This is a genomic window from Curtobacterium sp. MCSS17_011 (genome assembly GCF_003224275.1).
Lineage (GTDB): Bacteria > Actinomycetota > Actinomycetes > Actinomycetales > Microbacteriaceae > Curtobacterium.
In genome coordinates this window covers 56,078-169,600 of sequence record NZ_QKLE01000003.1, presented here as the reverse complement: position 1 = coordinate 169,600, position 113,523 = coordinate 56,078, and the positions used below count along the sequence as shown (strand labels likewise).

Annotated in this window: 109 protein-coding genes (2 of these 109 only partly in view); 65 read left to right on the top strand and 44 right to left on the bottom strand. The window is 71.8% G+C overall.

What is annotated here, in order from left to right; translation table 11 throughout:
• Positions 1–1,112: the 5' portion of a hypothetical protein gene (locus DEJ17_RS03435; RefSeq protein WP_146239600.1), read on the bottom strand. The gene continues 652 nt to the left of window position 1, outside the view; only the first 1,112 of its 1,764 coding nucleotides appear in the window; it begins with the start codon at positions 1,110–1,112; the stop codon falls past the left edge of the window.
• Between DEJ17_RS03435 and DEJ17_RS03430 the strand changes: the two genes are divergently transcribed.
• Positions 1,111–1,401, top strand: coding sequence for a hypothetical protein (locus DEJ17_RS03430; protein ID WP_146239599.1), 291 nt, complete (start codon positions 1,111–1,113; stop codon positions 1,399–1,401). The genes DEJ17_RS03435 and DEJ17_RS03430 overlap by 2 nt on opposite strands.
• A 99-nt stretch (positions 1,402–1,500) precedes the next feature.
• Positions 1,501–2,646: a class I SAM-dependent methyltransferase gene (locus tag DEJ17_RS03425; RefSeq protein WP_258366637.1), complete on the top strand. Its 1,146-nt coding sequence runs from the start codon at positions 1,501–1,503 to the stop codon at positions 2,644–2,646.
• Here the strand turns inward: DEJ17_RS03425 and DEJ17_RS03420 are convergent.
• From DEJ17_RS03420 to DEJ17_RS03410, 3 genes are all read right to left on the bottom strand, one after another.
• The gene (locus tag DEJ17_RS03420) at positions 2,612–3,982 is read right to left on the bottom strand and encodes an FCD domain-containing protein (protein ID WP_110892075.1); all 1,371 of its coding nucleotides are present in this window, start codon (positions 3,980–3,982) and stop codon (positions 2,612–2,614) included. The two genes, DEJ17_RS03425 and DEJ17_RS03420, sit on opposite strands and share 35 nt — an antisense overlap.
• 104 nt (positions 3,983–4,086) lie before the next feature.
• The gene (locus DEJ17_RS03415) at positions 4,087–4,917 is read right to left on the bottom strand and encodes an aldo/keto reductase (protein ID WP_110892074.1); all 831 of its coding nucleotides are present in this window, start codon (positions 4,915–4,917) and stop codon (positions 4,087–4,089) included.
• A gap of 87 nt (positions 4,918–5,004) precedes the next feature.
• The gene (locus DEJ17_RS03410; protein ID WP_110892073.1) at positions 5,005–5,424 is read right to left on the bottom strand and encodes a pilus assembly protein CpaE; all 420 of its coding nucleotides are present in this window, start codon (positions 5,422–5,424) and stop codon (positions 5,005–5,007) included.
• Between the two features lie 238 nt (positions 5,425–5,662).
• Between DEJ17_RS03410 and DEJ17_RS03405 the strand changes: the two genes are divergently transcribed.
• From DEJ17_RS03405 to DEJ17_RS03325, 17 genes are all read left to right on the top strand, one after another.
• Complete coding sequence (locus DEJ17_RS03405; protein WP_110892072.1) at positions 5,663–8,386, top strand: glycoside hydrolase family 2 protein; 2,724 nt, start codon at positions 5,663–5,665, stop codon at positions 8,384–8,386.
• Between the two features lie 151 nt (positions 8,387–8,537).
• Positions 8,538–8,822 (top strand): twin-arginine translocase TatA/TatE family subunit, encoded by a 285-nt coding sequence (tatA, locus tag DEJ17_RS03400; protein ID WP_110892154.1) that lies wholly within the window; start codon positions 8,538–8,540, stop codon positions 8,820–8,822.
• Between the two features lie 206 nt (positions 8,823–9,028).
• Positions 9,029–10,435, top strand: a complete 1,407-nt coding sequence (locus DEJ17_RS03395) for an MFS transporter (RefSeq protein WP_110892153.1) — start codon at positions 9,029–9,031, stop codon at positions 10,433–10,435.
• Positions 10,436–10,488: 53 nt separating this feature from the next.
• Positions 10,489–12,657, top strand: a complete 2,169-nt coding sequence (locus tag DEJ17_RS03390) for an ATP-dependent Clp protease ATP-binding subunit (protein ID WP_110892071.1) — start codon at positions 10,489–10,491, stop codon at positions 12,655–12,657.
• An 83-nt stretch (positions 12,658–12,740) separates the two neighbouring features.
• Positions 12,741–13,295 (top strand): DUF2231 domain-containing protein, encoded by a 555-nt coding sequence (locus DEJ17_RS03385; protein WP_110892070.1) that lies wholly within the window; start codon positions 12,741–12,743, stop codon positions 13,293–13,295.
• Between the two features lie 44 nt (positions 13,296–13,339).
• Entirely contained in the window at positions 13,340–13,993 is a 654-nt protein-coding gene (locus tag DEJ17_RS03380) for a response regulator transcription factor (protein WP_110892069.1), read from the top strand.
• A complete protein-coding gene (locus DEJ17_RS03375; protein WP_110892068.1) occupies positions 13,990–15,153 on the top strand; it encodes a HAMP domain-containing sensor histidine kinase in 1,164 nt (387 codons plus the stop codon). Before DEJ17_RS03380 ends, DEJ17_RS03375 begins: the two co-directional genes overlap by 4 nt.
• 47 nt (positions 15,154–15,200) lie before the next feature.
• Complete coding sequence (locus tag DEJ17_RS03370) at positions 15,201–15,713, top strand: hypothetical protein (protein ID WP_110892067.1); 513 nt, start codon at positions 15,201–15,203, stop codon at positions 15,711–15,713.
• A gap of 8 nt (positions 15,714–15,721) precedes the next feature.
• A complete protein-coding gene (locus DEJ17_RS03365) occupies positions 15,722–16,834 on the top strand; it encodes a peptidoglycan-binding protein (RefSeq protein ID WP_146239598.1) in 1,113 nt (370 codons plus the stop codon).
• Between the two features lie 23 nt (positions 16,835–16,857).
• Positions 16,858–17,520, top strand: coding sequence for an ABC transporter ATP-binding protein (locus tag DEJ17_RS03360; protein ID WP_110892065.1), 663 nt, complete (start codon positions 16,858–16,860; stop codon positions 17,518–17,520).
• Complete coding sequence (locus DEJ17_RS03355) at positions 17,517–18,704, top strand: ABC transporter permease (RefSeq protein ID WP_110892064.1); 1,188 nt, start codon at positions 17,517–17,519, stop codon at positions 18,702–18,704. Before DEJ17_RS03360 ends, DEJ17_RS03355 begins: the two co-directional genes overlap by 4 nt.
• Positions 18,705–18,989: 285 nt before the next feature.
• Positions 18,990–20,315, top strand: a complete 1,326-nt coding sequence (locus DEJ17_RS03350) for a sugar ABC transporter substrate-binding protein (protein WP_220033603.1) — start codon at positions 18,990–18,992, stop codon at positions 20,313–20,315.
• Positions 20,316–20,318: 3 nt separating this feature from the next.
• A complete protein-coding gene (locus tag DEJ17_RS03345; RefSeq protein ID WP_110892062.1) occupies positions 20,319–21,374 on the top strand; it encodes a carbohydrate ABC transporter permease in 1,056 nt (351 codons plus the stop codon).
• A complete protein-coding gene (locus tag DEJ17_RS03340; protein WP_258366636.1) occupies positions 21,371–22,210 on the top strand; it encodes a carbohydrate ABC transporter permease in 840 nt (279 codons plus the stop codon). Before DEJ17_RS03345 ends, DEJ17_RS03340 begins: the two co-directional genes overlap by 4 nt.
• A 297-nt stretch (positions 22,211–22,507) precedes the next feature.
• Positions 22,508–23,296: a DeoR/GlpR family DNA-binding transcription regulator gene (locus DEJ17_RS03335; protein WP_110892061.1), complete on the top strand. Its 789-nt coding sequence runs from the start codon at positions 22,508–22,510 to the stop codon at positions 23,294–23,296.
• Entirely contained in the window at positions 23,293–24,288 is a 996-nt protein-coding gene (locus DEJ17_RS03330; protein ID WP_110892060.1) for a 1-phosphofructokinase family hexose kinase, read from the top strand. The genes DEJ17_RS03335 and DEJ17_RS03330 overlap by 4 nt, the downstream gene beginning before the upstream one ends.
• Before the next feature lie 77 nt (positions 24,289–24,365).
• Positions 24,366–26,453, top strand: a complete 2,088-nt coding sequence (locus DEJ17_RS03325; RefSeq protein ID WP_110892059.1) for a fructose-specific PTS transporter subunit EIIC — start codon at positions 24,366–24,368, stop codon at positions 26,451–26,453.
• A 204-nt stretch (positions 26,454–26,657) separates the two neighbouring features.
• On the opposite strand, the gene DEJ17_RS03320 is transcribed toward DEJ17_RS03325, so the two are convergent.
• Positions 26,658–27,692 carry a UDP-N-acetylglucosamine 4,6-dehydratase family protein gene (locus tag DEJ17_RS03320; RefSeq protein ID WP_110892058.1) on the bottom strand — a complete coding sequence of 345 codons (1,035 nt, stop codon included), beginning with the start codon at positions 27,690–27,692 and terminating at the stop codon, positions 26,658–26,660.
• A gap of 62 nt (positions 27,693–27,754) precedes the next feature.
• Positions 27,755–29,452 carry a beta-N-acetylhexosaminidase gene (locus DEJ17_RS03315; RefSeq protein WP_110892057.1) on the bottom strand — a complete coding sequence of 566 codons (1,698 nt, stop codon included), beginning with the start codon at positions 29,450–29,452 and terminating at the stop codon, positions 27,755–27,757.
• A gap of 56 nt (positions 29,453–29,508) precedes the next feature.
• Here DEJ17_RS03315 and DEJ17_RS03310 point away from each other — a divergent pair, with 56 nt between their 5' ends.
• Both DEJ17_RS03310 and DEJ17_RS03305 read left to right on the top strand, forming a co-directional pair.
• The gene (locus DEJ17_RS03310) at positions 29,509–30,642 is read left to right on the top strand and encodes an ROK family transcriptional regulator (protein ID WP_181421016.1); all 1,134 of its coding nucleotides are present in this window, start codon (positions 29,509–29,511) and stop codon (positions 30,640–30,642) included.
• A 51-nt stretch (positions 30,643–30,693) separates the two neighbouring features.
• Positions 30,694–31,473: a DedA family protein gene (locus tag DEJ17_RS03305; RefSeq protein WP_258366635.1), complete on the top strand. Its 780-nt coding sequence runs from the start codon at positions 30,694–30,696 to the stop codon at positions 31,471–31,473.
• Between the two features lie 3 nt (positions 31,474–31,476).
• Here DEJ17_RS03305 and DEJ17_RS03300 read toward each other — a convergent pair whose 3' ends face one another.
• Positions 31,477–31,680 (bottom strand): DUF2945 domain-containing protein, encoded by a 204-nt coding sequence (locus tag DEJ17_RS03300; RefSeq protein WP_110858760.1) that lies wholly within the window; start codon positions 31,678–31,680, stop codon positions 31,477–31,479.
• Between the two features lie 198 nt (positions 31,681–31,878).
• Between DEJ17_RS03300 and DEJ17_RS03295 the strand changes: the two genes are divergently transcribed.
• The gene (locus DEJ17_RS03295) at positions 31,879–32,931 is read left to right on the top strand and encodes a serine/threonine-protein kinase (RefSeq protein WP_110892055.1); all 1,053 of its coding nucleotides are present in this window, start codon (positions 31,879–31,881) and stop codon (positions 32,929–32,931) included.
• A gap of 55 nt (positions 32,932–32,986) precedes the next feature.
• A complete protein-coding gene (locus DEJ17_RS03290; protein WP_110892054.1) occupies positions 32,987–33,607 on the top strand; it encodes a phosphoribosylanthranilate isomerase in 621 nt (206 codons plus the stop codon).
• Between the two features lie 106 nt (positions 33,608–33,713).
• On the opposite strand, the gene DEJ17_RS03285 is transcribed toward DEJ17_RS03290, so the two are convergent.
• From DEJ17_RS03285 to DEJ17_RS03275, 3 genes are all read right to left on the bottom strand, one after another.
• On the bottom strand, positions 33,714–34,472 hold the full coding sequence (locus DEJ17_RS03285; RefSeq protein ID WP_110892053.1) for an HAD-IIB family hydrolase: 759 nt from the start codon (positions 34,470–34,472) through the stop codon (positions 33,714–33,716).
• Between the two features lie 82 nt (positions 34,473–34,554).
• The gene (locus DEJ17_RS03280; protein ID WP_017886352.1) at positions 34,555–34,989 is read right to left on the bottom strand and encodes an acyl-CoA thioesterase; all 435 of its coding nucleotides are present in this window, start codon (positions 34,987–34,989) and stop codon (positions 34,555–34,557) included.
• Positions 34,990–35,072: 83 nt separating this feature from the next.
• Entirely contained in the window at positions 35,073–35,669 is a 597-nt protein-coding gene (locus DEJ17_RS03275; protein ID WP_110892052.1) for a nitroreductase family protein, read from the bottom strand.
• A gap of 84 nt (positions 35,670–35,753) precedes the next feature.
• Between DEJ17_RS03275 and DEJ17_RS03270 the strand changes: the two genes are divergently transcribed.
• Both DEJ17_RS03270 and DEJ17_RS03265 read left to right on the top strand, forming a co-directional pair.
• The gene (locus DEJ17_RS03270; RefSeq protein ID WP_110892051.1) at positions 35,754–36,677 is read left to right on the top strand and encodes an AEC family transporter; all 924 of its coding nucleotides are present in this window, start codon (positions 35,754–35,756) and stop codon (positions 36,675–36,677) included.
• Between the two features lie 366 nt (positions 36,678–37,043).
• Positions 37,044–37,451, top strand: a complete 408-nt coding sequence (locus tag DEJ17_RS03265) for an aldehyde dehydrogenase (protein ID WP_110892050.1) — start codon at positions 37,044–37,046, stop codon at positions 37,449–37,451.
• Positions 37,452–37,484: 33 nt separating this feature from the next.
• Here the strand turns inward: DEJ17_RS03265 and DEJ17_RS03260 are convergent, their stop codons facing one another.
• Both DEJ17_RS03260 and DEJ17_RS03255 read right to left on the bottom strand, forming a co-directional pair.
• Entirely contained in the window at positions 37,485–37,733 is a 249-nt protein-coding gene (locus DEJ17_RS03260) for a nuclease (protein WP_110892049.1), read from the bottom strand.
• Positions 37,734–37,866: 133 nt separating this feature from the next.
• Positions 37,867–38,703: an exodeoxyribonuclease III gene (locus DEJ17_RS03255; RefSeq protein ID WP_110892048.1), complete on the bottom strand. Its 837-nt coding sequence runs from the start codon at positions 38,701–38,703 to the stop codon at positions 37,867–37,869.
• Between the two features lie 131 nt (positions 38,704–38,834).
• Between DEJ17_RS03255 and DEJ17_RS03250 the strand changes: the two genes are divergently transcribed.
• From DEJ17_RS03250 to DEJ17_RS03225, 6 genes are read left to right on the top strand one after another with little or no spacing between them, the layout of a single operon-like run.
• Positions 38,835–39,329: an Asp23/Gls24 family envelope stress response protein gene (locus tag DEJ17_RS03250; RefSeq protein ID WP_110892047.1), complete on the top strand. Its 495-nt coding sequence runs from the start codon at positions 38,835–38,837 to the stop codon at positions 39,327–39,329.
• Positions 39,326–39,517, top strand: coding sequence for a DUF2273 domain-containing protein (locus DEJ17_RS03245; RefSeq protein ID WP_110892046.1), 192 nt, complete (start codon positions 39,326–39,328; stop codon positions 39,515–39,517). The genes DEJ17_RS03250 and DEJ17_RS03245 overlap by 4 nt, the downstream gene beginning before the upstream one ends.
• The gene (locus DEJ17_RS03240; RefSeq protein ID WP_110892045.1) at positions 39,514–39,921 is read left to right on the top strand and encodes a hypothetical protein; all 408 of its coding nucleotides are present in this window, start codon (positions 39,514–39,516) and stop codon (positions 39,919–39,921) included. Before DEJ17_RS03245 ends, DEJ17_RS03240 begins: the two co-directional genes overlap by 4 nt.
• Positions 39,918–40,559 carry a hypothetical protein gene (locus tag DEJ17_RS03235; protein WP_110892044.1) on the top strand — a complete coding sequence of 214 codons (642 nt, stop codon included), beginning with the start codon at positions 39,918–39,920 and terminating at the stop codon, positions 40,557–40,559. Before DEJ17_RS03240 ends, DEJ17_RS03235 begins: the two co-directional genes overlap by 4 nt.
• Positions 40,556–41,158, top strand: coding sequence for a hypothetical protein (locus DEJ17_RS03230; RefSeq protein ID WP_110892043.1), 603 nt, complete (start codon positions 40,556–40,558; stop codon positions 41,156–41,158). The genes DEJ17_RS03235 and DEJ17_RS03230 overlap by 4 nt, the downstream gene beginning before the upstream one ends.
• 11 nt (positions 41,159–41,169) lie before the next feature.
• Positions 41,170–41,991 carry an aminoglycoside 3'-phosphotransferase gene (locus tag DEJ17_RS03225; RefSeq protein ID WP_258366634.1) on the top strand — a complete coding sequence of 274 codons (822 nt, stop codon included), beginning with the start codon at positions 41,170–41,172 and terminating at the stop codon, positions 41,989–41,991.
• Here the strand turns inward: DEJ17_RS03225 and DEJ17_RS03220 are convergent.
• Both DEJ17_RS03220 and DEJ17_RS03215 read right to left on the bottom strand, forming a co-directional pair.
• A complete protein-coding gene (locus tag DEJ17_RS03220; RefSeq protein ID WP_146239597.1) occupies positions 41,988–43,334 on the bottom strand; it encodes a M23 family metallopeptidase in 1,347 nt (448 codons plus the stop codon). The two genes, DEJ17_RS03225 and DEJ17_RS03220, sit on opposite strands and share 4 nt — an antisense overlap.
• A gap of 74 nt (positions 43,335–43,408) precedes the next feature.
• Positions 43,409–45,076: a hypothetical protein gene (locus DEJ17_RS03215; RefSeq protein ID WP_110892040.1), complete on the bottom strand. Its 1,668-nt coding sequence runs from the start codon at positions 45,074–45,076 to the stop codon at positions 43,409–43,411.
• 96 nt (positions 45,077–45,172) lie between these two features.
• Between DEJ17_RS03215 and pyrE the strand changes: the two genes are divergently transcribed.
• The 3 genes from pyrE to DEJ17_RS03200 all read left to right on the top strand — a co-directional run bounded on the left by pyrE (position 45,173) and on the right by DEJ17_RS03200 (position 48,897).
• On the top strand, positions 45,173–45,724 hold the full coding sequence (gene pyrE, locus DEJ17_RS03210; RefSeq protein ID WP_110858775.1) for an orotate phosphoribosyltransferase: 552 nt from the start codon (positions 45,173–45,175) through the stop codon (positions 45,722–45,724).
• Positions 45,721–48,054: a septum formation family protein gene (locus tag DEJ17_RS03205; protein ID WP_110892039.1), complete on the top strand. Its 2,334-nt coding sequence runs from the start codon at positions 45,721–45,723 to the stop codon at positions 48,052–48,054. The genes pyrE and DEJ17_RS03205 overlap by 4 nt, the downstream gene beginning before the upstream one ends.
• A 198-nt stretch (positions 48,055–48,252) precedes the next feature.
• On the top strand, positions 48,253–48,897 hold the full coding sequence (locus tag DEJ17_RS03200; RefSeq protein WP_110892038.1) for a HEAT repeat domain-containing protein: 645 nt from the start codon (positions 48,253–48,255) through the stop codon (positions 48,895–48,897).
• Positions 48,898–49,351: 454 nt separating this feature from the next.
• Here the strand turns inward: DEJ17_RS03200 and DEJ17_RS03195 are convergent, their stop codons facing one another.
• Positions 49,352–50,041 carry a metal-dependent transcriptional regulator gene (locus DEJ17_RS03195; protein WP_110892151.1) on the bottom strand — a complete coding sequence of 230 codons (690 nt, stop codon included), beginning with the start codon at positions 50,039–50,041 and terminating at the stop codon, positions 49,352–49,354.
• Between the two features lie 37 nt (positions 50,042–50,078).
• Between DEJ17_RS03195 and DEJ17_RS03190 the strand changes: the two genes are divergently transcribed.
• Positions 50,079–51,020, top strand: a complete 942-nt coding sequence (locus tag DEJ17_RS03190; RefSeq protein ID WP_181421015.1) for a CPBP family intramembrane glutamic endopeptidase — start codon at positions 50,079–50,081, stop codon at positions 51,018–51,020.
• On the opposite strand, the gene DEJ17_RS03185 is transcribed toward DEJ17_RS03190, so the two are convergent.
• Positions 51,017–51,814 carry an HAD-IIA family hydrolase gene (locus DEJ17_RS03185; protein ID WP_110892036.1) on the bottom strand — a complete coding sequence of 266 codons (798 nt, stop codon included), beginning with the start codon at positions 51,812–51,814 and terminating at the stop codon, positions 51,017–51,019. The two genes, DEJ17_RS03190 and DEJ17_RS03185, sit on opposite strands and share 4 nt — an antisense overlap.
• 179 nt (positions 51,815–51,993) lie before the next feature.
• Between DEJ17_RS03185 and DEJ17_RS03180 the strand changes: the two genes are divergently transcribed.
• Positions 51,994–52,689: a TetR/AcrR family transcriptional regulator gene (locus DEJ17_RS03180; protein ID WP_110892035.1), complete on the top strand. Its 696-nt coding sequence runs from the start codon at positions 51,994–51,996 to the stop codon at positions 52,687–52,689.
• On the top strand, positions 52,686–53,333 hold the full coding sequence (locus DEJ17_RS03175) for a TrmH family RNA methyltransferase (RefSeq protein ID WP_110892034.1): 648 nt from the start codon (positions 52,686–52,688) through the stop codon (positions 53,331–53,333). Before DEJ17_RS03180 ends, DEJ17_RS03175 begins: the two co-directional genes overlap by 4 nt.
• Before the next feature lie 96 nt (positions 53,334–53,429).
• Here the strand turns inward: DEJ17_RS03175 and DEJ17_RS03170 are convergent, their stop codons facing one another.
• Positions 53,430–54,419, bottom strand: coding sequence for a LacI family DNA-binding transcriptional regulator (locus DEJ17_RS03170; RefSeq protein WP_110892033.1), 990 nt, complete (start codon positions 54,417–54,419; stop codon positions 53,430–53,432).
• Positions 54,420–54,637: 218 nt separating this feature from the next.
• Here DEJ17_RS03170 and DEJ17_RS03165 point away from each other — a divergent pair, with 218 nt between their 5' ends.
• Both DEJ17_RS03165 and DEJ17_RS03160 read left to right on the top strand, forming a co-directional pair.
• Complete coding sequence (locus DEJ17_RS03165; RefSeq protein ID WP_110892032.1) at positions 54,638–55,534, top strand: DUF559 domain-containing protein; 897 nt, start codon at positions 54,638–54,640, stop codon at positions 55,532–55,534.
• Between the two features lie 10 nt (positions 55,535–55,544).
• A complete protein-coding gene (locus tag DEJ17_RS03160; RefSeq protein ID WP_110892031.1) occupies positions 55,545–56,348 on the top strand; it encodes an NAD(P)-dependent oxidoreductase in 804 nt (267 codons plus the stop codon).
• A gap of 113 nt (positions 56,349–56,461) precedes the next feature.
• Here DEJ17_RS03160 and DEJ17_RS03155 read toward each other — a convergent pair whose 3' ends face one another.
• From DEJ17_RS03155 to DEJ17_RS03145, 3 genes are read right to left on the bottom strand one after another with little or no spacing between them, the layout of a single operon-like run.
• Positions 56,462–58,696 (bottom strand): YhgE/Pip domain-containing protein, encoded by a 2,235-nt coding sequence (locus DEJ17_RS03155; RefSeq protein ID WP_110892030.1) that lies wholly within the window; start codon positions 58,694–58,696, stop codon positions 56,462–56,464.
• A complete protein-coding gene (locus DEJ17_RS03150) occupies positions 58,693–59,463 on the bottom strand; it encodes a hypothetical protein (RefSeq protein WP_110892029.1) in 771 nt (256 codons plus the stop codon). Before DEJ17_RS03150 ends, DEJ17_RS03155 begins: the two co-directional genes overlap by 4 nt.
• Positions 59,460–60,125 (bottom strand): TetR/AcrR family transcriptional regulator, encoded by a 666-nt coding sequence (locus DEJ17_RS03145; RefSeq protein WP_375342553.1) that lies wholly within the window; start codon positions 60,123–60,125, stop codon positions 59,460–59,462. Before DEJ17_RS03145 ends, DEJ17_RS03150 begins: the two co-directional genes overlap by 4 nt.
• 298 nt (positions 60,126–60,423) lie before the next feature.
• Here DEJ17_RS03145 and DEJ17_RS03140 point away from each other — a divergent pair, with 298 nt between their 5' ends.
• Both DEJ17_RS03140 and DEJ17_RS17655 read left to right on the top strand, forming a co-directional pair.
• On the top strand, positions 60,424–63,948 hold the full coding sequence (locus tag DEJ17_RS03140; RefSeq protein WP_146239596.1) for a S8 family serine peptidase: 3,525 nt from the start codon (positions 60,424–60,426) through the stop codon (positions 63,946–63,948).
• A gap of 147 nt (positions 63,949–64,095) precedes the next feature.
• On the top strand, positions 64,096–64,260 hold the full coding sequence (locus DEJ17_RS17655; RefSeq protein WP_155896763.1) for a hypothetical protein: 165 nt from the start codon (positions 64,096–64,098) through the stop codon (positions 64,258–64,260).
• Positions 64,261–64,365: 105 nt separating this feature from the next.
• On the opposite strand, the gene DEJ17_RS03135 is transcribed toward DEJ17_RS17655, so the two are convergent.
• Positions 64,366–64,539, bottom strand: coding sequence for an antitoxin (locus tag DEJ17_RS03135; RefSeq protein ID WP_110892027.1), 174 nt, complete (start codon positions 64,537–64,539; stop codon positions 64,366–64,368).
• Positions 64,540–64,746: 207 nt separating this feature from the next.
• Between DEJ17_RS03135 and DEJ17_RS03130 the strand changes: the two genes are divergently transcribed.
• From DEJ17_RS03130 to DEJ17_RS03110, 5 genes are all read left to right on the top strand, one after another.
• The gene (locus tag DEJ17_RS03130) at positions 64,747–66,081 is read left to right on the top strand and encodes an adenylosuccinate synthase (protein WP_110858789.1); all 1,335 of its coding nucleotides are present in this window, start codon (positions 64,747–64,749) and stop codon (positions 66,079–66,081) included.
• A 2-nt stretch (positions 66,082–66,083) separates the two neighbouring features.
• Positions 66,084–66,641: a low molecular weight phosphatase family protein gene (locus DEJ17_RS03125; RefSeq protein ID WP_110892026.1), complete on the top strand. Its 558-nt coding sequence runs from the start codon at positions 66,084–66,086 to the stop codon at positions 66,639–66,641.
• Between the two features lie 281 nt (positions 66,642–66,922).
• Positions 66,923–67,897: a CPBP family intramembrane glutamic endopeptidase gene (locus tag DEJ17_RS03120; RefSeq protein WP_110892025.1), complete on the top strand. Its 975-nt coding sequence runs from the start codon at positions 66,923–66,925 to the stop codon at positions 67,895–67,897.
• The gene (locus DEJ17_RS03115) at positions 67,884–69,239 is read left to right on the top strand and encodes a sensor histidine kinase (protein ID WP_110892024.1); all 1,356 of its coding nucleotides are present in this window, start codon (positions 67,884–67,886) and stop codon (positions 69,237–69,239) included. The genes DEJ17_RS03120 and DEJ17_RS03115 overlap by 14 nt, the downstream gene beginning before the upstream one ends.
• Complete coding sequence (locus DEJ17_RS03110; protein WP_110892023.1) at positions 69,236–69,907, top strand: response regulator transcription factor; 672 nt, start codon at positions 69,236–69,238, stop codon at positions 69,905–69,907. Before DEJ17_RS03115 ends, DEJ17_RS03110 begins: the two co-directional genes overlap by 4 nt.
• Positions 69,908–69,912: 5 nt before the next feature.
• On the opposite strand, the gene DEJ17_RS03105 is transcribed toward DEJ17_RS03110, so the two are convergent.
• A complete protein-coding gene (locus DEJ17_RS03105) occupies positions 69,913–70,428 on the bottom strand; it encodes a hypothetical protein (protein ID WP_146239594.1) in 516 nt (171 codons plus the stop codon).
• A 32-nt stretch (positions 70,429–70,460) separates the two neighbouring features.
• The gene (locus DEJ17_RS03100) at positions 70,461–71,312 is read right to left on the bottom strand and encodes an SGNH/GDSL hydrolase family protein (RefSeq protein ID WP_110892021.1); all 852 of its coding nucleotides are present in this window, start codon (positions 71,310–71,312) and stop codon (positions 70,461–70,463) included.
• 205 nt (positions 71,313–71,517) lie between these two features.
• Here DEJ17_RS03100 and DEJ17_RS03095 point away from each other — a divergent pair, with 205 nt between their 5' ends.
• Positions 71,518–72,156: a TetR/AcrR family transcriptional regulator gene (locus DEJ17_RS03095; RefSeq protein ID WP_146239593.1), complete on the top strand. Its 639-nt coding sequence runs from the start codon at positions 71,518–71,520 to the stop codon at positions 72,154–72,156.
• Between the two features lie 192 nt (positions 72,157–72,348).
• On the opposite strand, the gene DEJ17_RS03090 is transcribed toward DEJ17_RS03095, so the two are convergent.
• Positions 72,349–73,632: a PP2C family protein-serine/threonine phosphatase gene (locus DEJ17_RS03090; RefSeq protein ID WP_110892019.1), complete on the bottom strand. Its 1,284-nt coding sequence runs from the start codon at positions 73,630–73,632 to the stop codon at positions 72,349–72,351.
• A gap of 137 nt (positions 73,633–73,769) precedes the next feature.
• Positions 73,770–74,234 (bottom strand): VanZ family protein, encoded by a 465-nt coding sequence (locus tag DEJ17_RS03085; RefSeq protein ID WP_110892018.1) that lies wholly within the window; start codon positions 74,232–74,234, stop codon positions 73,770–73,772.
• A gap of 259 nt (positions 74,235–74,493) precedes the next feature.
• Here DEJ17_RS03085 and DEJ17_RS03080 point away from each other — a divergent pair, with 259 nt between their 5' ends.
• From DEJ17_RS03080 to DEJ17_RS03070, 3 genes are all read left to right on the top strand, one after another.
• Entirely contained in the window at positions 74,494–74,823 is a 330-nt protein-coding gene (locus DEJ17_RS03080; protein WP_110892017.1) for a hypothetical protein, read from the top strand.
• A 101-nt stretch (positions 74,824–74,924) separates the two neighbouring features.
• Positions 74,925–75,254, top strand: a complete 330-nt coding sequence (locus tag DEJ17_RS03075; protein WP_245166312.1) for a hypothetical protein — start codon at positions 74,925–74,927, stop codon at positions 75,252–75,254.
• 224 nt (positions 75,255–75,478) lie between these two features.
• Positions 75,479–81,025, top strand: a complete 5,547-nt coding sequence (locus tag DEJ17_RS03070) for an Ig-like domain-containing protein (protein WP_146239592.1) — start codon at positions 75,479–75,481, stop codon at positions 81,023–81,025.
• Between the two features lie 86 nt (positions 81,026–81,111).
• Here DEJ17_RS03070 and DEJ17_RS03065 read toward each other — a convergent pair whose 3' ends face one another.
• From DEJ17_RS03065 to DEJ17_RS03055, 3 genes are all read right to left on the bottom strand, one after another.
• The gene (locus DEJ17_RS03065) at positions 81,112–81,843 is read right to left on the bottom strand and encodes an SOS response-associated peptidase (RefSeq protein ID WP_110892014.1); all 732 of its coding nucleotides are present in this window, start codon (positions 81,841–81,843) and stop codon (positions 81,112–81,114) included.
• 118 nt (positions 81,844–81,961) lie between these two features.
• Positions 81,962–82,591, bottom strand: a complete 630-nt coding sequence (locus DEJ17_RS03060; protein WP_110892013.1) for a hypothetical protein — start codon at positions 82,589–82,591, stop codon at positions 81,962–81,964.
• Between the two features lie 3 nt (positions 82,592–82,594).
• Complete coding sequence (locus tag DEJ17_RS03055; protein ID WP_110892012.1) at positions 82,595–83,281, bottom strand: hypothetical protein; 687 nt, start codon at positions 83,279–83,281, stop codon at positions 82,595–82,597.
• Positions 83,282–83,528: 247 nt separating this feature from the next.
• Between DEJ17_RS03055 and DEJ17_RS03050 the strand changes: the two genes are divergently transcribed.
• Positions 83,529–83,954 (top strand): organic hydroperoxide resistance protein, encoded by a 426-nt coding sequence (locus DEJ17_RS03050; protein WP_110892011.1) that lies wholly within the window; start codon positions 83,529–83,531, stop codon positions 83,952–83,954.
• Positions 83,955–83,964: 10 nt separating this feature from the next.
• Complete coding sequence (locus tag DEJ17_RS03045; RefSeq protein WP_110892010.1) at positions 83,965–84,351, top strand: YchJ family protein; 387 nt, start codon at positions 83,965–83,967, stop codon at positions 84,349–84,351.
• A 27-nt stretch (positions 84,352–84,378) separates the two neighbouring features.
• Here the strand turns inward: DEJ17_RS03045 and DEJ17_RS03040 are convergent, their stop codons facing one another.
• Complete coding sequence (locus DEJ17_RS03040; protein WP_181421014.1) at positions 84,379–85,245, bottom strand: shikimate dehydrogenase; 867 nt, start codon at positions 85,243–85,245, stop codon at positions 84,379–84,381.
• A gap of 73 nt (positions 85,246–85,318) precedes the next feature.
• On the opposite strand from DEJ17_RS03040, the gene DEJ17_RS03035 reads away from it, so the two are divergent.
• The gene (locus DEJ17_RS03035) at positions 85,319–86,311 is read left to right on the top strand and encodes an iron-siderophore ABC transporter substrate-binding protein (RefSeq protein WP_258366633.1); all 993 of its coding nucleotides are present in this window, start codon (positions 85,319–85,321) and stop codon (positions 86,309–86,311) included.
• Between the two features lie 96 nt (positions 86,312–86,407).
• Here DEJ17_RS03035 and DEJ17_RS03030 read toward each other — a convergent pair whose 3' ends face one another.
• Positions 86,408–86,812: a DUF1304 domain-containing protein gene (locus tag DEJ17_RS03030; RefSeq protein WP_110892007.1), complete on the bottom strand. Its 405-nt coding sequence runs from the start codon at positions 86,810–86,812 to the stop codon at positions 86,408–86,410.
• A 60-nt stretch (positions 86,813–86,872) separates the two neighbouring features.
• Between DEJ17_RS03030 and DEJ17_RS03025 the strand changes: the two genes are divergently transcribed.
• Both DEJ17_RS03025 and DEJ17_RS03020 read left to right on the top strand, forming a co-directional pair.
• Positions 86,873–87,208, top strand: a complete 336-nt coding sequence (locus tag DEJ17_RS03025; protein WP_110892006.1) for a chorismate mutase — start codon at positions 86,873–86,875, stop codon at positions 87,206–87,208.
• Complete coding sequence (locus DEJ17_RS03020; protein ID WP_110892005.1) at positions 87,205–88,293, top strand: beta-propeller fold lactonase family protein; 1,089 nt, start codon at positions 87,205–87,207, stop codon at positions 88,291–88,293. Before DEJ17_RS03025 ends, DEJ17_RS03020 begins: the two co-directional genes overlap by 4 nt.
• A 201-nt stretch (positions 88,294–88,494) precedes the next feature.
• On the opposite strand, the gene DEJ17_RS03015 is transcribed toward DEJ17_RS03020, so the two are convergent.
• From DEJ17_RS03015 to purS, 4 genes are read right to left on the bottom strand one after another with little or no spacing between them, the layout of a single operon-like run.
• On the bottom strand, positions 88,495–89,415 hold the full coding sequence (locus tag DEJ17_RS03015) for a 2-hydroxyacid dehydrogenase (protein WP_110892004.1): 921 nt from the start codon (positions 89,413–89,415) through the stop codon (positions 88,495–88,497).
• A gap of 11 nt (positions 89,416–89,426) precedes the next feature.
• The gene (purL, locus tag DEJ17_RS03010) at positions 89,427–91,808 is read right to left on the bottom strand and encodes a phosphoribosylformylglycinamidine synthase subunit PurL (protein WP_258366632.1); all 2,382 of its coding nucleotides are present in this window, start codon (positions 91,806–91,808) and stop codon (positions 89,427–89,429) included.
• Positions 91,809–91,825: 17 nt separating this feature from the next.
• Positions 91,826–92,521: a phosphoribosylformylglycinamidine synthase subunit PurQ gene (gene purQ / locus DEJ17_RS03005; protein WP_110858942.1), complete on the bottom strand. Its 696-nt coding sequence runs from the start codon at positions 92,519–92,521 to the stop codon at positions 91,826–91,828.
• A gap of 5 nt (positions 92,522–92,526) precedes the next feature.
• Positions 92,527–92,778 (bottom strand): phosphoribosylformylglycinamidine synthase subunit PurS, encoded by a 252-nt coding sequence (purS, locus tag DEJ17_RS03000; protein WP_017886272.1) that lies wholly within the window; start codon positions 92,776–92,778, stop codon positions 92,527–92,529.
• Positions 92,779–92,956: 178 nt separating this feature from the next.
• Here purS and DEJ17_RS02995 point away from each other — a divergent pair, with 178 nt between their 5' ends.
• Both DEJ17_RS02995 and DEJ17_RS02990 read left to right on the top strand, forming a co-directional pair.
• Positions 92,957–93,565 (top strand): PadR family transcriptional regulator, encoded by a 609-nt coding sequence (locus DEJ17_RS02995; protein ID WP_181421013.1) that lies wholly within the window; start codon positions 92,957–92,959, stop codon positions 93,563–93,565.
• Positions 93,562–95,106 carry a DHA2 family efflux MFS transporter permease subunit gene (locus tag DEJ17_RS02990; protein WP_110892002.1) on the top strand — a complete coding sequence of 515 codons (1,545 nt, stop codon included), beginning with the start codon at positions 93,562–93,564 and terminating at the stop codon, positions 95,104–95,106. Before DEJ17_RS02995 ends, DEJ17_RS02990 begins: the two co-directional genes overlap by 4 nt.
• 111 nt (positions 95,107–95,217) lie before the next feature.
• Here DEJ17_RS02990 and DEJ17_RS02985 read toward each other — a convergent pair whose 3' ends face one another.
• Together DEJ17_RS02985 and DEJ17_RS02980 are read right to left on the bottom strand one after the other, a co-directional pair.
• Positions 95,218–96,114 carry a cytochrome c oxidase assembly protein gene (locus tag DEJ17_RS02985; RefSeq protein WP_258366631.1) on the bottom strand — a complete coding sequence of 299 codons (897 nt, stop codon included), beginning with the start codon at positions 96,112–96,114 and terminating at the stop codon, positions 95,218–95,220.
• 79 nt (positions 96,115–96,193) lie between these two features.
• On the bottom strand, positions 96,194–97,507 hold the full coding sequence (locus tag DEJ17_RS02980; protein WP_110892000.1) for an acyltransferase: 1,314 nt from the start codon (positions 97,505–97,507) through the stop codon (positions 96,194–96,196).
• 169 nt (positions 97,508–97,676) lie between these two features.
• On the opposite strand from DEJ17_RS02980, the gene DEJ17_RS02975 reads away from it, so the two are divergent.
• Positions 97,677–98,153, top strand: a complete 477-nt coding sequence (locus DEJ17_RS02975; protein WP_110891999.1) for a Fur family transcriptional regulator — start codon at positions 97,677–97,679, stop codon at positions 98,151–98,153.
• Positions 98,154–98,247: 94 nt separating this feature from the next.
• Positions 98,248–99,765 (top strand): catalase, encoded by a 1,518-nt coding sequence (locus DEJ17_RS02970; RefSeq protein ID WP_110891998.1) that lies wholly within the window; start codon positions 98,248–98,250, stop codon positions 99,763–99,765.
• Between the two features lie 79 nt (positions 99,766–99,844).
• Here the strand turns inward: DEJ17_RS02970 and DEJ17_RS02965 are convergent, their stop codons facing one another.
• The 3 genes from DEJ17_RS02965 to DEJ17_RS02955 form a co-directional block, all read right to left on the bottom strand.
• Positions 99,845–100,411 carry a GNAT family N-acetyltransferase gene (locus tag DEJ17_RS02965; protein ID WP_181421012.1) on the bottom strand — a complete coding sequence of 189 codons (567 nt, stop codon included), beginning with the start codon at positions 100,409–100,411 and terminating at the stop codon, positions 99,845–99,847.
• Between the two features lie 111 nt (positions 100,412–100,522).
• A complete protein-coding gene (locus DEJ17_RS02960; RefSeq protein WP_110891996.1) occupies positions 100,523–101,392 on the bottom strand; it encodes a VOC family protein in 870 nt (289 codons plus the stop codon).
• Between the two features lie 69 nt (positions 101,393–101,461).
• Positions 101,462–102,247 (bottom strand): SDR family oxidoreductase, encoded by a 786-nt coding sequence (locus DEJ17_RS02955; protein WP_110891995.1) that lies wholly within the window; start codon positions 102,245–102,247, stop codon positions 101,462–101,464.
• Positions 102,248–102,374: 127 nt separating this feature from the next.
• Here DEJ17_RS02955 and DEJ17_RS02950 point away from each other — a divergent pair, with 127 nt between their 5' ends.
• Genes DEJ17_RS02950 through DEJ17_RS17950 form a run of 3 tightly spaced genes read left to right on the top strand, consistent with a single transcriptional unit; the run spans position 102,375 to position 104,385 of the window.
• Positions 102,375–102,923, top strand: coding sequence for a hypothetical protein (locus DEJ17_RS02950; RefSeq protein WP_110891994.1), 549 nt, complete (start codon positions 102,375–102,377; stop codon positions 102,921–102,923).
• Positions 102,920–103,570, top strand: coding sequence for a signal peptidase I (gene lepB / locus DEJ17_RS02945; RefSeq protein WP_110891993.1), 651 nt, complete (start codon positions 102,920–102,922; stop codon positions 103,568–103,570). The genes DEJ17_RS02950 and lepB overlap by 4 nt, the downstream gene beginning before the upstream one ends.
• Positions 103,567–104,385 carry a helix-turn-helix transcriptional regulator gene (locus DEJ17_RS17950; RefSeq protein WP_220033602.1) on the top strand — a complete coding sequence of 273 codons (819 nt, stop codon included), beginning with the start codon at positions 103,567–103,569 and terminating at the stop codon, positions 104,383–104,385. The genes lepB and DEJ17_RS17950 overlap by 4 nt, the downstream gene beginning before the upstream one ends.
• 76 nt (positions 104,386–104,461) lie before the next feature.
• Here DEJ17_RS17950 and DEJ17_RS02935 read toward each other — a convergent pair whose 3' ends face one another.
• The gene (locus DEJ17_RS02935) at positions 104,462–104,779 is read right to left on the bottom strand and encodes a hypothetical protein (RefSeq protein ID WP_110891992.1); all 318 of its coding nucleotides are present in this window, start codon (positions 104,777–104,779) and stop codon (positions 104,462–104,464) included.
• A 107-nt stretch (positions 104,780–104,886) separates the two neighbouring features.
• Here DEJ17_RS02935 and DEJ17_RS02930 point away from each other — a divergent pair, with 107 nt between their 5' ends.
• Positions 104,887–106,101, top strand: coding sequence for a PP2C family protein-serine/threonine phosphatase (locus DEJ17_RS02930; RefSeq protein WP_110891991.1), 1,215 nt, complete (start codon positions 104,887–104,889; stop codon positions 106,099–106,101).
• 194 nt (positions 106,102–106,295) lie between these two features.
• Here DEJ17_RS02930 and DEJ17_RS02925 read toward each other — a convergent pair whose 3' ends face one another.
• Both DEJ17_RS02925 and purD read right to left on the bottom strand, forming a co-directional pair.
• Positions 106,296–107,165: a phosphoribosylaminoimidazolesuccinocarboxamide synthase gene (locus DEJ17_RS02925; RefSeq protein WP_110891990.1), complete on the bottom strand. Its 870-nt coding sequence runs from the start codon at positions 107,163–107,165 to the stop codon at positions 106,296–106,298.
• Entirely contained in the window at positions 107,162–108,430 is a 1,269-nt protein-coding gene (gene purD, locus DEJ17_RS02920) for a phosphoribosylamine--glycine ligase (protein ID WP_110891989.1), read from the bottom strand. Before purD ends, DEJ17_RS02925 begins: the two co-directional genes overlap by 4 nt.
• A 57-nt stretch (positions 108,431–108,487) precedes the next feature.
• On the opposite strand from purD, the gene DEJ17_RS02915 reads away from it, so the two are divergent.
• Entirely contained in the window at positions 108,488–108,859 is a 372-nt protein-coding gene (locus DEJ17_RS02915) for a sterol carrier family protein (protein WP_071248502.1), read from the top strand.
• A gap of 271 nt (positions 108,860–109,130) precedes the next feature.
• On the opposite strand, the gene DEJ17_RS02910 is transcribed toward DEJ17_RS02915, so the two are convergent.
• A complete protein-coding gene (locus tag DEJ17_RS02910) occupies positions 109,131–111,719 on the bottom strand; it encodes a LuxR C-terminal-related transcriptional regulator (RefSeq protein WP_110891988.1) in 2,589 nt (862 codons plus the stop codon).
• 108 nt (positions 111,720–111,827) lie between these two features.
• Between DEJ17_RS02910 and DEJ17_RS02905 the strand changes: the two genes are divergently transcribed.
• Positions 111,828–112,229, top strand: a complete 402-nt coding sequence (locus tag DEJ17_RS02905; protein WP_110891987.1) for a hypothetical protein — start codon at positions 111,828–111,830, stop codon at positions 112,227–112,229.
• A gap of 85 nt (positions 112,230–112,314) precedes the next feature.
• On the opposite strand, the gene purF is transcribed toward DEJ17_RS02905, so the two are convergent.
• A protein-coding gene (gene purF, locus DEJ17_RS02900; protein WP_027465037.1) for an amidophosphoribosyltransferase crosses the window boundary here: on the bottom strand, positions 112,315–113,523 show its 3' portion. Its footprint extends 249 nt past the window's final position; the window shows 1,209 of its 1,458 coding nt (coding positions 250–1,458); the start codon falls outside the window, past its right edge; the stop codon is at positions 112,315–112,317.

Sequence of the window (113,523 nt, the reverse complement as noted above, 5' to 3'; positions counted from 1 at the left end):
CAGGTCCCGACGCCGGACCTGGCGCCGCGCGCCTCGGTGCGGAAGAGCTCGCGGCCGTCCTGGTCCGTGGCGGAGATGGTCGCGCCGGCCTCGGCCGATCCGGAGAAGGTGCGCTCGCCTGGCTGGTAGGTGTTCGACTCCGCGATGCCGTCGACCTGCAGCGGGCGCGGGAGTGCGACGCGTTCGGACGTTGCATGGTGCCGCTGTCCGTCGAAGCCCAGGGCGACGAGGTCGAGCTGCTTGCCGGTGAACTCGTGTCCGATCCGGAAGCTCCACCCGTTCGAACCGCCGTCGAAGTCGCCGACGACGCGGTCGCCGTCGAGCACCTGGACGCCGAGGGTGTCCTGACGCTCACCGATGATCTGGATCGCGCCGCTCGGGAGCATGTTGACCTGCCGCACCGCGGGGGACGTGACCGAGGCGTCGACGGGCAGCGGGGCCAGGGTGGCCCGCGCGGGGGCCGAGGCCGAGCCGTCGGCCGCGATCGACACGACGGAGACCGTGGAACCGAGGTGGTCCTGCGGAACCGTCGCCGCGAAGTGACCGTCGCGGACGTCCGCCTCGGCGATCACGGTGGAGGATGCGTCGCGGACCTCGACCGACGTCGTGTCATCGGATACCGCGCCGCGCACCGAGAAGTCGCCGTTCAGCAGGCGGTCCGGCGTCTCCAGGACCGGTGCCGCCGGAGCCTGTTGGTCGGCCGGGGTGAACGTGACGTTGCTGATGACGCTCGACGCGCCCGTCGTGGTGGTCTGCGTGAACGTCACGACGTGGTCCGAACCGGCGGTCAGGTCGGCATCTGCCGACCAGGTGCCTCCGGCGGTGCGTGCGTCGGAGGCCTTCGTCGAGAAGAGCTCGGCGCCGGAGCGGTCGGTCGCGGTGATCGTCGCACCAGCCGTTGCCGTGCCCGCGAAGTGCTGGGTGCCCGGCGTGAAGGTGTTCTTTTCCTGCAGGCCGGTCACCTGGAGGGTGCGCGGGAGGGGCAGGCGCTCGGTCCGGGTCTGGGTGCCGTCGGCGGCGGTGTGCACACGGACCAGGTCGAGGCTGCTGTCCTTGTGCTTGTCCTGCACGAAGATCTGGAACAGGCCGCCGTTGCCGACGGAGCGGTCCATGACCGTGTCGCCGTCGAGGAGCCACACGTCGTCCGAGCCGGCGGTCCCCATGAGGACGCGGGCGCCGGACAGGTTGTCGGCGATGCTCAGGACCTGCCCAGCGGCGAGCGCGGGGTCGACGGTGATGCCGTCGGTCGGCGACGACTGCGCGGCCGAAGCCGTCGAGGGGGTCGGCGTCGCTGCGACGGCGACCGTGGGAGAGATCGCGCCGAGGCCGATCGACGCGGTGAGGATCGTGCAGACGACGGCTGCAGGGTGGAAGGGGGAGGGTGCCGTGTGGACTCCTTAGCGAGGAGGGCAAGTGTTTCACATGTCATATTCACCGGGTGAACACCTGCCGGGGGCAATGGCTACGGCCCGACCCATCGATGGTGGGTACGCTGACGCGGTGCCAGACTTCGCCGACCTCTTCCGCCGCCGGGACGACTCCGCGCCCGACCTCATCGCGATCGACGGCACGGACCGCTTCCTGATCGACGAAGCACCGCACGTGCACGGCGACGCGCTCCGGCAGCCCGGTGAGGTCGCCGTGGTCGACGACCGCCACGGCGTCCTGACGCTCGGGCTCATCACGCAGCACGGCGCGAAGGACGTCCGGGTGGTGCAGGACTCCCTGGTCGGGCAGCGTGCCCTCGAGGCGAACGCCGGCACCTTCGGCATCCGCGGGTTCCGGCACCCGGCATCGCTCGAGGACGCCTTCCAGGACGTCCGACTCGTGGTGCTCCGGCTGTCGAAGTCGCACGATCGTCTGGACGAGGTCGCCCGTGCCGTCGCACGCTTCGCGGCACCCGACGTCGTGCTGCTGTGCGGGGGCAACGTGAAGTACATGCACCTGTCGCAGAACGACGTACTCCGGCGATCGTTCGGCGAGGTCACCCCGTCCCGGGGGCGTGGCAAGTCACGCCTGCTCATCGCGCAGGACCCGCTGCGTGCGCAGGCGAACCGTGCCGCTACGACAGCCCCGTGGCCACGTTCGGTGCACGTCGACGAGATCGGCATGACGATCGTCGCGCACGGCGGCGTGTTCGCTGGGACGTCGCTCGACCAGGGTACCCGGGTGCTGCTCGGCGCGATCGACGACGCGGTCCCGACGGCGCGGACGATCGTGGACCTCGGGTCGGGCAACGGCGTCGTCGCCGCCGCTGTGGCGCTCCGGCGTCCGGGCGTGCAGGTGATCGCGACGGACGTGTCGCGGATCGCGGTCGAGTCGACCCGTGCCACCGCCGATGCGAACGGCGTGGGCGACCGGGTGACAGTTGTGCGGGCCGACGCCGGCGACGAACTGGCGTCCGGATCAGCGCAGCTGGTGCTCTGCAACCCGCCGTTCCACGCGGACACCACGGTGACCACGGACGCGGCCGAGGCAATGTTCCGGAACGCGGCGACGATCCTCCAGGCCGGCGGTGAACTGTGGTGCGTCTGGAACTCGCACCTGCGCTACCGACCTGTGCTCGAGCGTCTCGTCGGGCCGACGCGGCAGGTGGTGCGGACGGACAAGTTCACCGTGACGGCGTCGGTGGCCACCGGGCGGTGACCTCGAGCACGTGCGCGTCGTAGTGCACGGCGAGCGCGTGAACTGCCGCGCTGGCGAGGTCGGGGTCGCCGGTGTCGATCGCCTCGTCGAGCAGGGAGAGCACGTCGTCCACGGCCCACTGCCGGAGCGGTGGGGCCTCGTCGAACACGAACGCGAGCCGACTGATGGCCAGACGCATGTTGCCGGCGACCCAGGGGTTCGGAGTGTGCCGGCTCAGGGTGCGGGACAGCTCGACCATGCCGACGGCGAAGGCGTAGTCGCGAGTGCGCGCGTACTGCCGCACGGTGGCGATCACCCGGTGGAGTTCGGCTCGGCCGTCGGCGGAGAGCACCGGAACGGCTGACCGAGCGCACATCTCGGTGAGCGTCGTGGCGAGTTGCAGGGAGTCGACCCAGTGCTGCACGCCGGGGTCCGCGATCCGGACGGAGTCGGGGGCGTCCGGTGGCCGCTCGACCAGGCCCATGAGCTCGAGTCGACGGAACAACGGCGTGAGGATGCGTGCCGAACGTCGGAGGCGTGCGGCGACATCCTGCGGCGGGTAGGTCCGCCCGCGCTCCAGTGTGCCGTCGCGGACCATGGCGAGCAGGTCCCACCACAGATCGTCCGGCGCCCAGGCGGCCCAGGTCGGGACGTCCGCCGCTGCCGACGTCACGGTGAGCAGGCCGGCCGGGATGTACCCGAGGCTCGGCGCGACGGCAGCGAGCTGGTTGTCCCACACACGGGCGAGCACGTGCGCGGCGCGTTCCGCTGTCCGGGGCGACGGGTACCGCAGTGCCTGCTCTGACGCCGCGGCCCAGTCGTCGACGTCGGTGTTCCGGAACGGGACGGAGGGACTGGTGCCGAAGCGGACCCGTTCGAGGGCGCCGCGTCCCAGCCGAGCGAGTGCGGCGTTGGGTGAACGGTCGATCCAGAACCGCAGCGACGCCCAGAACGCGGGGTCGAGGTCGGGGGTGCGCAGCGTGGCCGCGCGGCGGAGCGCATCGAACACGACGTCGTGCTCGGCAATGTCCGAGGATGCCGATGCCGATGCCGATGCCGTCTGCGCGGAGCGCAGTACGCCCTCCATCAAACCGACGAGCAGGTGGCCGTTGTCGTTCCACGCCGGCACCGACAACGTGCCGAAGCGGACGGTGCCGTCGGTGACGAACGTCACGAGCCCGATGTCGGTCAGGCGCTCGAGCACCGCGTGCAGGATCACCGGGTCGAGACCGAACCGCCCGGAGAGCACGAGCTCGTCGTGGTCGACGTCCCGCTCGATCGAGCTGTCCCGGGCGGCGCCGAGGACCGTCCGGTAGGCGTCGTCGAACTGCTGCGCCCCGTCGGTCTCCGTGGACATTGCCACCCCCCTCGTCGTGCAGCGTATCCGGCACCGATGCGACAGGCACGACGCGACAGGAGCCGCCCGCGGTGCGGACGGCTCCTGTCGGAGGGCGGGATCGATCAGGCCGGCACGTAGTCGAACGTGTCGGGGTCCGGACCCGTGCGGTGGCCCTTGTCGAGGGCGGTGATGTCCGTCATGTCCTCGTCCGAGAGCTCGAAGTCGAAGATCGCGAAGTTCTCCTCGACGCGGGCGCGGGTGACCGACTTCGGGAACACGATGTCGCCACGCTGGATGTGCCAACGGAGGACGACCTGCGCCGGGGACTTGCCGACGGACGATGCGACGCGGGTGATGGTCTCGTCGTCGAGGACGAGGCCCTGCGCGATCGGGGACCATGCCTCGGTCGCGATGCCGAGCTCGCGGTTCACGGCACGGAGGTCGTCCTGCACGAGGTACGGGTGCACCTCGATCTGGTTGACCGAGGGCGGGACGTCGGTCTCGGCGCGCAGGCGGTGCAGGTGGTGCGCCTGGAAGTTCGAGACACCGATCGAGCGGGCGGTGCCGCCGTGGTACAGCTCCTCGAGCGCCTTCCACGTCGGGACGAAGTCCGAGACGGTGGGCAGCGGCCAGTGGATGAGGAACAGGTCGGTGTAGCCGCCGAGCAGGTCGGCCGACTTCTTGCCGTTCTCCAGCGCGGCCTCCGGGTCGTGGAAGCCGTTGTTGAGCTTCGAGGTGACGAAGATCTCCTCGCGCGGGATGCCGGACGAAGCGATGGCCTCGCCGACCTCCTTCTCGTTGCCGTACATCTCGGCGGTGTCGATGTGGCGGTAGCCGACCTCGAGCGCGGCCAGCGTGGCGGCCTTCGTCTTGGAGGGGTCGATCTGGAAGACACCGAAGCCGAGCTGCGGGATGGTCTTGCCGTCGTTCAGGGTGATGTTCGGAACGGTCATGGACCCATGCAACCAAACGCCCCTCAGCGCGCATTCCGCAGACACCCAGGAACGGCGGGCCCGGACACGCCGCTCAGGCTGCGCAGCTCAGGCGAGCGCAGCCGTGATGTACGCCTGCAGCGCCTGGCCGTACGCGATCGCCGGTACCTCGGACGCGAAGCTGCGGTCGGCACCGTCGATCGTGGCCGTCACCGTGAAGACCACGCGACCGCCGACCTGCACACGGGTCAGTCCGATGAACGAGCGCCCGAGCAGCTCGCGCAGCTGGTCCTCGCGGGGCAGCCAGAGCGACTCCGTGGCGGTGACGGAGTCGAGCGCCCACTCGGTGGTGCCGTTGAAGCCGAGGATCGTGCCGGTGGGGGAGTCGTGCCGCTCGACGGTCATCTCGGACACCGTGTAGACGTCGTCGTCGATGCCGGGCTTGTCGATCACGAACCGGTCCCCGGTCTCGGGGTGCCAGCGGAGACCGGCGTCACGGAGGGACCTGGCGAGTTCGACGGTGATCACGTTCCCACCTTGCCCGCGCGACCCGCCCCTGTCACCACCTAGGTTGCCGAAAGCATCCCGTACTAGCATCGCCGAGCACCCCTCGCGCGAGCGCAACCCGTTCGTGCGCGCGACGTGACGACGCCCGGGCAACCGGTGCCGCGCCTCCAGGCCGTGGGAACCGGCCGTGGGTCGGACCGCCGGTCGGCGTCCCCGACCGAGGCTGACGGACACCCTGCCGCCGAAGAGAAGGACCCGCATGACCCTCGAACGCGAGGAACTCCGCGACGACTGGACAGTGACCCTGGCCGGGGGAACCGGCGCACCGGACGGTGTCGCGGGCCGTGCCATCCCGGCGACGGTGCCGGGCCAGGTGCACACCGACCTGGAGCGGGAGGGCCTGCTGCCGGACCCGACGTTCCACCTGAACGAGCAGGCCGCGAAGTGGGTCGGCCGCGCCGACTGGGCCTACCGCCGAACGGTCGACGTCGACCCGCGGGGTCACGAGCGCGTCGACCTGGTCTGCGACGGCCTCGACACGGTCGCGGAGCTCAGCCTGGACGGTGTCGTCGTGGGCACGACCCGCAACATGCACCGCCGGTACCGGTTCGACGCCCGGGTGCAGACGGGGTCCGGCGGCACCACGAAGGACCTCGAGATCCTGTTCGAGTCGCCCTACCGCGAGGCCGGCCGGGTCGCCGCGAAGGCGGGCAGCATGCCCGGTCCGTACGACGAGCCGTTCCCGTACATCCGCAAGATGGCGTCGAACTTCGGGTGGGACTGGGGGCTGACGGCGGTCACGAGCGGCCCCTGGCGGCCGGTCGCGATCGAGCGCTGGTCGACCGCGCGCCTGCGCGAGGTGCGCCCGCTCGTCGACGTCGAGGCCGGCGAGGGCGTGCTCGACGCGCACATCACGGTCGAGCGCTCGGGCATGAACGACCTGGACCAGGACGGCGAGGACGACGACCTCGTGCTCGTCGTCACCGTGAGCGGTGAGACCGAGGACGGCGGCACCACGCGACAGCGGTCCCGCGCGCAGCTCACCCCGAAGGACGACGAGACGGTCGTCACCGTGCGCGTCCCGGAGGCGCGGCGCTGGTGGCCGCGCGGCTACGGCGCGCAGGCCCAGTACGACGTCGTGGTCGAGCTGCAGACCGTCGACGGCGAGGTGCTCGATCGCGACGCGTTCCGCACCGGGTTCCGGTCGACCCGCATCGAGACCCAGGTCGACGGCATCGGCCGCCCCTTCGCCGTGCACGCGAACGGCACGCTCATCGACGTCCGCGGCGTCAACTGGATCCCCGACGACGTCATCATCTCGCGCGTCGACCGTGCCCGGCTCGAGTCCCGGCTGGCGGCCGCGGCCTCGCTCGGCACGAACCTGGTGCGCGTCTGGGGCGGCGGAGTGTACGAATCGCGCGACTTCTACGAGGTCTGCGACGAACTCGGTCTGCTCGTCTGGCAGGACTTCCCGTTCGCGTGCTCGGCCTACCCCGAGGTGGAGCCGATCCGCAGCGAGGTCATCGCCGAGGCGCGGGACAACGTCGCCCGGCTCGCCCGCCACCCCTCGTTGCTGGTGTGGAACGGCAACAACGAGAACATCTGGCTGCACGACGCCGACGGCTGGGGTGCGGAGCTGGGCGATCGGGGATGGGGACTCGACTACTACCTCGACCTGCTGCCGACCATCGTCGACGCGGTCGACCCGTCGCGTTTCTACACGGTCGCGTCGCCGTGGTCAGGATCGGAGTCGCTCCCCGCGAACGAGGTCGACCACGAGACGCACCACTCGTGGGACGTCTGGAACCGGCTGCCCGACACCGCCTACCGCGAGTCGGTGCCGCGGTTCGTGTCCGAGTTCGGCTGGCAGGCACCACCCGCGTGGCGCACGCTCCGCGACGCGGTCACGGACGCACCGCTGCGGGTCGACTCGCCCGGTGTGGTCCACCACCAGAAGGCGGCGGACGGGATGGCCAAGCTGGCTCGCGGGCTCGAGCCGCGTTTCGGCGCGGTCGACCCCGCCGCGTTCGACGCGTGGCACTACCTGACGCAGCTGCAGCAGGCACGGGCGATCGCGACCGGCATCGAGCACTGGCGCACGCACTGGCCGCGCAACACCGGTGTCGTGGTGTGGCAGCTGAACGACCTGTGGCCGGTGTCGTCGTGGTCGGCGATCGACTCGGCGGGTCGGCTGAAGCCGCTGGCGCACGAACTGCGCCGGCTCTACGACGACGTGCTGCTGACGATCCGTCCGGTGTCGTCGGTGTCGGTGACGCCCGGTCCGGCCGGTGGGCCCGGTTCCGTGGGTGGGTCGGGTGCGGCCGGTTCCGCCGGTACGTCGCCTGCGGCGGCTGCGGAGCCGACTGGAGGCCCGGATCACCCGGGTGGGTCGGCTGCGGTCGGCGAGACGGCCGAGTTGGGCGTGCTCGCGGACACGCTCTCGCTGGGAGTCTCGCCCGGCGCGTTCGGGTCCTCGCCCGTCGAGGTCGCCGTGCGGTCGACGCGCGGTGGGCACGACAGCGTGGTGCGGGTGCGCCGGATCACCACGGCCGGCACGATCCTGGCCGAGGTGTCGCTGCCGGTCCGGCTGTCGGCCGCCGGCGTCGGGGTCGTGGCGCTGCCCGAGTCGGTCGGCGTCGTCGACGACCCGGCGGGCGAGCTCATCATCGCGGACATGGACTGGCGCCGCGCGGTCTGGACCCCGGGTCCCGATGCCGCGATGCGCTGGGAGCCGGCGCGCTACCGGACCTCGTTCGCGGTGGTCGACGGCGGCCTGGACCTGACCGTCGAGGCCGACTCGCTCGTCCGCGACCTGCTGGTGCAGCCGGACCGGGTGGCCGCCGGTGGAACGGTCGACCGCGGGTTCATGACGCTGCTGCCCGGCGAACGGGTGGTGTTCCGCCTCGGTGGCGTCACCGAGTCCGACATCCCGGCGCTCCGCGAAGCGCCCGTGCTGTGGAGCCTCGACGGCGTGCTGCGGTGACCGGGGCGCTTCCCTGTGCGAACGGTGTCCGTTCGGGGGGCCGGCCTGGGCATCCAGGGGCGGGGGAGTTACCATGGGGAAACACGGACTTCCGCCGCGGTGATCGACGACGATCAGCGGACGGCGACCAGTTCCAGATCAAGGAGTCATGATGATTGGTAACCTGACCGGCCTTCACCTGCTGATCATCCTCGGGATCGTCATCCTGCTGTTCGGCGCGACCAAGCTCCCGGCGCTCGCCAAGGGCCTCGGCCAGTCGATCAACATCTTCAAGAAGGAGATGTCCGACGACGAGAAGAAGGCCCAGGCCAACGGCACGGCTCCGGACGGCACGGTGCAGAACACCACCGTCCAGAACGTCCCGGCCGAGCCCGCCGCCGGTCCGGTCCTGAACCCGGGGCCGACCGCGCAGCCGAACACCGACTCCCGGCGCTAGGACACCCAGCCCCGTCCCGTCCGAAGCCCCCGCGACCACATCGGTCGCGGGGGCTTCGTCGTGCGCGGCGCGCGGCGCGCGGCGCGCGGCGCGCGGTGCGGCAGCGCGGCGCTTCGTGAGCAGGAATGGTCGGGGGCGGATCACTGACCCGACCATTCCTGCTCACGAAGTGCCCGCCAGGCCTCCCGTGCCGCAGGATGAGCACCATGACTGCTCCCACTCCCGCGCCGCACGCCGTCGCCCCGCTCCGGGACGACCGGCGGATCGTGCTGGTGGTGGCGGTCCTGGCGTCGTTCGTCGTCGGACTCGACTCGAGCGTCGTGAACGTGGCGCTCCCGGCGATCCGGCAGGAGCTCGGCGGCGGACTCGTCGTGCAGCAGTGGGTCGTCGACGCCTACCTCGTCACCCTCGGCTCGCTGATCCTGGTCGCCGGCAGCCTGTCCGACCTGTTCGGCCGGGTCCGGATCATCACGTGGGGGCTCGTGGTGTTCGGCATCGCGTCCGTGGCGTGCGCGATCGCCCCGACCGGCGAGGTGCTCATCGTCGCCCGGGCGCTGCAGGGCGTCGGCGGGGCGCTGGTGATGCCGAGTGCGCTCGCCCTCATCGTCGCCGCGTTCCGCGGGGCGGCGCAGGCGAAGGCCATCGGCACGTGGACGGCCTGGTCGAGCGCGGCCACGATCCTCGGCCCCGTGGTCGGCGGGCTGGTGGTGGACGGCATCGGGTGGCGGTGGGTCTTCGTGCTCACCGCGGTACCGATCGCCGTGACGATCCCGCTGGTCCTGCGCATCACGGGCGACGTGCACCCCGCCGTCCGCCCGCGCATCGACGTGGTCGGCGCCGTGCTCGCCGTGGTGGGGGTCGGCGGGGTCGTGCTCGGCCTCATCGAACAGGAGCGACTGGGGTGGGCTGCGCCCGTGGTGGTCGGCGCGCTCGTGCTCGGGGCGGCCGCGCTCGTGGCCTTCGTTCCGTGGGAACTGCGGGTGACGCGGACGAACGGATCGCCGCTCGTGCCGCTCGAGCTGTTCCGGGCGCGGAACTTCGCGGTCGGCAACCTCGCGACGCTGTCGATCTACGGCGCGCTCGGCATGGTGTTCTTCGTGGTCACGCTGTTCCTGCAGGAGGTCTGGCGGTTCCCGGCCTGGCTCGCCGGTCTCGCGACGCTGCCACCGACGATCATGCTGCTCGCGCTCTCCACGGCGGTGGGGTCCTTCGCCGGTCGGTCCGGACCGCGGTGGTTCATGGCTGCCGGTCCGGCGGTCGGTGCCGTCGGGGCGCTCCTGCTGCTGCTCGCCGGCGACGACCCGGCGGGCTACTGGTGGTCGGTGTTCCCCGGGTTGGTGCTGGTCGGCGTGGGCATCGCGCTCATGGTCTCGCCCCTGACGAGTGCCGTGCTCGGATCGGTCCCGCAGTCCGAGGCCGGCGCGGGGTCGGCCGTGAACAACGCCGTCGCCCGGATCGCCGGCCTGGTCACCGTGGCGCTCGCCGGCGTGGTGCTCGGCGGTGAGGTGAGCGTCGACGGGCTGCACCGGGCCATGGTGGTGATGGCGCTCCTGCTGGTGGCCGGTGCCGTCGTCAGCGCCGTCGGGATCCGGAATGTCCCGGAACGCACCTAAGTTGAGTGGAGTAGACTCAACTCCAGGACCACCGCAACGAAAGGACGGAACGCATGGCGAACCTCCAGGGCGCTCCTGACTCGCAAGAACGACAGAAGACCGCGCTCGAGCAGTACGGCGTCGACCTCACCGAGATCGCCCGCAGCGGCAAGCTCGACCCGGTGATCGGACGCGACGCCGAGATCCGGCGCGTGTCCCAGGTGCTCACGCGCCGCACGAAGAACAACCCCGTGCTCATCGGCGAGCCGGGTGTCGGCAAGACCGCCGTCGTCGAGGGGCTGGCGCAGCGCATCGTCGCCGGTGACGTCGCCGACTCCCTGAAGGACAAGCGGCTCGTCTCGCTCGACATCTCCGCCCTCATCGCCGGCGCCAAGTACCGTGGCGAGTTCGAGGAACGGCTCAAGTCCGTGCTCAAGGAGATCAACGACTCCGACGGCCAGGTCATCACGTTCATCGACGAGCTGCACACCCTGATGGGGGCCGGCGGCGGCGAGGGGTCGGTGGCGGCCTCGAACATGCTCAAGCCGATGCTCGCCCGGGGCGAGCTCCGACTCATCGGCGCGACGACCCTCGACGAGTACCGCGAGTACATCGAGAAGGACGCTGCGCTCGAGCGACGCTTCCAGCAGGTCTACGTGGGTGAGCCGAGCGTCGAGGACGCCGTGGCGATCCTCCGCGGGCTCAAGGAGCGCTACGAGGCGCACCACAAGGTGACGATCAACGACTCCGCACTCGTCGCCGCCGCGAGCCTGTCGAACCGGTACATCTCCGGCCGCCAGCTGCCCGACAAGGCCATCGACCTGATCGACGAGGCCGCGAGCCGGCTCCGCATGGAGATCGACTCCAGCCCCGTCGAGATCGACGAACTGAAGCGGAACGTCGACCGTCTGCGCGTCGAGGAGTTCGCGCTCAAGCAGGAGAAGGACGACGCCTCGAAAGCACGCCTCGAGACCCTGCGCAACGAGCTGCACACGCGCGAGGAACGACTGGCCGAACTCGAGCAGCGCTGGCAGGCCGAGCGCGCGAGCCTGAACCGCATCGGTGAGCTCAAGCAGCGACTCGACGACCTGAACATGCGGTCGCAGCGAGCCCAGCGCGAGGCCGACTACGAGCTCGTGTCCCGACTGGAGTACGGCGAGAAGCCCCGCATCGAGGCCGAGCTCGCCGCCGCCGAACAGGCCGAGAGCGCCGACCGGATGGTCAACGACAGCGTCACCGACGAGGACATCGCGGCGGTCATCGCGCAGTGGACGGGCATCCCGCTCGGCCGGCTGCTGCAGGGCGAGACCGAGAAGCTCCTGCACCTGGAGCGCGAGCTCGGTCGCCGGATCATCGGGCAGCGCACTGCCGTGGCCACCGTGTCCGAAGCCGTCCGCCGCACCCGAGCCGGCATCTCCGACCCGGACCGCCCCACCGGTTCGTTCCTGTTCCTCGGGCCGACCGGCGTGGGCAAGACCGAGCTGGCCAAGGCGCTCGCCGAGTTCCTGTTCGACGACGAGAAGGCCCTCGTCCGCATCGACATGAGCGAGTACGGCGAGAAGCACTCCGTGGCCCGCCTGATCGGTGCCCCGCCCGGGTACGTCGGGTACGAGGCCGGCGGGCAGCTGACCGAGGCGGTCCGCCGTCGTCCGTACTCGGTGATCCTGCTCGACGAGATCGAGAAGGCGCACCCCGAGGTGTTCGACGTGCTGCTGCAGGTGCTCGACGACGGGCGACTGACCGACGGCCAGGGGCGCACGGTCGACTTCCGGAACACGATCCTCGTGCTGACGTCGAACCTGGGGTCGCAGTTCATGACCGACCTGTCCCTGAGCGACGCGCAGCGGGAAGAGGCGGTCCGTGAGCTCGTGCAGCAGGCGTTCCGGCCGGAGTTCATCAACCGTCTCGACGACATCGTGGTGTTCCAGGCCCTGACGGCCGACGACCTCGGACAGATCGTGTCGCTTTACGTCGACCGGCTGGCCCGCCGTCTGACCGACCGCCGGCTCGAGCTCGCCGTCACCCCCGAGGCACGCGGCTGGCTGGCGGAGCGTGGGTACGACCCGCTGTACGGCGCTCGGCCCCTGCGTCGACTGATGCAGCGGCAGATCGACGACCGGTTGGCACGCGCCATCCTGTCCGGTGACGTCCGCGACGGCGACACCGTCCGGGTGGACGTCGCCGCGGACGGGGACGGCCTGACGGTCGAGCCCTTCGAGCTGGCCGAGATCGTCGAGGAGTAGCGCGGCACGCGCGGCGCAACCGACGGGAGGCCCGTCACCGGTTCCTGGGACCGGTGACGGGCCGTTCGTCTACCGTCCACGGCATGCCTGAGATCCGCGCGATCCGCCGCCTCACCGACGCCGTCGAGCACGCGAGCGTGCTCGACAAGGCCGTCGACATCGACCGTGCCGTCGTCAACGCCCTCGCCAAGCCGAAGGCCCTGCGCCAGCTGCTGCACGGCGTCCCGTTCGGCCACCCGATCCACCCGCTCATGGTGCAGGTGCCGCTCGGCGCCTGGATATCCGCGGCGGTGCTCGACCTGCTCGGCGGGAAGGGCAACGCGAAGGCCGCCAAGACCCTGGTCGGCGTCGGGGTCGTCTCGGCGAGCAGCGCCTCGGTCGCCGGGTACGTCGACTGGTCCGAGCTGAACCGCGAACAGCTCCGCACCGGATGGGTGCACCAGGCCGTGAACTGGACGGGCCTGTCGCTGTACGGTCTGTCGTGGCTGCAGCGGAAGCGCGGCAACCACGGTGCCGGCAAGCTCCTCGGGTTCGCGGGGCTCGCCGTCGTCAGCGTCGGGGGGTACCTCGGCGGGCACCTGTCGTACCGGCAGCGTGCCGGTGTCAGTGAAGACGGCGAGGTGCCGTTCGACGCCTGACCACCTCCCAGGCTCGGCAAAGGTACGTCACGTGTGATGTATCGATGCGCGTACTCGTGGTGGACGACGAACGAGCCCTCGCCGACCTGGTCGCGACGGGCCTGACCCGACAGGACATGGCGGTGGACGTCGCCTACCGCGGCGACGACGCCGACGAGCTGCTGGCGGTGAACGACTACGACGTCGTCGTGCTCGACCGGGACGTCCCCGGGCTGCACGGTGACGAGGTCGCACGGCGACTGGCCGCACGAGGGGCGCTCACGCGGATCCTCCTGCTCACCGCCGCGGCCACACTGGGCGACCGGGTGCACGGGCTCGAACTCGGGGCCGACGACTACCTGACGAAGCCGTTCGAGTACCCGGAACTCGTCGCGCGGGTCCGGGCACTGGGTCGTCGCAGCGCGGCCCCCGTCGCCCCGGTGCTCGAGCGCGCGGGGCTCGTCGTCGACACGAACCGGCGGATCGCGACGCGCGACGGCCGGCCGCTCGACCTGACCTCGAAGGAACTCGGCGTCCTCGAGACCCTGCTCCGTGCTGATGGCCGGATCGTCTCCGCCGAGCACCTGCTCGAGAAGGTCTGGGACATGAACATCGACCCGTTCACCGCCGCGGTACGGGTGACGGTGTCGAAGCTCCGCCGGAAGCTCGGGGACCCCGACCCCATCCGGACGGTACCGGGTCAGGGGTACGCGCTGTGAGACGACGGCCCGGGCTGTGGAGCATCCGGGCACGCACCGCGTGGACGTTCGCGCTCGCGGCGACGGCGCTGGCCACCGGGGTCGTGGTGTTCTCCAACGTGATGTCCTTGGCGGGCGTGGGGGCGGGACTCGACACGGCGGCGGTCCGGCGGGCTGCACCAGCGCCGTCGGTCCCGACGTCCACGCCGGTGCCGCTCGGCGAGGGCTCCGCACGCGGCGACGCCAGGGAGGCGGTGTCGGTGGTCCGCCTCGTCGCGGTGCAGCAGTGGCAGTGGTCGGCGATCGGCATCGGCGGCGCGGGGGTCGTGGCCGGCGGGGTCGGGTGGCTGGTCAGCCGCAGGATGCTCCTGCCGATCGACCGGATCACGGCGACCGCGAACCGGATCACGGCGTCGAACCTCCACGAGCGCATCGCCCTCGACGGTCCGGACGACGAGCTGCGGCGGTTGTCCCGCACGGTGGACGACCTGCTCGATCGGCTCGAGACGGCGTTCGAGAGCCAGCGCCGGTTCGTGGCACAGGCGTCGCACGAACTGCGGACGCCGCTGGCGGTGCAGCGGGCCGCGGTGCAGATCGGGCTGCACGACACGGCCGACCGCGGCGAGGTCCGCGCGACGCGCGAGGAACTGCTGGAGCAGAACCGGCGGACCGAACACCTGGTCGAGTCGCTCCTCGTCCTGGCCGAGGCGGACCGTGGGCTGGCCGGCGCGACGCAGGCCGTCGACGTCGACGAGGTGACGGACGCGGTGATCGCGGCGATGTCCGGGACCGCCGCCGACGCGGGGGTGACCCTCGTCCACGCAGCCCACACCGGGCCTCCCGGCCTGATCGTCGCGGGCGAGCCGACGCTGCTGCACCAGCTGCTCGTCAACCTCGTCGGCAACGCCGTCGAGTACAACGAACGCGACGGGTTCGTCCGGGTCACGACGTCCGCGGCTGGGATCGTCGTCGAGAACTCGGGGCCCGTCGTGCCCGTGTCAGACGCTGTCCGGTTGGTCGAACCGTTCCGGCGCTGCCCGTCCGGCCCCCGTGCACCCCAGCACAGCGGGCTCGGCCTGTCCATCGTCGCCGCGATCGTGCAGGCGCACGGGTGGGCGCTCGTGATCACCGCACGGCCGACCGGCGGGCTCGTCGTCCGGATCGACGTTTCGTCGGTGTAACTCCGTCGGTACGCGGCGCGAAACAGCCGGTCCGGTGTCCTGGGGCCATGAACACGACCAGGACGACCACCCGTCGGAACCGAACCCTGCTCGCCGTGGCCGCGGCCACCGTGCTGTTGCCGGGCCTGCTCACGGCCTGCTCGGGCGGTGCACCCGGGGGAGGTGCCCCGACGACGGCCGGTACGGCTGCGAAGGGGGCCTCGCTCGCCGAGTGCATGCGCGATCGCGGCTACGACCTGCCGGACCCGGGGAGCGGCTCGACCCTGCAGCTGAGCGCCCCCGACGGCGTCGACGAGGAGCAGTACCAGGAGGACCTCCGGAGCTGTCTCGACGACACCGCGGGAGCCGGCGACGCCGAGGTCGCCGAGCAGGCGCCCGGCGATGACGAGCGGGTGCTGCGGACCGCGGAGTGCATCCGCGAGCGGGGGTTCTCCGACTACCCCGACGACGAGGACGCCAAGATCCGCTACCAGCCGGACGACGAGGACGCCTTCGACGAGGTCGCCCGCGCCTGCGACGCCGCGGTGTCGGACTCCGCCGGTGCGGGGGTGGCACGGTGACGGTCGGCATGCGCCACCGGACGATCGTGGCCGTCTGCCTCGTGGCCGCGGTCGCGGCCGGGACCGGCACGTGGGCGCTCGCCGGGCTGCCCCGTGGAACGGCCGCCTCGACGTCTGCGGGCACCGAGCCCGGTGGAGCGGGTTCCGGGGCGACGGCGCCGGTCACGAAGGGAGACCTCACCGACTCGAAGGTGTTCGCGGGGACGCTCGGGTACGGGGCCGCGGTCGGCGTCCCCGGCGCGGCGGCCGGCACGATCACCTGGTTGCCGCGACCCGGCGACGTCATCGAGCGCGACGGGTACCTGTACGCCGTCGACGAGCGCGGTGTCCGGGCCATGTACGGCACGGTGCCGCTGTGGCGCTCGCTCGAGCGCGGGTGGACGGGCACCGACGTGCGGCAGCTCAACGAGAACCTGTCGGCGCTGGGGTACGACGTGTCGGTCGACGACGCGTTCGGTCCACGGACCGAACGGGCGGTGCGGCAGTGGCAGGCCGACCGGGGGCACGACGTCACCGGGGTGCTGACGGCGGACGACGTCGCCTTCGTGGACGGCGCGGTGCGGGTGGCCGCTGTCGACGGACGGCTCGGCGCTGACACCGGGGCGACGGGTGGCGCCGGTGGGGTCGGTGGTGACGGCGTGTCCCGCGGGGCCGGCGGTGGCGTCGCCGGCGACGTGCTGCAGGTCACCAGCACGAAGCGGATCGTCGTCGTGACGGTGTCCCGACGCGACGCGGAACGGCTCGCCGTCGGCACGACGGTCGACGTCCGGATCAACGGAGCCGGAGCGCCGATGTCGGGCGACGTCGTCGACGCGGAACCGGACACGACCGAGGAGGGTGGGTCGAAGGTCGACGTGTCGGTGTCGTTCGACCCGGGTCGGCGGGAGCTGCCCGTTGCCGCCTCGGCGCAGGTCGACGCGAAGGGCGCGACCGAGCGCGACGTGCTCTCCGTCCCGGTCGCCGCGCTCGTCGCCGGGGCCGGCGGGGCCTACGCGGTCGACGTGGTGCGTCGCGACGGCACGACGAAGCGGGTTCGGGTCGACCCCGGGTTCACGGCCGACGGGCGGGTGGCGATCACCGGTGCGGTCACGGCCGGCGACCGCGTGGTGGTGCCCGGGTGAGCGCCGGGGCCGGAGCAAGCACCGTGCTCGCGCTCCGGGAGGTGACGAAGGTCCACGGGGACGTCCACGCGTTGCGCGGGGTGTCGATCGAGGTGCGCGCCGGGGAACTCGTCGCCGTCGTCGGGCCGTCGGGGTCCGGCAAGTCGACCATGCTGAACATCATCGGCACGCTCGACCGGCCGACCTCGGGCACCGTGACGATCGCGGGCAACGACGTCGCCGTGATGTCCGACGACGCGCTCTCGCAGCTCCGGGCGGACCACGTCGGCTTCGTGTTCCAGCACTTCCACCTGCAGGCCGGAGCGACCGCGGCCGAGAACGTCGCCGACGGGGTGCTCTACGCCGGGGTCCCGCGGCGCGAGCGGCACCGGCTGGCGGTCGGAGCCCTGGGCCGGGTCGGTCTGTCGCACCGGGCGGACCACCGACCGCACCAGCTCTCCGGCGGTGAGCGCCAACGGGTCGCCATCGCGCGGGCCGTCGTCGGCGACCCGACGATCCTGCTCGCGGACGAACCGACCGGGGCGCTCGACACGGCGTCCGGCGCGGCGGTCGTCGAACTCCTGCGTGAGCTCAACGCGGCGGGCACGACGGTCGTGGTCATCACGCACGACCTGGACCTCGCCGCGTCGTTGCCCCGACAGATCCGGATGCGGGACGGCCGGATCGAGCACGAGGGCGACCGGTGACCCGGCGTCGGACCGTCGGTGCGGGCGACCTGCTCCGACTCGGGGTGTTCGGGCTGCGGACCCGGCCGGGGCGCGTGGTGCTGTCGGCCCTGGGCATCGCGATCGGCATCGCGGCGATGATCGCGGTCGTCGGGATCTCGTCGTCGAGCAAGGCGAAGGTCGACCAGGTGCTCGACGCGCTCGGGACGAACGTGCTGACGGCCACGCAGGCGCAGGGCTTCGGCGAACCGGTCCCGCTGCCGTCCACCGCGCTCGGTTCCGTGCTGCGGCAGGACGCCGTCGAGTCCGCCGCTGCGGTCGGCACGGTGCCGGACACCGGCGTCTACCGCAACGCGTTCGTCCCGGTGCCGCAGACGAAGGGCATCGGGGTGCTGGCCGCGTGGGGTGACGTCCCACGAGTCCTCGGTGGCGAGCTCGCATCGGGCCGGTGGCTCGACGACACGACCGGAGCGCCGCCGCAGGTGGTGCTGGGCTCCCGGGCCGCCGCGGCCCTCGGCATCGAGGACCTGCACCCGGACAGCCGGGTCTGGATCGGCGGGCAGTGGGTGCAGGTGGTCGGGGTACTCGGACCCGTCGCGCTCGCCGAGGACCTCGACTCGCAGGTGTTCGTGCCGAGCGGGTTCGCCGAGCAGCTGGGGTTCGACGGAGCGCCGACCGCGGTCCACGCGCGCGTCGACCCGGCCCACGTCGAACGGTCGAGGGACCGGCTCGCCGGCGCGATCCGACCGGGCGACGCGCAGGACGTCGGGGTGACGCGACCGTCGGACGCGTTGGCGGCGAAGAACGCGACCGACGACTCCTTCACCGGGCTGCTGGTCGGGATCGGGGGCGTGGCGCTGCTGGTCGGCGGCATCGGGGTGGCGAACACGATGGTGATCACCGTCCTCGAACGCCGCGCCGAGGTCGGTGTCCGCCGAGCACTCGGCGCCCGACGTCGGAGCATCCGCGACCAGTTCCTGGTCGAGTCCTTGCTGCTGTCGTTCCTCGGTGGTGTGGCCGGCGTCGTGCTCGGCGTCGGGGTGACGGTGGTGTTCGCCGTCGCGCAGGGCTGGCCGGTCGCGCTGCCGGTGTGGGCCGTCGTCGGGGGCCTCGGCGCCACCGTCGTGATCGGCGGGGTGTCCGGGCTCTACCCGGCGGCGCGCGCCGCACGGATCCCGCCGACGTCCGCACTGGCGGCCGTCTGACGGGTGCGGTGGACGCGCACGGGAGGCCCGGTGCCGGTCCGGCGGACCGGCACCGGGCCTCCAGGCGGTTGCTTCCACACGTCGGACGCGAGTCGCAGATCATGCCTGGTCATGACCACCGGGTCAAGCATCTGCGTCGATCTGTTCGACATCCGTGACGCCGCGGAAACACGCGGATCGAAAGACGTCGCAGGGACCGATCCAACGGTTGACAAGGTGCCCCCGAGGGTCTTCTATTGCGAATACGCAACGTCCTTTCATAAAGGTCGGACCAAGGGAGTCATCGTGACACGAACGCGTTTCGCCGCACTCGGTGCGCTCGCCCTCGCAGGCGCGCTCGCCCTCACCGGGTGCTCCGCCGGGAGCAACGCCGCTTCCGACGGCGGCACGAAGTCCATCGGCACCCCCGATGGCAAGGGCAAGACCATCACCGTCTGGATGATGAACGGCGACCTGAGCGACAAGGTGCTCGACGCCGCCGGCAAGCAGTTCACCGCCGACACCGGGGCGAAGGTGAAGATCCAGACGCAGCAGTGGGACGGGATCACCACCAAGCTCACCACGGCGCTCGCCCAGAGCGACGCCCCCGACGTCGTCGACCTCGGCAACACGCAGGTGCCGGTGTACGCGGCCGCCGGCGGGTTGACCGACCTGACGCCGTACCGTGACGAACTCAAGGACGGCCAGACCTGGCTCACCGGACTCGAGGGGCCGGCCACCGTCGACGACAAGCTCTACGGCGCACCGCTGTTCGCCGGCAACCGGGCCGTGGTCTACGACAAGCAGGTCTGGAAGGACGCCGGCGTGACCGACGTGCCGACCACCTACGACGAGCTCACCGCCGACCTCGACAAGGTCAAGGCCGCCAACCCGGCCAGTGACTTCTCGGCCTTCTACATGCCCGGGCAGTACTGGTACGGCGGGCTGCAGTGCGTCTGGGACGCCGGCGGCGAGATCGCCACGGACAAGGGCGGCAAGTGGACCGGCACGCTCGACTCCGCGGACGCGGTCGAGGGGCTGACCGCCTGGAAGGACTTCCAGAACACGTACTCGGCGAAGTCCACCCAGGACATCAACACCGACAAGCCCTCGCAGAGCGACGTCTTCGCGCAGGGCAACACCTCGGCGTTCCTCGGGTCCGCCTGGGAGATCGGCTCGATCACCACGGCGAAGCCGGAACTCGCCGACCGGATCGGCACGTTCCCGATGCCGTCCTCGACGGCGGGGAAGACACAGCCGGTGTTCCTCGGCGGCTCCGACCTGGGGATCCCGGCGAAGGCGGAGAACCAGGAGCTCGCGCTGTACTACCTGAAGATCCTGACCTCGAAGGAGTTCCAGCAGGACCAGGTGTTCGGTGTCGACGGCTGGGAGCCGAACTCGACCGAGCTGCTCGACGCGGTCGCGGGTGACGTCGACGAGCTGCACAAGCCGTACTTCGAGGCGGCCGGCACGAGCCGGCCGACCCCGGCCACGCCGGGCTGGGCCACCATCGAGGGTGACGCGTCGTTCCAGTCGATGTTCGCCGACGTCGCCACCGGTCGGAAGTCCCCGGAGCAGGCCGCCGAGGGCTTCTCGAAGCACCTCACGACCGCGCTGAACGCGCAGCCGTAGGCGATGACGTCCACTGCGGAGCCGGTGACCGACGCGGAGCAGTCCGCGCCGGTCACCGGCGGTCGGGGCACGGGGCGGTCGCGTCCGGACGGAGCCGGCGGCAGAACCGGGTCCGCGCGGTCCGGCGCCGGCGGCCCGGCGGGCCCGGGGGGTCGACGGCGGTCGCTGGTCGGGTCGCGTGCACCACTCGTCCTGCTGGCACCGGCGGCACTGCTGCTCCTGGCGCTCGTCGTCTACCCGCTCGTCCGGCTCGTCGTCATCTCGTTCCAGGACTACGGGCTCCGGGCGATCTTCACCGGTCAGGCCGGCTTCGCGGGGCTGACGAACTACACGGACGTCCTCACCGACGCGTCGTTCTGGCCGGTCATCCTGCGCACCGTGCTCGTCACGGGTGCGATGGTCCTCGGCACGATCGTGATCGGGATGGGTGTCGCGCAGCTGCTCACCCGGCTCGGGGTGGCGATGCGCACGATCGTCAGCGTCGTGCTCGTGCTGGCCTGGGCGATGCCGAACGTCGCCTCGAGCCTGGTCTGGCAGTGGCTCTTCCAGCCGTTCTACGGCGTGCTCAACTGGCTCATCACGCAGTTGCGGGTCTTCGGTGACCACACGCAGGACAACTGGGCGTCGCATCCGGGGCAGGCGTACACGATCGTGCTGACGCTCGTGATCTGGCAGGCGGTGCCGTTCGTCGCGCTGACGCTCTACGCAGCGCAGTCCCAGATCGCGCCGGAGTACTACGAGGCCGGTGCGCTCGACGGGGCTTCGGTCTGGACCATGTACCGCGCGATCACGCTGCCGGCCCTCGCGCCGACGCTGCTGCTCGTGTCGATCCTCTCCGTGATCTGGGACTTCAACGTCTTCAACCAGATCTGGCTGCTCACCCGCGGCGGGCCGGAAGAGGCCACGCTCACGCTCGGCATCTGGACCTTCGTGCAGTCGTTCGTGTCCAACGCCTACGGGCAGGGTGCCGCGATCGCCGTGATCTCGACCCTGATCCTCGGGGTGCTCACCAGCTACTACATCCGCCGGCTCGTCCGGAGCGGGGAGGAGGACCTGTGACGGTCCGTGTCCGGAAGCGCAAACCGCCCGTCGTCGCGAACACCATCGCCGTGGTCTTCTGCCTGGTCTGGGTGTTCCCGATCTACTGGATGGTGAACACGGCCTTCAAACCCGCCGACGAGGTCACCACCATGACCCCGATCTGGGCGCCGCTACACCCGACGCTCGACAACTTCACGCGGGCGCTCACGCAGGAGGGCTTCCTGGTCTACCTGCGGAACTCCACCATCGTCGTGGTGGCGGCCGTCCTGCTGTCGATCGTCGTCGGGTTCCTGGCCTCGGCGGCGCTGTCGCGGTTCCGGTTCCGCGGACGGCGGGCGATCCTGGTCGCGATCCTGTTCGTGCAGATGATCCCGTCGGGGGCGCTGCTCATCCCGCTGTTCCTGTCGTTCCAGACCCTCGGGCTGCTCAACAGCTACGTCGGGCTGATCCTGGCGTACGTGGCGAGCGTGCTGCCGTTCTCGATCTGGGTGATGCGCGGGTTCTTCGTGGCCGTCCCCGTGGAGATCGAGGAGGCAGCGAAGGTCGACGGTGCCGGTACCTTCCGGATCCTGTGGAGTGTGCTGTTCCCGCTCGTCATGCCCGGGGTCATCGCCACGAGCGTGTTCGCGTTCATCGCGGCGTGGAACGACTACCTGATCGCCTACGTGATGCTCAAGGACCAGGGGATGTACACGCTGCCGGTGTGGCTCGCCGGGTTCTCGACGAACAAGGGCACCGACTTCGGTGGGCTGATGGCGGCGAGCGTGCTGTTCTCGATCCCGGTCGTGGTGTTCTTCCTCATCGTGCAGCGCCGGCTGGTGAGCGGCATGACGGCCGGTGCTGTGAAGGGGTGACCGTCGAACGACCGGCACCTGTGTGGTGCTGCGCCCCGGTCCACTTCGAGCGGACCGGGGCGCTGTCGCGCGGTCACAACACCCCGCGTGCTCGCCTGCGAACGGTCACGGAGCGTCGGCTGGGGCGGTCGCACCCGACACTTCGTGACCCCACGGCCTCCGGCTCGCGACGTGTCGTGACCGCGGCAGCACACCGCCGGCCCCTGTGGACGTGTTGGTTGCATGACGGAATGGTTGCGTTCCTGTGGCTTTCCGACGTACAGTGCTCGAAACCCAACGGAACGAAGGAGTTCGGGCATGTACGCAACCGAGCGGCACACCGCCATCGCCGCCGAGCTGCAGTCCGCCGGCCGCGTCTCGGTCGCCGGTCTGGCCGAGCACTTCGACGTGACCACCGAGACGGTGCGCCGTGACCTCGACGCCCTCGAGTCCGCCGGGGTCCTGCGCCGAGTGCACGGGGGAGCGGTCCCCGTCGGGCGCTCGAGCGTCGTCGAACTCAGCGTCGCCGAGCGTGAGGGGCAGCACGGCAGCGCGAAGTCCGCGATCGCCCGTGCCGCGATGCGCCTGGTGCCACCGACCTTCACCGGCTCGATCGCCCTCGACGCCGGCACCACCTGCGCCGCCGTCGCCTCCGAACTCGCCCGGTGGGAGCCCGAGGTCACCGGCTCGACCATCACCGTCATCACGAACTCGGTCCCGATCGCCGCGACCCTGCAGCACAGCGAGCACCTCGAGCTGCACCTGCTCGGCGGCCGGGTGCGCGGCGTCACGAGCGCCGCGGTCGGCACGGCCACCGTCGATCAGATCGGCGCGCTCCGGCCGGACGTCGCCTTCATCGGCACGAACGGCCTGTCCGCCGGCTTCGGCCTGAGCACCCCCGACGAGTACGAGGCCGCCGTGAAGGGCGCCTACGTGCTCGCCGCCCGACGAGCCGTGGTGCTCGCCGACGCCGCCAAGCACGGCGTCGAGGCCCTGATGCGGTTCGCGCGCCTGGACGAGATCGACACGCTCGTCACGGATGAGCAGCCCCCGGCCGACCTCGCCGGTGCGCTCGCCGACGCGGACGTCGAGGTGGTCGTCGCATGAACGGCCGCATCGTCACGGTCACCCCGAACCCGTCGCTCGACCGCACGATCGAGCTCGCCGGTGAACTCCAGCGCGGCGCCGTCCAGCGCGCGACACGTTCCACCGCGGAGCCCGGCGGCAAGGGCGTCAACGTCTCCCGCGTGGTCGTCGCGAGCGGTGGGGACACCGTCGCCGTCCTGCCCGGCGACGAGTTGGACCCGGTCCTGCTCGGCCTGGCCACGCGCGGCATCCCGACCGCCGCGCTGCCGATCGGTGCGCCGCTCCGCTCGAACGTCACCGTGACCGAGCCGACCGGCACCACCACGAAGCTCAACGAACCGGGCCCCTCGCTGGCCGGTCGTCTGGATGACCTCGCCACCCTGGTCGCCGACACCGCCGCCGCGACTGCCACCGGCCCCGCCGCCAGCTGGGTCGTGGTCGCCGGGTCGCTGCCGCCCGGCCTGCCCGACGACGCGCTCGCCGTGCTCGTCCGGGCCGTCCGCGCACGTCACGGGGTGGACGTCCGCATCGCCGTCGACTCGTCCGGGGTGCCGTTCACCGCGCTGCTGCAGTCGGGCGAACGGATCGACCTGGTGAAGCCGAACGCCGAGGAACTCGCCGAGGTCGTCGGCGGGGACCCGGAGGAGTACGAGCGCGACCTCGACGCCGCGGTGGCCGGAGCCCAGCGGCTGCGGCAGCGGAACGTCGGCACGGTCCTGCTCACCCTGGGCAGCGCCGGCGCCGTGCTGGTCGCCGACGAGGGAGCCTTCGCCGCCGCTGCACCGGAGATCGTCGCCCGCTCGACCGTCGGCGCCGGGGACTCCTCGCTCGCCGGGTACCTGCTCGCCGAGGTCGCCGGAGCCTCGCCCGAGCAGCGGCTCGCCCAGGCCGTCGCCACCGGTGCCGCTGCCGCAGCCCTGCCCGGCAGCGACGTGCCGGCACTCGACCACACCGACCCGACGGCGGTCTCCGTCCGGGTGCTCGGCACGCACCCGGCCCCCGAACCCGCCTGATCCTCCCCACCCCGCCCGACCACCCCACGAACACCCGCACCACCGCGCGATCAGCGCCATTGCGAAGGAGCAAGCACATGTCCGCAGACTCGAGTCCGCGCCTCATCAGCGCACAGCTCGTCGGCCTCGACGAGGACCTCGGCGCCACGTCGACCGACGTCATCCGGGTGCTCGCCGACCGCGTCGCCGCGACCGGCCGCGCCGCCGACGGTGCCACGCTCGCCGAGGACGCCATCAAGCGCGAGGCGAGCGTCGGAACGGGCGTCCCCGGTGGCATCGCCATTCCGCACGCCCGGTCGGCGTCGGTGTCCGAGCCGACGCTGGCGTTCTCGCGCCTGGCCCGGAAGGTGCCCTTCGGCGCCCCGGACGGCGACGCCGACATCGTCTTCATGATCGCCGTGCCCGAGGGCGCGGACAAGGACCACCTGACGGTCCTCTCGACCCTGGCCCGCGCGCTCATCCGCGATGACTTCACGGCCGCGCTCCGTGCCGCGACCACCCCCGACGAGATCGTCCAGCTCGTCGACGACGAGGTGAGCGGCGAAGTGGCCGAGGCCGGCGTCGGGAAGGCGAGCGGCGCCTCCGCTCCAGCCACCGCGCCGGAGGCCGACCGCAAGGTGTTCGTCGGTGTCACCGCTTGCCCGACCGGCATCGCGCACACCTACATGGCGGCCGACGCCCTCGTCGCGGCAGCCCAGCGCGCCGGTGCCGAGATGCACATCGAGACGCAGGGGTCCTCGCAGGTCGAGCCCCTCGACCCGGCCCTCATCGCCCGCGCCGACGCCGTCGTGTTCGCGGTCGACGTCGACGTCCGCGACCGCGGGCGCTTCGCCGGCAAGCCGCTCGTGTCCGGCCCGGTCAAGCGCGGTGTCGACGAGCCGGACAAGATGATCGCCGAGGCCATCCGCGCCTCCGAGGACCCGCACGCCGCACGCGTGCAGGGCGGCGCCGCCGTCGAGGGCGAGTCCACCGCCGAGAACGAGCACTTCGGCCAGTCGCTCAAGCGCTGGCTCCTCACCGGCGTCAGCTACATGATCCCGTTCGTGGCTGGCGGCGGGCTCCTCATCGCGCTCGGCTTCCTGCTGTCCGGGTACGGCATCGCGCTGACCCACGGTGACTCGGGGCAGAACAACGCCGTGTTCACCCTGACGAACTACACGCTGCTCAACCTGCCGCCGGAGGGCCTCGGCTACTACCTCGGCGCCGCCGCGTTCCAGATCGGTTCCGTGTCGCTCGGGTTCCTGGTCGCCGCACTGGCCGGGTACATCGCGTACGCCATCGCCGACCGTCCGGGCATCGCGCCGGGCTTCGTCGCCGGGTCGATCGCCGTGTTCATGAACGCCGGGTTCCTCGGTGGTCTGGTCGGCGGTCTGATCGCCGGTGCCGCGGCGTACTGGATCGGACGCATCCCGACCTGGCGCTGGCTGCGTGGCCTCATGCCGGTCGTGATCATCCCCCTCTTCGCGTCGATCATCGCCTCGGGCCTCATGCTCCTGGTGCTCGGCGGTCCGATCGCCTGGGTCATGACCGAGCTCACCGCTTGGCTCAACTCGCTCTCCGGTGCCTCCGCCGTCCTGCTCGGGATCATCCTCGGCCTGATGATGGCGTTCGACCTCGGTGGGCCGGTCAACAAGGTGGCGTACGCGTTCGCCGTCGCCGGGCTCGGTGCCGGGACCGCGAGCAACACGGTCCCGTTCGAGATCATGGCCGCGGTGATGGGTGCAGGCATGGTGCCGCCGCTCGCGATGGCGCTCGCCTCGACACTCTTCTACCGCAAGGGCTTCACGAAGCCGGAGCGTGAGAACGGCAAGGCCGCCTACCTGCTCGGCCTCTCCTTCATCTCTGAAGGTGCGATCCCGTTCGCCGCAGCGGACCCGCTGCGCGTGATCCCGGCGTCGATGGTCGGGGCCGCGGTCACCGGTGCGATCTCGATGGCGGTGGGCGTGACCTCGCGGGCACCCCACGGTGGCGTGTTCGTCTTCTTCGCGATCGGCAACTTCTGGGCCTGGCTCGGGGCGGTCGTGCTCGGTGCGTTCATCTCGGCCGGCGTGCTCGTCGCCCTGAAGAAGTGGGTTCGTCGTCGCCCCGTCGACGAGGCCGCTGCGGGCAGCGAGGCCGCCGTGGCCGGCGAGACGGTGGGCCAGCGCGCGCCGGTCGCCGCGTAGGCGGTCGCGGCGTCGCCGGCGTCCCGCGCACGAGACGCGACCCCATGACGGACGGGAGGCCCGGTGCCAGCTGGCACCGGGCCTCCCGTCCGTTCGTCGGTCGCGACCACCTGCACACGGTGAGCAGAAGAGGTCGGGTCGCCACCCCGGATGCGGCGTGTCCTGCTCACTCGACGACGCGACGGGCCGCCGGACGTGCGTCGGTCAGGCGGCCATCGCGAGCGCCGACGGGTCGACCTGGCCGGGGACGCACCCGTCGACGTCGCACGGCGCGATCGGCGCGACCGAGGTGTGGGTGATCTTCGGGTGCACCGGGCGGCGTTCGGTCTCGCCGCGTCCGATGAGGTCCTCGTGGAGCTTCTCGCCCGACCGCAGGCCCGTGAACACGATGTCGGACGGGCTCCCGGTGGCCTCGAGCATGCGGCGTGCGATGTCGAGGATCCGTACCGGGGCGCCCATGTCGAGGACGAGGACCTCGCCGGGGTGCGCGATCGCCGCGGACTGGATCACGAGGTGGCAGGCCTCGGGGATGGACATGAAGTACCGGGTGGCGTCGGGGTGGGTGACGGTGAGCGGGCGTCCGGCGCGGATCAGTTCGGCGAAGAGGGGGAGCATCGACCCGCGGCTGCCGAGGACGTTGCCGAACCGGACCGACACGTAGTCGTGGCCGGTGTCGGCGGCGGTCCAGGCGGTCAGCCGTTCGGCGATGCGTTTCGTCGACCCGAGCACGCTCGTCGGGTTCGCCGCCTTGTCGGTCGAGATGTTCACGAGCGTCCCCACACCGGCGGCTGCGGCGGCGCGGAGGACGTTCAAGGTGCCGAGGACGTTCGTCTTCCAGCCTTCGTCCGGGTACTGCTCGAGCATCGGCAGGTGCTTCAGCGCCGCGGCGTGGAAGACGACATCGGGCCGGCGGCTCAGCATGATGTCGCGGATGGCGTCGGCGTCGCGGATGTCGGCGAGGACGACGTTCTTCGTGTCGAGGAGCCCGTGGCCGTCCACGGAGACCTGCACCTGCTGCAGGGCGGTCTCGTCGCGGTCGAGCATGATGATCTCCGCCGGCTCGAACCGGACGAGTTGCCGGCAGAGCTCACTGCCGATCGACCCGCCGGCGCCCGTGATCAGCACCGACCGGCCCCGGACGAAGTCGACGGTGATCTCGAGCTCGGCCTCGGGCTGCCGGTCTCCGATCAGTGCGTCGATGTCGAGCCCGTCGAGGCCGGGGATGCTGCGCTGGGGCATGGGGATCTCCTCCGTGAAGTCTCCCCACAGTGTGAACCGCTCACATGTGAAATGTCAATCGGTCAGTCGGCGATGTTCGCCGTGGCCGCGTCGATGTACGCCGCGCGCTCCTCGCGCGAGTGCGGTCGCCCCGGCACGCCCGGTCGTTGCTCCCACGGGAACGGGCCTGCCTCGTGGCGGTACTCGATGCCCATCGCCTCGAGCCGGGCGGTGTGCTCGGCCAGGCGTCCGCGGAACTCGGCCAGGTCGCGCGGCCCGGTGACGTCGGCCGACCACAGTGCCTCGGCGAGGGCGGCGACGCGGGGGAACAGCTGGTAGTCGAGCCGCCGGGCCGTGTCGACGTGCTCCGTCCACATGTTGCCCTGGCCGCCGATGACGTGGGCGCGCTCGGCGTCCGTGAGTCCGGACGGCACCGGGTCGAAGGCGAAGACGTCGTCGACGGTGAGCACGATCGAGACCGGGATCGGTTCGGTCGACAGGTCGCTCTGGCGGTAGTCGAGGTACGCCTGGTCGTCCGGTGACGAGATCACGTCGTGGCCCCGGCGGGCGGCGGTCCGTGCGCCGGTCAGCCCGCGCCAGGACACGACGGTCGCGGACGGGTCGAGGGTGCCGCCCTCGAGGATCTCGTCCCACCCGAACGCCCGCCGGCCGTGCGACTCGACGTGCGCGGCGAGCTGCCCGATGATCCAGGCCTGCAGTTGTTCCTCGTCCTGCAGCCCGAGCTCGCGGATGCGCTCCTGGGTGCGCGGGTCGGTCTCCCACTGCACCTTCGGGCACTCGTCGCCGCCGATGCCGATGTAGCCGGAGGGGAAGAGCGCGATGACCTCGTCGAGGACGTCCTTGAAGAAGTCGATCGTGGCGTCCTCGGCGTTCAGGACGTCGTCGGCGATGCCCCACTCCGTCCACACCTCGACCGGCTCGCCCGTGACGCCCAGCTCGGGGTGGGCCGCCAGTGCCGCACGGACGTGCCCGGGGGTCTCGATCTCGGGGACGACGGTCACGAACCGGTCGGCCGCGTAGGCCACGATCTCGCGGACGTCGTCCTGCGTGTAGTACCCGCCGTGCGGGCGGCCGTCGAACCCGGCGACGACGAGTGTGCCGTCCGGCCCGGGGACGTGCGCGCCGACCTGCGACTCACGACGCCAGGACCCGATCTCGGTGAGTCGTGGGTACTTCCGGATCTCGATGCGCCACCCCTGGTCCTCGGTGAGGTGGAAGTGCAGTCGGTTGATCCGGTGCGCGGCGAGCTGGTCGACCACCCGCATGACCTCGTGCTTCGTGCGGAAGTGCCGGGCGACGTCGAGCATCACGCCGCGCCAGGCGAAGGCGGGGGCGTCCTCGACGACCACGGCGGGGACGGACCACGGACCGGTCGCGACCCGGCCGCCGCGGTACACGTCCGGGGGCAGCAGCTGCAGGAGTGCCTGCACCCCGTAGAAGACCCCGGCGGGCGACCCGCCGACGACGTCGACGCCGTCGGCCGTCACCGTGAGGCGGAACGACTCCGCCCGGTCGCCCTCCGGCGTCGTCGGGCCCGCGGGCAGGGAGGGGTCGTCGGCGACGCGCAGCGCGATCGTGCCGGCTCCCGGTGCCTGGTCGTCGAGGGCGTCCCGCACCGGCAGCCCGGTCGATCCCCGCAGGGTCTGCTGCAGGTACAGTCGGACCGGTTCGCTCGCCGGGTCGGCGGCGATCCGGGTCGACGGGGTGATCTCGAAGGCCCCGGCACCGGGAGCGGTGCGGCGCGGTCGTGGGACGAGCATGTCGGAGCCACCATTCCTCAATGATCTTTCGTAATGTGGAGGCTATGGCTGTGGACGTGACCGTGTCAACGAACCCGGGCGTGGTGGGGACGACCCCCGGGGTGCTCCGGCAGATGAACTCCCGGGCGATCCTCGACGCGTTGCTGCGCGAGGACGTCTCCCGGACCGTCAGTGAGCTCAGCCGGACCGTCGGGCTCTCCCGTCCCACGGTCGAGGCGGCGCTCGCCGACCTGGTGGACGAGGGCTGGGTCACGGAAGCCGAGGCCATCGCCACCCCGAACAAGGCCGGTCGCCGTGCCAAGCGCTTCACCGCCGACGCCTCGGCCGGGTCCGTGCTCGGCGTCGACCTCGGGCTGCACGGGATCGTGGGGGTGCGGGCGGACCTGCGCGGTGTCACGCTCGCCCGGGTCGAGGAGCGCTACGCCGACCTCGCCGACGCCGAACAGGCATGGGCGAGCGTCCAGGACGTCGTGCGACGACTGACCGCGGGGACGGGGTCGTCCCCCGTGCTCGCCGCCACCTTCGGGGTGCCGGCCGTGGTGGACCGCACCGGCGCCATCGACTACACCGTCGCCGTGCCCGAGTGGGTGGAGCGCCGCGTGCCCGGCCGTATCCAGGACCTGTTCCCGGGCGTCGCGACGTTCTTCGACAACGACGCGAAGCTCGCCGCCACCGCAGAGGCGATGTGGGGCGGGTTCCGCGGGGTGCAGGACGGCCTGTACCTGGTGATGGGGCGGCAGATCGGAGCGGCCTACGTGATCGACGGTTCGCTGGCGCGGGGCGCCCGCGGTGCGGCCGGCGAGATGGGCGGCCTGGCAACGACCGGCTGGCCCGCAGCGCCCGCCCGCCTGGAGGCCCGGATCCCCTCCGGCACGGATCTCGAGTCCGTCGTCGTGGCGGCCGGGCAGAGGGCTGCCGAGGCCGTCGACGTCGTCCGTGCGTTCGCGGCGGACGTCGCACCCGGCATCGTGCAGCTCGTCACGACGATCGACCCCGAGGTCGTCGTCGTCGGTGGCGAGGTACTGCCGGCCGCGGAGGTGTTCTGCGCCGCGCTCGACGAGATCGTCACGCCGCAGCTCCGGCACCCCGTGGCGTTCACCCCGTCGACCGTCGGTCGTGACGCCGTCGCGCGGGGTGCACTCGCCCGATCGCTCTCGCACGTCCGCTCCGCCCACATGGGACTCGGCTGACACCCAGGGAGGGCGCCGGGTCCTGACAGGGCGCTCAGGGATGCTTGGGGCATGACGACTGCCGTGACCGCCCGTGCCATGACCGTCGCCAGTGGCGACTCCACCGCTCCGTCCGACCTCGGCGGGCTCTCCGGCCTGGTGCTCCAACTGATCGACGCCCTGGGGGAGTGGGGCGTCGGGCTGATGCTCTTCGTCGAGACGGTGTTCCCGCCCATCCCGTCCGAGGTCATCCTGCCGCTGGCCGGGTTCCTCGCGGGCGCCGGCCAGATGAACCTGGTCCTGGTCCTGGTGCTGGCGACGATCGGCTCGTACCTCGGCGCGCTGGTGCTGTACTGGCTCGGCGCGGTGATCGGCTTCGAACGCACCACGCGGTGGTTCGGCAAGCTTCCCCTCGTCGACGAGGACGACTTCCGCAAGGCGGCCGGCTGGTTCCACCGGCACGGCAAGAGCGCGGTCTTCTTCGGCCGGTTCGTCCCGATCGTCCGCAGCCTCATCTCGCTGCCGGCGGGCGCCGACCGCATGCACCTCGGCACGTTCTCGGTGTTCACGATCATCGCGAGCGGCATCTGGAACAGTGCGCTCGTGCTGCTCGGGGCCGCGTTCGGTTCGCAGTACGACCAGGTCGAGGCGTACACCGAGTGGATCGACCGCGTGCTCTACGTCGCGATCGCGGTGGTCGTCGTGACCTTCGTGGTGCGTCGGATCCGCCGGGTGCGGGCCGAGCGGCGCGCGGGCGGCTCCGACGACGACGGCCACGACGACGACGGCCTCGGCAGCCCTGCCGTGGGCGGTGCCCGGGGACGTCGTCGCGCCGAGCCCGCCCGCGACTGAGCCTCACGCCTTCGTCAGCGCCGACTCCTTGTGGGCGGCCTGCTTGCCGCTCTTCTCCGACTCGACGATCCAGTACGGGTCGTCGTCGGTGGGCTTGAAGTGCTGCCCGTCGAACTCGAAGTCGCTCGTCCGCTTCCGCACGAGCGTGCCGGTCGTCCTGCCCTGCGAGGTGTTCCAGTGCACCTCGTCACCCTTCGACAACGCCATGCTGTCCTCCTTGCGCGATTCTTCGTCCTGGTGGAGGTCGGACTGTACCCCGTCGATCCCCGGAAAATCAGGGAAGCAGGGCGATCACGATGTCGTAACGGCCATGCGGATCGAGAGTCGGACGCGTACCGTTTCCCATGAGCCCACACGCCGGCAGCGGCCGCGGAACCACGGGCTCCGGACGGGACGACGGACACCATGACCCTGCTGGACAGCGCGCGGGCGGACACCGTCCTCTCTGCGCGGTACCGGCTCGTGAAGCTCATCGGCACCGGCGGCATGGGATCCGTCTACGAAGCCCGCGACGAGCACACGTACCGGGCCGTGGCCGTGAAGCTCTTCGCGACCCCGGACAAGATGACCACCGCCGACCGCGTCCGCCAGGAGCGCGAGATCCGGCTGCTCAGCATGCTCTCCCACCCCGGTCTCATCCCGCTGTACGACGCCGGCACCCACGAGTTCGAGGACGGTCCGCACCGGTTCATCGTGATGGAGCTCATCGCCGACACGACGCTGCTCCGCCGACTGTCCGAGGGCGCCCTGCACAACTACGAGGTCGCCGACCTCGGTGCGCAGCTCGCCGACGCCCTGGCCTACGTGCACTCCCGCGGCATCGTGCACCGCGACGTCAAGCCCGCCAACATCCTGATCAGCGACGAGGGCTCGTCCGGGTTCGCCCGCACCGTCAAGCTCACGGACTTCGGCGTCGCCCACTTCGTCGACGGTTCCCGCCTGACGAACGACGGCACGGTCATCGGCACCGCCGCCTACCTCAGCCCGGAGCAGGTCGCCGGCGAACCGATCAGCTTCGCCACCGACGTGTACTCGCTCGGGCTCGTCCTGCTCGAGGCGCTGACCGGCAAGCAGGAGTACTCGGGCACCCTGATCGAGGCCGCACTCGCCCGGCTCCGTCGCGACCCCGAGATCCCGGACGACGTCGCCGACGAGTGGCGTGAGCTGCTCAGTCGGATGACCGCCCGCGACCCGGAGCGTCGGCCCACGGCGGTCGCCATCGCGAATGCGCTGCGCGGCGGGTCCACCCAGATCACCGGCCCGGTGCCGCTCGGCCCGGAACGCGTGAAGCACCAGCGCGACCACCGCATGCACCGTGCGGCCCACCGGCACGCCAAGCGCGGCACGTTCTCGGCGGTCCGTCGCTGGCGTCGCCGGAACGTCCTGGTCGGCACGTTCGCGGCCTTCGGCGTCACCGCAGCGTGCGTGGCCGCCTACGTCGCGGGCGCCCTGCACTGACCCGCTCGGCGGCTCCGTGCTCCGGGCACCGGAGCACCCTGGCAGGATGGACAGCATGACCGACCAGCGCTGGATCAAGATCTGCGGCCTGTCGACTCCCGACACCGTGGACGCCGCCATCGACGCGGGTGCCGACGCCCTCGGGTTCGTCTTCGCGGCGGGCAGCCCCCGGACCGTCACCGCCGACCTCGCGAAGGAGCTGGTCGAGCGGGTGCCGGACGGCATCGACGCCGTCGGGGTCTTCCGCGACCAGAAGATCGACGAGATCGTCGGCATCGCCTCCGAGGTCGGGCTCACCACGCTGCAGCTGCACGGTGGCGAGTCGGCGTCCGACTTCGCCCGGGCGCGCGACGCCGGCTTCTTCACCATCCGGGCCATCGCGGCCGAGGACTACCTGCGCGAGACGCCCGAACAGCGCGCCGCGTTCGACCACGACCTGCTGCTGCTCGACGCTGCCGTGCCCGGGAGCGGCCGACTCATCGACCCGGCCACGATCGAGGGCGTCGACGAGGCCTGGATCCTCGCCGGCGGGCTGACCCCGGCCAACGTGGTCGCCGCGGTCGAGGCGCTCGACCCCGACGGCGTCGACGTGTCGAGCGGCGTCGAGTCCGAGCGCGGCGTCAAGGACCCCGCGAAGATCCGCGCCTTCGTCGAGGCCGTCCGCAGCCTGGGCTGAGCGCCCGGGGCCGCACCGGACGGTCGCGTTCGCGGCTGTGGACGCGACGGCCGACGGACAGGAGGCGCGGTGCGGGCCCGCCACGGGCCTCCTGTCCGCCGCGCGGTCAGCGCAGCGCGGGGATGAGCTCCGTCAGGAACGCTTCGGTGTCCTCCCAGCCCTGCACCGCGTGGCAGGGGACCCCGAGAGCCTTCACCGGGTAGTCGTTGCCCTCGGGGTCGAGCCGGTCGCCGACGAAGAGCATGTCGTCGAGCGCGATGCCGGTGATCTCGGCGAGACGCTGCATGCCGTAGGCCTTGTCGATGCCCTTGCGGGTGATGTCGATGCTCGTGGACCCGCCCGAGCGGACCTCGAGGTCGGGCAGGTCCTGCTGCACCAGGCGTCGTAGGTGGTCCTTCTTCTCGCCGGTCGGGTCCCACTGCTTCTTGACGTCCACCGGGGCGGACTGGCCGAGGGCGGAGAAGGTGATCTGCGACCCGCGGTCCTCGAGGATGGCGCCCCACGTCTCGGACTCCCAGTACCCGGCTTCCTTCGCACGGGCCTCGACCGCGGCGAGGGCGCGGTCCTTCTGCTCGGCCGTGAGGTCCTCGGCGTACTGCAGCGCCCAGTCCTCGTCCTGCCAGCGGTAGTACCGGGTGCCGCAGGTCGGCAGGAGGTGCAGGGCGTCGAGCGTCAGGCCGTCGCGCTGTCGGAGCGGGGTGACCAGCTGCTGTTCGAACTGGGTGAAGTTGCCGCCGGAGATGACCGCGACCGGCACGACCTCGAGCAGGGACGCGAAGGTCTCGAGCATGCGGGGGTCGAGGGAGGACTTCGACGGGGCGAGCGTGTCGTCCAGGTCGAAGGCGACGAGGCGGGGCGTGGTCATGTCCCCGATCCTGCCAGAGCCCGCCGACCACCCGCAGGGTGCGAGCACCCGGGTGCCCGGGTGCTGCGCGATGTCTGCGGGGTCACGCGCGGTGCGTGGCGGGGACCCGGTCGCGGGCGTAGGTGATGTCCGTGTAGCCGTGGGGGGCGGGGTTGCCGTCCTCGTCGAGGTTCACGAAGACGACCTCGTCGATCGTCAGGATGCTGCGGTGTGTGAACAGGTTGCGCGCCTCGGCCCGCATGGTCAGCGACGTCCGGCCGAACCGGGTGGCGACGAGGCCGATCTCGACGATGTCGCCCTCCTTCGCCGAGGACAGGAAGTTGATCTCCGACATGTACTTCGTGACGACCTTGCCGTTGCCGAGCTGGATGATCGCGTAGACCGCGGCTTCCTCGTCGATCCAGCGGAGCAGGCTGCCGCCGAAGAGCGTGCCGTTGGCGTTGAGGTCCTCGGGCCGCACCCACTTCCGGGTGTAGAAGTTCATCTCCGGCGGGGCGTCGTCCTGGTGCTGATCCATGTCACGTCATGGTACGCCGACGGCCGCGCCCCCGCAGGGACGCGGCCGTCGTGGCGAAGCGTGGGCGGCGGTACCGCCGGTGCTCACTCCTTGACGAGGACGACCTCGTCGAGGGGGATGCGGGTGCGCGGAGCGACCTCGCGCTCGGCGGCCTTGTCGTCGAGCTGCGACGGGTGCGCGACGGTGCCGACAGCCGTGACCGTGTACGGCAGGAAGCGCTCGGGCAGGTCGAACGCGGCACGGAGCCCGGCGGCGTCGATGCCCGCCATCTGGTGCACGTGCAGCCCCTCGGCGTGCGCCTGCACGGTGAGGGCGGAGAGCGACTGGCCGAGGTCGTACTGGGCGAAGGAGCGCTCCTCGCCGTCGGCGGTCACCGTCTCGAGCACGCCGACGACGAGGGCGCTGGCGCGGAAGGCCCAGGCGGCGTTGAAGCCGAGCAGGTTCTCGTTGATCTTCCGGAACGTCTCGGTGCCTCGGCGGCCGGCGATAAAGCGGCGAGGCTGGAAGTTCATGGCCGACGGTGCCCAGCGCGCGGCCTCGAGGACGGCGTCGAGCTGGTCGTCCGAGATCGTCGCGGTGTCGTCGTAGGAGCGGGGGCTCCAGCGCTCCTCGAGCAGCGGCACGAGCGGCTGGCTGGAGTCGGTGGACCGGGTCAGGGTGTCGGCGTTCATCGAGGTCATGGTGCCGTCAACGGTATTCGATGCGTACGCATTTCCGACCTGAGTGACGTCACATCCGGTCCCGCAGGTGCCAGGATGGACGGGATGGGTGGCGTGTTGACCGGCTTCGCGATCATCGGCGCGATCATCGCCGGTGGGTACGTCGTCGGACGCATCGGTCTGCTGGGGCCGCACGCGCAGTTCGTGATGAGTCGGCTCGCGTTCTTCGTGCTGATGCCGTGCCTGCTGTTCCACACCATCGCGACCGCCGACATCGCGTCGCTGCTGTCGTCGATGCTCTGGGTCTCGCTGCTGAGCGCCGCCGTGATCGCCCTCGGTGCCGCCGCCGTGTTCCGCTTCGTGCTGCGCCGGTCCGTCACCACGACCACCGTCGGGGCACTGGCGTCGAGCTACGTCAACGCGAACAACATCGGGCTCCCGGTGGCGGTGTACGTCCTCGGTCAGGCGACGGCGGTCGTGCCGGTGATCCTGCTGCAGCTCGTCGTGATGGCCCCGATCGCGCTGACGATCCTCGACGCTGCGACCGCGGGTGGCGGCGGGTGGGGGCGGCGGATCGCGGGGCCGTTCCGGAACCCGATCATCATCGCCTCGCTCGTCGGGCTCGTGTGCTCGGCGACCGGGATCGCCCTGCCCGACCCGGTGCTCGAGCCGTTCTCGCTCGTCGGCGCGGCCGCGGTGCCCGTCGTGCTGCTGTCGTTCGGGATGAGCCTGCACGGTGCCACGCCCCTGCGTGATCCCGCGATCCGGACCGACGTCATCGTGGCGTCGTCGATCAAGCTCGTGGTGATGCCGGCTGTGGCGTTCCTGTTCGCCCGGTTCGTGTTCGGGCTCGGCGAGCAGGACGTCTTCGTGCTCACCACCCTCGGCGCGCTGCCGGCGGCGCAGAACGTGTTCAACTACGCCCAGCGGTACGGGGCCGCTGTGCCGGTGGCCCGCGACGTCGTGCTCATCTCGACGCTCGGCTCGGTGCCCGTGCTCGTCGCGATCGCCGCCCTGTTGCACCCGTAGCGATCGTCGAGACGCCGGCGTGTGGTGCGTCCGGAAGACGCCGTCGTGTTGTCGAGACGCCTCGATGTCGCCGAGACGCCGCCGGATTCGACGGCGTCTCGCGCACTTGCGGGCGTCGTGCGCGCGCGCCGGCGTCTCCCGCGCCGTGGACGCGCGGCAGGGCGGACGGGAGGCCCGTGGCGGGGCCGCACCGGGCCTCCCGTCCGGCGGTGGTGGCGACCACCGCGGATCGTGAGCAGCAAAGGTCGGGTCGCGTCCGCCGACCCGACCACATCTGCTCACGAAGCGCGGACGGCACGCGCGTACCCTGGCGGGCACGCGGGGCGGATCGCTCCGTGACCGATGACCACGACGAGGAGACCGGCGATGGACACGATGGCGATGATGAAGAACATGTCGATGGCGGACATGCCCATGGAGATGGACATGGACGTGATGCAGGACACGATGATGGCGATGAACGCCGCATCGATGGCTGCGACGATGTGCTCCGCGGCGGACATGCGCATGGGCGGCGAGATGGCCACCTGTGCCGCGATGTGCTCGAACACCGCGATGCTCGCTGACACCGGCATGCGGATGATGATGCGCCCGATGGGCATGGACATGCCCGCGATGCAGGCGATGCTCATGGCCGTCGTCGCGATGGGCACCGCGTGTGCCGCCGAGTGCCGCACCCACCAGGACATGGACGAGTCGTGCCGCTACTGCGCGATGGCCTGCGACGAGATGGTGTCGAAGTGCCAGGCGATGCTCGACGCGACGGCGGCCTGAACCGCTCCGTGCGCGCTCCGCGACGCGTGCGCGCTACGCGATGCGTGCGGTGGTCTGCCGACCGCCGGCGCTGAGGATCTCTGCGACCGGGTGGTGGGCGACCGGCTCGCCGACCGACAGGACGCCGTCGGCGTCCGCCACCCGAAGCTGCGTGATGCTCCCGTCGAGGAACAGCACGACTGCGTCGGCGGCGCGCGTCTCGACGACGATGCCGTCGCGCCACGCACCGGGGGCGGCGGTCGCCATGAGGCGCTGGATGGGAAGGATCGTCGTGCGGGACATGGCTTCACCTGCTCTCGAAGGGGTTCGGTGCAGGAAACCTACGTCGGCGTGACGGACGGCTCAATCACGGCGGACGCCGGGCGTAACAGAGCCGGACGGGCGCTGTCGATACGGGCCGGTGACCCGACTCCGATCAGAAGATCATCGGGCGGTCGTCGTCGAGCGACGTGTCCAGGTCGAGGTCGACCACCACGGGCACGTGGTCGCTCGGCGCGTCGCCCTTCCGCTCGTTCCGGTGGATCGACGCGTCGGTGACGACGTCCGCGAAGGCCTGCGAGCCGAGCACGAAGTCGATGCGCATGCCCTCGTTGCGCGGGAACCGCAGCTGCTTGTAGTCCCAGTACGTGTAGCCGTCCGGCACGATCGGGCGGACGACGTCCTGCAGACCCCGGGCCTCGAACTCGCGGAACGCGGCCCGCTCGGGTTCGCTGACGTGGGTCGAGCCCTCGAAGACCCGCATGTCCCAGACGTCCTGGTCGAGCGGTGCGACGTTCCAGTCGCCCATCAGTGCGAGCGGGGTCTCCGGCGAGGCCTCGATCCACTCCGAGGTGCGGTCGGCCAGCTGGGCGAGCCAGTCGAGCTTGTACGTGTAGTGCGGGTCGCCGAGCTCGCGGCCGTTCGGCACGTAGAGGCTCCAGAGCCGCACGCCGTCGACCGTGATTCCGATCGCGCGGGCCTCGACCGGCAGGTCCGGCCCCTCGTGGCCCTTCAGGAACCCGGGCTGGCCGGGGAAGTCGCGGGTGACGTCCTCCATCGGCAGGCGGCTGGCGAACGCGACGCCGTTCCACTGGTTCAGGCCGTGTGCCTCGACGTGGTAGCCCGCGGCCTCGAACTGCTCGACCGGGAACTGCTCCGGCTTGCACTTGATCTCCTGCATGCCGAGGACGTCGACGTCCTCACGCACCAGCCAGTCGACGATCCGACCCACTCGGGTGCGGACGGAGTTCACGTTCCAGGTCGCCACGCGCATGGAACAAGAACCTACCGGTGCCGACTGACGACGAGGTCGGCGTGAGCAGCGGGCGGCACGTGCGCAGCCTGTGCGACACACGGCACGATGGTGTTCGCTGGAGGCCAGCAATCGATCGCACGGAGGCAGCAATGGCATCGACGACGAACCGCGTCGACGGGACCACGACCGGGGCCACGCTCGGCACAGGGGCCGGGAGCGCCCAGCCCGCCGGCACCACGACGACGCAGGTCACCGCCAAGGGCAGGACCATCATCGACGACACGGTCGTCGCGAAGGTCGCGGGCATCGCCGCCCGCGACGTCCCCGGCGTCTTCGCGCTCGGCGGCAACGCCTCGCGCGCGTTCGGCGCCATCCGCGACGCGATCGGCTCGAGCGCGCTCGGCCAGGGCGTCCGCGTCGAGGTCGGCGAGACCCAGGTGGCCGTCGACCTGACGATCGTCGTGGACTACCCGACGCCGATGATGGAGGTCGCCTCCGCGGTGCGCGCCGCCGTCACGAACGCCGTCACCGAACTCGTCGGCCTCGAGGTGACCGAGGTCAACATCGCCATCAACGACGTGAACATCCCGGCGCTCAACGGCGTCGCGGACGAGCTCGACGTCCGGGACGGTCGAGTCCGGTGAAGGCGACCGTCGTCGGGATGGGCACCGGCGCCCTGCTCGCGATCGTCGCCGTGACGCTCGGGTTCTGGGCGTTCGTCGTCGTCGCCGTCTGCATGGCGCTCGGCGCACTGGTCGCGCGCATCGTCACGGGCGACGTCGACTTCCGCCGTCTGCTCGACGTACTGCGCGGACGCCGGAGCTCGTCGTGAGCAACGCCGCCGTCGCCACCACCGGCGGCAGCGGTGTGCGGGTCCCCGGCTCCGATCCCGGTTCTGCCGGTCCCCGGCTTCCCGGGTCCGACCGCATCGGCGCCCACGCGCTGGTGCGGACCGCGCAGGCGATCGCCGCCGAGGCGCTGCGCGTGTCCGCCCGGGAGGTCCGTGCCCGGGTCACCGACGACGGCCGCGGTGCACTGGCGGTCGAGATCACCGCCCCGCTCGCCCTGCCGGTGCTGGGCACGCACGCACTCCCCGACGAACCCGTCGTCGCCACGGCGCACCGGGCTCGCGGCACGATCGCCGAGCGCTTCCGGACCATCACCGGCCGGCAGGTCGCGCGGGTCACGGTGACCTTCGCGTCGTCGATCGTCGACACCCCGCGGAGGGTTCGGTGACCGCCACGCCAACGGCGGACCGCGTCGATCCGGTCGTCCCCGACGTCGCCTCGCGCGACGGCCGCGACGCCACCTACCGTCGCCTGCTGCGCCGCGAGACCCACGTCTCCCGCTCCGCCGCCGTCGTCGTCGCGATGCTCATCGCCCTGGTGCTCGCCGCCGTCGCGGTCTTCGCCGGAGCACTCGTCCTGCTCGACCAGAACGCCCTGGGTGTCGACCCCCGCGCCGTGGTCGACACTGCGCTCGCCGCCCCGGACGGGCTCGACACCACGATCGTGGTCGGCATCGCTGCCATCGTGGCCCTGGTCGGGCTCGTCCTGCTGCTGCAGGGGATCCTGCCCCAGCGCCGTCCGCGGCACGCGATGTCGTCCGACCGGCTCGCAGTCGTCGTCGACGACGAGGTCCTGGCCTCCGCCGCGGCCCGCGCCGCCCGATCCGCGACCCGGCTCGGTGCCGACGCCGCCGTGGGCACCGTCGGCCGCCGCACGGTCGACGTCGTGCTCCGTCCCGCCGCCGGGGTGGACGTCCCCGCGGTCGCCGCGACCGAGGCCGTCGAGCGGGAGTTCGCCGCGATCGACGCGCAGCCGCCGCTGGCCGCACGGGTCCGGGTGCAGCCGACCGGGCGGGTGGACGGATGAACGCCACGAACCGTGGGCTCGGTCGCACGGCGCTCGTCGTGCTCGGGCTCGTCCTGCTCGTCGCCGGGGTGGCGGCGATCCTGGTGCAGACCGCGCAGGGGTTGCCCCTCGTCGCCTCGTGGTGGCGCACGGTCGGCGATGCCCTCGCCGGACTCGGCACCGGGGCATCGCGTGACGACTCGGTGTTCGCTTGGACCTGCGTGCTCGGCGGTGGCGTCGTGCTCGGTGTGCTCGCCCTCGTGGTGCTGACGACGCTCGGCGGTGGCCGTGAGGGCACCGTCGTGGACAGCGACGGTTCGGCGGACGGCGTCGCCGGGGCGGTGCGCATCGAGTCCACGGCCGTGCAGCACGCGCTGTCGTCGGCCATCGGCGAGATGCCGCAGGTCGGTTCGCTCGCCGTCGACGTCTACCGGGTCCGTGGTGGCCGGGCGATCCGGGTGCGGGTCCGTCCGCGCCGGGGGGCCGCGCCGCGCGAGATCACCGAACGGGTCGAGGCCGTCGTCGCCGACCTGGACGCCCTGCTCGGCGAACGCCTGCCCGTGTTGCTCGAGATCGCCCGTGGTGGGTCGGGGTCCTCCCGCCCGGACCGCGTGCACTGAGCGTCGCCGTGGTGCGCTCGATCGGTGGACTGCCCCGGCCGGGCGAGACCGTCCCGGTGCCGCACGTCGTCACCGAGGTCGCGCGGGGCCGTGAGGTCGCGCTCGTGTGGCACAACCAGATCGGCGGGACGACGTTCCGCATCGGGCCGGACGCGCATGCCGAGGAGTTCGTGAAGGTCCTGCCGCATGCCTACGGCTCGTGGATCAGCGGTGAGGCGCAACGGCTGACCTGGGCCTCCCGGTACGCCCGGGTGCCGGAGGTCATCGACCACGGCACCGACGACGACGGCGTCTGGCTGCACACCCGCGCCGTGCCCGGGTGGAGCGCCGTCGACCCGCGCTGGCACGACGAACCCCGGACCGCGGTGGTCGCGGTGGGCGAGGGCCTGCGCGCGCTGCACGACACCTTGCCCGTCGACGACTGCCCGTTCACGTGGGCGACCGCGGACCGGCTCGATCGTGCGCGCGGGGCTGCCGCGGACGCCGACGCCGACGCCGAGGTCGGCCCTGGTGGTCTCGGTCCGGAGCCGCCGGCCGACCGGATCGTCGTCTGTCACGGTGACCCGTGCACGCCGAACACGCTCATCGGTGCGGATCGGCGGTGGAGCGGGCACGTCGACCTGGACGCGATGGGGGTCGCGGACCGCTGGGCTGACATCGCGGTGGCGACGATGGCCCTCGGCTGGAACTACGGACCCGGGTGGGAGCCGCTGTTCCACCGGGCGTACGGCCTGCCGGACGACCGGGAGCGCACCGCCTGGTACCGGGCGCTGTGGAACGCCGGCGACGACGGGATCGACGAGCCGGGGCCGGAGCCGAGGCCGGTCGGCTAGAAGGCGACCCCGCGTGCGCTCATGAAGGGCACCGGGTCGGTGGTGGCGCCGTTGATGTGCACCTCGACGTGGCTGTGGCAGCCGGTCGAGGCTCCCGTGGAGCCCACGAGCGCGATCAGCTGCCCTGCGGAGACCTGCTGCCCGGTGGCGACCCGGAACCCGCCGTCGACGATGTGGCCGTACGCGGTCTGCACACCGCCGCCGTGGTTGATGCGGACGTAGTTGCCGTAGCCGCCGTACCACCCGACGTAGTCGACGGTGCCGGCCGAGGCCGCGACGATGGGCGTGTAGCAGCCGCTCGCCAGGTCGGTGCCCTCGTGCATGGTCACGACGCCGGTGATCGGGTGCACGCGGTACCCGTAGGGGCTGATGACGTAGCCGCTGGCCGGGCGGACCCAGCCGGTGCCGGACCCCGCGCCGACGGAACCGCCGCCGCCTGAGCCGCTGCTGCCGGTCGAGCCGCCACCCGACGACGAGCCGCCGCCGGAGTTCGCGGCGGCTGCTGCTGCTGCCGCTGCTGCGGCCGCGCGCTGTGCCGCTTCGCGTGCGGCCTTCTCCTCCGCCGCCTTGCGGACGCGCTCACCCTTGGCGAACTCGGCTTCGGTCCGGACGCGGCCCGAGGTCAGGGTCGCGAGCTGGGCGTCGAGCCGGGCCTTGTTCGACTGCTGCTCGTCGTAGGCGGCCTGCACGGCGTCGGACGCCGCCTGGGCTTCCTGCATGCGGTCTTCTGCTTCGGCGGCGAGGTCGCCCAGCGCTTCGGCGGCACGGTCGGCCTGTGCTTCGAGCGAGCTGGCGACGGCGGCGTCGGCACTCGCAGCGGCCTGGACGCGTTCGGCCTGCTCGGAGAGCTTGCTCAGCGCACCGAGGTTGTACAGCAGATCACTGGCGTCCTCGCCCTGGGTGATCACCGACGTGGTGACGTCGGCGCCACCGGAGCGGGACATCTGCGCGGCGAACTGCCCGGCCTGCGCGGCGCTCTGGTCGGCGACCTTCGCGTGGTCCTTCGCGTCGGCGCGGAGCTGCTGTTCCTTCTCGGCTGCGGTCTGGGCCTTGCGCTGGGCCTTGTAGAACACGTCACCGAGCTTCTGCGCCTTCGCCTCGGCAGCCTCGACCTTCGCGTCGAGCTCGCTGATGATGCCCCGGATCTCGGTGATCTGCCCCTGCTTCGCGGATTCCTTGCCGCGGGCGGACTTGACCTCGTCCCACGTGGGGTAGGTCACCGCCTGGGCTGCCGGCGCGTCGGCGATGACCGTGCCGACGAGGCCCGCGAGTGCCAGACCGGTGACGGCGAGGCGCAGGCGCACGGGGACACGGGGGGCGCGAGGGCTGGAGGGACGAGACATCGAGCACGAGCCTATACATCCGTACAGCGAGCATCGGGCGGCGACGCGCCGCTGTGGACAACTTCAGCAGTGGCTCAGAAACCCCGGTCGCGACGGATGACGTCGGCGCTCCCGACGACGTCGCGCCGCAGGATCGCCTGCCCGGCGGTGCCGGCGTAGTCGTAGACGTCGAAGCCGGTGCAGTGGGTGATCGTCGCCGGAGCCCCGAGGGAGTCCTCGACCGCGGTGGTCCAGAGGTCGTGCGAACCGACCACCACGAAGCTCGGGTCCGCGTCGCGGTAGGCCCCGAGGTCGACGAGCCACGGGTACGTCTCGAAGGTGTCGCGGACCTGCAGGAGCTCGACGTTCGTCGACGCGTAGGTGGCGAGGGGTCGGACCGTCCAGAACTGCCCGACACCGGTGACCTGGCGTCCGTCGGCCCAGCGGTCCAGGCACGCGGCCGCCGGGTACCGCGCGGTCGCGACGGCGTGGGCGGCGCCGGGGGCGACGGCGATCCCGGTCGCGAGCACGGCGGCCATCGCGACCGCCACCCCCGCCCGGACCCCGCGGTGCGGACGGTGCACGCGGGTGCGGCGGACCGCGGTGCGGGTGAGCTCGGCCACGGCGACGAGCGCGAGCAGCGGCGCGGTCACGATCGGCTGCAGGTAGCGCGGGGTCTCGGATCCGGCGACGACGACCCCGACGGACACGGCGACGACGGTCACCAGTGGGAGGAGTGTCGCGACCAGCACGGTGCGTGCGGTGCGGACCCGCCAGGCCCACACCGTGCCGCCGACGGTGACGAGCACCCCGGCGAACAGCAGCAGGAGCCCGAGGTCGCCCGGCGCCGTGCCCGCCCGGTCGTCGGTCAGCGCCGCGAAGAACCGAAGGGTCTCCCCGGCCCGCGACGGCTGCACGTACGTCGCCGGGTCGAGGGAGACGAACGGCCGCAGGGGGATCCGCACCAGGTACCCGATGACCGAGCCGACCGTGACGGCACCGGCCAGCAGCGCAGCCGGGCGCCACGGTACCCGGCGCGCCAGCACCAGGAGCCCGAGGGTGACGACCACCGGGGCCGCCGACCACGGCACGTACAGCGGGTTCGACGCGGTCGTGCACGCGGCGACGACTCCGAGCGCGACGAGCAGGGGCACCGACGCCCGGCCGAGCCGCACCGCCCGCAGCACGAGCACCGCGGTGCCGAGCATCGCCAGCACGGCCCCGTAGTAGTAGGTCGTGGTCAGCAGCAGGGACGCCAGCTCGAGTGACGTCGCCGTGCCCGACGACTCGGTCAGCACCAGCAGTGTGACCAGACCGAGCGCCCCGGCCGAGACCGCGATCCGGGCAGGGCGCCCGGCCGCCGGCATCAGTTCGTTCGCGGCCGCCCGCACCAGCGCGTAGACGGCGAGGAGCACGAGCACCCCGTTCAGCGCCAGGGCCTGCTGCGGCGTCGCGGTCACCAGCGAGCAGAAGAGGTACACGGGCAGCTCGGGGAAGAAGAACAGTGCGGGCGACATCGCCCACTCGAACGGCTGGCCGGCCTGCAGCGAACGCTCGACGAGCGGCAGCAGCACCGAGTCGCCGTCGTACCAGAGCAACGACACCCGTTCCGTCGCGATGACGTGGCGCAGGGCGATGACGGCCAGGGCCAGCGCGACCAGGCCGCCCAGGGCCTCCCGTCCGATCGTGACGGCCACCCCACCGGTCCGGCGGCCGCCGGACGAAGCCGGCTCCACGGCGGCGCGACGCGGTGCACGGGACATGCCCCGGAGCGTACCGACGCCGCCTCGGTGCCGGTACTCGCAGACCCACAGGCTGGGGGAGCGCGCTGCGGGCGCGACCGACTACCCTTGTGGGCTGTGACCGACGCGCGCGAACAGTTGATCCAGTACATCTCCTCCGAAGCGGTGTTCCACGGCGACTTCACCCTGACCAGCGGGAAGAAGGCGACGTACTACATCGACCTGCGGAAGGTCAGCCTGGACCACCGCGTCGCGCCGCTGATCGGGCAGGTCATGACCGAGCTCGTGCAGCAGGTGCCGGACGTCTCCGCCGTCGGTGGCCTCACCATGGGCGCGGACCCCATCGCCAGCGCCGTCCTGCACCAGGCCGCCGCCCGGGGCCTGACCTACGACGCCTTCGTCGTCCGCAAGGAGCCGAAGGACCACGGCCGCGGCAAGCAGGTCGAGGGGCCGGACCTCAAGGGCAAGCGCGTCGTCGTGCTCGAGGACACCTCCACCACCGGCGGCTCGCCGCTCAAGGCGGCCGAGGCGCTCGAGCGCGAAGGGGCGATCGTCGCCGCCGTCGCGGTCGTCGTCGACCGGGACACCGGCGCCAAGGAGACGATCGAGGCGGCCGGGTACCCGTACTTCGCGGCCATCGGGTTGGCTGATCTGGGGCTGACCGCGTGACCGAGGAGCGTCCGGACGACGCACGCGAACCCGACGGCACCGCCGGCCCGGCAGACGGGGACGACGGCCTGGAGGCTCGGCGTGCGTCCGGACCGGACGCTCCGTTCCACGGTCTCCGCAGCGCTGCGGACATCTTCGGTGCTCCGCGCGGCGAGGAGGACTGGCCGTCCCGGCGGGAGCGCCGCGAGGCCGAGCGCACCGCGCGCGAGACGGGCGCGCCGCTGCCCGAGCCGTTCGTGGCCGAGCCCGAGGACGCTGCTCCTGCTCCTGCTCCTGCTCCTGCGACACCTGCCGACGCGCTCGACGACTCGACCCAGGCCATCTCGATGCCGGCCGAGCTGCTCGCACCGTCGGAGAACCCCGACGCCGTCGTCGAGCACGAACGCTCCACACTGCACGACCGGATCCCGGCCGCCGCCGACGTCCCACCGGACTCCACCGCACCGCACCCGTCGTCGATCGTGCTGCCGACGGCGCAGACCCACCGCGACGAGCGTGCCGCCGCGGCGAAGGCCATCGAGGACGAACGTCGCCGCGTCGACCCGTTCGGCGAGGGCCGCGCTGACGTCGACTGGCTCGGCCGTGCGACCGGCTCCCACCCGGAGTCCGTGACGCCTGCCGCCCCCGCTGCGCCGCAGCCCCTCGGCGTCGAGAACGTGCTGCCCCCGACCGAGGAGCCGCCGACCTTCACCGACCTGCTGCGGATCACGAACACCGGGCCGGTCCCCACGCAGACCGGCGCGCACGACCGGCCGTTCGACTGGGCGATCCGTGACGACGAGGCCGGAGAGGTCCCGGCGACGCTGACCACCGACTCGTTCGACACCACCGCGCTGTCCGCCGGGTCCTGGTCGCTCGCCGACGAGTTCGACGACGAGGACGACGTCGTCGCCGGCGAGATCGACACCCCGGCCTCCGGGCTGCCGCAGGCGCCACGGACGTACCCGGTGCCGCCGGCTGTGCCCGTGCCGCCAGTGGTGCCCCCGGCGGTCCCGGCCGCGCCCGTGTCGGACACGGCCGCCCCGGCCGCCGGCCCCGCTGCCGGTCCCGCTGCCGCTGCCGCTGCCGGTCCCGCTGCCGCTGCCGGCGCCGGTTCGTCGGACGCGAGCGAGCCCCAGGAGCCGACCGAGGCCGTGGACGCACCCCGTCAGCCCGCCGGGGACGTCGTGCCGGACGCGACCGAGGGCCTCCGGACCGACGCCCCGAACACCGCGATGCCGGCTGCCGGGACGCCCTGGTGGTCCGAGCCCGACGCGACCGTGCCGCCGACCGCCGCACCGCCGCTCGTCGAACCCGCCGGTGCACAGGAGTACCCGGCGCACCTGCCGCCGTCGGTGGGGCAGGAGTTCGATGCTGTGCTCGGGCTGCGCGGGACCGACACCGGACCCCGGCCGGAGCCCCTGCCCGCCGCTGCGCCGGACGACCTGGACCAGTCCGAGTGGGACGGCCGTGAGACCAGTGACACGAGCGCCATCAAGGACCTGTTCGGCACCGAGGCCGTCGGGCAGCTCGGCGACACCGGCTACGACCCCGAGGACACCGGGACGCGGATGATGCCTGCGGCTGCGGCTGCGGCTGCGGTGCCTGCGGCTGCTGCACCGGTCGCGCCGGCTGCCCCGACTGCCGCGCGCTCGTCGTCGGCGGCTGGCGGTCCGGACCGCAAGCCCGGCGAACGCGACAACTTCATCAACGAGGGCTTCGCTCGGCTCCGGAACGAGGGAAAGCGCGGCAAGCAGCTGCTGATCTACGGGTCGATCGCCCTGATCCTCGTGCTCATCGTGCTGGTGTTCCTGCTGTCGAAGTGGATCCTCGGGAACAACATCGCCGACCAGGCCGTGCCGACGAAGTCGCCGACCGCCGCCTCGTCGGCTGCGGCGACGCCGACCGCGGCCCCATCGGCACCGCAGTCGGCTGACGCCGCCGCACCAGCAGCCACACTGCAGTTCGCGACGACCCCGGCGCTGCCCGGCGAGCACCCGTGGACCGACCTGGCCGGCGGGGAGTGCCTGTCGCCGTTCACGAACGCGTGGTCGCAGACCTTCACGGTGGTGGACTGTGTGACGCCGCACATCGGGCAGCTGACCGCACGGCTCGCGGTCGAGGGCGACACCTACCCCGGGGCCGAGGCCCTGGCGACCCAGGCGGCCGACCAGTGCCAGTCCGACGCGGCGCTGAACGCCTCGGCGGCTGCTGCCGTGGGCGACGTGCAGGTGCAGGGTTCCTACGCGCCGGACCAGGCGACGTGGGACCAGGGCGACCGGTTCATCTCGTGCTTCGTGACGCGGTCGTCGGGGCAGCCGCTGACCGGGTCGTTGGCGCCGGGGGCGTAGGCGCCGCGTCGCACCTGTTCTGCGACGATCCACCCCGTGATCGACGGGTGTTTCGTCGGAACATGCACGCGCACGGCAAGGGCGTGCACGGCGCCAGGTCCTTTCGTGGTCGTGGGTGCGGTGGGAGCTGACCGCACGTCTCCCGAGGCTGCTCCCGAGGCTTGACACGGCCCCGGCGCGAGGGGCTTCGATGGGGAGATGACCGTGCTCACCGATGCCCTCGCCGACCCGCGATCCTCCGCCCGGCTGCAGGCCGTGATGGCCGCGGGGACCACCCCGGACCCCGCGGACCTCGGGGTGCTCGTCGCGCAGTGCGCCGTCGAGCCGGACTTCTTCGTCCGCGACATGCTGACGTGGGCACTGACCCGACACCGCGCCGAGGACGTCGTCGCCCGCGTCCTGCCCGAGCTCGAGCGCCCCGAGCCGCAGGCCCGCAGCCAGGCGCTCCACACCCTGTCGAAGATCGGTGACCCGGACGCATGGCCGGCGGTGCGCCCGCTGCTCGAGGACCACGACGACGAGGTGCTCCGCGCAGCCTGGCGGACCGCCGTCGCGCTGGTGCCCGACGACGAGCGGGCGCCGCTCGCACGGACCCTCGCGGTGCAGCTCGGCATCGGCGACCGGGAGCGTCGGCTCAGCTTGTCGCGTGCCCTGGTGGGACTCGGCGAGGACACCGTCCGACCGGTCCTCGCCGCCGCCGCCGACCGGGGGGCCGACGCTGTCCGGGAACACGTGCGCGACACCGAACGCCTGCTGCACGACCCGGACGCCGCATCCGCGCTCGCCCTCGAACGGGCTCGACGCGAGGTCGCCCTCGGCCGGACGCGTTCCGTCAAGGGGTAGGGGCGGCGGGCGCGCCCGGCCGGGAGCGCCGGGTGGTCGCGAAGCGTCACCGTCGCGGTCGTGGGGCGCTCGCGTCGTGCGGTCACGACACCCCGTTGGCCGCGCGCCGAGTGGGCGCGAACCGTCGGCTGCGGGGCTTCCGGACGACAGAGCGTGACCGGTCGGCAGAGGTGAGCGGGGTGTCGTGACCGGTGAGGGCGCTGGACGGGAGGCGCGTGGCGGCGCGGCGCCGGGCCTCCCGTCCGACGCCACGCGCGTTCGCGGGCCGCGGTGCGGTCACGACGCCCCGTGCGCTGGGCGCCGAGTGGTCATGAACCGTCGCCTGCGGGGCTCCCGGACGACAGGCGGTGACCACTCGGCGGAGATGAGCGGGGTGTCGTGACCACCCGACCACCCGACCACCCGACCACTCGACCACCCGACCACCCGACCAGCCGGCCAGCGCGCAGCGCGGTCAGTCGTCGTCGGGCGCGAGCCAGATGGACGACGCGGCCGCGGCCGGCAGGTCGACGAGGGACTCCGAGCCGTCGGTCGACCGCCGTGCCACCGCGATGACGCCGGCGTAGTCCCGCACCCGCTCCACCCGCAGGTGCGTCCCCAACCCGACCCCGAGTTCGTCGAAGTAGCGCAGCAGTGACGGGTCGTCGTCGGAGACCCGGTCGACCGTGCCGCACGCTCCCGGCTCGATCGCCCCGAGGAGCGTGCCGGGGGAGTCCGGCACGATGCCGTCGGCGCCGGGGATCGGGTCGCCGTGCGGGTCGTGCGTCGGGTGACCGAGGTCGGCGTCGACGCGGTCGAGGAACTGCTCCGAGACGGCGTGCTCGAGGGCCTCGGCCTCGGTGTGCACCTCGTCCCACGAGTAGCCGAGCCGCTCGACCAGGAACGTCTCGATCAACCGGTGCCGCCGGACCATCGCCACCGCGACCTGCTGCCCGAGCGGGGTGAGCACGACGCCGTAGTACGGGGTGTGCTCGATCAGGCCGTCGCGGTCGAGCTTCTTGAGGTTGCCCGACACCGTCGACGCCGACACCTTCAGGGACGCCGCGATGTCCCGCGTCGCCAAACCGGGCCCGCCGCGCTCGCTGGCCTTCCAGATGAGCTTGACGTAGTCCTCTGCCATGGTGGACAGGGAGGGCAGGCGCATACCGCCAATCGTACGTCCCGCCTGGTACAACCAGGAGGTGACCACGACCACCCCCGTCCGGGCCCGCCGCCGCTGGCCGGTGCCGCCGTCGCTGCTGCTCGGGCTCGCCCCGATCGTCGTGTTCGCCGCCATCAGCGCCTGGCGGTCGCGGCCGAGCGACGACTACGCCACCCTCGGGCAGACGGTCGACAGCGTCGTGCACGCCCTGGTCATCCCCGAGGGCATCGCCGTCGTCGCGCTCGCCCTGTTCGTCACGGCGCTCGGCTGGTGGCGGATCGCCACGGTCGACCCGGTCCGGACGCGGCTGCGGTGGACGATGCTCGCGCCGATCCTCGTGCTCGTGGTGTGCGTCGTCCGGCTGCCCCTGATCGACTGGACGGCACTGCCCGCGCACTACTTCCTGCTGCTCGCCGTGGGGGTGCTGTTCGTCGGGGTGTTCGAGGAGCTGATGGCCCGCGGCACCCTGCTCGTCGGACTGCGTCGCCGCCTGCCGGAGATGGGGGTGTGGGCCCTGTCGTGCGCGCTGTTCGGGCTGCTGCACCTGCTCAACGCGCTCGCCGGTGCCGGGATCGGGCCGACGCTGGTCCAGGTGGTGTTCGCGGCGTCGTTCGGGTCGACGCTCTACGTCGCGCGTCGGCTGACCGGGTCGCTGCTCGCCCCGGTGCTGCTGCACGCCTTCTGGGACTTCGGGTCGATCGGGTTCTCGGCGACGGCGGACACGGGCGACTTCGGGAAGCTGACCCTGCTCGGCCTGATCGGGCTGTTCTCGTTCGGGGTGCTCGCGTTCGGCATCGTGGCGGGCGGGATCATCGCCTGGTACGACGACCGGCCGCGCCGGCTGGCGAAGCGGTGGCGTTCGGTGCCGCCGATGGCGGCCTTCGCCCTGGAGGCCCGTGGGCCGTTCCACGAACCGGCTGCGGCGGGCGCCGCGGTCACGTCCGGTGCCGACGCGCGCGAGCGGTCGCGAGAGACCGGCTAGAGCTCGACCTCGAACGGCTCGGTGCGCACGAGCTCGTGCACGCCGGAGATGACCTCGCTCGGACGGAACGGGTACCGGTCGATCTCCGCCTCGTCGCTGATGCCCGTCATCACGAGCACGGTGTGCAGCCCCGCTTCGATGCCGGCCTGCACGTCGGTGTCCATGCGGTCGCCGATCATGCCGGTGTTCTCGGAGTGCGCCCCGATCCGGTTCATCGCGGAGCGGAACATCATCGGGTTCGGCTTGCCGACCACGTAGGGCTGCTTGCCGGTGGCCTTCTCGATCATCGCCGCGATCGCGCCGGTGGCGGGCAGGACCCCCTCGGCGCTCGGGCCGGTGGCGTCGGGGTTCGTCACGATGAACCGGGCACCGGCGCGGATGAGCCGGACGGCCTTGGTGATCGCCTCGAACGAGTAGTTGCGGGTCTCGCCGACGACGACGTAGTCGGGAGCGGTCTCGGTCATGATGAAGCCCGCTTCGTGCAGGGCGGTCGTCATGCCCGCCTCACCGATCACGAACGCCGAGCCGCCGGGCATCTGCGACTTGCAGAAGTCGGCCGTCGCGAGCGCACTCGTCCAGATCCGCTCCTCGGGCACGTGCAGACCCGAGCTCCGCAGCCGGGCGCTGAGGTCGCGCGGCGTGAAGATCGAGTTGTTCGTCAGCACGAGGAACTCGGTGCCGTCGTCGAGCCACTGCTGGATGAGCTCCGGGGCGCCGGGGAGCGCCTGGTTCTCGTGGACGAGCACGCCGTCCATGTCGGTCAGCCAGCACTCGACGTCGTCTCGGGTCGCCATGGCCCTCACCCTACTGCGCGGCGGTTCAGGCCCGGCTCCCGGTCGGCTCGGAAAGGGCCGGGAGGCCCGGGGCGGCTCTTGCGCGCTGCTCCGAGACCCGAGATGGTCGAGACACCGAACCGCGCTCGGCTTTTGCCCTACGCTTTTCGGGACACGTACCGAATCAAGGAGGCCCCCTCGTGCTCGTCGAACCCGGAACCCCGTCCGCCGCGCCCCGACCCACCCCGGTGTCGGAGACGGAGCTCGAGGTGACCCCGCGCCGACGCCGAGGCCGCCCGAACGTGCTGTCCCGCGAGCAGGTGATCGACGCCGCCACGACCATCGCGAACGAGGACGGCCTGGACCGCCTGTCCTTCCGTGCCCTGGGCGTGCGGCTCGGGGTCGCCCCGATGACGGTGCACCGGACCATCGGCGGCCTGGACGACCTGCACGCCGAACTCGTCCGCCGCACCGTCGACGAGTTCACCGCCACCTTCGTCTGGCCGGACGAGTGGCACGCCGTCGTCCGCACCTTCGCCACGACGTTCCGCGACCTGATGCGCACCCACCCGCTCGTGCTCGAGTCGCACAGCCAGCGCGCCCCGCTCGCCTCGACCGAGTCCGACGCCGTCGTGGCGAAGGTCGTCGGTGCCCTGCAGGACGCCGGGCTCCCGCCGGCCGAGGCGATGTACACCTTCTTCGTCGTCTACGACTTCGTGGTCGGGCACGCCGGGGTGCAGGTCGGACGCGGGGACTCCGAGGCCGGACGCCCCGAGCGGCACCGGCTGGTGGGCGAGATCCTCGGCGAGCACTCCTACGACGACCGGTTCGCACTCGGCCTCGACATCCTGATCGCCGGCATCGAGTCGCGCATCGCCCGTACGCTGGTCGGGTGACCACTGCGCCCGAACCGTCGCACGAGCTGACGACCAACGGGGTGGGGCCGCACCCGGAACCCTGGCCCGACGACCCCCGACTCGACCCGGAACTGCTGGCCGCGGGGGACTCCCGGAACGTGCTCGACCGCTACCGGTACTGGTCGATGGACGCGATCGTCGCCGAGCTCGACACCCGCCGGCACGCGTTCGACGTGGCGATCGAGAACTGGCAGCACGACCTGAACATCGGGTCGATCGTGCGGAGCGCCAACGCGTTCCTGGCCGGCACCGTGCACATCATCGGACGACGCCGGTGGAACAAGCGCGGGGCGATGGTCACCGACCGGTACCAGCACGTCCGGTACCACCCCGACGTCGAGGCGTTCCTCGCCGCGATGGCCGAGGAACAGCGCCCCGTCGTCGCCATCGACAACACCCCCGGTGCCGAGCGCATCGAGACCGCGACGATCCCGGAGCGCTGCGTGTTCCTGTTCGGGCAAGAGGGGCCGGGGCTGACCGAGCAGGCGGTCGCCGGAGCTGACGCGCACCTCGAGATCACGCAGTTCGGGTCGACGCGGAGCATCAACGCCTCGGCTGCCGCCGCGATCGTCATGCACGGCTGGGTCGTCCAGCACGCGGAGTTGCCGGGCGCGACTTCGTGAGCAGAAATGGTCGGGTACGGGCTCTGAACCCGACCATTTCTGCTCACGAAGCGGGCGGGGCGGAGGCGGGGCGGGCCTCCCGTCCGGGGTGCCGCGTCAGCGTGCGGCGGTGGTGCGGCGCGCGACCAGGCGGGGTTCGACGAGGAGTTCCGTCGCGGCGATCCGCGGGTCGGCGATGCGGGCGAGCAGGCGCTCGCCGGCGCCGCGACCGATCTCGACACTGCGGTCGTCGATGCTCGTCAGACCGACGTAGCGCATCGCGGCGACAGGCGTGTCGTCGTACCCGATGACGGAGACGTCCTCGGGGACGCGCAGCCCGCGTTCGGCGAGTTCGGACAGGGCGCCGAGGGCCATCACGTCGTTCGCGGCGAAGACCGCGGTGACGTCCGGGTGCTCGTCGAGGAGCGTGCCGAGGGCGCGGGAACCGGCCTCCTCGGTGGGTTCGCCCGGCAGCACGGTCGTGACGACGGAGGCCCGTGCCGCCGCGCCCTGCTCGAACCCGGCCCGGCGTTCGGCCGAGGCCGCCGAACTCGCGCCCACGAACCCGAGCCGGGTGTGGCCGAGGTCGAGCAGGTGCTGCGCCGCGATGCCACCACCGGCGTGGTCGTCGTTTGCCACGGTGTCGGCACGGGGGATCGCGACGCGGCCTCCCGCGATCACCAGCGGCATCGAGGCCGGGATCGCGAGGTCGGTGGTGGGCTCGCCGGCGATGACGATGCCCTCGACGCGCATGGAGAGGAAGCCCTCGACCGGGGACGCATCGAGCCCCGTGTTGAGGAACCGGTCGGCGACCACGAGCCGGTGGCCCTGGTCCTGGAGGCTCTCGCGCAGGCCCGTGAGCAGGTCCACGAACCACTGGTTGCGGAAGTCGTCGAGGACCACGCCGATGGTGCGGCTGCGGGTGCCGGCGAGGGACACCGCCGCGGTGGAGGGACGGTAGTCGAGCTCCTGGATCGCCTTGAGCACGGCGGCCCGGCGCTGGTCGCTGACCCGGGGGGAGCGCTGCAGCACGAGGGAGACGAGGGACTTCGAGACCCCGGCGCGTGCGGCGACGTCGTAGATGGTCGCGGGCTTGCCGTCTCCCATGATGCGCTTCGACCTCCGTTGGCTCGTGCGTCGATCGTAGCGGGCGCGCGCCGGTTCGCTTCGTGAGCAGAAATGGTCGGGTACGGGGCGGCGACTCGACCGTTTCTGCTCACGATCTGTGCGTGGCTGGTCCTCCACACGGGAGGCCCGGGGTGCGTTGTGCACAGAAGTCGCGTTCGGCGCGCGGGCAGTGGGCGCGGGGCGCGAACGTGGTCGTCATGCGAGCACGACCACTTCCGACACCGCTGCGCGGGCGCGCGTTCGACGTCGGTGCCGCCGACCGCGCGGGCGTCTCCCGACAACGACTCCGACGGCGTGACCTGATCCGGCCGACCCGGTCGATCCGATGGGCACGTGACCGTCCGCCCGACCCGGTCCACCGGATCCGGGCGTTCCGGCCGGTCCTGGTTCCCGGGCAGTTCATCAGCCACGTCTCGGCGGCGGTCCTCTGGCAGCTCCCGGTCCCGGTCGCCGACGACGGACCGGTGCACGTCACGAGTCCCCTGCCGATCGCGCAGCCGCGCCGCCACGGGGTCGTCGGGCACCGCATCACACCGGACCGTGCCCGGGTGACGGAGCGGTGGGGGATGCCGACGAGCACGCCCGCGGCGCTGTGGGTGGACTGCGGTGCGATGCTGTCGGTGGACCAGCTCGTCGTGCTCGGGGACGCCATCGTCACGGAACGACGGTGCGGGACGACGATCGACGACCTCGCTGCCGCCGTCACCCTGGCCGGAGCACGATCGGGTGTCCGACGACTGCGCGTGGCACTCGAGCTCGTGCGGGTGGGGGCCGGGTCGCCGCAGGAGACCCGAGCGCGGCTGGCGATCGTCCGCGCGGGGCTGCTCGAGCCCGAACTGCAGGTCGACGTGCTGGACGAAGCCGGTCGGTTCGTGGGCCGCGTCGACATGGCCTACCCGGAGCAGCGCATCGTCATCGAGTACGAGGGCGACCACCACCGGACCGACGCCGAGCAGTGGGGCCGTGACCTCCGCCGCCACCGCGAGATGGAACGACTCGGCTGGGCGGTCGTCCGGTGGACCAAGTCCGACCTCGACACCCCGGCGTTCGGCGCGGTCGGACAGCTGAGGTCGCTGCTCGCGCGCCGGGGGTAGCGTCCGCGGCATGGCGACGCTGCTCATCACCGGAGCCGCGGGCCGGATCGGGAGCGCGCTGCGTCCCCGACTGCGGTCTGCGGGACACGACCTCGTGCTGCTCGACGAACAGAAGCCCCACGACCCGATCACCGCCGGAGAGCGGTTCGTCGCCGGATCGGTGAACGACCCGGCGGCGCTGGACGACGCGCTCGCCGGGGTCGACACCGTGGTGCACCTGGCCGGCATCCCCACCGAGGCCGCGTGGGACGACCTGATCGCGGCGAACCTGACCGGCACGAAGAACGTGCTCGAGCGGGCGGCGGGAGCCGGGGTGCTCCGGGTGGTGCAGGCGAGCTCGATCCACGCGGTGGGTCTGGTCCCCGAGCCCCTCGACCAGCCGGGGAGCGTGCCGGGCGACCGGCTGCCCCGTCCGGACACGTACTACGGCGTGACGAAGGCGGCGATGGAACTGCTCGGCAGCCTGTTCGCGGACCGGTACGAGATGTCGATCGTGTCCGCGCGGATCGGGGCGTTCGGAGCCCTGCCGCCGACGACCCGCGGGCTGCTCATGTGGACCTCGCCCGACGACCTGACGCGCCTGGTGCTCGCGACCGTTGCGCTCCGCGACCCCGGGCACCACGTGGTCTGGGCCCTGTCGCGGAACACCGGGTCGCCAGCTGACCTGACGGCCGGGGAGCGCATCGGCTTCCACCCGGTCGACGACGCCTCCGCCGTGCTCGACGCGGACGCCCGCGCGACCCTGCCGACCGACGACCTGCGCACCCTCGGCGGTGGGATGGTGCACCAGCCGCTCGGCGAACGCACTTCGTGAGCAGAAGAGGTCGGGTGACCTGACGTCACCCGACCTCTTCTGCTCACGATGCGTGCCGCGCCCGCGCCCGCGCCCGCGCCGCGCCCGCGCCCGCCGCCGCGCGGCCGCTCCCGCTACCCGATCAGGCTCGGGCGCAGGTCGCGCAGCGTGCGGGAACGGGTCTGCCGCGCGGTGACCACGAAGGACACCAGGAGCGCCCCGAGCAGCCAGCAGAGCAGCACGCCGGCGTCCGACCACGCGGCGCCGAGGTTCCCGCCGTACATCGTCTGTCGGATCGCGTCGACCGAGTACGTCATCGGCAGCGCGAAGTGCAGCGCGGCCAACGGCCCCGGCAGCGTCTGCCACGGGAACGTCCCGCCGGCGGTGACGAGCTGCACGAGCATGAGCACCAGGCCGAGGAACTGCCCCACGGACCCGAGCAGCACGTTGAGCGCCATGATGATCGCCGCGAAGGTCGCCGAGGCCAGCACCATGATGCCGATCGTGCCGCCGACGTGCACCACGTTCAGGTCGAGGGCGAAGCGCACGATGAAGAACAGCGCCACCATCTGCACCAGGCCGAGGAGCGCCGGGGTGAGCCAGCCGCCGAACACCACCGCGAGGGGCTTCCGCACCGCCGTGATGGCCCGCTTGGAGATCGGCTTCAGGATGAGGAACAGCGCGTACATTCCGATCCAGGCCGCGAGCGAGATGAAGAACGGCGCGAGGCCGGCGCCGTAGTTCGACGCGGCGGCGACGTTGTCGTCCCCGACCTTGACCGGGTCGGAGATGACCGAGGCCTGCGACTCACGTTCCGAGGCGTTCGACGCCGGGATCTTCGTGCGGCCCTCGTCGAGCGACGACGCGAGCTTCGATGACCCGGTCTTCAGCTCGTCCAGCCCCGATGCGAGCGACGAAGCGCCCTGGTCGGCGGTCTCCGCACCGGTCGCGAGCTGCGACGCACCCGACGACAGGGTCGGAGCCGCCGAGGCCAGCGTCGACGTGCCGTCGGCCACCTTCGACGCTCCGGACGAGAGCGTGGATGCGCCCGTCGCGGCGGTGGCGATGCCGGACGACAGCTCCGGAGCCTTCGCGGCGAGCTTGCCGGTGCCGGCGGCGAGCGTGTCGGAGCCGTCGGAGAGCTGCTGGATGCCACTCGTCAGCGCCGGAGCCTGCTCGGCGAGTTGCGATGCCCCCGCGGACACCTGCGCGCTGCCGGTCTTGAGCTTCTGCAGGTTGCCCGACAGTTCGCCGGCACCGGTGCCGAGGTCGGCGCTGCCGGCCTGCAGGTCGTCGAGTCCGGCGAGCAGCGTGGTCTTCTGGTCCGGGGTGAGCACCGTTGACGCCTGCACGACCGGCTTCAGTGACGCGACGAGTTCGGGTGACTGCGCCGAGAGCCGCTGGACACCCTCGATGAACGGTGTGGCCTCGTCGGCCAGTGTCGCGTTCCCGGTGGCGACCTGCGACGCCCCGCTGGCGAGCTTCTGCGAGTCCGACGGCAGCGAGGCCGTCTGGTCACGAAGCTGGTGCAGCCCGGTCTGCAGCTGCTGCGCCCCCGCGTTCAACTGCTGCGTCTGCGACGGCAGCGCCGCCGTCTGCTGCTGCGCGCTGGCCAGCCCGGACGCCAGGGTCGACGCCCCCGACGCCACCTGCTGCGCCCCGCTGTTCAGCTGCTGGGTCTGCGACGGCAGGTCAGCCGTGCCGGACGCGAGCTCCGCCGCACCGGAGGACAGCTTGCCGGTGCCGTCGGCGAGCTCGTGCGCACCCGAGTCCGCCTTGGCGGTTCCGGAAGCGAGTTCATCGGCCCCGTCGACGGCGTCGCCGAGGCTGTCCCGCACGTCGGCGAGCCCGACGAGCAGGGTCTTCGCCGCCTGCTTGCCGACGCGCTCGGCGACGGCGGTGCGCATGGTCTTGCCCGCCTGCTCGGCGATGGTGGAGGCCAGGTAGGAGTTCGTGTCGGCCGTCGTCATGACGAGCTTCGCCTGCGTCGGGTCGTCGGACTGCGCGGACACCAGGTGCTCGGAGAAGTCGTGCGGGATGGTGACGACGAAGTCGTAGGTGCCGTTCCGGACGCCGGATCGGGCATCGGCGGCGCTCGTCTTCGTCCACTTGAAGTCGGCGCCGTCGATGGCCTCCTTCGTGACGTCCTTGCCGTAGTCGACGTGGTCGCCGTCCAGCGTGGCGCCGGCGTCGAGGTTCACGATCGCGGCGGGGATCTGGTCGAGCTTCGCGTAGGGGTCGCGGTTCGCCCACAGGTAGGCGCCGCCGTAGAGCAGCGGCACGATCATCAGCGCGATGAACGCCAGACGTGCGAGCGGGGTCGCGGTGAGTCGCGCGAGTTCTGCGCGGACGAGCGAGGTGGTGGTCACTTCTGTGCCTCCGTCGGGACGGTTGCGGATGCTTCGGTGACGGAAGGAGCGGCCGGGAGGCCCGGCTCGGTTCCGTCGGTTCGGGCCACGTCCTCGGGGTCCTCGGGCTGGGGCGTCACGAGCGTCTCGACGTCGTCGTGCGTCTCGACGGTGTCGTGCGTGTCGATCGTGTCGAGCAGGTGCTCGACGGTCGTGGCGGCGGCCTTCGAGGTCACGAGGACCACGGTCACGCCCCGGCGTGCGACGTCGCGGACCACCTGGAACCAGTCCTCGACGGCGCCACCGTGCCGCTCGGGCGACGTGATCACGATGCCGGTCACGCCGTCGCGGAGCAGGGCCAGTTCGACGAGCAGCCGGACGCGCACGGCGGTCGGCACCCGCTGTACGGCGGTGTCGACGTAGTCCCGCAGTCCGAGCTCGTCGAGCACGGTGTCGACGTGCTCGCGGTTCGGGCGCTGCCCGGCGAACGCGAGCTCCTCGCGCACGATCTGCTTGAGGGTCATGACGGGGAAGGGCTCGGCGACCCCGGGGGTGTCCACGAGGGCGAACGAGCGCCGGACGGCTGCCGGGTCGTCGTGGCCGTCGAGCAGCAGCCGGCCGGTGTCGGGTTGCATGCGGCCACCGGCGACGAGTGATGCGAGCACGGGTGCCTGCTCGGTCTCGACGGCGAGGACCCCCGGGCGTCCGGGAGCGGCGACGGCGGAGACGACGGGCAGGGGCGCGCCGGGCTCCTCACCGATGCCGACGTGGTCGAGTTCGAGCGTCATGCGTGGTCCTTCTGGGCAGGAGTGGGAGCGGGAGCGGCGGGTTCGGAGAGCAGTGCGGTGCGCCAGTCGATGCCGGCCATGCCCAGCGCCGACACCACCACCATGCGCCGTCCGTCCTCGTCGCTCGTGCCGGAACGGGTGGCCTCGTCGAGGACGGCGATGCACGCGCCCTCGACCAGACGGCCGAGGGTCTCGGGGTCGACGTCGTCCCGCATGGCGCCGTCGGCGATCCCGAGCGCGCACGCCTGACGCACCTGTGCGCGCAGCGGGGCGAACACCTCGGCGACGGGTTCGGCGAACGGACTGCGCACGGCCACCCGGGCCATCGAGCGGACGTGTGACACCTCGGTCCAGAGCGTCACCGCGATGGCGGCGAGGCGCGCAGCCGGGGGGAGCTCCTGCAGGTCCGCGGCGGTGGGCATCGCGGCGGCGATGCGGGCGGCGCCGGCCGTCACGACCTCGCGCACCAGGTCGTCGCGCGAGGGGAAGTGTCCGTACACCGCACGGCGCGACAGGCCGGCCGACGCGGCGATCGACTCGATCGACGCATCCGGGTCCTGCTGCAGGCAGGTCTTCGCCGCGTCGAGGAGTGCTGCCCGGTTCTCCGTGGCATCGCGGCGGGGCGCGCGGGAGGGCTGCTCAGTGGTGGTCACGCACCCCATCGTAATAACGTGCACACAGGTGTGCAACTTAACAGGTTCCGCCCCCCGGACGAGGGGAGTCCCCCAAAGAGCGGACTGTCCTGCCTGAGAACGAACGCATAGCTTCACAGGAATCTCATGCGAACCACGGACTGAGCCTGGAGTGCCCTCTTTGAACCGTGCAACACCGATTCCCGACCAGAACCCAACACCCCATCGCTTCACCCGCGTCCTGACCGCCGGCATCGCCGTCGCGGCCCTCGCGTGTGGCGGTCTCGCAGTCGGGGGTGCGGCCTCCGCAGCTCCGGCCGGGATCTCGGTGGCCGACCTCAAGCTCTCCGCCCCGCTCCGTGACGCCAAGCCGACGAAGACCGTCGCTGCGTTCGTGCGCACGACCGGCCAGGGTGCCCTGGAAGTGGACGCCAAGGCGAAGGGCGGGGACCTGACGAAGTCGCGGACCCAGTCCTCCGCGGCCAAGAACCGCGTCGAGGCGATCCAGTCGACGGTCGCCGCGGTGCGGTCGGCCGTCAAGCGCGCCGACGCCGACGCGACCGAGCTCTACTCGACCGAGTACACGGTCCCCGGCGTCGCCGTCGTCGCGGACGTCGACGCGTTCCGGCAGATCGCGGAGCGCTCCGACGTCGAGAGCATCATCCCGCTCACGCCGAAGAAGATCGTCGAGCCGACGGTCAACGAGAACGCCGACGCCGCTCCCTCGGGCGTCGACCCCAGCCTGGTCCAGCCCGGTGCCGACGGCGTCGCGCCGAAGAACGCCGCGAGCGACGTCTACACGCGCTCGCTCAACGCCTGGCAGCAGACCGGCCACACCGGCAAGGACGTCAACGTCGCCGTCCTCGACACCGGTCTCGACTACACGCAGGCCGACTTCGGCGGCCCCGGCACCACCGAGGCGTACCAGCAGGCCCTGGCGAACGCGAGCGGCGGCGCCCCGGACCCCAGCCTGTACGACGCGTCGAAGTTCCTCGGCGGGTACGACTTCGCCGGTGCGACCTACAACGCCGACCCGTCGGACCCGGACGCCTACGACCCCGTGCCGGCTCCCGACGACAACCCGATCGACGGCAAGGGCGGCGACCACGGCACGCACGTGTCCGGCTCGATCGCCGGCTACGGCCTGACCGCCGACAAGCAGCGGTTCGACGGCGACTACACCAAGCTCACCACGCAGCAGGTGCAGGACATGTGGATCGGTCCGGGCACCGCGCCCGAGGCCGGCCTGTACGCCCTGAAGGTCTTCGGTGACAACGGTGGCTCGACCGACGTCACCGGTGCCGCGCTCGACTGGGTGGGCCAGGCGCTCACCGAGGGCAAGGACATCAACGTCCTGAACCTGTCGCTCGGCTCCGACTACGGCGCGCCGGACGACCCCGACAACGCGAAGATCGACGCACTGACCGCTCGCGGCGTGCTCCCCGTGATCGCCTCGGGCAACGCCGACGACTTCACCGACATCGGTGGGTCGCCGGGCAACGCCGAGGGTGCGCTCACCGTCGCCGCGAGTGCAACCGGCCAGTCGCTGTACGACGGCGTCCAGGTCACCGCGCCGGCCGACGTCGCGAAGACCTACCGGTCGCAGTACTCGTCCAACTTCACGGGCACCCTGCCCGTCGAGGGCGACGTCGTCGTCCCGACCGCGAACATCGACGGCTGTGCAGCGTTCAGCGCCGCGGACGCCGCGAAGATCGCGGGCAAGGTCGTCTGGCTGAAGTGGACGGACGCCGCGCTCGAGTGCGGTTCCCTCGTGCGGTTCAACAACGTCCAGGCCGCCGGCGGCGTCGGCGTCCTGCTGGCGGGCACGCTCGACACGTTCGAATCCGGCATCGGTGGCAACGCGACCATCCCGGGTGCCGAGCTGACCGCGAAGAGCGTGGCGAGCCTCCAGGCCACCGCCAAGGCGGGGACCCTGCACGTGCGCTTCGCGGACGAGCTCAAGGGCTTCGAGGTCGCCATCGAGGCGGACGCCGTGAACACGCTCGCGTCGTTCACCAGCCGTGGGGTGCACGGATCGTTCGACGACATCGTCAAGCCGGACATCGCCGGCCCCGGGGTCAACGTGATCTCCGCGGCCAACGGCACCGGTGACGGCCGCATGTCGATGAGCGGTACCTCGATGGCGACGCCGGACGTCGCGGGCATCGCGGCGCTGACGTTCCAGTCGCACCCGACCTGGTCCGCCCCGCAGGTCAAGGCGGCGCTGATGAACACGGCGACGCACGACGTGAAGGACGGCAACCGTTCGGCCACCCTGCTCCGCCAGGGCACCGGTCGTGTGGACGCGCTGCAGGCGGTCACCGCCGGCACCACGGTCCGCAGCACCGAGAACGACCAGCTCGTCACCGCGTCGTTCGGTGTCGTCGAGGTCGCCGGCAAGACGAGCGAGCGCCGCACCCTGCGGATCGACAACACCGACGGCACGGCGCACACGTACACCGTGTCGTACCAGCCGCAGGTGACGCAGCCGGGTGTGACCTTCGCGCTCAGCTCGAAGCAGGTCACGGTGCCCGCCAACGGCACCGCGTCGGTCACGCTGACGTTCTCGGTCGCCGACCCGACGAAGCTCCGCCGTGTCATCGACCCGACCCAGGAGGCCGTCCAGCAGGGCTACCAGCGCGAGTTCGTGGCAGCAGCCTCCGGCATCGTGGCGTTCGCGCCGACCGACAGCTCGCTCAACCCGATGCGCCTCGGGGCCTACGTGGCACCGAAGCCCGTCAGCGCGGTGCGGGCCCGCACCACGGTCTCGTTCACGGGACCGGGCAAGTCGGCCGAGCTCACGCTCAAGGGCCGCACGCTCGACCAGGGCGGACTGACGACCGGCTACCACGCCGCCGTCGCTCCGTTCGTGCTCGGCGGCACCGACCCGGCCGAGGCCTTCCCCGAGGGTTCGGCGACGCGCTCGCTGCAGGCGGCCGACGTCCGTTCCTTCGGTGCGTCGTACGACAAGGCGTCGGGAACCCTGGCGTTCGGCGTGCAGACCGCCGGTCCGGACGCGAACCCGGGCGCCGTGACCAACGTCGAGGTGCTCATCGACACAAACCGTGACGGCGAGCCCGACTTCCTGGTGTACGACGCGAAGTCGGCCGCAGTGGACGCCACCTTCGCCACGACGGTGGACCTGGCGAAGGCCGCCCTGGACGACCCGGACATCGACCCGGTCGTCGACGTCCAGCCGCTCAACGGCGGTGCGCCCGGACAGGACGTGAACACCTTCGACAGCTCGGTGAAGGTGCTGACCGTCGCTGCGAAGGCCATCGGTTCGTCGAAGAAGTTCGACTACACCGTGCTGACGGAGTCGGCCTACGCCCCGGGTGCCGCCACCAGCGGTTCCTCGGTCGTGGACGAGACCGGGACGGCCACGTTCGACCCGTCGAAGCCGAAGCTGTCGTTCTCGCAGGACGGCGCCACCGGCCTGCTGTTCGCCGACGCCGACTCGCTCACGGTCACCCGTGCGTCGGGTGTCACCAAGGCGACGGTGCTGCTGCTCCACCTCGACAACGCGGCGGGCAAGCAGGCCGACACGTCGACGATCAAGGTGATCCCGCCGACGCTGGCGCTGGCCAAGGGCAGCAAGGTGACGGTGAGCGGGACGGCGAAGGTCGGCTCGACCCTCACCGCGAAGCACGGCACCTGGAGCACGACGAAGGCGACCTACAAGTACCAGTGGCTCCGTGACGGCAAGGTCGTCAAGTCCGCCACGGGAACGAAGTACAAGCTCGGCACGTCCGACGTCGGGCACCGCATCAGCGTGCAGGTGACGGCCCACGCCTCCGGGTACGAGGACGGCACCGCCAAGTCCGGGGCGACCGCGAAGGTCACCCGCCGCTAGGACGGCGTGCGCGGCTCGCGCGCCGCGTCGTGAGCAGAAGAGGTCGGGTCCCGAGCGGGGATCCGACCTCTTCTGCTCCCGAAGCGCGAGCGCGTGTTCGGGACAGGTAGTTAGACAAACTAGTGAACTGGTGCCAGTGTTGCTCCCATGCAGAACACGCTGAACCAGCTCCGGTCCAACCCGGTCGAGTGGCGCCGTCGTGGACTCACCCCGCCGGACGTCATCCAGGCCATGATCGAGCAGCGCCTGGCCGAGCCGGGGCACTCCCAGCCCGTCGGTGACCCGTCGTACCAGGACTTCTTCCGGAGCTGATCCGGGGTCGGCCGGGCGATTCGGGACGCACCGACCGACAGACGGGAGGCGCGGTGCCAACTGGCACCGCGCCTCCCGTTCGTTCGTCTGGTGGCGTCTCGGACGTCACTTGCCGATCTTGCCGTCGGCCGCGTCCTCGGCCTTGCCGACCTGGTCGCCGTGCCCGCCGCCGGTCGCCTTGTCGGCCGCGTCGCCCGCCTTGTCGAGGCCGGCGTCCGTGGCCTTCTCGCCCTTGTCGCTGTCGGCGAAGTCCTTCGCCTTGTCTCCGATGCCGCTCATGTCGTGCTCCTTCCCTGGGGGATCTGGACGGGTCCGACCGTGCTCCGACCGGTCCGGACGGGTACCCAGGTGCGCTTGATGTGGACAAGTGGCCACCGTCCACAGGGCGTCACACCGGGTGACGCGCAGGTGACCAGCCGATAGACTCGGGTGGACCACCGGCCCGGACGGCCGTGTGCGGTCCTCCGCCAACGTGAGGAGAACCAGATGCCCGCAGCAGTCATCATCGGCGCCCAGTGGGGCGACGAGGGCAAGGGGAAGGCCACCGACCTCCTCGGCTCCCGCATCGACTACGTCGTGAAGTTCAACGGCGGCAACAACGCCGGCCACACCGTCGTCGTCGGCGGCGAGAAGTACGCCCTGCACCTGCTGCCCTCCGGCATCCTGACGCCCGGCGTGACCCCGATCATCGGCAACGGCGTCGTCGTCGACCTCGAGGTGCTGTTCCAGGAGCTCGACGCCCTGCGCGCCCGCGGCGTCGACGTCTCGAAGCTGCTCGTGTCGGCCAACGCCCACGTCATCACGCACTACCACCGCACGGTCGACAAGGTGACCGAGCGGTTCCTGGGCAAGCGCCAGATCGGCACCACGGGTCGCGGCATCGGCCCGACCTACGCCGACAAGATCAACCGCGTCGGCATCCGGATCCAGGACATCTTCGACGAGAACATCCTGCGGCAGAAGGTCGAGGCCGCGCTCGACCAGAAGAACCACCTGCTGGTCAAGGTCTTCAACCGCCGTGCGATCGACCCGGAAGAAGTCGTCGAGTCGCTGCTCTCGTTCGCCGAACGCCTGCGCCCGATGGTCGCCGACACGGCCCTCGAGATCCACCGTGCCCTGGAGCGCGGCGAGACCGTCCTGTTCGAAGCCGGCCAGGCCACCATGCTCGACGTCGACCACGGCACCTACCCGTTCGTCACCTCGTCGTCCGCGACCGCCGGCGGCGCCGCGACCGGTTCGGGCATCGGCCCGGGCAAGCTCGAGCGGATCATCGGCATCGTCAAGGCGTACACGACCCGTGTCGGCGCCGGTCCGTTCCCGACCGAGCTGTTCGACGAGTCGGGCGAGTTCCTGCGCGCCAACGGCTTCGAGTTCGGCACCACCACCGGTCGCCCCCGACGCTGTGGCTGGTACGACGCCCCGATCGCCCGCTACACGGCGCGCATCAACGGTGTCACCGACTTCGTGCTCACCAAGCTCGACGTCCTGACCGGGCTCGAGACGATCCCGGTCTGCGTCGCGTACGAGGTCGACGGCGTCCGTGTCGACGAGGTCCCGGTCAACCAGTCCGACTTCCACCACGCGAAGCCGGTGTACCAGGAGTTCCCCGGCTGGACCGAGGACATCACCGGAGCCCGCACCTTCGACGACCTGCCGAAGAACGCGCAGGACTACGTCCTGGCGATCGAGGCGATGTCCGGTGCGCGGATCTCCGCGATCGGTGTCGGCCCCGGCCGTGACGCCATCGTCGTGCGGCACGACCTGCTCGGTGCGGACGAACGTGCCGACGAGCGCGCCGGCGAACGCACCGACGCAGCGTGACGATGCGGATCCTGTTCGTCTGCAGCGGCAACATCTGCCGGTCCCCGCTCGGCGCGCAGGTGCTGACGGCACGGCTCGGCCCGGACGCCCCCGCGTTGGTGGTCGAGTCGGCCGGCACCATCGCCGACGACGGCGCCCCGATGGACGCCGCTGCAGCCGAGCAGTCCGTGCGGCTCGGGGGCGACCCCTCCGCCCATCGGTCGCGGTACCTGACGGCGGACATCGTCGCGAGCGCCGACCTGGTGCTGACGGCCGAGCGGTCGCACCGTGCGGCCGCGGTCTCCCTGGCGCCCCGGGCGTCCAAGCGGACGTTCACGATCAAGCAGTTCGCGCGGGTGCTCGCCGGCCTCGAGCCCGGTGACCTGGCCGACGTGACGACCCCGCAGGGACTCGTGGAGCGCGTCGCCCGGCTGCGCGGCACCGTCCCGCCGCCCGCCGACCCGGCCGACGACGACGTCGACGACCCCTACCGTCGCTCGACGGCGACCCACCAGCGCGTCGCGGACGAGCTCGACGTGGCCCTGACGGGCATCGCGGACGCGTTGCGCGCCGTGGTCTGACCCCACTGTCGGACGCCGGGGCCTGGTGCCAGCCGGCAGCGGGCCTCCTGTCCGTCGGGTGGGGGAGACGCCGGCGTCGTGCGAAGACGCCGCCGAGTGCTCGAGGCGCCTTCGAATTCGGCGGCGTCTCGAGCACGCTGGGGCGTCGAGCGATGACGACGGCGTGTTCATCACCCCGGCGAACCACGGCCCGCAGAGCGCTTGCATCCTTCGATGGAACTCCCGCAGGTGCATCCCGAAGCCGGTCGTCCCCGAGCGCGCTGGTTCCTAGCGTCGTGTGCATGACGAACACCACCGAAGTCCGGCCCACCGCCGGCACCGCAGCCCGCGACCGAGGGGGTGTCCGCGGCCTCATCGCCCGGCACCCGCTCGTGTCCTTCTTCACCATGGCACTCGGCCTGAGCTGGCTCGCGTGGGTGCCGTACATCCTGTCGCCGCACGGCATGGGCGTGTGGGACATCCACTTCCCCGAGGTCCTGGGCAGCGCACAGTTCACGGGCGTCCTGCCCGGTGCACTCCTCGGCCCGTTGGGCAGCGCGTTCATCGTGACGGCGGTCGCCGACGGCCGCGCGGGCCTCCGCCGCTGGGTGGGACGGCTGTTCCGCTGGCGGGTCGCCTGGTACTGGTACGCGCTGGCGCTCGTCGTCGTGCCGGCCCTGATCGTCGTGTCGGCGCTGCCGTTCGCCGGCGGTGACGTGCGGGCTCCCTCGGCCCTGGCCTTCGCCATGCTCGTGCCCGGCCTGGTCATCCAGCTGTTCTCGACCGGTCTGAGCGAGGAGCCCGGCTGGCGCGACTTCGCCCTGCCCCGCCTGCAGCACCGCTTCGGCGGGCTGGGTGCGGCTGCGATCCTCGGTCCGATCTGGGCGCTCTGGCACATGCCGCTGTACTTCAGCGACTGGGGCGGCTGGCCGAACGCGCACTGGAGCGAGCCCGTCGTGTTCGCCCTGTTCACCATCACCTTCAACGTCGTGATGATCCAGGTCTTCAACAAGACCCGCGAGAGCCTGCCCCTGGCCCTGCTGCTCCACGTCGGCGTGAACAACACGATCTCGACGCTGTTCCCCGAGATGTACCCGAGCATGACCGCCGGCACGCTGATGATCGGCCTGACCATCATGTCGACGATCGCCGCCGCGGTGCTCCTCGTCGCGACCCGTGGCCGCCTGGGGTACGACCCCGCGCGACGCGCCCTGCCCCTCGACGCACCGGTCCCCACCCGCGCACGCCTCGTAGGATCCAACGATGGCACCCGCTGAGCACGACGCGCTGCGCGCACCGGCCGAGCCGGCAGCGCAGCCCGCGCGACCGGCCCAGCCCGCGCAGCGCTCCCGCCGCGTCGACGTCGTCGTCGCCCTCGGCACGGCCGTCGTCGCCCTCGGGCTGCTGCTCGGCCTGCCGCCCCTCGACGCCCTCGAGCCCGACGGCCCCGCCCTGGCGATGCGGGTCCCCGCGGTGTTCACCCTGGCGTGGAGCGTCCTGGCCCTCGGCCTGCTGGCCCAGTCCGCCGTCCTGCTCGCCGCCCGTCGGGCACCCCGCACCGTACTGATCGTGGTCGCCGCCCTGCCGGTGGTGGTCGCCGCGCTCGCCCCGCAGTCGGCCGACCTGTTCGGCCTCACCGCGCTGCCCGTGGTCGTCGCCGTCGTCCTCGCCGCACTCCGTGTCCCGCTCGCACGCCTGTGGCCGACACTGTTGGTCGCCGCCGCCCTGGTCGCAGCGGGCAGCGCTGTGCTGTCAGCGGTCGCAGGCGGCGACGTCACCCAGGGCCTGGCCGACTCGCTCGGGCAGGGCGTGCTGCAGGCGGTCGGCGCGGTCGGCGTGCCCCTGCTGGTCACCCTGCTCGTGCAGTCCCGCCGCGAGGTCCGCGTCGCCCGCACCGCCGAGGCCAGCGCCGTGAACCGCGAGCAGGACGCCCTGGTCGACGCCGCCGTGTCCCGCGAACGTGCCGCGATGGCCCGTGAGCTGCACGACATCGCCGCCCACCACCTGTCCGGCATCGCCCTGATGGCCGCCGTCATCGACCGGCAGATCGACGCGGACCCGGAGCGTGCCCACGAGGGTGCCCGCCAGGTCCGCGAGCAGAGCACCGCCGTGCTCGAGGACCTCCGGCGCCTGGTCGGCCTGCTCCGCGACGACGCCCCGGCGGAGCGCGCCGTCGAGACGGTCGCCGGCATCGTCGACCTGGCCGAACGCGCCCGGTTCCGCAGCGACGTCCGCCTCGACGCGCTGCCGGGTGACGGTCCGCTGGCCGACGGCGTCGGCCCGCTCGCGCAGCTCGCCGCCTACCGCACCGTCCAGGAGGCACTCGCCAACGCCGCCCTGCACGCCCCGTCCGCCCCGTGCACCGTCACCATCGACGACCGCGACGCGACCCGGGTGGTGATCCGGGTGGAGAACGCACCCGCCACCGTTCCGGCAGCGGGGACCTCTCCCTCGGGCGGCAACGGCCTGCGGGGGATGCGCGAGCGGGCGGACCTGGTCGGGGCGAGCCTCCAGACCGGCCCGACCGCGACCGGCGGATGGCTGGTGGAGCTGGCGCTCGGCCGGGAGGCACCTGCCGCACCAGCGCACGCCGCCGACGGTTCCGGGGTGGTCGCGTGATCCGCGTGCTGGTCGCGGACGACCAGCCCCTGGTCCGCGCCGGGGTGTCCGCGCTCCTCGGCGCGGAACCGGACATCGAGGTGGTCGGCGTGGCCGCCGACGGCGGCGAGGCGCTCGCGCTGGCGCGCGAGACGCGACCAGACGTCGCCTGCCTGGACATCCGGATGCCGGTGATGAACGGCATCGAACTCGCCCGGATCTTCTGCGCCCCGGACGCCGATCCGGCGATCCCCGCGCTCATGCTGACGACGTTCGACCTGGACGACTACGTGTTCGGGGCGCTCGAGGCCGGTGCCTCCGGGTTCCTGCTCAAGGACGCCGAGCCGGACACCATCGTCGACGCGGTGCGGCAGGTCGCCGCCGGCAACGGCACGCTCGACCAGGCACTGACCCGGCGGGTGCTGCGGGAGTTCGTGTCACGGCGGAGCCTGCAGCCGGTCTCCGGCGACCGGGCCGACGGCGTGCTGACCGCCCGCGAGCGCGAGGTGCTCCTGCTGCTGGCGCAGGGGATGTCGAACGAGGAGATCGCGGCCGCCCTGGTGCTCGAGGTGTCCACCGTCAAGTCGCACCTGGCGCGGATGCTGCCGAAGCTCGGGGTGCGGTCGCGGCTGCAGGCCGTGGTGTGGGCGTACCAGAACCGGATCGTGACGGTGCCGGAGCAGCCGTAGCGGGGTCAGCCGGCGGGCTGCGGGTCGACGGCGCCGGGGACGACGAGCTGCCAGAGGTCGCCGTCCTCGTCGTGGTCGGTGGGGGAGAGGTACAGGCGGAACGTGCCCCCGTCGGCGAGGGGGTCGCCCTCGAGGTACTCGACCGGTTCGCCGCTCGTCGCGCACTGGTCGGACGTGCTGATCACCTGGATGGTGTCGCCGGGGTGCGGGCCCTCGGCGCCCTCGTCGCCCTTCGGGACGTCGGTGACCGTCGCCTCGTACACGTCGTAGACGCCCTGGAGCTCGACGGTGCGGTCGGTCTTGGTGACGTCGGCGTCGACGACCAGGTCAGCTGCGTCGCGGCGTTCGGCCGGGGTCTTCAGCTGGATGTGGTCGGTGCACCCGGTGCTCGTCACGCCGGCGTCGCTGCTCGGGTTCGTGGGGGCGTCGGTGCCGCCACCGGTCTCGGCGGCACATCCGGCCAGCGAGCCGCCGAGCACGATGACGAGTGCCATGACCGGTGCGATCCGTCCCCACTGCATGGGGCGAGTATGGCCCACTCCGAGGCCGGGTGCTAGCCCACTGCGCCCTTGGCGCCCTCGGCGGCGATGTGGATGGCCTGCTGCATCCGGACCGAGACCTTCTTGGACATCGCGACCGTCGGGTGGACACCGTCGTAGGTGCGCGAGGACGGCCACCCGCCGTCGAGCCTGCGGTCGGCCGCCCAGGGGTCGACGAACATCCAGCCGCGGGTGAGTGCGTGGTTCTGCAGGTCGCGGTTCAGGATCTCGCCCTGCTTGCGGCGGTCGATGTGCTTCTTGCTGTAGTTCGTGATGTTCGACGGGGCGATCGCGGCGATCACGACGTGGCGCGCGCCGACCTTCTTGGTGATCTTGTCGATGTTCTTCAGGATCGACTTCGTGCTGTACCCGTAGCGCAGGTCGTTCGTGCCGGCCATCACGACGAGGACGTCGGCATCGTGCGCGGAGCTCCGTTCCAGGATCCGCGTCGAGGTCGCTCCGCCGATCGAGGTGCCCCCGACGTTGACCATCGTCGGGTCCTTCAGCTGCCGCATCCACGAGGCGTCCATGGCGGTGAGCGAATCACCCGCGTAGGTGAACGTCAGTTTGCCCGGCGCCGGCGTCGGCGTCGGCGTCGGCGTCGGTGTCGGCTTGGCCGTCGGAGCGGTGGTCGGGGCCGGGACGACGGTCTGGGTGGGCGTGGGGGCGTTCGGCTGGCTCGTCGGAGTGGTGGTGGGCGACGGTGCCGGAACGTCGGTCGTCACGGGTGCGGGAGCGTTCGTCTCGGTCCCCTCCACTGCGGTCGCGGTGTTCGGGACGGTGGCGAGCAGGGCGCCGGCGAAGACGGCGACGGTGGCAGCTGCGGCGATGAAGGGCAGGCGGGAGTGGCGCTGGTGGTGAGGCAACGTGGTCTTTCGTTTCGGGTGCGAACTTCATCACCCTAGAAGCTCCGTGACACGCCATCGTCCCCCAGGTGTGGGGGTGGCCCCCGTGCGCGCTGCAGGGACAGACAGATCGTTCTTCGTGCTACACGATCCAGTGCTGTCCGGGGAACGCGCGTTCCCGTTCGGGGGACTGTGCACGGTCGCGCTCGGCTGGTGCAGTGTGTACATGCACATCGAAACGCCGCCGATGCCCGTCCTCGACGACACCGCCCTCCGTGGCGAGGTCATCCACGGGATGATCACGGCGCTGCGTTCCCGTCCGCTGCACGAGGTGACCCCCGAGGTCGTCGCGGCTGCGGCCGGAACGGACACCGATGTCGTCAGCCGCACGTTCCCGAGCTGGGACGGCCTGCTGCTCGCCACCATCGACCGGTGGAACGAGGAGCGCACCGTGCCGCTCATGCCCCTGGCTGAACAGCACGGCACCATCCGGTTCCTGCGTGCGATCGTCACCGCGAACGTGGCCGACCCGTCGCTCATGCGGTTCCTGACGGCGACACTGAACATCGCGGCGTCGCCCGAGCACCCGCTCGCGCCGATGCTCCACGCCCGGTGGCGACGGTTCCATGCCTTCGTGCAGCACGCCCTGGAACGTGACGTCCTGCTCGGGCGCGAGCCGGGCACGATGGAACCGGCGCGCGGCTCGGAGCAGCTGCTCGCGACCTACGAGGGGCTGCAACTGCAGTCGATGGTGCGGCCGGAGATGGACCTGCTCGAGGCCTTCGACCGCGCCGTGACGCGCCTGCGCGAGGGCTGGTCCCGCGCGTACGTGCCGCCCGTCTGGGACCTCGACGGAGTCGGTTGACCCTCCGGGTGGCTCGTCGGGCCGCCCCCACAGACCGCGGACGCTAGGGCGTCCGAGGGCAGACGCTCATCGTCTGCACGCGTCGCCGCACGATTCGGGTTCGAGCGGCGGCGCGTACCAACCTCTGCAGGCCGAGCGCGCGTTCCGCGCCGGTCGCCGTGCGCTCGCGGCACTTCAGTCGGCGTGCACCGCTCAGTCGGCGTGCACCGCGAGCGGTCGCTCGGTGTCCACCTCGACCGGCTGCCGGCGGATCGCGATCACCGTGACGTCGTCGTCGTGCGGCACCTCGTCGGCGCGGGCCGACAGCGCGAGCACGACCGCGTGCGGGTCGCGGCCGGCACGGGCGATCGCGGCGACGGACTCGATCGTCTGGTCCAGGTCGTCGTACAGGTCGAGCACGCCGTCGCTGAACGAGACGAGCAGGTCACCGGGTTCGAGGGTGCCCTCGGCCGTCGCCCACTCCTCGCGGATGCCGAGCCCCAGCGGCATGTCCCCGGACCGGAGCCGGTCGACGTGCCCGTCGGCGCGCAGCACGAAGCTCAGCCCGTGCCCGGCGTCGGACCACCGGAGGGTGCCGTCGTCGGAGATCCGGGCGTGGAACAACGTGGTGAAGGCGAGGTCCGGTCCGACGCCCTCGGCGGTCAGGCCGTCGGATGCCCGCTTCAGCGCCTCGGCCGGATCGTCGACCGTCCGGGCGCTCCGGAGTGTCGACCGGACGGCTGCGGCGATCAGGCCGGCGCCGACGCCCTTCCCCATCACGTCCCCGAGGCTCACCGCCACACCGCTGTTGGTCGGGTACCAGTCGAAGAAGTCACCGCCGACGCTCCGGGCGGGCAGGCAGGCACCGGCGACGACGACGTCGTCGGTGATGCGGCCGGTCGTCGTCGGGAGCAGTGACCGCTGGACCGCTGCCGCCCGGTCGATCTCGGCGCGGACCTTGCCCTCGCGGGCCTCGGCCGACCGCAGGTTCAGGCGCGAACGACGGGAGAGTTCGTGCACGACGACGGCGACCGTGCCGAACACGATCACGACGGCGCCGACGCGGACGAGTTCGCTCGGCCCGGGCGGGTCGGTCGGGGTCAGCACGTACGGGGCGAGCATCACGACCAGCAGGCCGAGGACCGCGAACACCACGGTCCGACGCCCCTCGAGCGACGCCCACCAGATCACCGGCAGCACCACGAGCGCGGTGAACACCGACGCCCCCGCGCCCGTCCCGGTGCGCAGCAGTGCGATCGTCAGGAAGTCGACGGTCAGCAGGATCGGCACCACCCAGGCCGCGCGGCGCACGAGCGTGGGGATCGCGCTCAGCAGGGTCGCGACGACCATGCCGACCACGCTCGCGACGAACAGGTCGTGCTCGGTGATCACCAGCGACGGCATCACGACGCTGAGGAACGCCGACAGCGCCAACAGGCCGCTGATCGGAGCCTGACGGACGAGAGGGTTGTCGACGATGCTGGTTGGGCGAATCATGCTCAGTGCAGGCTAGTGGAACGGGGTGGTCGCTGCCCGGCGGGGTGGCGGCTGCGCGTCGGCGGACTACGGTCGAGAGATGGCGGAAGCCCCCGGAGCATCTGCTCCGGGGGCTTCTTCGTGTCTGGAGATCGTCCTCAGCGACGCCGAGCCGCACGGCTGAGCAGCAGCACGCTCACCACGGCCCCCACGAGCGCCCCCACGCCGTTCGCGAGGACGTCGTCGACGGTCGCGGTGCGGGCGGGTAGGAACAGCGCCTGACCGGTCTCGATGCACGCGCTGACGATGAGTCCTGCTGCGATGGCGGCCCACCACCACCGCGCACCGGCGAGCAGCACCACGAGCAGGCCGAGCGGCACGAAGTAGACCACGTTCGCCAGGGACTCCACGGCGGCGTAGTCGATGCGCTCGGGCAGGCCGTGACGGTGCGCGGCTGCGAGGACGCGGGTGAGCCACGGGCCTCCTGCGGCGTCGACGGGGGAGCCCCAGAACCCGACGAGCGCCAGGGCGACGCCGTAGGCGACGGCCAGCCCCGTGGCGAACCGACGGCTGCGCCAGGTGGCCGGGGCGCGGCCGTCGACGCGGGGCTTGTCGGAGGTCACGTGCCGACGCTAGCGAGTCGCGCCTCCAGACCGGTGTCCGCGCCGTCTCGTCCCCCGATCGCGTCGATCCGGAAAACGAGTACCCCGATCCTGGCGCTGTACCCCGGAAGTGCGACGCACCTGCCCGGAGATCCGGGGCTGTCCGATGCATGGCATTGACGGAACCCGTGAATCCACGGGCCTGGCTGGCGATCCCCTCGGCACTTCTCGTAGCGTTCTGGTGTCAGCAGATGTACCCCGGATCGTGAAGGAGAGCGACATGAGCATCACCGTGAACAACGCGACGCAGGCCGAGGTCACCCTCGACACCGACACCGTGGACACCATCGCGATCCTCGAAGCCGATGCAGCGCTTTCCTCGCGCCCCAAGCGCGCCAAGGTCACCTGGGTGCAGGAAGACCAGGGCGAGTGGATCGCCGGCTACGGCGGGTACTTCGGCGGCAGCGTCGACAAGCGCGACGACCGCTACGTGGCCTCCGACACCTTCGGGCTCGTCGTGGGCGAGTTCGCGTCCCTCGAAGAGGCGCAGACCAAGCTCGAGGACCAGCTGCACGTCATGCTCCCGCCGGTCATCCGGCCGGTCGAGTGACGGCAGCGGACACCAGCACCACCGGCGTCGACCGCGACGCCCGCACCACCCGGAACCACCGGCACCACCCAGAACGCAGCACAGCACGAAGGAGCAGGACCATGAGCACGACCGTCGCCCATCGCCAACAGGCCGAGGTGACCCTGGACACCCAGACGATCGAGGTCATCGCCGAGATCGAGGCCCAGGTCGTGGCTCCCGTGCAGGCGGCCCCCGTGCGTATCTCGTGGGCACAGGCCGACACCGGCCTGTGGGTCGCGAACTACGGCGGCTACTACGGCGGCACCGTCGACCGCCAGGGCAGCCACTTCTTCGTCGCCGACACCTTCGGCGAGTACGTGGGGGACTTCCGGTCCCTCGACGAAGCGAAGGCGCGGTTGTCCGAGCGCCTGCACGTACTGCTGCCGGACGTCATCCGTCCGACCGCCTGATCCACTGCTGATCGCTCCCTGATCCTCGAACCCCCGCCGGCCTGCCGGCGGGGGTTCTTCGCGTCTGCGGCGTACCCCCACAACGAGTGGTCCCCCCTATTGGGGACCCGGTTTGTCCCCATCCGGACGCGAGGAACTGCCAGGATCAACCTGGCGCCAACGACCGTTCTCCCTGATCCTCCGGTCCGTCTCGGTGCCCGCATCGTCTCGACCCGAAAGTGATCATGCAGCGTACGAACCCGGGCACCGCTGTGCCCACCGACGGTCCGGACCGTCCTGTCGGCACCCGTGCCACCCGCCGACCCGGCCTGCGCGCCGTCGCCGTGCTCGGAGCCGCACTCCTGGTGGGCACCGGGCTGACGGCCACCTCGGCGGTCGTCGCGGCCGCACCCGCCTCGGCCGTCAGCGCCACGAAGGACGGCGCCATGGTCTGCACGCCGCAGGAGACGCTGTACGCGATCGACGGCACCGGCAAGGTCGTCGCGGTCGACATCAGCACGGGGGCCTCGCAGGGCACGACCGCCGACGTCACCAACCTCGGAACCGGCGCGAACAACGGCCTCGGCATCTCGCGCGAGGGCGTTTCGATGTTCGCGGCGTCGAACAACCAGACGGCGACCCTGCGGCAGTTCGACCCGAAGACCGGTGTCGCATCCGACCCGGTCGCGACGGAGTCCGTCCGCTCGGTGATCCGCGGCGCGGTGAACCCGGCGACGGGCATCTACTACTACGGCTCGAACAAGGGCTGGCTCGGTGCGTACGACCCGAAGAGCGGCAAGTACCTCGGCCAGGTCGGGCAGATCGACGGGCTGAAGGACGGCAACGGTGACTTCGCGTTCAGCTCGCGCGGCCTGTTCTTCGTCGTCGCGTCGGACACGGTGTACCGGGTGAACACGGACGCCGTCCCCACGGCTTCCGGCACGACCGCGATGACCACCAGCGCGATCGCCACCCTGCCCGCCGGCACGAACAGCCCCGGCATCGCGTTCTCGTCCGACGGCTACCTGTACGTCTCCAACACCCCGACGGGCAGCACCGTCACGACGATCTACCAGCTCGACCCGACCTCGGGCAAGGAGGTCCGCAACTTCCGGATCGCCGGTGACTTCGCCGCGTCCGACCTGGCCAGCTGCAACTACGCCGACACCGTGACCGGTGCGGCGAGCGTCGACCAGCGCTGGGGCAGCGGTGACCAGTTCGCCCTGGCCATCAGCGGTGGCGGCATCGACACCACCAAGCCGGGGAGCGCCGGCACGACCAGCGGTTCCGCCACCGGCGTGCAGGCGCAGAAGGCCGGCGCGGTCCTGACGACGCCGAACAAGGACTACACGGTCAAGCAGACCGCCGCGGGCACGACCGACCTGGCGAACTACGACACCACGTGGAAGGCGGTCGACCAGACGACCGGCACGACCGTCGCCAGCGGCACCGGCACCACGGGGACCTTCACGTTCCCGGCAGCCACCACCGCCGACGGCACCGACGTCCTGGTCACCTTCACGAACACGCTGAAGGCCACGCACGTCACCACGAGCAGCGACACCGCCACGACCCCCACCGGCACGACGCTGAAGGTGCCGGCCGCCTCGGGCGTGCTCGCGAACGACAGCGGCACCGGCCTGTCCGTCGTCTCGAACACCACGCCGGCACACGGCACCGCCACGGTCGCCGCCGACGGCTCGTACACGTACACCCCGGCCGGCGGGTTCTCCGGCTCGGACACGTTCCAGTACACGGCGAAGGACTCGTCGGGGCAGACCTCGACCAGCACCGTGACCGTCACCGTCGCACCGAAGGGCTCCGACGACGCCTACAGCGTGCACGCGGGCACCGTGCTCAAGGTGAACGCAGCGGACGGCGTCCTGACGAACGACCGCGGGTCGGACCTGACCCTCACCGGCCACGGCCAGCCGTCGCACGGACTGGTGAAGATCGGCCCCGACGGGTCGTTCTCCTACGGCGCGGACAAGGGGTACTCCGGCCCGGACTCGTTCACGTACACCGCGAAGGACGGCTCCGGCGCGACCGTCACCGCGACGGTTCGGCTCACCGTGCTGCCGACCGCGACGGCCGATGCCGCCACCGCGACGGCCGGGTCGACGACGACCGGCAACGTGCTCGCGAACGACCTGGGCACCGGCCTGACGGTCACCGGCAGCAGCACTCCCGCCCACGGCTCGGCGACGGTGCGACCGGACGGCTCGTACTCGTACACCCCGGCCGCCGGGTTCTCCGGCACCGACTCCTTCACGTACACCGTGACCGACGGCAGCGGCGGGACGGACACCGTCACCGTCACCGTGCAGGTCGCCCCGGCGGCACAGGACGACACCGTCAAGGTCGCCGCGGGCGGCACGGCCACCGCCGGTACCCGTGCGGCCGGCGTGCTCGGCAACGACTCCGGCACCGGACTCACCGTGGCGTCGAACACGTCCCCCTCGCACGGTGCGCTGACGCTCGACAAGGCCACCGGCACGTACACGTACACCCCGACCGACGGGTACTCCGGCCCCGATGCGTTCACGTACACGGCCGTCGACGGCTCCGGCTCGCCGAGCACCGCGACCGTCACCATCACCGTCAACCCGACGATCGGCGCCGACACCGCGTCGACGGACGCCGGCACCCCGGTGACCATCGACGTGCAGGCCAACGACCGCGGTTCGGACCTCGAGACCACGATCGTCGCCGGTCCGTCCCACGGCACGGCCGTCGTCGCAGCGGACGGCTCGGTCGAGTACACGCCGACCGCCGGCGCGTCCGGCACCGACTCGTTCACCTACACGGTGACCGACGGCAGCGACGTCACCACCGGCGCAGCGACCGTCACGATCACCGTGCGACCCGTCGCGACGGCCGACACGGTCTCGACCCGCGCCGACGAGGTGCTGTCCATCGACCCCGCCACCCTGACCGGCAACGACCGGGGCACGGGGCTGACCGTGACCGACGTGACCGCAGGCGGGGCCGGCAACGGCACCGGCACCGGCACCGGCGAGACCGGCGCCGCCCGCGGCACGGTCACCCTCGACCGTGGCACCGGCCGCGTCGTCTACACCCCGGCCGACGGCTTCTCGGGCACGGACACTTTCACCTACACGGTGACCGACACCGCCGGCAGCTCCACCACCGGCACGGTCACGGTCGTCGTCGGCCCCCGCGCCACGGCCGACACCGCCACCGCCACGGCCGGCTCGACGCTGACCGTCGCGAAGGGCGACGGCGTGCTCGCGAACGACCGGGGCACCGGCCTGACCGCGACCGTCGACCAGCAGCCCGCACACGGCACGGTCGAGCTCGCCGGGAACGGCTCGTTCACGTACACGCCGAAGGACGGCTTCTCGGGGACGGACACCTTCACGTACACCGCGACGGACCCCGCCGGCCGCACCACCACCGGCACCGTGACGGTCACGGTCCGCCCCGGCACGGAGCCCGACACCCTCACCGTCGCGGCGGGTGGCAGCACCACGGTCACCTCCGGCGCCCTGACGGGCAACGACCACGGCACCGGCCTGACCATCGTGTCCGTCTCCGGCGGCGATCACGGCACCGCGACCCGCAACGACGACGGCACGATCACCTACACGCCGAAGGACGGCTTCTCCGGCACGGACACCGTCACCTACACGGTGATGGACCCGTCGGGCGCCACGAACACCGGCACCGTGACGGTCACCGTCACCCCGGTCGCCGGCGGCGGGTCGACCTCGGCCGAGGCCGACGCCACCACCACCGTGCCGGCCGGCACCGGCCTGCTCGACGGTGCGAAGGGCACCGACCTGGCGGTCACCGACCACACGAAGCCCTCGCACGGCGAGGTCACGGTCGACGAGGACGGCTCGTACACCTACAAGCCCGAGCCGGGCTACTCCGGCCCGGACGGGTTCGACTACACGGTCACCGACGGCTCCGGCGGGACGACCACGGGCACCGTGACGATCGTCGTCGCCCCGAAGGCCGCCGCGGACACCGCGACGACGAGCGCCGCGACTCCGGTCGACGTCGCCGTCACCGGCAACGACTCGGGCACGGAGCTCGCCGTCACCGCGGTGTCGACGCCCGGCCACGGCACCGCCACGATCACGGGCAGCGCGACGACCGGAGCCAGCTCGGTCACGTACACGCCCGCCGACGGGTTCTCCGGCACGGACACGTTCACCTACACGGTGACCGACCCGACCGGCGGCACCGCGACGGCGACCGTCACCGTGACCGTCACGCCGACCGCGGTCGCCGACGCCCTGCGCACCGCGGCGAACACCGCGCTGCCGATCAGCGGCGCGACCCTGGCCGGCAACGACCGCGGCACCGGCCTCACCGTCACCGCGCACGGCCGCGCCGAGCACGGCACGGTGACCGAGGGCACCGAGCCCGGCTCGCTCGTCTACACCCCGGCGAAGGGCTTCTCCGGCGCGGACACGTTCGAGTACACGGTGACCGACGGCGCCGGACGGACCTCGACCGCGACGGTCACGGTCGTCGTCGGCGTCGCCGCGGTCGACCACTGGCACACCATGTCGACGAACCGCAGCATGCGCATGACCGCCGACAGGGGCGTGCTGGTCGGTGACTCCGGTCGCGGGCTCTGGGCCGCCATGGAGACGAAGCCGTTCAACGGAAAGCTCTCGCTCGAGAAGGACGGCTCGTACGTCTACACGCCCACGTCGAACTGGTCCGGTCGTGACTGGTTCACCTACTCGGCCAACGACGCCGACGGCACCGCGGCGTTCGCGCGCGTCGTCATCGACGTCGCCCCGACCGCGAAGGACGACAAGGCCACGACCACGGCCGGAAAGACGGTCCGGGTCGCCGGCCACGGCGTGCTCGGCAACGACCACGGTGACGCCCTGACGGTCGTCGCGGTGGGTCAGGCCCGCCACGGCACGGCCTCCATCGCCGCCGACGGCACGTTCGTCTACACCCCGGCGAAGGGCTTCTCGGGCACCGACACCGTCACCTACCGTGCGCAGGACTCGATGGAGCAGCAGGTCGACGCCACCGTCACGATCACGGTCGGCATCGCCGCAGCGGACGACTCCGGGCACACCGTGTCCGGCACCCCCGTCACCCGTGACGCCCGCCACGGCCTGCTCGCCGACGACCAGGGCACCGGCCTCACCGCCGCCCCGGCCCGGAAGCCCGCCCACGGCACCGTGACGATCCAGCGGAACGGCGCGTACGTCTACACCCCCGCCGCCGGCTTCACCGGCACGGACACCTTCACCTACACGGTGACGGACGCCTCGGGGCAGACGGCCACCGCCACCGCGACCATGACCGTGGTCGCCGCCGCGGTCGCCACCGACGACTCCGCCATCGGGATCGTCGGACACCGGGTCGTCGTGGATCCGCTCGACAACGACTCCGCCACGGGCGGCGCCACGTTCGAGTCGGGCACGCTGCACCTGCTCCACCCCGAGTCCGGCACGCCGACCGACCGTGTGGTCCTCGCCGACCAGGGCACGTGGACCATCCGCGACGGCCGGGTCGTCTTCACCCCGGAAGACGGCTTCACAGGAACCGCCTTCGTCGGTTACTCGGTCACCGACAGCGCGGGACAGACGGTCACCGCGACCGTCACGGTCACGTTCCCGACCGGGCTCGCCGCGATCGTCCACGGCACCGAGCTCGCCTTCACGGGCGTGACCGGACTGGTCGGCCTCGGGCTCGCGGCACTCGCGCTCATGCTGGCGGGCGTGCTCCTGGTGACCCGACGACGGATCGCGGTCGGCGTCGCGCCGGGCATCCGCCGCAGCGCACGTCCGTAACAGGGCACCGGACTGGAGGCCCGGATCACCGCAGCAGACCCGCTGCGGTGATCCGGGCCTCCTGTCCGCGCGCGGGGCGCGACCGCCTACGCGACGGGCGCGATGAGCTGCGGTCCGTCGTTCCGCACGCTGTTCACCGTGCGGGAGACCTCGTACTGTGCAAGGCCCGCGGCCACCGTCAGCGACTCGTGGTCGAGCAGGGCCAGCAGGTCGTCGGAGAGCAGATCGCCGCCGAGCCAGTCATCGTAGCCGTCGGGCGTCAGGAACGCCGGCATGCGGTCGTGGACCTCGCCCGGGGCGACGTGGGCGTCACGGGTGATGATCGCGAGCGACAGGCGCCACTTGTCCGGGTCGCCCTCGGGCTTCGTGGGATCGGGCCAGGCGCTCACGACGCCGGCCATCGCCAGGGCGCCGCCGGGTTCGTGTACGAAGTGGGGTTCCTTGCCGTCCTCGCGCACCACCCACTCGTAGTAGCCCTGCGCCGGGACGATGCAGCGGTTCGTGGCGAAGGCCCGCTTGAACATGCCGCTCGTCGCGACCGTCTCGATCCGGGCGTTGATCGGCTTCGGCCGCTGCTTCTGGAAGTCCTTCGCCCAGCTCGGCACGAAGCCCCAGCTGATCTGCGGCAGCTCCCGTTCGCCGTGCCGCTGGCGGACGGCGTACACGGGGTCGGTCGGGGCGACGTTCCAGCTCGGGGCGAGGCCGGGGTGCACCTCGCCGGTGTCCTCGTCGACGTGCTCGGTCCTGCTGGCGAGCTCGCCCATGAGCTCGGGCAACAGATCGGCCGTGGTGTCGGAGACGACGAACCTTCCACACATGCGCCCAGTGTGCCCGTCGCCGCCGACAGTGGTGCGCGTCGGGGCGCGGCTCGGGCCCGTCGGTTCGCCCAGTGGGCAGAAGACGTCGGGTGCGGCTGCGCGACTCGACGTCTTCTGCTCACTCGATGGGGCGTGCGGGCGTCCCGGGTGCGGGCTTCAGGGACTCGGCGGCCAGGCGGGCTCGTTCGGAGCGGCCGAGGTGGACGAAGTACTCCGACAGTCCGATCGTGTACACCGCGATCAAGAGCACGTGGAACCAGCTGGCGACCCCGAGGACGGACGCCCCGAGGACGGCGACGAGCCCCGAACCGAGCAACGGTGCGACGCGGGCGAGCATGCCGATCAGCCCCCGCCGAAGCAGGACCGTGTCGGTGCGGACGATGTCGCGGTGCTCCGGCAGGACCGGCACCGGACGACGCTGCACGTAGAGCTGCGTGGCGCCCCGCGCGGCCAGCTGCCACGAGGGCCGCACCTGCCGACCGTTGATCGTCGTCGAGGGGTCCGGCGGCTGCCACGTCGGGATGCACGCGAAGGTGAGCAGTCCGACGCCGAGCGCCAGCAGCACCATCGCGACCACGCTGCGGACCGGGGTGGTCTCCGTCCAGTCGACCCGGGCCTCCAGGACGGCCATGCCGACCAGCGCGACGATCGCCGCGATGCCGGACCACAGGGCGGCACGACGGACGCGTGCCGGATCGAGCACGTCGGTGACGTGCCGGCGGAAGACCTGCCAGCCGAGCGTGAACACGGGTCACTCCTCCGGCAGGGCGAGCTTGCTGCCGCTCCGTGCGCCGGGACGGCCGCGGGGCGGCAGGGGCGGGGGGACAGGCGGGAGCGCTTCGGCCTCGACGCGGAGCTGTTCCTGGCGGCCGAGGGTGCGCAGTCCTCCGATCGCGGTGACGGCGCCGCTCAGGGGCACGACGAACCAGAAGGCGGACAGCCCGACGAGCCCGTCGCCGGCCGGCACGGTGGCGATGTTGACCACCACGGTCGCGACGAGTGCCAGGGCCCAGCTGCCGAGCAGCAGGAAGCCCCGGAACGCGCCGCGGACGATCAGGTCGCGGGTCTCGGGCATGCGGTCGAGGAGGGCGTCGCGGTGTCTCGGGTCGACCGGAGGCGGATCGCGGCGGTAGTACCGGGCGACGGCCTCCTGCGTGCGCCATCCGATGCCGGGGATCGGCGGGACCGCCCACCCCTTCGGGCCGATCGGGACGAAGCACGAACCGAACCCGCCGATCCCGGCCGCGAACAGTGCCGATGCGACCAGCCACACCGCGAGGGGGACCGAACCGTCGTCGACGAGCAGCGCGAGGTACTGCAGTCCGATGAACGCGACCACCGTGACGACGGCGGCGACGACCACGACGCGACGGCGGTACCGCGGCCCGATGAGCGCGGGGAACCGCTCCCGGAACACCTGCCACCCGATCTTGAACACTCATCATGTCTACCCGGTGGGGGTGCTGGGTGCCCGGGCGGTCGCGTTCGTCCTCGCGTTCGTGAGCAGAAGATGTCGGGTGCGGGCGAGGGACTCGACATCTTCTGCTCACTCGATGCGCAGCGCACCGGCCCCGCCGCCGCTCCCCACCCGGACACGCCCGAGCGCTCGCCGCTCGGCGCTACCGCACCCGCGACGCGGTGCTGCCGCTCAGGATTCGTCCAGGCGAGCACGGTGACCTCGGACCATGAGTCTCGACATCGTCTACACCGCCGCTGCCCACGCCACCGGGGGCGGCCGCGACGGACACGTCCGCAGCGAGGACGACCGGCTCGACCTCGACACCCGCCCGCCCAAGGAGATGGGCGGCAGCGGCGAGGGCACGAACCCCGAGCAGCTCTTCGCCGCCGGGTACGCCGCGTGCTTCCTCGGCGCCCTGCACGCCGCCGGCAAGGAGCTCGAGGTCGACACCACCGGCGCCGAGGTCTCCGCCGAGGTCGGCATCGGCGGCACCGGGAACGGGGGCTTCGGCCTCGCGGTCGAGCTCGACGTCTACGCCCCGAACGCCCCGCAGGAGCAGCGGCAGCGCCTGGCCGAGCGTGCACACGAGATCTGCCCGTACTCGAACGCCACCCGCGGCAACATCACCGTCACACTGTCCATCGTCGACTAGCGTTCGGCCGGTGGTCACCGACACGACGCGCTGCCCCTGCCTGAGCGGCAACCCCTACGGGGAGTGCTGCGGCCCCCTGCACGCCGGGGCCGTGGCGCCGACCGCGGAACGGCTCATGCGCTCCCGCTTCAGCGCCTTCGCGCTGGGCCTGCCGGAGTACCTGCTGCTCACCTGGCATCCGCGCACCCGGCCGGCGGGTCTCGAGTTGGACCCGACGCAGCGCTGGACCCGGTTGGACGTGCTGGCGACCACCTCGGGAGGCCCGTTCGACTCCCACGGCACCGTCACGTTCCGCGCGTGGTGGCGTTCCGACGACGAGCGCGGCACGCTCGAGGAGACGAGCGACTTCGTCCGGGAGCAGGGCCGCTGGTTCTACGTGGACGGCGTGGTCGTCTGACGGACGTCGTCGACGTTGCCTCTGGGGCTAGCGGCCGATGACCGCCGGCAGGCCGACCGCGGTGCGCATCGCCCGGCGGACCCCGGCCTCGTCGGGGAGCAGCTCGTCCTCGTCACCGGTCAGGAAGACGCGGATCTGCCCGATCGCCTGCTCGGTGAGCATGTCGAGGCCGTTCAACACGCGGCCCCCGGCGTCGGTCCACCGGCTGGCGACCGCGGTGGGCCACGGTTCGTAGGCGACGTCGAACAGCACGGCGTCCGGACCCGACGGGTGGAACTCGAGCGGGTCGGCGGCACCACCCGGCAGCGTCGAGAGGACGAACCCGTGGTGCGTGCCGGCGAGTTCGCTCAGGGGGTGCACCTCGAGCGTCACCCCGAGCCGGACGGCCAGGTCGACCAGCGCACGCGTCTTCGCGGTGTCACGGACGAACACCCGGACGAGCGACGCCCCGAGCCGCACGGCAGCCGTCAGGGCGCTCGCCGCGGTGGCTCCGCCGCCCAGGATCGTGGCCTCGCCGGGCAGGTGTCCGAGCGCCTCGACCGGGCGGACGAGCCCCTGCACGTCGGTGTTGGCGCCGGCTCGCACGATCGTGGAGCCCTCGTGGCGGAACGCGACCGTGTTGGCCACCCCGAGCTCGTCGACGAGCGGGGTGGTGCGGTCGAGCAGCGGCAGCACTTCGCGCTTGAGCGGCATCGTGAGACTCAGCCCACGCCATTCCGGACCCAGCCCCGCGACGAACGCGGCGAGCTCGCCGGACGCGACCTCGTGCCTCCCGTAGGTGAAGGGCAGGTCGAGCGCATCGTAGGCCGCAGCGTGGAGCGTGGGCGAGAGCGAGTGTGCGATGGGGGAGCCGAGCACCGCGAGGTGCGTGCGGCCTGGATCGGTGAACGCCACGGTCACCCAGCCTAGCCAGCCGTGTTCCTGAGTACCCCGTTAGGTTAGGCTACCCTTCGTGAATCGTTCTCCCTTGCGTCTCCGACGCGTGCTCGCCGCAGCCGGCGCCGTCGTCGCTGCGTCCCTCGTCCTCGCCGGCTGCGCGTCCGGCTCCGGCTCCTCGACCGACTCGGCGTCGTCGGGGTCGTCCGACGCCGCGTTCCCGGTCTCGATCACGACCGGCCTCGGCACCACCACCATCGAGTCGGCGCCGAAGCGCGTCGTCGCGCTCGGGTGGGGCGACGCCGAGACCGCGCTCGAGCTCGGTGTCCAGCCGGTCGGTGCGAGCGACTGGCTCGCCTTCGGCGGAGACGGTGTCGGTCCGTGGCTCAAGGGTGCGTACGACAAGTCGCCGAAGATCATCCAGACGCTCGAGCCGAGCTACGAGGACATCCTCAAGCTCAACCCCGACGTCATCCTCGACGTGAAGTCCTCGGGTGACAAGGAGCGGTACGACAAGCTGTCCGCGATCGCGCCGACCGTCGCGATCCCGAAGGGCGGCGAGAACTACCTCGCCTCGACCGAGCAGCAGACGACCATGATCGCGAAGGCGCTCGGCAAGGAGTCCGAGGGCAAGAAGCTGCTCTCCGGCCTCGACGACGCCTACGCCGCAGCACGCAAGGCGCACCCGGACTTCGAAGGCAAGACCGCCGTCGTCGGTGCCTACAGCTCCGAGGGCTTCGGGGCGTACGCCTCCACCGACAGCCGTTCGACCTTCATGCGGAACCTGGGCTTCGAGATCCCGAAGGCCATCGACGAGCAGGCCGGCAAGGAGTTCTCCGTGCACCTGTCCGACGAGAACCTCGACCTGCTCGACGCCGACCTGACGCTGATCCTGCCGATCTACGTCGAAGCGTCAGAAGCCTCGTCGAACAAGCTGTTCCAGAAGGTGCCGTCGGTCGAGGCCGGGCACGCGATCGTCTTCGACGACAAGGACGTGTCGTCCGCGTTCTCGATGGGCACCACGGCTGCGATCGAGTGGGCGCTCGACAAGCTGCCGGCGCAGTTCGAGGACAAGCTCGGCTAGAGCGGGTCTCGACCTTCACGACCTTCACGCGAAAGCGACAGGGTGCCGCCGATGTTCGGTGGCACCCTGTCGCTTTCGTAGTTCGGGGGCGTCCGACTAAACGCCGACGGTGGAGCCGAGCAGCGCGAAGAGCAGCGCGATCAGGGGGAGCGTGCCCTGCTTGAAGGCGGAGTTGACGTACTTGCGACCCGTGCCGAGCAGGATCACCGCGGCACCGAGCATGCTCGCGGTCGAGAACACCACGAGGGTCCAGCCGCTCACGGTGTTGCCGGCCAGCACGAGCACGATGCCGAGGATCGCCCCGATCGCCAGGAACAGGTTGTAGAAGCCTTGGTTGAAGGCGAGCGAACGGGTCGCCACGGCTTCGGTCTCGGAAGCGATGCCGAAGATCCGGCGTGCCTGCGGACTGGTCCAGATGATCGATTCGAGGAAGAAGATGTACACGTGGACGAGGCCCGCGAGGACCGCACAGACACCCGAGATCACCAGCAGGACCGACATGTGCACATTCTCGCAGCAGCGGGCCGGGTTCCGCTGCACGACCGCCAGTAGGCTCGGACCATGAACGACGAGGTCACCCCGCCCGAGGCCGAAACGAGCGCGGACACCAGCGCCGTCGCCGAACTCCGGAGCATCCGGCAGAGCATCGACAACATCGACGCCGCCGTCATCCACATGCTCGCGGAGCGCTTCAAGTACACGCAGCGCGTTGGGCACCTGAAGGCCGAGTCGGGCATGCCGGCCGCAGACCCGGACCGCGAACAGGTCCAGGTCGCACGGCTCCGGTCGCTCGCCGCCGACTCCCACCTCGACCCTGCCTTCGCCGAGAAGTTCCTCAACTTCATCGTCGCCGAGGTCATCCACCACCACGAGCGCATCGCGGGCCGCGACGAATGAGCGCCGAGCTGCCGTCGCTGCTCATCGGGTCGTACACGGCGACCGGCGGCGGGAACGCCACGGGCATCTCGCTGGTCGACGCCGGCACGGTCGGTGCCACTGCTGCGGCCCGGACCGTCGCCGTGCTCGACGACCCCTCGTTCCTCGCGGTCTCGGGTGACCGCGTCTACGCCGTGTCGGAGACGAACGACGGCGCCGTGTCGGCCTTCCGACTGCAGGGCGGCGCGCTCGACCACCTGTGGGACGCCCCCGGTGGCGGTGACGCCCCCTGCCACGTCCGGGTCGATCCCTCGGGCGCGCTCGTCGTCACGAACTACGTCTCCGGAACGGTGACCGCGATCTCCCTCGCCTCGGCCGAGTCGCACGCGGCCTCGGTGACCGCGAGCGACGGTGTGGTCCTGCACGGAGAGGCCGGCCAGCGCTCCGTCCCGGCCGACGCCGTCGCGGTCGCGGCGCTGCCCGACGCCACCGGTCCCGATCAGGACCGCCAGGACGGCCCGCACGCCCACCAGTCGATCGCGACCCCGGACGGCACGGTGCTCGTCGCCGATCTCGGTGGTGACGCCCTGCACGAGTTCCGCATCACGGTGTCGGCCGACGGGGTCCCCGACATCGAGGCACTCCGCGTGCACCGCGTCGCACCCGGCACCGGCCCGCGCCACATGGCCTGGATCGACGGTGACCTGCTCGTCGCCGGCGAACTCGACGGCCACGTGCACCGGCTCCGCCGCGACGAGTCGGGGTCCTTCGCGACCATCGCCGCCGTGCCCACGTTCGACGGTGCCGTGGGGGAGTCGCTGCTCAGCCACATCGAGGTCGACGACGTCGGCCGCGTGTACGTCGCGGTGCGCGGGCGTGACCTGCTCGTGGTGCTCGACGCGCGTGACGGCGGGCTCGCCGTCGTCGGCTCGGTCCGCTGCGGTGGGGTCTGGCCTCGGCACTTCGCGCGTGTGCCCGGGTTCGTCCTGGTGGCGAACCAGATGTCCGACGCGGTCGCCGTGCTGCCGCTCGACGCCGAGGGCATGCCCGGCGAAGCCGTCGCGCAGATCCCGGTCGGCACCCCGACCTGCGTCGTCCCGCTCTGACGCCGGCGTGTTCGTGTGACGCCGGGGTGTTCGTGCCTGCGTGACGCCGGCGTGTTCGTGTGACGCCCCGAAGTCGTCGAGACGCCCCCGAATTCTGCGGCGTCTCGACGACACTGCGGCGTGCGAGCGACACGACGGCGTCTGGACAACGCCGCGACGTCGGAACGGACGAGACGCCGGCCTGTTCGGAGCCGCAGCGCGCTAGAACTCGATCAGGTTCTCGAACGGGCGACCCTCGGCCAGCGCGGCGACCTGCTTGCGCATCAGCTCGATGGACCGCGGCACGCTCAGGTCGGTGTTGCCGCCGACGTGCGGGGTGAGCACGGTGTTCGGCGTCGTCCACAGCGGGTGTCCGGCGGGCAGGGGCTCCGGGTCGGTGACGTCGAGGGCCGCGAACAGCCGCTCAGACCGCAGCTCGGCGACCAGGGCGGCGGTGTCGACGACCTTGCCGCGCGCCACGTTCACCACGAGGGCGCCGTCCGGCAGCGCTGCGAGCAGCTCCGCGTCGACCAGGCGTTCGGTCTCGGCGGTGAGCGGCGCGATGAGCACGAGCACGTCGGTCGTCGGGGCGAGCTCGGGCAGCTCACCGAACGCGTGCACGTGCCGGCCGTCCTGTTCGCGAGCGGTCCGGGCGACCACGGTCACCTCGGTGCGGAACGCCTCGAACCGGGTGGCGATCGCGGACCCGATCGCCCCGTAGCCGACGACGGTCACCCGGCGGTCGGCGAGCGATCGGGTCTCGCGGGAGTCCCAGACGCCGTTCGCCCGGTCGACCTGGAACGCCGAGATCTCACGGAGCGACGTCAGCGCGAGGCCGACCGCGAGCTCGGCGGTCTCGTCGTCGTGGATGCCGCGACCGTTCGCCAGCTGCGCGTGACCGGGCACGTGCGGGATGGCGTGCTCGTACCCGGCGCTCGGCAGCTGCAGCAGCTGGAGCTCGGGCAGGTCGTGCACGAACTGCCAGCGGTGCCGCCCCTCGAAGTAGAACGGCAGGAACGTGATCGCGACGTCGTCCGGGCGACCGTACGGCGACTCGACGTCCCAGACGTCCAGCTCGATACCGTCCGGCACGGGGCCGAACCGGTCGACGAGCTCGGCGAAGGGCAGGGTGACGATCGGCATCGAGACCGGGCCTAGGCGTCGGTGCGCGGCGAGAAGGCACCGTCGGAGTCGAGCGGCCCGCGGCCGACGTACCCCTCGGTGACGTCCTCGACGATCACGTCGCCGAAGCGGGCCGGCAGCGTCGCAGCGTGCGTGCCGCGCAGCTCGTCGACCGTGGCTTCGAACGCGCCCTGGACCTCGAGCGTGCTCGACGTCGCGTCGGTCACGCCGATGCGCAGCACCGGGAAGCCCCGGCCGTCGCACATGCCCTGGAACCGCACGTCGTCCTCGCGGCGGACGGTCACGATGACGCGACCGGTCGACTCGGAGAACAGCGCCGTCGCGGTGTCGATGCCGTCGCGGGTCTCGAGCTCGTCGAGGACCACGCGGGCGCCGATGCCGAAGCGGAGCACGGACTCGGCGAGCGACTGGCCGAGTCCGCCGTCCGCCAGGTCGTGCGCACTGGTGAGCAGCTGCTCACCGGATGCCGCGTACAGCAGCTCGGCGAGCGCCTTCTCGCGCGCGAGGTCGACCGCCGGCGGACGACCGCCGAGGTGCCCGTGCACGGTGCCGGCCCACGCGGAACCGTCGAGCTCGAGGCTCGTGGTGCCGAGCAGGTAGATGTTGTGGCCGTCGTCCTGCCACCCCGACGGCACGCGCTTGGCGACGTCGTCGATGATGCCGAGCACGCCGACGACGGGCGTCGGGTGGATCGGGGTCGTGCCGGTCTGGTTGTAGAACGACACGTTGCCGCCGGTGACCGGGATGCCGAGCTCCATGCAGCCGTCGGCCAGTCCCTCGACCGCCTCGGAGAACTGCCACATGACCTCGGGGTTCTCGGGGGAGCCGAAGTTCAGGCAGTCGGTGACGGCGGCGGGGACGGCACCGGTGACGGCGACGTTGCGGTACGCCTCGGCCAGGGCCAGACGGGCACCCTGCTTCGGGTCGAGCTGGCAGTAGCGGCCGTTCGCGTCGGTGGCGATCGCGACACCGAGCCCGGTCTCCTCGTCGACGCGGATCATGCCGCCGTCGTCGGGGAAGGACAGTGCGGTGTTGCCGAGCACGTAGGTGTCGTACTGGTTCGTGACCCAGTTCTTCGACGCCAGGTTCGGCGAACCGAGCAGGCTGAGGAACTGTGCCTTCAGCGCGGGGCCGTCGGCCGGACGGTCGAGCGATGCGGCGGTGTCCGCCTGCAGCGCGTCGATCCAGGTCGGGTAGGCGACCGGGCGGTCGTAGACCGGGCCGTCGACGGCGACCGTGCGCGGGTCGACGTTCACGATCTCCTGGCCCTGCCAGTCGATGACGAGGCGGCCGGTGCCGGTGACCTCGCCGAGCACGCTGGTCTCGACCTCCCACTTGCCGACGACGCTCAGGAACTCGTCGAGCTTGTCGGGGCGGACGACCGCCATCATGCGCTCCTGGCTCTCCGACATCAGGATCTCTTCGGCGGTGAGCGTGGGGTCGCGGAGCAGGACGTCGTCGAGCGAGATGTGCATGCCGCCGTCACCGTTGCTGGCGAGCTCGGAGGTCGCGCAGGAGATGCCCGCGGCGCCGAGGTCCTGGATGCCCTCGACCAGGTCCTTCTGGAACAGCTCGAGGCAGCACTCGATCAGGACCTTCTCGGCGAAGGGGTCGCCGACCTGCACGGCCGGGCGCTTGGTCGGGCCGCCCTCGGTGAAGGTGTCGGACGCCAGGATCGACGCGCCGCCGATGCCGTCACCACCGGTGCGTGCACCGAACAGGACGACCTTGTTGCCGGCACCGGACGCGTTCGCCAGGTGCAGGTCCTCGTGCCGCAGGACACCGACCGCGAGGGCGTTGACCAGCGGGTTGCCCTGGTACACCGGGTCGAAGTAGGTCTCGCCGCCGATGTTCGGCAGGCCGAGGCAGTTGCCGTAGAACGAGATGCCGCCGACGACACCGTGCACGATGCGTGCGGTGTCCTCGTGGTCGATCGCGCCGAAGCGGAGCTGGTCCATGACGGCGACGGGACGGGCTCCCATCGAGATGATGTCGCGGACGATGCCGCCGACACCGGTGGCCGCGCCCTGGTACGGCTCGACGTAGGACGGGTGGTTGTGCGACTCGACCTTGAAGGTCACCGCCCAGCCGTTGCCGACGTCGACGACACCGGCGTTCTCACCCATGCCGACCATCAGGTTCTTCGTCATCTCCGGCGTGACCTTCTTGCCGAACTGACGCAGGTAGTTCTTCGAGGACTTGTAGGAGCAGTGCTCGCTCCACATCACGGAGTACATCGCCAGCTCGCCCGACGTGGGGCGGCGGCCGAGGATCTCCTTGATGCGGGCGTACTCGTCCGGCTTCAGGCCCAGCGCGTCGTACGGCTGCTCCTTGTCGGGGGTGGCCGCCGCGTCCTGCACGGTGTCGGGCTTCGGGCGAACGGGTGTCGTCACGGTGTCGTTGTTCCCTGTCACTTGACGAGCGCGTGCTCGATCACGGAGGTGAAGAAGGTCAGGCCGTCGGTGCCCGAGGCCATCGCAGCGGGGGTGTCCGGGCCGAAGCCGGCCTCGGTCGCGTGCTCGGGGTGCGGCATCAGGCCGACGACGTTGCCGCGCTCGTTCGAGACGCCGGCGATGTCGTCGATGGAGCCGTTCGGGTTCACACCGACGTAGCGGAACACGACCTGGCCGTTGTCCTCGATGCGCTTGATGGTGTCGGCGTCCGCGACGAAGCGGCCGTCGGCGTTCTTCAGCGGGATGGTGATCTCCTGCTGGGCGCTGAACCCGGAGGTCCAGGCGGTCGAGGTGGTCTCGACGCGGAGCTTCTGGTCGCGACGGATGAACTGCTGGTGCGCGTTGCGGGTGTGTGCTCCGGGGACCAGGCGGGCCTCGGCCAGCATCTGGAAGCCGTTGCAGATGCCGAGCACGGGCATGCCCTTGCCGGCGGCGTCGATGACCTCGGCCATGATCGGGGCCTTGGCGGCGATCGCGCCGGCGCGCAGGTAGTCCCCGTAGGAGAACCCGCCCGGGAGCACGATGGCGTCGACGCCCTGCAGGTCGTGGTCGCCGTGCCAGAGCGCGACGGGGTCGGCACCGGCGAGCCGGACGGCCCGCTGGGCGTCGCGGTCGTCGAGCGACCCGGGGAACGTGATGACGCCGATGCGCATCCGGGTCACTGGCCTTCCACGGTCACGGACACGACGTCCTCGATGACCGCGTTGGAGAAGACGTCGGCGGCGATGTCACGGACCTCGGCGAGCTTGGCGTCGTCGACGGGGCCGTCGACGGTCACCTCGAAGCGCTTGCCGATGCGGACGTTGGTCAGGTCGGCCTTGCCGAGGCGGGCCAGGGCGTTGCCCACGGCCTTCCCCTGGGGGTCGAGGATCTCGGCCTTGGGCATGACCTCGACGACGATCGTTGGCACGTGTTCTCTCCAGCACTTCAGGGGTGGGGGGACGCGACCAGTCTACGGGGCGCGCGCGACACGCCGGGACGGCCACGGGCCTCCAGACCGGCCTTTGCTGTGCGGTTGCTCATGCCTGTTCCAACGCGTATATTCCACTTCGAATAGTCGACACCGAACAAGCGGACTGGAGGCACGTGTGCCGTCGCTCACGCCACTCGCGTTCGCCGCGCTCGGGCTCCTGGCCGAGGGGCCGACGCATCCCTACGAGATGTTCCAGACGATGACGCACCGACGGGACGGCCGGAACGTCAAGGTCCGGCCCGGCACCCTGTACCACCAGGTCGGCCGCCTGGTGGAGCTCGGCCTCGCCGAGGTCGTGGGGACCGACCGGGCGGGCAACCGTCCGGAACGCACCACCTACGCCATCACGGACGACGGGTGGACGGCCCTGCACGACGGGCTCGTCCGGTTGATCGCCGAACCGGCCGAGGAGTACCCCGTCTTCCACCTGGCCGTCGCCGAGATCGAGAACCTGTCGGTCGACGAGGCCGAGTCCGCCCTCCGGGCACGGGCCGTCGCACTCCGGGCCCAGCGTGACGAGGCGGACGAGATCCTCGGGGTCGTCCGTGCCAAGGACCTGCCCGAGCGGTACTGGCTCGACGTGTCGTACGTGCGTGCCATCCTCACGACGCAGATCGAGTGGCTCGCCGCCACGGCCGACCGCATCGCCGCCGGCCACATCTCCTGGGACGCCCCCGCCGCGTCCGCAGACACCACCACGAACAGCAAGGAAACCACTCGATGACCACCGTCACGCCTCCGCGGACGACCGAGAAGAAGCCGTGGCCTGCCCTGTGGGCACTCGTCGTCGGGTTCTTCATGATCCTCGTCGACTCGACCATCGTGTCGGTCGCCACCCCCACCATCGCCCAGGAGCTCGACGCGGACATCAACTCCGTGATCTGGGTGACGAGCGCCTACCTGCTCGCCTACGCCGTGCCGCTGCTCATCACCGGCCGGCTCGGCGACCGCTTCGGCCCGAAGGTCATGTACCAGATCGGCCTCGTCGTCTTCACGCTCGCCAGCCTGTGGTGCGGCCTGGCCGGCTCGATCGAGGTGCTGATCGTCGCCCGCGTCGTGCAGGGCCTCGGCGCCGCGATGATGAGCCCGCAGACCATGTCGGTCATCACGCGCATCTTCCCGCCGCAGAACCGCGGCGCGGCCATGGGCCTCTGGGGCGCCGTCGCCGGTGTCGCGTCGCTCGTCGGCCCGATCGTGGGCGGCCTGCTCGTCGACGGCTTCGGCTGGGAGTGGATCTTCTTCGTGAACGTCCCCGTCGGTGTCGTCGCGTTCGTGCTCGCACAGCGCTTCGTGCCGTCGTTCGAGCGGCACGGACACCGCTTCGACTACCTCGGCATCTTCCTGTCGGCTGCCGGTCTGTTCCTGCTCGTCTTCGGCATCCAGGAAGGCGAGACCTACGACTGGGGTGTCATCGCCGGTCCGATCTCGGTGTGGTCGCTCATCATCGTCGGCCTCGTGGTGCTCGCCGGCTTCGTCGTCTGGCAGGGCGTGCAGAAGGGCGAGCCGCTGCTGCCGCTCGGCCTGTTCAAGGACCGCAACTTCACCCTGGCCAACGTCGCCATCACGGCCGTCGGTGTCGCGATCGCCTCGTTCGCGCTGCCGATCATGCTGTGGGCGCAGGACGTCCTGCGCTTCTCGCCGACCCAGGCCGCCCTGCTCCTCGTGCCGCAGGCAGTGCTGTCCGCCGCCCTCGCGCCGATCGTCGGCAAGAACCTCAACCGCTGGAACCCGCGTTGGGTCGCCGCGTTCGGTCTCGCCTGCTTCTCGGCCGGACTGTTCTGGTTCGGCGCCCTGCTGTCGAGCGGTGCCGAGTGGGGCTGGGTGCTCCTGCCGAGCGCGCTCCTCGGTCTCGCCAACGCCTGCATGTGGGGCCCGCTGTCGGTCTCGGCGACGCGCAACCTGCCGCCGAAGCTCGCCGGTGCCGGCTCCGGCGTCTACAACACCACGCGGCAGATCGGTGCGGTGCTCGGTTCCGCCGGCATCGCCGCCCTGATGGAGGCCCGTATCACCGCGAACTTCCCGGCGTCGTCCGGTGGTGCCACGGCCGGTGGCGCTGAGCAGCAGGTGGGCGGGCTGCCGGGCTTCCTGCTCGAGCCGTTCTCCAAGGCCATGGGTGAGTCGCTGTTCCTGCCGGCGGTCGTGCTGATCGCGGCGATCGTCGCGGCACTGTTCCTGGCGAAGCCGAAGCAGACCGTCGCCTGGCAGCAGACCGGTTCGGTCACCACGCAGCCCGACGCCGAGCCCGCGGGGGCTCCGTCGAAGTAGGGCACGAGCGCAGTTCGTGAGCAGGAATGGTCGGGTCGCCTTCGGGCACCCGACCATTGCTGCTCACGAAGCGAAGCGCAGCGGGGCGTCGCGCGCCGTCGCGCGGACCGCTCAGCCGCGGCGCTGCAGGTGCGCCCGGGTGAGCTCGTCCATCTGTTCGTCGGTCAGGGCGTCGACGGCCCGGGCCTCGCGGCGGTCGGTCCGCTGCCACCGGATGAACAGGGCGACGAGCACCGGGATGTCCGCCACCTCGGCGATGAACCACAGCAGGTCGCCCGCCAGGTGCTGGTCCTGCAGCGGCGACGGGTACCAGGCCCGCCCGACCACCGGCACGAGCGACCCGTCGAGCACGTGGTTCGTGATCCGCAGCACGATGCCGGGTACCGCGTCGACGACGAGCTCGACGAACGCGAGCAGGAACTCGGCCGTGGCGAACGTCGACGAGACGAGCACACCGACCTCGGACAGCGGCGCGAGCAGGCCGAAGCCGAGCGCCGGCACGGCAACCGTGATGACGGCTGCCCAGACAGAGGACTCCCGGACCACCGCCGAGAACGGGGTGAGCAGGACGGCGAACAACGCGAGCGCGACCAGCGGGGCGACGATCGCGTTGCCGAGCAGGCGCACCGGACGTGACCCCATGACCGCGTCGGCGACGTGCGCGAGGCGAGCCGGGCCTCCGAGCCGGAGCAACGGGACGGGCGCACCGAGCGCGGCGAAGGTGGGGACCGCGAAGAACAGCAGGGCGGCCCGCAGGACGAACGCCCAGCGCAGGCGCTCGTCGTCGACGCCGACGATGCCGAACTGCAGGACTCCGAACAGGACGAGCGCCGTGGCGAAGGCGAACGTACGCCACCACGGCCACCGGGCACCCCGTCGAGCGGCGACGGCGACCCACCTGCCGTAGGCGATCGCGGCGACGACGAGGAGCACCGCCGCCAGGGGGTCGAACCGCCAGGTGCTCCAGAACTCGGGTGTCGACGGCGTCGGGGGCCTCCTGGGGATCACGCGGACGCGGCTGCGTCCCGCCGAGGCCATCCTCCGTCCGCCGGGGGTCCGTCGTGGCCCCGCGACGGTGAGAACCGGTTCAGATCCGAGCGACCCCGCGTGCCGGGACGGTCCGCGACAGCAGCCAGACGCCCACCGGCACGGCCGCGGCACCGACGAGTGCGACGCCGAACGACAGGTGCAGCTGCATCACGAGGAACGCCGGGCCGATCGTGCACAGTGCCCCGACGGCGATGACCATCCACGACGGACGATCCGCCGACGGCAGCAGCCGGGGGAGCGGCCGGTCGAACCAGCGCAGGGCCCGGGCCACCCCGATCGCGACGGCGAGCACCACCACGAGTGCGACGACGCGCGACGCCCACCACGGACCGGAGCCCGGCGCCGGGAACGGCACCCCGACGAGCAGGGCGATGCCGTTCAGCGCGATGAACAGCGGCAGGTGCCACAGGTAGATGGTCATGCCGTCACGGCCGAGGACGAACACTGCCCCGAGGGCGGCGCGCGTGCGCATCAACCGGCTGAGCGGCGCGTGCACGAGCTGGGCCAGGCAGGCCTGCGCGATCGCGAGGAACGCCAGGGGGAGCATCGGCGGGTTCAGGTCCTGCAGCATGTCGGGTGCCCAGAGCCCGACCGAGGTCATCGGCACGAGCACGGCGTAGGCGGCGACGGCGACGCCCAGCAGGAGCACCTTCGACCGGCGGGCGAACCAGCCGTCGGCCCAGAGGAAGCCGAGCTGCTGTGCGAAGAGCCACACCGGCCCGAGGTTGAGGAGTCCGACCTCGGCCACACCGGTGGCCAGCCGGACGGCGTCGACGCCGGCGGCGAGCACGAGCAGCACGGCGAGGGTCGCCCAGGGCGCGCGCTCCTGCAGGCGCATCATCACGGGCACGCAGCACTGGGTGATGCCGTAGGCGGCTAGGAACCACAGGGGCGAGCCGATGCCGAACGCGACCTCGGACAGGAGCTCCGGTGGCGTGCCCGCGGCCGTGGCGACCCCGAGCCCGAGCGCGAGGAACACGAACAACGGCACCGCCGGTCGGAACAGCCGCACCAGGCGGGTGGCCAGGTAGTCGCGAGCGGGACCCGGTGCACCACGGGCCACGGTGCTGCGCCAGCCGACCGCGCTCGCGAACCCGCCGACCACGAAGAACAGCGGCATCACCTGCCCGACCCAGGTGGCGGCGACGTACCAGGGGAGTTCCTGCAGCGGGCTCGTGACCCGCACCCCCTGGTCATCGGCGGCGACGCCGACCATCGTGACGTGCACGATGACGACGAGGACGACACAGGCCGTCCGGATGAGGTCGACGACCAGGTCCCGCTGCGCGATGATCCCCCGGACGTCCGCGGTGCTGTTCGCCTGTTCAGGCAGACCCTGGCTCGTGGACATGTCCGGACGTTAGCGCGCGGATCGGTCGGTCCAGCGGCGTCCCAGCCGATCGCGACCGGATCGTGACACTTCGTATTCCGGTGGCGGCATGCGTCCCCTCGCCGGCCGGCAGCAGAAGCTCGTGTACAGTGAACGCGTTGTCTTGATTCCTGCAAAAGAAAGGCTCAGCATGGACGCCGACGCCGATCTGCTCCGTTCCTCGGGGCTCCGGGTCACGACCCCGCGACTCGCGGTGCTCCGCGCGACGGACTCGATGCCGCACGCCACCGCGGACGACATCGTCACCGCGCTCGCCGCGGAGCTGCCGACCACCAGTCACCAGGCCGTCTACGGCGTGCTGAACGCCTTGACCGGCGTCGGCCTCGTCCGCCGCATCGAACCGGCGGGCAGCCCCGCGCGCTACGAGCGCCGCACCGGTGACAACCACCACCACATCGTCTGCACGCTGTGCGGGGCGATCGAGGACGTGGACTGCGCGGTCGGCCACTCGCCCTGCCTGACGCCGTCGGAGACCCACGGCTTCGCGGTCACCACCGCCGAGGTCACCTACTGGGGCATCTGCGAGCGCTGTGCGGCGGCAGAGCGCGACGACCCAGACGCGCCCGACGCGAGCGCGCAGGCGCCCGACGCCCCCACGCCCGCCTGACGGCGACCGCCCTGCGCACCGGTGCCACGACGCGCCGGACCCCCAACCACCCGAGCACCCCTGACCGAACCAACGTCCCACCCCAGGAGGAACCGTGTCCGACCAGAACACGCCGACCGGCACCCCGACCACCACGACCAACAGCGGCGCACCCGTCTCGAGCGACGAGCACTCGATGGGCGTCGGGGCCGACGGCCCCCTCGCGCTGCACGACCACTACCTGGTCGAGAAGCTCGCCCAGTTCAACCGCGAGCGCGTCCCGGAGCGGGTCGTGCACGCCAAGGGCGGCGGCGCCTTCGGTACCTTCACCGTCACGCACGACATCTCGCGCTTCACCCGTGCCGCGTTCCTGCAGCCCGGCCAGACGACCGAGATGCTCGCCCGCTTCTCGAGCGTCGCCGGTGAGCAGGGTTCGCCCGACACCTGGCGCGACCCCCGCGGCTTCGCGCTGAAGTTCTACACGACCGACGGCAACTACGACCTCGTCGGCAACAACACCCCGGTCTTCTTCATCCGCGACGGCATCAAGTTCCCCGACTTCATCCGCTCGCAGAAGCGCCTGCCCGGCTCGCACCTGCGCGACCACGACATGCAGTGGGACTTCTGGACCCTGTCGCCCGAGTCCGCGCACCAGGTCACGTGGCTGATGGGCGACCGCGGTCTGCCGGCCAGCTGGCGTGAGATGGACGGCTTCGGCTCGCACACCTACCAGTGGATCAACGCCGAGGGCGAGCGCTTCTGGGTGAAGTACCACTTCATCACCGAGCAGGGCCACAAGACGCTGACGCAGCAGGATGCGGACCGCATCGCCGGCGAGGACGCGGACTTCCACATCCGTGACCTGCACGCCGCGATCGAGCGTCAGGACTTCCCGCGCTGGACCCTCAAGGTGCAGGTCATGCCCTACGAGGACGCCGCGAACTACCGCTTCAACCCGTTCGACCTGACGAAGGTGTGGCCGCACGCGGACTACCCGCTCATCGAGGTCGGCACGATGGAGCTCAACCGCAACCCGGAGAACTACTTCGCGCAGATCGAGCAGGCGACTTTCGCCCCCTCGAACTTCGTGCCCGGCATCGCGGCGAGCCCGGACAAGATGCTCCTCGCGCGCATCTTCAGCTACGCGGACGCCCACCGCTACCGCGTCGGCACGAACCACGCCCAGCTGCCGGTGAACGCCCCCAAGAACGAGGTCCACTCGTACTCGAAGGACGGCAGCATGCGCTTCGACTTCCAGAAGTCCGAGGTGCCGGTGTACGCGCCGAACTCGCTCGGAGGTGCGCACGCCGACCCGACCGCCACGGACGACGCCCCCGGCTGGGAGTCCGACGGTGCACTGCAGCGTTCCGCCGCGACCCTGCACCCGGAGGACGACGACTTCGGCCAGGCCGGCGCGCTCTACCGCGAGGTCCTCGACGACGCCGCCCGAGAGCGCCTGGTCGGCAACATCGCCGGCCACGTCTCGAAGGTGACGCGCGACGACCTGCGCGAGCGCGTGTTCGCCTACTGGACGAACGTCGACGCCGACCTGGGCGCGCGCGTGCGCGCCGCCGTCGCGCCGAGCGCGCCGGGCTCCAACGAGGACCCGGAGAAGGTCGCGGTCGAGGCGTAAGCCCCGCTGGACGACCTGACGGACGGGAGGCCCGGTACCAGCTGGTACCGGGCCTCCTGTCCGTTGGTCTGGAGCGGATCTAGACCTGCTGGCCGTTCAGCCAGATCGGGCCAGCGGGCCAGTCCTCGAGCTGCGCTGCCACCGGCAGCACCATCCAGCCGCCCTGCTCGGTGTTGCTGACGCCGGCACCCTCGGCGGTGAACGCCGAGAAGGTGCCGACGGTCTCGGGGAACTCGTGCCAGCCGAGCTTCGCGTAGAAGGGGATGCGGTCCTCGCCCGCGCCGAGGAACCCGTAGGGGACGCGGAGCCCCTCGAGGACCGCCGCGGTCCGGGTCATCAGCTCGCGGCCGACGCCGGTGCCCTGCAGGCGGGGTGCGACGGCGACCAGGCCGGTGTCGCCGACCAGGACGTCTTGCCCGCCGACGGAGATGTACATGCGGCGGATGCCGACGTGGGCCAGGACGACCCCGTCGGCGTCGTGCGCGAGCACGCGGCGTTCCGGCTGCATGCCGGACCAGCTCCGGCCGCCCACGTACCAGTGCGACCAGTCGGGGAAGGCCTGCCCGAGCAGCGCTGCGATCGCTTCGTGGTCGGGGAGCGACAGCGTGCTCTCCTCGACCACCTCCCACCGGATGTCGTCAGTCACGGGTCCATCCTGCCGGTCCAGCGGCCGGTGTGGCGAGGTTTCGCGCTGCGCGACACCTCGCGGGTCCGTGCTCGCGTGGGATGTCGCGCAGAGCGAAGTGCCGCAGCCGCGTCACCCGCGACCAGGCGCGGTCACCTCGATGCGGTTCGCCCAGGGGTCCTCGAACGCCACGGTCCGGCCGTCGTCGGCGAGCTCCACGCCGCCGTGCCGCATCCGCTCGGTCAGGGCGCCGAGGTCGTCGGCGGCGGGGACCTCGATCCGCACGAGCCCCAGGCCGAGTGCGAGCTGTCGCCGCCCGGCACCGCGGGAGTTCCAGGTGTTCATCGCCATGTGGTGGTGGTAGCCGCCGGCGCTGACGAACAGTGCCTCGCCGAAGCCGGCGGTGGTCTCGAAGCCGAGCGTGTCCACGTAGAAGGAGCGTGCGGTGGCGACGTCGCCGACGGACAGGTGCACGTGGCCGACCTTGCCCGGGCGTGCCGCGGCGGTGTCCAGGGCGTCCTGCGTCAGGTGGGACCGCAGGAACGCGTTCGGGTCGACGTACTTCGTGTCCATGTCGACCATGCCGTGCGTCCACGACCACTCGGTGCGGTCGCGGTCCCAGTACAGCTCGACGCCGTTGCCCTCGGGGTCGGTGAAGTAGAACGCGTTGCTCACCAGGTGGTCGGCGCTGCCGGTGAAGCCCGCCGGGTACTGCGTGGCGACCGAGTACAGCGCGGCGGCCAGGTCTGCCCGGGTGTCGAACAGGATCGCCGTGTGGAACAGCCCGGCCTCGCGGGGGCCGGCGTGCCGCATCGCGGGGGCGTGCTCGAGGACCACGATCGGCGTGCTGCCCCGGCCCAGCACGGCGACGCCGCCGTCGTGCGAGAGCAGCGACAGCCGGACCCCGTCCCGGTAGTACCGGATCATCGCGTCGAGGTCGGCGACACGGAGCGTGACGGCGCCCATCCCGGTGTCGGCGGCGAGGAGTTCGTGCGTGCGCATGCACCCAGTGTGCGCTCGATTGATTGACGCGTCAACAAAATCCGATGACGCGTCAACCAAGCCGGTGCATCAGGCGCTGTTCGAGATCCCACCGTCGGACGTCAGCAGCTGACCGTTCACCCAGGCCCCCTGCTCCGAGCAGAGGAACCCGACGAGTGCAGCGGTGTCCGAGGGGCGTCCGAGCCGACCGAGCGGGGTGCCCTCGACCGCCCAGCCCTTGACCTCGTCGGACATCCAGCCGGTGTCGTTCGGCCCCGGGTTCACCACGTTGGCGCTGACGCCGAGGCTTCCGAGCTCCTTCGCGGCGCCGAACACGATCCGGTCGAGCGCCCCCTTCGACGCCCCGTACGGCAGGTTGTACGCGATGTGGTCGCTCGTCAGGGCGACGACCCGGCGGCGGTGGCGCGGTGCGGCGTCGCCGGCCCGCTCGAGCGCGGCCGCGTAGGACTGCACCAGCAGGAACGGTGCGCGGGCGTTCACCGCGAAGTGGCGGTCCCACGACTCGACCGTGGTGGTGCGGAGGTCGGAGTCGACGGACTCGCAGTGCGACATGACGAGCGCGGTGACGGGAGCGCCGGCTTCCGTCTCGGCGCGGCCGACGAGTGCGGCCGCCTGCTCCGGGTCCTCCAGGTCGACCGGGAGGCGCGTCACACGTGCTCCCGCCGCCTCGCACTCCTGCACCACCGACTCGACACCGTCCGGGTCCGCCCCGCCGCTCACGCGGTCGTCGTAGGGGCCCCACCACGAGATGGCGAGGTCCCAGCCGTCGGTCGCGAGCCGGGTGGCGAGCGCGGCGCCGATGCCGGCTCTGCGGCCGACCCCGGTCACCAGGGCGAGGGGTCGTGCGGACGTCATGCGGGCCTCCTGTCCGGCGCTCCGTCGCGCCGATCGGCACCCAGTCTGCCGGAAGCGGCCACCTGTGTGGCCATCGCACCCGGTGTCCTGTCGGCGGACGGCCGTCGGCAGGGGCCAAGATGGAGGGATGCCACGAACACGACGGCCCGGTCGTCCGGACCCCCGCGACCTGCCGCTCGAGCACGTGCGTGACCGGATGTCGTCGTACATCTACGGGAACATCACGGTGCTCGCCGTCGCCATCGCGGTCGACCCGGAACAGATCCACCACGGTGCCGCGGTGGCGACCGTGCTGGCGACCGCCGTCCTGACGTACCTGGCGCACGTGCTCGCGCACCTGGTCGCGCACGGGCTCGGCGACGACGGCGAGGACGGTGCCGAGGACCGCGCTGCGCGCCGGGACTCCGTCGCGACGATCGTCCGGAACGCCAACCCGATCGCGACCTCCGGGCTCATCCCGGCGGTGCTCTACGCGGCGGCCTGGATCGGCTGGCTGCCGGCCGAGTGGGCGCAGATCGCAGCCACCGTGATCCTGGTCGTGCGCATCGGGCTGGTGGGCGTGTTCATGCAGCGGTTCAGCGGCAAGCAGCCGACGTTCCTCGGGCTGTGGGGCGGGATCGTGCTGGCCGCGGTGGCGTTCGTGATCGGTCTCGTCAAGGTGGTGCTGACGCATTGAGTGACACCGACGCGCACGCCGGACCCGATGCTGGACCCGACGCCGAGACCGAACCGAAGCGCGGCGGCGGGCTGCGGTTCCTGCGCGACCTCGTCATCATCGTGGTGGTGGCGCTCCTGGCCTCCTTCCTGGTGAAGGCGTACCTGGTCCGCTCGTTCTACATCCCCTCGGCGTCGATGCAGAACACCCTGCTCATCGGCGACCGGGTGCTCGTCAACGAGCTCGTGCCCGGGGCCGTGCCGCTGCAGCGCGGCGACGTCGTCGTGTTCCAGGACCCGGGCGGCTGGCTCGGGATGGGCCAGGGCGACGACCTGATCAAGCGGGTGATCGGCCTGCCGGGCGACACCGTGTCGTGCTGTGACGCCCGGGGTCGCCTGTCGGTGAACGGACACGCGGTGGACGAGCCCTACGTCGTGCTCGAGCCCGGGTCCGACCGGGTCGCCGGCGCCGACTTCGACATCACGGTGCCGAAGGGACGGATCTGGGTGATGGGCGACAACCGGTACGACTCGGCCGACTCGCGGGTGCACGGCACCGTGCCCGTCGACGACGTCGTGGGTCGCGCCTTCGTGACGACGTGGCCGATCTCGCGGTGGTCGGTGCTGTCCCGGTACGGCGACGAGTGGGACCGGGTCCCGACGCCGTGACCGCTGACGACCAGGGCCCCGGCTACGAGACCGGCGGGGACGACGACCTGTCCATCCACCGGATCGCGACACCGGGCAAGCGGTCCGGCACGATCGGACCCCGCCCGGACCACGTCGTGTTCTGGCTCGCCGACGGCCGCGCCAGCCTGACCTCCGACGACGGCGAGCGCTGGGAGGTCGGTGCCGAGCACCCGATGATGCTCTCCGCCCCGGTGGCGTACGGCTTCGAGACGGATGCGACCGCCACGACGCTCCTGCACCTGTCGCCGTCGCTGCTCGGCGACACGGGGGAGACCTCGGTGTTCCGGCAGCCGGGCGCCGCCGACCCCGCGGTCGAGCCGTTGCGGGCGCTGCTGCGCGAGGTCGCCGGGCGGGTCCTCGACCCGTCGTTGCCCGCGGCGGACCGCGCCGCGCTGAACCGTCGGATCGCGACCGTGGTGCTGTCGACATTCACCCGGTCGCGTTCGGACGTGGCGGACCGGATGCGGCGCGCCATCGGGTTCGTGCACGACAACGCCGACCGCGACGTGACGGTGGCGGACGTCGCTGCTGCCTGCGACCTGAGCGAGCGCGGCCTGCAGGACCTGTTCCGCCGTCGCCTCGGCGTCACGCCCATGCAGTACCTGCGCGAGGTGCGCCTCGACCGGGTGCACCTGGAGCTGGGGCGACCGGGCGTGCGGGTGCTCCTGGTCAGCGAGGTCGCTCGGCGGTGGCGGTTCGGCCACCTCGGTCGGTTCGCGCGGCACTACCGCGAGCGGTTCGGGGAGCAGCCGCACGAGACCATCGCACGGAGCGGCACACGCGGATCACGGTAGTCCTCGCCTTCGCTGTGCTTCCGGCCATCCTGCTCGGCGGGTGAACCGCGCGTCGAGCACCCGGTCCCGGGCGGGGTCAGCAGCCCGTCGTCGTCAGGGTGACCGTCGCGACCGTGGCGTCCGACACCTTGGTCGTCTGCGGACACAGGTCACCGGCTCGGACCGCGACCTGGCCGAGCGGGACGCCCGCGAAGTCGGCCGTGCCGCCCGGGAACACCCGCTGGTGCTCGGAGAGCTTGCCCGTCGACGCGAAGACCTTGACCTCGTAGGGGTGGTCGGCGGCGTTCGACGACACCGTGACCGAGACCCGGCCCGTGGAGTCGTGGGCACCGCAGCCGGCGAGGGCCATGAGCGCGGCCACGCCGATGACGGTTGCGGGGACGACTCGGAGCACGACGACCAGGGTACGCCGACGCGGAGCCGCTCCCGCGCGCTCCCGTCGTTCCTGCGCCCTCCGGACTGGGGACAGGCACTGTCCGTTCAGCGCGTTACCGTGGGAGCATGCAGCCGGAAACCGCGATGTCAGTGCCCGCGCCGACCGGGGCCGATGCGGTCCGGCGAGCCGCTCTGATCGCGGCACTCGACGTGGTCGACGGCGGGGTCGAGGAACGGTTCGAACGGATCACCCGGATCGCCCGTGAGGCCCTCGGGGTCTCCGGCTCGTTCCTCAACCTGGCGGGCGAGACCACGCTGACGATCAAGTCGCAGCAGAGCGACGCCGCCTTCGATCCGGTCATCCCGCTGCAGGACACGTTCTGCGGACGGAGCCTGGGTGAGCAGGGCCCCGTGGTCGTCGCCGATGCCCGACTGGACGACCGGTACGCGGACCTGCCGATGGTGCTCGATGACCCGAACATCCGGTTCTACGCCGGTGTCGGGCTCCGCGCCGGCGACGACGACCTGAAGATCGGCACCCTCTGCCTGATCGACCCCGAGCCACGCACCCTCGACGCCGACGAGCTCGAACTGCTGCACGAACTCGGCATCTGGGCGGAGCGCGAGCTGCTCGCCGGTGCCGACGAGGACCGGCTGCGCACAGTGCTCAACGGCCTGCAGCCGGCTGCCGTGCAGGTGCCCGGGTACCGGATCACGGGGGTGTCGATCCCGCACGGGCTCGTCTCCGGTGACTTCCACGACTGGCACCGCTCCGGCGAGGACTCGATCCACCTGACCGTGTCGGACGTCATGGGCAAGGGCATGTCCGCCGGGCTCCTCGCGGCGAACATCCGCGGTGGGCTGCTCGCCCGCGGTGACCAGGACCCGAGCGTCGCGGTCGCCGAACTCGAGGCGCAGGTCGCCCCCGAGCTCAGCCGTGCCGAGTCCTTCGCGACGATGTTCCACGGGCGACTGACCCCGTCCACCGGGCGCCTCGACTTCGCCGACGCCGGCCACGGGCTCGTGCTGCAGCTCCGCGACGACGGTGCCGAGCGCATCCTGCGGTCATCGGACCTGCCGATCGGGCTGCACCCCGCAGGGATGCCCCGCGCGGCCGGGTCGCTCGTGCTCCGACCCGGCGACGTGCTCATCGTCGTGACCGACGGCGCGCTCGAGCTCTGGGACTCCACGCTCGCGTCGCTGTCGGAGCTCGGGTCGCTCTACCGGGAGTCCTCGGACGTCGAGACGTTCCTGCAGCGGGTGCGTGCCCGCGTCGTCGAGCACGACCCGGGCGACGACCTGACCGTCGTCGTCGTGGCGCGGGACGCCGTCGCCGCCTGAGCGGTCACGAACCGTCGCCGGCAGACGCGCGGCGAGCGGTCACGACATGTCGTGCGCGGGGTGTCGGGTGGTCGTGAACCGTCGGCTGGCGGTGGCTCGGGCGACGGTTCGTGACCGGTCGCCGGACCTGAGCGGGGTGTCGTGACCGTTCGCCAGGCGACGGGAAACCACGCAGGCAGCCGCGCAGCCAGGCCTCAGGCGCCGAGGCGCTCGATCAGCTCGGCGTAGCGCGCGGCAGTGCGCTCGACGATCTCGTCCGGCAGCACCGGCGGCGTGCCCTGGCGATCCCAGTGCGCGCTGAGCCAGTCCCGCACGATCTGCTTGTCGAACGAGTCGGTGCGGTCGGCGGACCGGGCGTCCCAGTAGCGGCTGGAGTCGCTCGTCAGCACCTCGTCCGCGATGCGGATCCGGCCGGTGGCGTCCTGCCCGAACTCGAACTTGGTGTCCGCGATGACGACGTCCCGCTCGAGGGCGATGGCCGCGGCCTCGGTGTAGACGTGCAGCGAGAGCGCACGCAGGGTGGCGGCGGTCTCGGCACCCACCAGGTCGACGGTCTGCTCGTAGGAGATGTTCTCGTCGTGCTCGCCCTGGGCTGCCTTGTACGCCGGGGTGTAGATCGGCTCGGGCAGACGGTCGCCGTTCGACAGCCCGGCGGGGAGCGCGACACCGCACACGCTGCCGGACTCCTGGTACTCGGCCCAGCCGCTGCCGACCAGGTACCCACGCACCACGCACTCGACGGGGAACATCGTGAGCGGCATGACGTGCATCGACCGAGCCTCGACCTCGGCGGGCACCGGGGTGCCACCGGAGGACGGGCCGATGATGTGGTTGGGGACGTCGCTCAGCTGGGTGAACCAGAAGCGGGACAGGCGGGTCAGCAGCTCGCCCTTGCCCGGGATCGGCGGCTCGAGTGCGAAGTCGTACGCGCTGACCCGGTCCGAGGCGACGAGCAGCAGCTCGGACGCGCTCGCCAGGTCGGCGGTGCCCTCGGGCACGTAGAGTTCGCGGACCTTGCCGGACGAGACGTGCCGCCAGCCGGCGATCGGCGCGGGGGCGGTCACCGGGCGACCTTCGCGGCGATGTCGGTGCGGAACTGCGCGCCGTCGAGGGTGATGTCGCCGAGCCCGGCGTAGGCACGCTCGCGGGCCTGGGCGAAGTCGGACCCCGTCGCCACGACGCTGAGCACCCGGCCACCCGTGGCGACGAGCGTGTCGTCGAGGACGCCGGTCGCGGCGTGCGCGACGGAGACGCCGTCGCGCGCGTTCGCGTCGTCGATGCCGGTGATCGGTCGGCCGGTCTGCGGATTCTCCGGGTAGCCCTCGCTCGCCAGGACGACGGTCACGGCGACCTCGTCGCGGAACACGGGAGCGGGGACGGCGCCGAGCTGCCCGGTGGCGGCGGCGAGCAGGAGTTCGCTGAGCGGGGTCGCCAGGCGGGGGAGCACCACCTGCGTCTCCGGGTCACCGAAGCGCGCGTTGAACTCGATCACGCGGACGCCCTGCTCGGTGACGATGAGGCCGCAGTACAGGAGACCGACGAACGGTGTGCCCTCGTGCTCGAGGCGGCGGACGGTCGGCAGTGCGACGAGGTCGGTGACCTCGTCGACGAAGGCCTGCTCGGACGGCCAGCGGTCGGCGAGCCACGGCAGCGGCGAGTACGCACCCATGCCGCCGGTGTTCGGACCGAGGTCGCCGTCGGCCAGACGCTTGTAGTCCTGCGCGGGGCTGAGTGCACGGACGTCGTGCCCGTCGCTCAGGAAGAACAACGAGACCTCTTCGCCGTCGAGGAACTCCTCGACCACGACGTGGCCGTGCTGGAGCCAGTAGGTCGCGTGGTCGATGGCGGCCTGGCGGTCGTCCGTCACGAGCACGCCCTTGCCGGCGGCGAGCCCGTCGGCCTTGACCACGTACGGTGCGCCGAGCTCGTCGATCGCTGCGACGGCTTCTTCGGCGGTGCCGGCGTAGACCGGACGACCGGTGGGCACGCCGGCCTCGCCCATGATCCGCTTGGCGAACGCCTTCGAGCCCTCGAGCTGTGCGGCGGCCTTGCCCGGGCCGAACACCGGGATGCCCCGCGTCCGCACCGGGTCGGCGACGCCGGCGATGAGCGGCGCCTCGGGGCCGACGACGACCAGTTCGACGTCGTTCTCGATCGCGTACTCGGCAACGAGCGCACCGTTGGTCGGGTCGAGCGACACGGTCTCGACGTCGGCCGCGATGCCGGCGTTGCCGGGCGCTGCCGTGATGACGTGACCCGCATGCTCAGCGAGGAGGGCCGTGATGATCGCGTGCTCGCGGGCACCGGAACCGAGGACGAGGATTCGCACCCGATCACCCTACCCAGCCCGGCTCGCCGCCCGCGATGCGAGGGCTAGCCTGTGGAGATGCCACCCAGGAGGATCGAGGACGCCGACGGACGCGCGGCACTGGCTGCGGTGCGTCGTGGGGAGACGGCTCGACCGGCCGTCGCGACCGCGGTGCGGTGGACCCTGCAGTGCCTGGCGGACGAGGTACCGGGCAACAGCGTCGAGGTGCGGGTCCCGCCGTTCGCCGCCGTGCAGGCCGTCCCCGGACCCCGGCACACCCGTGGGACGCCGCCGAACGTGGTCGAGACCGATGCCACCACGTGGTTGGCGCTCGCGTCGGGCGAGCTGACCTGGGCAGAGGCGGTCGCGCAGTCGCGCGTCAGCGCCTCGGGATCGCGCGCCGACCTGACGGCGTTCCTGCCGGTCCGACTCCCCGCCCCCGGCGCCTGAGCCAGCCGCGTCGGGGACACCGGGGGAGGAGTCCCGCGCGAATTAGGTAGTGCCTACCGATGCGCCCGCATCGACCGGGTTCCTAAGCTTGAAGTCGCCGGGATTCGGACCCGACCCGAACGGGTCCGAACCCGGCGACAGGGACCAAGGTACGCGATGTTCCACACAACGTGTCAACCGCGGCGGCGTGTTGTGCTGCAATCCGCAACGTTCTTGCGTGCGCGACAGCCGATGCCGAACGCCGAGCAGCGTGCACCGCGGTCCGATCCGCTCAGAGCAGTTCGCTGAGCTCCGACCGCGCGTGCAGGTCCCACTTCGCGAAGACCCGGGACAGGTGCGCGTCGATCGTCCGCGTCGAGAGCCCGAGGGACTCCGCGATCCGTCGGTTGCTCAGCCCCTGGGCGGCGAGCTCGGCGACCTCGTACTCGCGCTTCGTCAGCGGCGGTTTCGAGCGCCCTGCGGCCACCGAGACGCCGTGCGCCGCGAGCACGCCCTGCGCCGCGATCACCCGGGTCCGATCGTCGGCGCGCACGGCATCGGCGTACTCGACGACTGCGGCGGCGAGCGGGCCGTCGACGCGGGTCGCGGCTTCGCGCATCCGGTCGAGCGAGGAGGCCGAGTCGCGCCCCTGCAGCATGGCGACCGCGTGGTGCAGGGCGTACCCGTACATGACGTGCGTCCACGAGCCGTTGGCCGTGCTGCGCTCGATGATCTCGTCGGCGTGCTGCAGCCCGGCCGGGTTGCCGAGCACGGCTTCGGTCCACGCGATCGTCACGGCGACCTGCTCTCCGGTGATCCGCATCGCCCGCTGCGGGGTGGTCCGGGCCCGCTCGAGCGCGCGCGAGGCTTCTTCGGGGTGCCCGCCGTAGGCGTGTGCCAGGGCCAGACGCGCCCAGGGGTACGCCGCGAACCCGCCGTGGTCGGCGATGTCGTACCGCTCGCACGCGGCCGAGAACGCGGCGACGGCGTCGTCCCAGCGACGCTGCGCGAGCGCCAGGTTGCCCTGGCCGATGAGCTCGAGTGTGAAGTCGTACTTCAGGTACGGGCTGGACCGGCCTGCCGGCACCTCGATGATCAGGTCGTCCAGGTCGCCGCGCCACATCTGCACCTGGTGCAGGACGGAGGAGTTCTCACCGACGCTCCAGGGGGCCGCCTCGACGTGCGCCAACGCGGTGGCCAGGGCGCGGCGACCGAGCGCGGACGCGTCGTCCAGCCGGCCGGCGGTCGCCAGCGCCATCACGGCACAGGGTGCGACGGCGAGGAACGACATCGGCATCGTCGGGGCGTGCACGATGCCGCTGCGTTCGATCTCCGCCCGGACCTCGGCGAAGTCGCCGGCCCAGCCCAGGTGCGCCATCCGCAGCAGTCGCAGACGCTCGACGGCCTCGTCGGACACCACCAGGCGCGTGGCCGCGTCGGTCAGGGCGACCGCGGCCGCGACGTCGTCATCGTGGAACTGGCGGATGTTCGCCAGGGTCTCGCACGCTTCGGTGACCGCTTCGTCGGTGACGTCGCCGACGTGCCGCTTGGCCACACCCCAGGCCGCTTCGGCGTCGGCGCGGCCGGCTTCACGGCCGTCCGAGTACGAGTACGCCAGTGAGCGGAGGCAGTGCGCGGTGACCTGCTCGGTGGGTGTGAGCGTCGTGCGGAGCGCTGCCGAGGCCAGGGCGATCCCGCTCTCGTGCTCCTGCAGCCGCACGGCGACCTGCGCCGCGTCGAGCAGCTGGTCGACCGACGGCAGGACCCCGCACTCGAGCGACCACAGTGCGGCGCGCAGGCGTGCGGCGGGCGGTGCGCCCTCGGGCCGGTCCGCGCGGAAGGCGTTGGCACGGGCGAACAACGCCGTGCGTCGAGCCACCGGCACGAGGGTCCGGATGACCTCGCCGACGAGCGGGTGCGACGGCCGGACGACCGCGGCGCCGTCCTCGAGCGAGTCGATCCGGACCAGGCCGAGCGCGACGACCCGGTCGACGTCCCCGCCGGTGACCAGGCCGAGCAGGCGGGCGAGCGGGATCGGGTCGGCGAGGGCGACGATGTCGACGACGTCGCGCAGGTCCTCCGGCAGCGACCCGAGCTCCGTGCGGTACATGTCGGCGAGGCTGTCCGACGCGGTCACCCGCCCGCGCCAGTACCACCCGGTCGCCGTGTGGTCGAGCGCGCCGGAGACCCGGGCAGCACGGACCACCTCGCGCAGGTACAGCGGGTTGCCGGCGGTGGCCCGGTGCACGCGCTCGGCCGAGGCGTTCTCGAGCGGCGAGCCCAGCGCCTCGGCCACGAGCGCCGCGGTCTCGTGCAGCGCGAGGGGCTGGAGGTCGATGCGTTCCAGCAGGTCGTCCTGCCACAGTGCGCGGAGCGGCTCGGGGAGGTCCGTGAAGTCACGGCAGGTCAGGACGAGCCGGGCGCCCTGCCGTCGGACCAACCAGGCGACGTACCGCGCGGAGATCCCGTCGAGGTGGTCGGCGTCGTCGACCCGGAGCAGGACGTCGCGGTCGACGAGGTCCTCGATCGCCCGGAAGCGCTGCTCGGCACCGGTGTCGTCGGACAGCTCGGAGATGGACGCCGGCAGGTCGCCGAAGCGCTCGGCGACGGCGCCGAAGGGCATCGACCGGCTCGCGGCGACCGCCGTGATCGGGACGACCACCGTGCGGCCGGTGCCGTCGCGACCGGCGACGCGGTCGGTGACCCGGGCCGCGGCGGTGCTCTTGCCGAGGCCGGGGGCCCCGACGATCGCGACGCTCCAGCGGTGCTCGGCGACGACGGCGACGGCCCGGTCCTCCTCGACGCGCTGTGCGACGGGCCAGGCGACGCGGGCGGGGGAGGACGGCCGGCGACGGCGGGCGGGTGCCGTGCGTTCACGCATCCGACACACCTCCTCCGCTTGGGATACCGACCAGTAGCGACCATCCTCTCCCGGATCGGTCGCCGGGCACAGGCCGCGGGACGTCCCACAGTGGGGGACAATGGACGGGTGAGCAACACCGATCAACCCGACGAGCAGCCGCTCCCCACGCCGGCCCCGGCTCCCAGCGCGGTCGCAAGCCCCGACGAGGTCACCATCCGCCGTGCACCGAAGTTCGGCGTGTTCATCGTCGGCGGTGCCGTGCTCGGGTTCCTCGCGACCCTCGTCGTGGTCGCCCTCACCATGAACCTCGGCGGCCAGCGGGACCAGACCAGCTTCGGCAGCCTGGTCGGCTACTTCAGCCTGTGGGGCGTCACGATCGGCGCCTTCGTCGGTGCGGTCGTCGCCGTCGTGTTCGACCGGGTCTACGCCCGGCGGTCGGCCCGCCTGACGGCGGAGCGCGTCGAGGTCGAACTGCCCCCCGAGACCGTCGACGGTGAGCTCGACGAGCACGGTGACCAGCGGCCGTAGCCGCCCCCGTTCTTCGCACTGGAGGCCCGTTGCCGGCTGGCAACGGGCCTCCCGTCCGTCTGGTGGTCGCGATCGCGACCCCCACTCAACTGAGCTGGTTCGCCTCGACCCAGGACAGGTACTCCGGGCTCACGGTGCCCGTGACGTACTCGCCCGTGAAGCAGCTCATCTCGAGGTCGGTCACGTCGGAGCCCTCGATGATGGCGTCCCGCATGTCCCCGACCTCCTGGTAGATCAGGTGGTCGCTGCCGAGCACGCGGTTGATCTCCGGGATCTTCCGGTCGTGCGCGATGAGCTCGGCGCGCGTCGGCATGTTGATGCCGTAGACGTGCGGGAACCGGACAGGGGGAGCGGCGCTCGTGAACGTGACCTCGTTCGCGCCGGCAGCCCGGGCCATCTCGACGATCTCGCGGCTCGTGGTGCCGCGGACGATCGAGTCGTCGACGATCAGGATGTTCTTGCCCTTGAACTCGGACGACATCGCGTTGAGCTTCTGGCGCACCGAACGCTTGCGCTCCGCCTGCCCCGGCATGATGAAGGTCCGGCCGACGTAGCGGTTCTTGTAGAAGCCCTCGCGGTACTCGATGCCGAGCTTCCGGGCGACCTGCATGGCCGCCGGACGGCTCGAGTCCGGGATCGGCATGACCACGTCGATGTCACCGGTCGGCGCGTACTGCTCGATGGTGTCGGCGAGACGGTTGCCGAGGCGAAGACGCGCGTCGTAGACCGAGATGCCGTTCATCACCGAGTCCGGACGTGCCAGGTAGACGTACTCGAACGAGCACGGCACCAGGCGCGGGTTCTTCGCGCACTGGCGGGCGTGCATCTGACCGTTCATCTCGATGAAGACGGCCTCGCCCGGGGCGATGTCGCGGACGATCTCGTAGCCGCCGGACTCGAGCACGAGCGACTCGCTCGCCACGACCCACTCCGGCTGCCCGGCCTCGTCGAACTTGTGGCCGAGGATCAGCGGGCGGATGCCGAACGGGTCACGGAAGGCCAGCAGCCCGTGGCCGGCGATGGTCGCGATCGTGGCGTAGGAGCCCTCGACCCGCTCGTGCACGCGCTCGACGGCGTCGAAGACCTGGCCCGGGTCGAGGTTCGCGCCACGGACCTGGCCCTGCAGTTCGTGCGCCAGCACGTTCACCAGGAGCTCGGTGTCGCTCGTCGTGTTCAGGTGCCGACGATCGATGTCGAACAGCTCACGCGTGAGTTCCCGCGTGTTGGTGAGGTTGCCGTTGTGGACGAGGACGATGCCGTACGGCGCGTTCACGTAGAACGGCTGGGCTTCTTC

Coding starts and splice junctions, on each gene's coding strand:
- DEJ17_RS03430 (WP_146239599.1), top strand. CDS start 1,111: ATGACCGTGTCGCCGTCGAGGAGCCACACGTCGTCCGAGCCGGCGGTC.
- DEJ17_RS03420 (WP_110892075.1), bottom strand. CDS start 3,982: ATGTCCACGGAGACCGACGGGGCGCAGCAGTTCGACGACGCCTACCGG.
- DEJ17_RS03415 (WP_110892074.1), bottom strand. CDS start 4,917: ATGACCGTTCCGAACATCACCCTGAACGACGGCAAGACCATCCCGCAG.
- DEJ17_RS03405 (WP_110892072.1), top strand. CDS start 5,663: ATGACCCTCGAACGCGAGGAACTCCGCGACGACTGGACAGTGACCCTG.
- tatA (WP_110892154.1), top strand. CDS start 8,538: ATGATTGGTAACCTGACCGGCCTTCACCTGCTGATCATCCTCGGGATC.
- DEJ17_RS03395 (WP_110892153.1), top strand. CDS start 9,029: ATGACTGCTCCCACTCCCGCGCCGCACGCCGTCGCCCCGCTCCGGGAC.
- DEJ17_RS03390 (WP_110892071.1), top strand. CDS start 10,489: ATGGCGAACCTCCAGGGCGCTCCTGACTCGCAAGAACGACAGAAGACC.
- DEJ17_RS03385 (WP_110892070.1), top strand. CDS start 12,741: ATGCCTGAGATCCGCGCGATCCGCCGCCTCACCGACGCCGTCGAGCAC.
- DEJ17_RS03380 (WP_110892069.1), top strand. CDS start 13,340: ATGCGCGTACTCGTGGTGGACGACGAACGAGCCCTCGCCGACCTGGTC.
- DEJ17_RS03370 (WP_110892067.1), top strand. CDS start 15,201: ATGAACACGACCAGGACGACCACCCGTCGGAACCGAACCCTGCTCGCC.
- DEJ17_RS03365 (WP_146239598.1), top strand. CDS start 15,722: ATGCGCCACCGGACGATCGTGGCCGTCTGCCTCGTGGCCGCGGTCGCG.
- DEJ17_RS03345 (WP_110892062.1), top strand. CDS start 20,319: ATGACGTCCACTGCGGAGCCGGTGACCGACGCGGAGCAGTCCGCGCCG.
- DEJ17_RS03335 (WP_110892061.1), top strand. CDS start 22,508: ATGTACGCAACCGAGCGGCACACCGCCATCGCCGCCGAGCTGCAGTCC.
- DEJ17_RS03330 (WP_110892060.1), top strand. CDS start 23,293: ATGAACGGCCGCATCGTCACGGTCACCCCGAACCCGTCGCTCGACCGC.
- DEJ17_RS03325 (WP_110892059.1), top strand. CDS start 24,366: ATGTCCGCAGACTCGAGTCCGCGCCTCATCAGCGCACAGCTCGTCGGC.
- DEJ17_RS03320 (WP_110892058.1), bottom strand. CDS start 27,692: ATGCCCCAGCGCAGCATCCCCGGCCTCGACGGGCTCGACATCGACGCA.
- DEJ17_RS03315 (WP_110892057.1), bottom strand. CDS start 29,452: ATGCTCGTCCCACGACCGCGCCGCACCGCTCCCGGTGCCGGGGCCTTC.
- DEJ17_RS03305 (WP_258366635.1), top strand. CDS start 30,694: ATGACGACTGCCGTGACCGCCCGTGCCATGACCGTCGCCAGTGGCGAC.
- DEJ17_RS03300 (WP_110858760.1), bottom strand. CDS start 31,680: ATGGCGTTGTCGAAGGGTGACGAGGTGCACTGGAACACCTCGCAGGGC.
- DEJ17_RS03295 (WP_110892055.1), top strand. CDS start 31,879: ATGACCCTGCTGGACAGCGCGCGGGCGGACACCGTCCTCTCTGCGCGG.
- DEJ17_RS03290 (WP_110892054.1), top strand. CDS start 32,987: ATGACCGACCAGCGCTGGATCAAGATCTGCGGCCTGTCGACTCCCGAC.
- DEJ17_RS03285 (WP_110892053.1), bottom strand. CDS start 34,472: ATGACCACGCCCCGCCTCGTCGCCTTCGACCTGGACGACACGCTCGCC.
- DEJ17_RS03280 (WP_017886352.1), bottom strand. CDS start 34,989: ATGGATCAGCACCAGGACGACGCCCCGCCGGAGATGAACTTCTACACC.
- DEJ17_RS03275 (WP_110892052.1), bottom strand. CDS start 35,669: ATGACCTCGATGAACGCCGACACCCTGACCCGGTCCACCGACTCCAGC.
- DEJ17_RS03270 (WP_110892051.1), top strand. CDS start 35,754: ATGGGTGGCGTGTTGACCGGCTTCGCGATCATCGGCGCGATCATCGCC.
- DEJ17_RS03265 (WP_110892050.1), top strand. CDS start 37,044: ATGGACACGATGGCGATGATGAAGAACATGTCGATGGCGGACATGCCC.
- DEJ17_RS03260 (WP_110892049.1), bottom strand. CDS start 37,733: ATGTCCCGCACGACGATCCTTCCCATCCAGCGCCTCATGGCGACCGCC.
- DEJ17_RS03255 (WP_110892048.1), bottom strand. CDS start 38,703: ATGCGCGTGGCGACCTGGAACGTGAACTCCGTCCGCACCCGAGTGGGT.
- DEJ17_RS03250 (WP_110892047.1), top strand. CDS start 38,835: ATGGCATCGACGACGAACCGCGTCGACGGGACCACGACCGGGGCCACG.
- DEJ17_RS03230 (WP_110892043.1), top strand. CDS start 40,556: ATGAACGCCACGAACCGTGGGCTCGGTCGCACGGCGCTCGTCGTGCTC.
- DEJ17_RS03220 (WP_146239597.1), bottom strand. CDS start 43,334: ATGTCTCGTCCCTCCAGCCCTCGCGCCCCCCGTGTCCCCGTGCGCCTG.
- DEJ17_RS03215 (WP_110892040.1), bottom strand. CDS start 45,076: ATGTCCCGTGCACCGCGTCGCGCCGCCGTGGAGCCGGCTTCGTCCGGC.
- DEJ17_RS03200 (WP_110892038.1), top strand. CDS start 48,253: ATGACCGTGCTCACCGATGCCCTCGCCGACCCGCGATCCTCCGCCCGG.
- DEJ17_RS03195 (WP_110892151.1), bottom strand. CDS start 50,041: ATGCGCCTGCCCTCCCTGTCCACCATGGCAGAGGACTACGTCAAGCTC.
- DEJ17_RS03185 (WP_110892036.1), bottom strand. CDS start 51,814: ATGGCGACCCGAGACGACGTCGAGTGCTGGCTGACCGACATGGACGGC.
- DEJ17_RS03170 (WP_110892033.1), bottom strand. CDS start 54,419: ATGGGAGACGGCAAGCCCGCGACCATCTACGACGTCGCCGCACGCGCC.
- DEJ17_RS03165 (WP_110892032.1), top strand. CDS start 54,638: ATGCGAGCACGACCACTTCCGACACCGCTGCGCGGGCGCGCGTTCGAC.
- DEJ17_RS03160 (WP_110892031.1), top strand. CDS start 55,545: ATGGCGACGCTGCTCATCACCGGAGCCGCGGGCCGGATCGGGAGCGCG.
- DEJ17_RS03150 (WP_110892029.1), bottom strand. CDS start 59,463: ATGACGCTCGAACTCGACCACGTCGGCATCGGTGAGGAGCCCGGCGCG.
- DEJ17_RS03145 (WP_375342553.1), bottom strand. CDS start 60,125: ATGGGGTGCGTGACCACCACTGAGCAGCCCTCCCGCGCGCCCCGCCGC.
- DEJ17_RS17655 (WP_155896763.1), top strand. CDS start 64,096: ATGCAGAACACGCTGAACCAGCTCCGGTCCAACCCGGTCGAGTGGCGC.
- DEJ17_RS03135 (WP_110892027.1), bottom strand. CDS start 64,539: ATGAGCGGCATCGGAGACAAGGCGAAGGACTTCGCCGACAGCGACAAG.
- DEJ17_RS03130 (WP_110858789.1), top strand. CDS start 64,747: ATGCCCGCAGCAGTCATCATCGGCGCCCAGTGGGGCGACGAGGGCAAG.
- DEJ17_RS03125 (WP_110892026.1), top strand. CDS start 66,084: ATGCGGATCCTGTTCGTCTGCAGCGGCAACATCTGCCGGTCCCCGCTC.
- DEJ17_RS03120 (WP_110892025.1), top strand. CDS start 66,923: ATGACGAACACCACCGAAGTCCGGCCCACCGCCGGCACCGCAGCCCGC.
- DEJ17_RS03115 (WP_110892024.1), top strand. CDS start 67,884: ATGGCACCCGCTGAGCACGACGCGCTGCGCGCACCGGCCGAGCCGGCA.
- DEJ17_RS03105 (WP_146239594.1), bottom strand. CDS start 70,428: ATGCAGTGGGGACGGATCGCACCGGTCATGGCACTCGTCATCGTGCTC.
- DEJ17_RS03095 (WP_146239593.1), top strand. CDS start 71,518: ATGCACATCGAAACGCCGCCGATGCCCGTCCTCGACGACACCGCCCTC.
- DEJ17_RS03090 (WP_110892019.1), bottom strand. CDS start 73,632: ATGATTCGCCCAACCAGCATCGTCGACAACCCTCTCGTCCGTCAGGCT.
- DEJ17_RS03080 (WP_110892017.1), top strand. CDS start 74,494: ATGAGCATCACCGTGAACAACGCGACGCAGGCCGAGGTCACCCTCGAC.
- DEJ17_RS03075 (WP_245166312.1), top strand. CDS start 74,925: ATGAGCACGACCGTCGCCCATCGCCAACAGGCCGAGGTGACCCTGGAC.
- DEJ17_RS03070 (WP_146239592.1), top strand. CDS start 75,479: ATGCAGCGTACGAACCCGGGCACCGCTGTGCCCACCGACGGTCCGGAC.
- DEJ17_RS03065 (WP_110892014.1), bottom strand. CDS start 81,843: ATGTGTGGAAGGTTCGTCGTCTCCGACACCACGGCCGATCTGTTGCCC.
- DEJ17_RS03050 (WP_110892011.1), top strand. CDS start 83,529: ATGAGTCTCGACATCGTCTACACCGCCGCTGCCCACGCCACCGGGGGC.
- DEJ17_RS03030 (WP_110892007.1), bottom strand. CDS start 86,812: ATGTCGGTCCTGCTGGTGATCTCGGGTGTCTGTGCGGTCCTCGCGGGC.
- DEJ17_RS03025 (WP_110892006.1), top strand. CDS start 86,873: ATGAACGACGAGGTCACCCCGCCCGAGGCCGAAACGAGCGCGGACACC.
- DEJ17_RS03020 (WP_110892005.1), top strand. CDS start 87,205: ATGAGCGCCGAGCTGCCGTCGCTGCTCATCGGGTCGTACACGGCGACC.
- DEJ17_RS03015 (WP_110892004.1), bottom strand. CDS start 89,415: ATGCCGATCGTCACCCTGCCCTTCGCCGAGCTCGTCGACCGGTTCGGC.
- purQ (WP_110858942.1), bottom strand. CDS start 92,521: ATGCGCATCGGCGTCATCACGTTCCCCGGGTCGCTCGACGACCGCGAC.
- DEJ17_RS02990 (WP_110892002.1), top strand. CDS start 93,562: ATGACCACCGTCACGCCTCCGCGGACGACCGAGAAGAAGCCGTGGCCT.
- DEJ17_RS02980 (WP_110892000.1), bottom strand. CDS start 97,507: ATGTCCACGAGCCAGGGTCTGCCTGAACAGGCGAACAGCACCGCGGAC.
- DEJ17_RS02975 (WP_110891999.1), top strand. CDS start 97,677: ATGGACGCCGACGCCGATCTGCTCCGTTCCTCGGGGCTCCGGGTCACG.
- DEJ17_RS02960 (WP_110891996.1), bottom strand. CDS start 101,392: ATGCGCACGCACGAACTCCTCGCCGCCGACACCGGGATGGGCGCCGTC.
- DEJ17_RS02955 (WP_110891995.1), bottom strand. CDS start 102,247: ATGACGTCCGCACGACCCCTCGCCCTGGTGACCGGGGTCGGCCGCAGA.
- DEJ17_RS02950 (WP_110891994.1), top strand. CDS start 102,375: ATGCCACGAACACGACGGCCCGGTCGTCCGGACCCCCGCGACCTGCCG.
- DEJ17_RS02930 (WP_110891991.1), top strand. CDS start 104,887: ATGCAGCCGGAAACCGCGATGTCAGTGCCCGCGCCGACCGGGGCCGAT.
- DEJ17_RS02915 (WP_071248502.1), top strand. CDS start 108,488: ATGCCACCCAGGAGGATCGAGGACGCCGACGGACGCGCGGCACTGGCT.
- DEJ17_RS02910 (WP_110891988.1), bottom strand. CDS start 111,719: ATGCGTGAACGCACGGCACCCGCCCGCCGTCGCCGGCCGTCCTCCCCC.